Origin of the sequence: Polaribacter atrinae, from assembly GCF_038023995.1 — a bacterium.
Lineage (GTDB): Bacteria > Bacteroidota > Bacteroidia > Flavobacteriales > Flavobacteriaceae > Polaribacter > Polaribacter atrinae.
Genome location: NZ_CP150660.1, coordinates 2,198,678 through 2,314,020 on the forward strand (window position 1 = coordinate 2,198,678; position 115,343 = coordinate 2,314,020).

Below are 115,343 nucleotides of genomic sequence, written 5' to 3' on the forward strand. Positions count from 1 at the left end.
AGCAGATTATGCATACACCGCAGATTTCGATTGGCAAGCAGCTCCACAAAATACAATAAACGTTAATGGTGTTGATGTACCTTCTGTAGAACTGATAGGAAACGTTATTCAGAATGCAAATACACACAATTTAAATACTACTATTAATTTTGATAGCTTTTATAAAGGGCTAGGTTTCGAAAAGTTATTATTAACTAAAAATCAACGTAAAAGTACAAAAGGAGAAAAAGGTGATAATTTACCAAGAACTCCAGGAAGAGTTAAACAAAATAAAAAATTATCGATTGGTAAAAAGATTTTAAAAGGCACTTATGATATTGTAACTTCTGTAAAACAAGGAAAAATAAGTTACTCAGAAAACAATGGTCAATTATTACCTGGTTATACGGAAGATGTTGGCTTTTTAGGCGGTGCTCCTACTTCTTTTGCTTTTGGTAGTCAAGTAGATATTAGAAATAAAGCTTTAGAACAAGGTTGGTTTGTAAGCAGAAATAATGGTGATGAGTATTACAGTAAAACCTACAGTAAAACTCATTACAATAAATTAGATTATACTTTTACTTTAAAACCTATAAAGGATTTAAACATAGATGTTAGAGGTAATAAAATACAAACAAGAGATATCTCTCAACAATTAGATTTAGTATCTGGTAGCAATCAATTTGAAAATACACCTTTCTTTGAAACAGGAAACTTTAGTACTAGTTACTCTATGGTTTCTACAGCATTTACAGATGGTGATGTTTTGTTTCAGAACTTAAGAGATTATAGAAGTATTATTTCTAACAGATTAGCTACAGAAAACGAAGTGCCAGCAAGTGGTTTTGGTACCAATAGTCAGCAAGTTTTATTACCTGCCTTTGTAGCTGCTTATTCTGGTAAGAGTCCAGATAAAGTAAATACAGGTTTGTTTAGAGATGTTCCTATTCCTAACTGGACTTTGCGTTATAATGGTTTAATGAAGTTTAACTTCTTTAAGAAAAACTTTAGCAACTTTGTAGTTTCACATGGTTATAGATCTTCTTATACAGTATCTAGTTTTACCAACAATTTACAGTATGATTCAAACAACCCGTATGCTAACTTAAATGTTGCTAACAATTACGAATCTGAATTGTTAGTATCTGCAGTTACTTTAGTCGATGAATTTTCTCCACTAATTAAATTAGACATGAAAATGAGAAACTCTTTCTCTTTAAGAGGAGAAATAAAAAGCGACAGAACACTTACTATGAATTTTAACAATAGTACTTTAACAGATATTTCTGGGACAGAATATATATTTGGAATGGGCTATGTTTTTGAAGACGTAAAGTTTAGCACTCGTTTTACAGGTAAAAAACAAACACTAAAAGGAGACATTAATTTAAGAGCAGATGTATCATTAAGAGATAATATTACACAAATTAGGTCTGTAGATGAAGATAATGATCAAATTAGTGGTGGACAAAAACTTTTTTCTATTAAATTTACCGCAGATTATAGATTAAGTAATAGTTTAACAGCATCATTCTATTACAACCATCAAACATCTAGATATGCAATCTCTACCACTTTTCCTAGACAAGCGATTAATGGAGGATTTAATATTATTTATAACTTAGGAGGAAACTAAAAATAACAACAAAAATTATTAAAAGAATGAATTTACCATCAGAATTAAAGTACACCAAAGACCACGAGTGGATTAAAATTGAAGGAGAAGTAGCAACTGTAGGTATTACAGAATTTGCACAAGGAGAGTTAGGAGACATCGTTTATGTAGATGTAGACACTTTAGATGATACTGTAGAAGAAGGAGAGGTTTTTGGATCTGTAGAAGCTGTTAAAACCGTTTCTGATTTATTTATGCCTTTAACAGGTGAAGTAATAGAATTTAATGAAGATTTAGAAGACGAACCAGAGCTTGTTAATGCAGATCCTTACGGTAAAGGTTGGATGATTAAAATTAAAATATCAGATAGTTCACAAATAAATGACTTATTAGATGCAGCAGCGTATAAAGAGCTTATTGAAGGATAATCTTTATATCATTGCAATACTAATAACAATTTCGATTGCATATTTGAGTTTAAGGAGAATGCCTAAGATAGAAACAGGAATCAATAACGTTGATAAAATATATCATTTTATTGCTTACTTTACACTTTCTATAACGTGGTTATTCTCTTTTTATAGAAAACCATCTCTAAAATATGTTATTATTATTTGTTGTATTCTTTTTGGCATAATTATTGAAGTTTCACAACAAACATTAACTACATATAGAACAGGAGATTACAAAGATGCATTAGCAAATACGGTAGGTATCATCTTAGGATTTATTGTTTTTAATCAAATTTTGAAAAAAATTACAGTTAATTCATACTAAGACTTGTATATAAACCAATAATTTAATTAAATTAGCGAACTATTAAAAACTCTTTACAATGGAAATTAAAAAAAACCCGAAGTCAAATTTAGAAAATTACAGTAAAATTTTTATGCAAATAGGTTTGGTTTTAGCACTATTTGTAACTTACGCAGCTATAGAAAACAAAACTTATGATAAAGTTATTGGTGATTTAGGTACAGTAAGTATGAATGCTGATATGGAAGAAGAAACAGTAATTACTGAGAAAATAGAACCTATTAAACCTAAAACTCCACCACCACCAGCTCCAGAAAAGATAGAAATTGTAGAAGATGAGAAGGAAGTTGAAGAAACTGTAATTGAATCTACTGAAACAGATGAAACAGAAGCTGTAGAAGTTGAAGAAATTGTAGAAATTCAAGAAGTTGAAGAAGTTGTAGAGGACGTAAGTTTTATGATTATTGAAGATGTACCTGTATTTCCTGGATGTAAAGGAAGTAAAAACGAGTTAAAAGCTTGTTTTAGTAAAATGGTACAAAAGCACTTCTCCAGAAAATTTGATGCAAACTTACCAAATGAATTAGGATTATCTTCTGGTAGAAAAAGAGTATTTATCGGTTTTAAAATTGATAAAAACGGTAACATTGTTGATGTTAATGCAAGAGCTCCACACCCAAAAATTAAAAGTGAAGTTATTAGCGTAATGAAACAATTACCTAAAATGAAACCAGGAAAACAAAGAGGTAAACCAGTAGGTGTAAAATATAGTATTCCTTTTACTTTAATTGTAGAGTAATTTAGAAATACACTATTAAAAAAAACGTTTAAAGAAGATCTTTAAACGTTTTTTTTATGCCCTAAAGTTTTATATTACTTATCAAGATAAAGTAATACTATCAGTAAAAAAATAATCAAAGCAGCTACTTCTATTAATCTAGCTTTACAAGCAGATCTTCTTCTTACATTATTTGTTAAGCAAATACTATTACTAACAAAGTGAATTAATATAATAAGGAATAATAACTCTTTTATCTAATCACTTCCATACAACTGTTAAGTAAATTATTACATAGTATTTAACCGCTTAAAACAATAGAGATACATTATTTATACATCAGAGTATTTTTATTAGAAATGAACCTTAAATAAACCAAGAATATATTTTAGAACTAATATTGATTAAACTCAAAATGTATCATATCAAGATCAGAAAAATAAAATTGTACATAAAAAGACCTCCAAAAAAACAATTTTTCTGGAGGTCTTTTTAGCTAATTAACTAGCTTAAAAAATAGGTTTCTTATTTATTAGAAGCTAATCTAGATTCATGCTTCCATAAGTTTACGCTAACTATTGCATTGTTATCATAACTGATTTCTTTTAAAACCTCTTGATTCCAAACAAACCACTTACCTACTTTTTTGCCATCTTTATACTTAGCAATTTGAGTTTTATTTCCTTCTTTATCAAAACGCGTCCATTGACCAGTTAATTTTTTATCCTTAAAGTAACCTTCTGTACTTATAGACCCATCTTCATAATAGTAAGTAGCCTTCACTAAATCTCCTTCTATGGTATATGTTGTTTCTTTATCTTGAGAATATCCTATTGTTGCTATGCAAAGAGCAATAAGTGTTAGTATTTTTTTCATCAGTATATATTTAATTGTTAACATTAGATACACAAATATAGTAAATAAGTTACAATTAAGCAACACTTTAGTAACATTAAATTAACATTGGGATTTTGTAATAAATTTGATCTCATTATTTTAACTCTATGAAAAACAAAACTATGGCAATCATAAAGATGATTTAAGTACTTACAAACTCTCAAAAGAGTTGCGAAGAAGTGACTAGAAAAGCAATAAACACCCCCTAAATCAGTAAAAACATAAAACCTGTTTTTTACAATCATAAAATGTTATGGTTAATGATAATGTAATTAGTGAGTTTAGAGAAAATCTAAAAATTACGAAGCTACTAAGTTAAAATCAACCTCTTTTAAAGGTAATTTAATGTATCATTAAGAAGCTTTTTTATAGATAAAATACAAATCATAAAAAATAATATCCTTTTAATATAACAGTTAAACTTTTCGTTCTTCAATAAGAAACCTTTATTTTTGCATTTAATTTATAAAAAAACAAAAAAAATGGATAAATATCTTGAATATTTAAAAGGGTTAATAATTGAGTATACTCCAAAAGTTTTAGTAGCGTTAGCAATTCTAATTATTGGTTTATTTGTTATAAAACTGTTGGTTAAAGGCGCTAAAAAAGCAATGAATAAAGGTGGTTTAGACGCTACGCTTCAAACTTTTTTAAGTAACTTAATTGGTTGGGCACTAAAAATATTATTAATTATAATGGTTATTTCTAAACTAGGAGTAGAAACAACCTCTTTTGCAGCAATTATAGCAGCTGCTGGTTTAGCTGTAGGTTTAGCACTACAAGGATCTCTTGCTAATTTTGCAGGTGGTGTTTTAATTATGATTTTTAAACCTTTTAAACTAGGTGATTTTATAGAAGCACAAGGTGAAAGCGGAACTGTAAAACAAATTGAAATTTTTACAACTAAATTAAATACAACAGACAATAAAGAAATTATAATTCCTAATGGAACTTTATCTAATGGTAATATTGTTAACTATAGCACAGAAGATACTCGTCGTGTAGATTTTACTTTTGGAGTTGGTTATGATTCTGATATTAAGAAAACAAAAGATCTTCTTTATGGCATTCTAAACAACCATCCATTAATTTTAAAAACTCCTGCTGCTGCAGTTAATTTATCTGAATTAGGGGACAGTTCTATCAATTTCTTTACCAGAGGTTGGGTTAAAAAAGAAGACTATTGGACAGTTAAGTTTGAAGTTATGGAACAAGTAAAAGAGGCACTAGATGAAGCAGGAATTGATATTCCTTATCCACACAGAGTAAACATCAATAAAAACGAATAATAGTTTAAAAAGTAGGTTTCTTTTTCTTTTCTGGAATTACAACAAAGTCCTTTAAATAAAAAGGTTCAAAATAAGCGACATCTTCGATGTCGTTTTTTTTGTACTTATCAAAAGATAATTGTGCCATTTCTTTGGCAGAAGGAAACTTATTATCGACAAAAACAGCATTTTTATGCGTAATTACCTCTTTACATTTATGAGCTCCATCACCTAAAAAATAAACGGTATTTGTTTCTAAGTATTCAGAAAAAGAGTTTTCGTCTATAATTTCTGCCTTTATATCTCTAATCTGTTTATAATTCTCATCATAAACAGCTGCATAGACTTCCATTCTTCTAGCATCTAGCATAGGTATAATAACACCTTTATCTACAGAAACAGCATGTGCTAAAGATTCTAATGTTTTAATTGAGATTAATGGCTTATCAAAAGCAAAACAAAGCCCTTTTGCGGCAGAAACGCCTATTCTTAAACCCGTATAAGAACCAGGACCTTTACTAACAGCTACAGCGTCTATTTCTTCTGTAGTTACTTTTGCTTCTTGTAAAACATCTAAAATAAAAGGATGCAATACTTCTGCGTGCGAATAATTGCCGTTATTTAATTCTTTAATAACTAAAACGACTCCGTCTTTTGCAATACTTACAGAGCAGTTCTTGGTTGCGGTTTCTATGTTAAGGATAATTGTCAATTGTTCTATTTTTATGCAAATATAAGTTATAGAAAAAAGAAAACCTCGCAAATCTGCGAGGCTTCATAAGTAATCTTTATTTTATTTATTCTAGAATTAATTCTCCAGAATAAAATTGCAATACTTTTGTTTTAAAAACATAATCGTATTTAGAACGAATCATGGTTGCTTCTGCATTTACCAAACGTGTTCTCACTTGATCAAAATCAAACAAAGTAATGGTTCCGTAATTGTAACGTTCTTGTGCATTTTTAAAAGCTTCTTTTTGTGCATCTAAAGAAATATTAGAAGCTTCAAAGGTTTTTAAAGCAGACTTAACATCTAAAAAGGATTGTTCTATGGTTTGCTTTAAATTTAATTTCTCACTCTCTAACTGAGTTTCAGAAATTTCTTTATTAATGATAGACTTAGCCACACTATTTTTAGTTTGGAATCTATTAAAAATAGGAATACTAAGAGAAATACCCAATCCGTGTTGTAATCTGTCTTCAAACTGAGCGAAAAAAGAAGAGTTGGTTTGGTTTGGTAATAGGTTGTTAAATTGATGGTAATAAGAATTACCAGAACTTAAAGAATATGATAAAGTAGGTAAAAATGCCCCTTTAGAAATATCAATATTTAAATCTGCATTTTCAATAGCCAATTTAGCTCTTTCTATTTCTGGCATTTCTTCTAATGATTTTTGATATACATCATCAGAGTTTTTAAACAATAAAGTTGATGTTGGTGTACCTACATCTATAGAAGCAATATCAAAATTTTGAACAGGAACTTGTAATAGCTGTGCTAAGTTTAACAACGCCAAGTCTAAAGCATTTTCTTGTGCAATAACATTTTGTAAATCTGTAGCAGCTGTAGACTGTGTGTTTAAAAGTTCTCCTTTAGCAATTACACCAGAATTAAATCTACTTTCTGCAGCTTCAATTTGTTTTTTACTAATTTCATATTGAACTTTAACAGCATTTAAATTTTCTTTAGCAAATAATATATTTAAATATCCATTTACTACAAATAAAGAAATATCATTTTCAATTTTCTTTAAATCTAATAAACTAGATGCAACACCTAACTGAGCTTGTTTGTAAGTATTAGTATTTCTAAAACCATTAAAAATAATTCCGCCACCAGATAAACTTAAACTAGACGAGAAATTGTTTGTGTTTTTTAATACTCCATTTTCATCTGAAGATAAACCAGCATTAAATCTTCCACCAGTAGAAAGGTTTAAGTTTGGTAAAAAATTTCCCTTAGCAATAGCAACATCTTTTTTTGCTAACTCTAAGCTTAATTTATTTTGTTGAATAGAAATATTTTTTTCTAAAGCTTGATCTACACATTCTTTAAGTGTCCATTGTTTCTGAGAAAAAGTAGCAATAGTAGTTAAAAAAGCTACAAAAAGGATAAGTTTAGTTTTCAAAACGTATTATTTTTTAGTTGATATAATATAAATTGTAATCACAAAAGAAGAACTTTTCTTTTGAAGTCAAAAATAAGACGACTAAAAGTAAAATTTGTTACAAAATAAAACACTTATGTGCTGCTATTTTTCATTTATCTTTTTATATCTGTAAATTACAAATAATAAAAGCCCCACTAAAAGGTAAGGAAATACCATTAAATAGGTTATTCCATTATTAATACCTTCTGCCATAGAACTATCTCCATTTTCTACTACAGCCTTACACATTGCACATTGAGAAAATGAAAATTTTGATGTAAAAAACATCAACAAAAACAATACTAAAACTCTTTTTTTATACATAATAAGGAGATATCATTAAATATACAATTACACCAGTAACAGCAACATACAACCATAAAGGAAAAGTAAATTTGGCTATTTTTTTATGTTGTGGAAAATTACCCAATTTTGCTCTCATATAGGTTGTGAGTACAAATGGAATTACAATTATTGATAAAACAATATGCGTGAATAGAATAAAATAATAAACGTATTTTATAACTCCTTCTCCACCAAAAGATGTAGAATTTGAGCTCATGTGATATCCTATATACAACAATAGAAAAATAAGAGAACATGCTATTGCTACCGTATTGAGTTGCTCATGTAATTTTACATTTCCTTTTTTAATTGCAATTACTGCAGCAATTAGAATAACAGCTGTTAAACCATTAATAGAAGCATAAATTGGAGGTAAAAATGTTAAAGGTTCTACATTAAAGCCTAAATCTTTTAGATTAACACCAAACAAAGCTGCAACAGCTAACGGAATTACAATTGATAAACCAGTTATAATTTTCTTGTACTTTTTTTCTTGTGCTAAATTACTCATTCAACAAAATTTTAATATCTTCTATTAATTCTACTACTTGATCAGAGAAACCTTGTTCTGTTAAAGCCCTATAATACATAATTGGGTTACCGTATTCATCTTTTCTAGATCTAATGTTACCTTCTTTATCTACCAATGCAAATAAGCCAGAATGCTCAAAACCACCATGATCTTCATCTCCTTTACCTGCGTATAATTTAAATCCTTTATTAGCTAAATCATACACTACATCTTGACTCTTACCTGTTAATAGGTGCCAGTTTTTATGAGTAATTTGGTTAGCTTTTGCATATTCTTTTAAAACCTCTTGTGTGTCGATATCTGGCGTAATGGAAAAAGAAGCTATTCCAAAATCAGTATTTGAAGAAAACTTATTTTGAATTGTTACCATTTTTTTATTCATTAAAGGGCAAATGGTTGGACAAGTAGAAAAGAAAAATTCAACCACATGCACTTTTCCTTTATAATCTTTATTACTGATAGTAATACCGTTTTGATCTATAAACTCAAAATCTGGAACTTTATTAAATGTGTACAAGTCATTTGTACTTGTTGTTTTTTTATCTACTTTATTCAATCTATCATCTTGAACAAGATCATTGTCATTTATTCTACTGTCTATATTTCTAACAACATAAATTCCGAATAAAAGAATAATAAATGAAACACCTATATAAGAATACTTTTTGTTCATAACCCTACTTCTTTTCTATCTGCTTTGTTCTTATTTTTATCTTTAAAAGCTGCATAATACTCGTAATAAAGTACCAATACATCATCTTTTAATTTTGCATTTAACACTGATACAGAATTCATATTATAACCAAATAATTTTCCGTCTACGCTATCTTGATCGCTCACTCTCCCTCTTAAATCTCCATTTTTATCAATCAAAAACACATTAGAGGTATACAGGCTAGACAATGCATCATCTGAATTAAACCCAGCGTGTAATGCTGTAATTTGCTCTTCAGAGCCTGCTATAAACTTCCATTTTACCATATCGGTAAAAGCACCGATCTCTTTTTTAAGGATCTCTACTTCACTTTCTTTTCCTTTAGGATAAACAGCAATTATTTGAAATTGATTGTACTCTATAAACTTCTTGTAAATTTTCTCATTCAAATTAAAGAAACCTCCTTTATTTGAATTCATATCGTTTCCTAAAAAGCAAACAACAGAAATATTACCGTTAAATGTTTTTGATGAATCTAAAGTAGAAACATCTAACACATTGCTAGTAACAACAGGTAGTTTTGTAAAATTATTTGTTCCGGTAGATAAAATTAAAAAACAAATTAACGGAAAAATAAAAAGTAAAAATAAAACGACTCTTTTTTTAGTAAGTTTCATCATTGTTAAAAATTATAAATTAACCGCAAAGAGCGTAAAGTATTTTTTTATGATTCCCTATACATTCAGTTTATGAATTTTAGGATAATTAAAAATATTTAAAGGTTTTTAGACTTTAAAAAAACAACAATATTTTATATAAAAAAAGGTGGTTAAAACCACCTTTTTAATTTTTAAATTACCATTTTACAAGTGGTGCTAAAACGCTATGTAAATAACTACCTTCTATTAAGAGGAGTGTTAATAAATAACAGATTAAGAAAACAGAGGTCCAAACTACAGAACGTCTTAACCATTTATGTTCTGCTTCCATATGCATAAATGCCCAAGTAATGTAATAAGCCTTAACTAATGTTAAAATGATAAATATCCAGTTTAAAGGGCTTGTACCTAAAATACTGGTAAGGTGTAAAGATGCTGGTTTTATAATACCAAGTACAACCTCAACAGTAGTTATAACTGTTAAAAGTACTAAAACTACCCAGATTCTTTTTGTGTTTGATTCGTGTGCGTGTGCCATTTTGATATTTTTTTAGATTCCCGCTTTCGCTGGAATGACAATTTTAACCGAAACCTCAAGGTTGCACCTAGAGGTACTCTTTTTAATTAAACTAAGTAGAAGAATGTGAATACAAATACCCAAACTAAATCTACAAAGTGCCAATATAATCCTACTTTCTCTACCATTTCATAATGTCCTCTACGTTCATAAGTACCTAGTACTACGTTAAAGAAGATAATGATATTAATGATAATTCCAGAAAGTACGTGAAATCCGTGAAAACCGGTGATAAAGAAAAAGAAATCTGCAAAAATGGTATTTCCATATTCATTAACTTCTAGGTTAGCCCCTTCAACAACCATTTTTGTTTTGGCTAATTGCGCCATTCCTTCTTCTCTAGAAAGAATAATCTTTTGTTTTGTTGCTGGGTCAATCAATTCAGAACGAATTAAAACATCTGAATTAGATTTGTATGCTTCTTGTATTTGAGCAATAGAATATGAAGCAATCGCCTCTTCTTTCTCAAACCACAATCCATTTTCTCTTTCGTGTTGAATTCTTCCGTCTGTTCTTTCACCTACAACAATATCAGATAAAGCTATTTGATGTCCATCTTTTACAAATTGTAAAAGTCTACCATCTGTAGTTTTTACAGCACCATAAGTACCATTGATAAAGTTTTTCCACTCCCAAGCCTGAGAACCGATAAAAATAATTCCAAAAATAATAGTAGCAAACATATACCAAGCTACTCTTTTTTGTTTCATTTGATGACCTGCATCAACGGCTAAAACCATTGTTACAGAAGAAATAATAAGAATAAATGTCATTAACGCCACATAATACATTGGCGCATGTACACCATGTAAACCAGGAAAGTGAGTAAAGACTTCATCGGCAATTGGCCAAGAATCTATAAATTTAAATCGTGTTAAACCGTAAGCGGCTAAAAACCCTGAAAAGGTTAAAGCATCAGAAACGATAAAAAACCACATCATCATTTTACCATAACTTGCTCCTAGTGGTTTTTGTCCACCACCACTCCAAGTATCTTTACCATCTGTAGGTATAGCAATATTTGCTTCCATATAATAATCTCTGTTAATTAATTCTTAGTTAGTTTGCCAAAAATAACTATTTTTCATCACCTAATAAAATAGAAAAAGAAAAATAGATAAATCCATAGTATATCTACAAAATGCCAAAAGATTGCACCTAGTTCAAACCCAAGCATATTGTCTGATTTGTATTTGTATTTAAAATGATTATAAATAACAACCAAAAGCACTAGAAGACCTGCTAACAGGTGTAAAACGTGCATAAATGTAATACCTATTATAAATGATGTTGATACAGTACTCTCTGGTCCTGTAAAAAACAACCCTACACTTTTTAACTGATTAAAGCCTACATATTGTTGCCAAACAAACCCTACTCCTAACAATAAAGTAATCACAACAAACACTAAAGAGAGTTGTCTTTTATCATTTTTTAAGAATTTTTGCGAGAAAAAAAGCGTAATACTACTTGTTACAATTAATATTGTACTTATATAAAATGATTGCGGCAAATTAAAAGTAACCCAATCATCTCTTTCCATACTTATTACATAAGCACTTGTTAATCCTGCAAAAAACATAACCATACTAATCATGGAAATCCACAACATAGGTTTTGCAGATTTTTTCTTAGCAATCGCTAATTCTTGTTCTAATGTTTGTTCTCTAATCATTCTTAATGTAAAAATTTATCAACTACGTATACAATTTGCACTACTGTAATATATAAAACACTAGACAACATAAGTTTTCTTGCATCAATGTTATCTTCGCTTTTATGTAACTTAACACCAAAATACAACATATATATTCCTAACAAAGCAACAATTACAGCTGTTATTGGGTGAATATAAAATGCTCCAGATAATTTTAATACAGGAGAAATTGATACTAGTATCATTATTACTGTGTAAAAGATAATCTGTTTAACGGCTCCTTTATTTTTTTGCCCCATTGGCAGCATATTAAAACCTGCTTTTTGATACTCTTCATGTTGTAACCAACCAATAGCCCAAAAATGTGGAAATTGCCAGAAAAACTGAATCATAAATAAAAAACCTGCTTCCATACCAAATTGATTGGTAGCTGCTACCCAACCTAACATAAAAGGGATTGCTCCTGGAATGGCACCTACAAAAACAGACAACGGTGTTACTGATTTTAAAGGTGTGTAAACACTTGTATATAAAAATATTGAAATAGCGCCAAACAACGCTGTTTTAGCATTTATACTATATAAGATTGATAACCCAAAAATGGTAAATAAAATTGCAATTGTAAGCGCAACATTAACAGACATTCTACCAGTTGGTAAAGGTCTATTTTGCGTACGTTTCATTATAAGATCTGTGTCTTTTTCTATTATTTGATTAAATGCATTTGATGCACCAACCATAAAAAAACCTCCAATAGCTAATAAAAGAAGTGTAAAATAATTTACAACATCTATGGCTAATAAATAACCGGCAACGGAAGAAAAGACAACACTTAATGACAAACCAACTTTTGTAAGTTGTTTAAAGTCTGAAATTATAGCTTGCATAGATATTTTATTGTCTGTAATTACTGTTGATTCCATTTTTTAAAATAGTTTGCAAAGATATTTGATAATTATGACTTTACCACCCTTTTAGTTAGGTTTTAACTATAAATAAAAAACCCACTCAATAAATTGAGTGGGAAAATTGCTATGAAAAAGAAAAAGTGTGACTTAATTAAAAATCACACGATAAATATATGTATAAATTATTATGTTTTTCTTAAAAAAATATTAAATTTTAAAAATCGAAATACCAATTAAACAAATCTGCTCTTACACCTACTGAAAACCAAATATTTGAACCAGAAGGATAACTTGTTAAAACTGAATCTGAAGAGAAATCTCTGTATGATAAACCCGCAAATAGACTTGTATTTGTAGAAGGGTTTATTAAATAATTGGCTTGTACGTCTGCAATAAAAACATTTGCAGTATTACCCTGCGCAACTTCTATCCCCGTATCTGACAATCTATCTTCGTAAGATTGATAAATATCGCCACCATAACTTATTGCCTGGTCTTCTAAATCGAATCCTTTTTTACCTAAGATGATTTTTGCACTACCGCTCCATCTATCTTTTTTATATCTAGCAATAGCAATTGCTTCCCAAAAGTTAGCGCCCCACAAATGCCCAAGAGGCTGACTGTAATTACCGTAATTTAATATTGGTGATTTATGTGCAAACGTATAAGGACGTGCACGATTGTACTCTAACTGTAAAAATAAATTTTCTACTTTAAAAGCATCAAAATATTTTACACCTAATTGATATGCAAATTTATGTTTCCAATCGCTCATATCACTAAAGTTCCCTACAGAAAACTCATCAATTACTAATTGAGAATATAAAGAAACATTATCATTAAGCTTATACTTACCCGTTAAGCCAATAAGTGCATTCCCAGAATCTTCTCCTCTATTAAATTCTAAAGACCTATAAAATATAAGTGGATTTAAGAAACCAGCATCCATTCCGTTCTCTCCGGCAGAAATTGCCGATTCAAAAAAGCCTAAGTTTAATTTATCTGTAATGTTAACACTCAAATAATGAGCCGCTACATATTTTCTTGCATGTTCATTAGGGTCAGAAATTGAACTTAAAGATGGCTCTGTGTTCCACATCCAAATATTGGTATATTGTATTTTCCAAATATCTAATTTCATTTTTAAATAGGTAGTTGGTGAAGAAACGTCAGACAAAATAAAAGACCTGTATCCGTCTCCTATAAAGTTTTTACCATTTCCAAACTGAAACTGCATGTATTTATTTGGTGTATATGCCAAATAACCTTCTGCAACTGGGTAATCGTGTGAATCCTCTTTAAATCCTTTTGTTTTACCTCTTCCAGGAACCAAACCTTCAGAGTTTTTAGGTCTTACATTCGCTGCATTATTTGTTACAAAACTATTTACATATTCTGCAAACCTACCTTGACTTTCTGCATAAGTAGTCGAAAATGAAAAGTTGTTTCCAATTTCTCCATTTACATTTACAATTCTAGAGTTGTTAAATGTATAGTCTACATCAGAATTGTCTTTTCCCATTTGAACATCAAACAAAACATCTACGGTAAGCCAATAATCATCTTTTTTTACTTGTATTAAATGCTCATTCCATACCTTTTTACCTAGCCAAGTTTCTTTTTCTGGTTTTAAAAACTTCTTTTTCTCCTTCGTTAAGTCATAATACGTGCTTATGTCATTATACGTATAAGGTTTAGATGCAGTATGCGTTCCTTTTGCTTTATGCAACGCAAATTCATAATCTACATAACTTCTATGCGTAAAAGGTATGTTTAATTTACTACTATGCTCTAAAAAAGTAGAATCTGCAATTCTCTTTTTCGCTACAACCTCTATTAAACTTTCTTTTTTAATTTCTAACGTAGTATTGTCTACAACAACATCACTATCATTCGTTAAAGGAAATTTAATTGGAAGCTCGAATTTCATTTCTATGGCATGATCATTATACCAAGCAGGCGTGATTTTAGTAAATGCTTTAAAAGCTCTTTTTACTTCATCTCTAATTTCATCAAAAGGCGTGTTTACATATATTAATTTAAACTCACCTTCTGCAGTAACTGCAAAAATAGTATTAGCAGTACCTGTAAAACCTTCTTGTTTTGCAATTGCCGGTGTTTTAAATTCGGCAAAAAACACCTCTCTTGTTTGAGCATAGAAACAATCTTTTAAAGATTGAATTTCGGCATCTTTACAAGCATCAAAAACAGGATACTTTTCTTCTTGTGCAAAATATATTGAGGGAAATAATAAAACTAGAAATATGTATTTTTTTATCATCCTATAACTTTATAATGGTATTATTTTTTAATTGATATTGTTCTTTACTTTCTTTACAGACTGCTATTCCGTTTTTATTAAACTCTAATCGATGTCCGTATTCACTTACCCAACCAATTTGTTTAGATGGATTACCAACTACAAGCGCAAAAGGTAAAACTTCTTTTGTTACTACTGTTCCTGCCCCAATAAGGGCATATTCACCAATAGTATTACCACAAATAATGGTTGCATTTGCACCAATACTTGCCCCTTTTTTTACTAAAGTTTGTTGGTATTCGTTTTTTCTTTTGATGGCACTTCGTGGATTAATTACATTTGTAAAAACCATAGAAGGACCTAAAAAGACATCGTCTTCGCAAATTACGCCTGTATAAATAGAAACGTTATTTTGCACTTTTACGTTTTTACCCAAAACTACTTCTGGAGAAACCACTACATTCTGCCCAATATTACATTGCTCACCAATAACACAATGAGACATAATATGACTAAAATGCCAAACCTTGGTATCTTTCCCTATGCTGCAATCGCTATCTATTACAGCCGTTTCATGTGCAAAATATTCTATCAAAATTAGTATCCTGAATTACTGTTTTGTTCTTTATTAACGATTTCTTTAGAAGAGGATGTACCTATTCTATCTACTCCTAAATGAACCATTTTTACAGCAGTTTCATAATCTCTTACACCACCTGCCGCTTTTATTTTTAATGGTTTTGCATTTTCTGCAATTAATTTCATCGTTTCAAAGGTTGCCCCATTAGGCAAATTATTTTCTGTTTTAAAAAAACCTGTTGATGATTTTACAAAAACCTTATCTGCCTTTTCTTCTCCAAAAACAGTAAAAACAATTTCTTTAATTAAGCGCGAAATTACAATTATTTCTTTGCTTGATAAGGCAGCAACTTCAATTATCCATTTTACAACTTTATTGTTATCTAAAGCAAGGGCTATTCCCTTTGTAATTTCATTGGTAACTAAATCTATTTCGCCTCTTTTAAAAGCTTGATAATTTACAACAAAGTCTAACTCATCTGCCCCTAAATTAATAGCTTCTTGTGCTTCTTCTAATTTTTCTTGAGTAGTATAAGTTCCTTCATGAAAACCAATTACAGTTCCAATAAGAATACTTTTATTTGCCTCTTGAAGCATTTCCTTAGCTAAAGGAATGTATTTAGCACGAATCATAATTAACTTATAATCATACAAAATAGCTTCCTCTATTAAATCAATAACGTTTTGTTTATTTTCTTCTTCCGTAAGATTGGCTTGACTTGCTGTTTTTAAGTAAGTAGCATCTAAATATTGATTGATTTTCATCTTGCTAAAATAATAAATAATAAAATGTTTTCAACATAAAACCCAACCTTTTGGTTGGGTTTTATTTTACTGTAAACTAAAAGCAATGGGTAAGTTATATCTTACTTTAACTGTTCTGCTATTTTGTATCCCAGGTTTAAATTTTGGCAATTTCTCAATAACTCTTAACGCTTCTTTCTCTAAAGTTTTATAAGCAGTTCTTATTTTAACATCAACAATCTCTCCTTTATCATCTATAACAAACTGCGTATGTATTTTATGCACACCTGCACGTAAACCTATTTCATTTGCCAATTCCACATCAAAATTACGCTGTACAAACTGTTTCATTTTTTTCTCAAAACAAACTTTATTTTCTTCTTTAGATAAATTTTCACATCCTTTAAAAACGGGTGCATTCTGTATGTTGACAAAATCTACATCTTCTACAAAAGGCTCATTAACTTTAACCTCTACAACACTCTCTAAATCAATTAAAACAGGATTTTCTATTTTAACATCTTCAAAAACAGTTTCTATAATATTGTTTTTTCCTTTTACTACTTCATCAACAATAAAAGGTGATGCTTTTATCATTGTTACTTTAGGAACAACTTTAGGTTCTTTTGTAAATAAGACCTCTGTATCTGGCGCTACATATACTACTTTACTGTTATCAGATTCAAAAACAGCTACTGTTTTCTCTTCAGTTTGGTGCTCTAGTGTTATAAAAACAATAAAGAGTACTAATACCAACCCTAACTGAGTAAAAATGTTAGAGAATTTTTCTAATTGTTTTGTTGGTGATTTTTTGGCGTTTTTCATAATTCTAAAGTTTTTAAATGTTAAAACTCTGTTAAAACAATTAGCATGCCATAAAAAAAGCATCAAATTTCTTTGATGCTTTAGTGTCTATTTATTTTTAATGAAATATTTTACTTACTTTTCTAAATGTTTTGCGGCAATTATTTCTAATTCATCATACCATTCTTGTCCAAACTTTCTAACCAAAGCTTGCTTTACAAACTTGTAAACTGGCACTTGCAATTCTTTTCCTAAAGAACAAGCATCGTCACAAATTTCCCATTTATCATAATTTACAGCAGAAAACTCACTGTAATCTTTTATTCTAATAGGATATAAATGACAAGAAACTGGTTTTTTCCAATCTATTTCTCCTTGGTTATACGCTTCTTCTATCGCACAAAGTGCTGTCTTTTTCTCATCAAAAATAACATAAGCACAGTCTGCACCATTAATTAAAGGAGTTTCTAATTCTCCCCATTCACTGGTAACCCAAGTACCTTGTTCTTCAATAACAGCTATTCCCTCTTTTCTTAAAAAAGGTTTTACTTTAGGATATATTTTTTCTAAAATCTTTGTTTCTTCTTTTTCTAACGGAGCACCGGCATCACCATCTACACAGCAGGCACCTTTACAAGCAGATAAATTGCAAACAAAATCTTTTTCGATAATATCTTCTGAAACTATAGTTTTTCCAAGTTGAAACATATCGCAAAAATAGTGTTATTTTTTTCTATAACTTTGCGTTTTCTTAAACTAAGTTATCTAATTTTACAAAATTATATAAAAATTATGAATTTTATTTTCAAAGAGGCTTTTACTGCATTTATGGTTTTGTTTGCAGTTATTGATGTTATTGGTAACATCCCTATTATTATAGACCTAAGAAAAAAAGCAGGCCATATTCAGTCTGAAAAAGCCGCTATTATTGCAGGTGTTATTATGATTGTATTTTTGTTTTTAGGACAAAGTTTATTAAAACTAATTGGTATAGACGTACATTCATTTGCTGTTGCAGGTGCTTTTATACTTTTTTTTATTGCCTTAGAAATGATTTTAGGAATTACTCTTTATAAAGACGGTGATGAAGATGCAAGCGGAATTACAGCTTCTGTATTTCCATTGGCTTTCCCTTTAATTGCTGGTCCAGGAAGTTTAACAACCTTACTTTCTTTAAGATCTGAGTTTCATTTAGAAAATATTATAGTTGCGGTTTTAGCAAATATTATTTTAATTTATATTGTACTAAAGACCTCTTCTAGAATAGAGCGAATGATTGGCCCTATTGGAATTCAAATAATTAGAAAGATATTTGGTGTAATTTTATTAGCTATTTCTGTAAAATTATTTGCAGCAAATATTAAAGTCCTATTTATTTAAATGATTTTTGATGTTCTAATTATTGGTGGTGGTGCTTCTGGGTTGCAATGTGCATTAGTTTTAGGTTCTGCAAAGAATAAAGCTTTTGCAACTGGTAAAACTATTGGAATTATCACCCACCAAAGGACATCTCACTTACAAAATGCATTATTTAATAATGTATTAGGCATACCTGCCAACACCTTAGGTAATGACATTTTAATTAAAGGAAGAAAACAACTCTCTACCTTATACCCACATGTACAACAAATAGAAAATGAAAAGGTTCTATCTATTTTAAGTACAGAAAATGGGTATGAGATAACAACCAACCAAACTACTTATTTTACTAAAATTGCAATTCTTGCTTTAAATTACTCCAAACCTTTTACAATAGAAGGTTTAGAATCTTTTATAGAACCTCATCAAAGAGCTAATGTTGCAAAAGATAGAATTCAACTTAAAAATAACAACCATTTAATAAAAGATGGTTTATATTGTTGTGGTACCATATCTGGTTGCAGAAGTCAATTTGCAATTGCTGCAGGTAGTGGAGCCAGTGTTGCTACCGATATTCTTTCGTTTTGGAACAATAATACCCCTACAAAAGTACATGATAAAGTATGATGAAAATCATATTTTAAAGCCCTTTATATTATTAATTTTACAATAGAAAATCGAATTTATAAGAATTTGATAATCTAGAAAGCTATTTTTAAATAACGAAGTTAAAATTATACATTTTTAAAGGATTTCAAAATGGACATTAAAAAAAACCCAAAACAACAGTTAGAAAACTACAGTAAAATTTTCTTACAAATAGGGTTAGTATTAGCCTTATTTATTACTTATACTTTAATAGAGCATAAAACATACGAAAGGAATGATTTAAAAAGCTTAGGACAAGCAAACATGGTAGACGATATGAAGGAAGACATTCCCATTATTGAGATGCAGGAAGTAAAACCACCACCAAAAAATACGCCTCCACCAATTGTTGAGCAAATTACGGTTGTAGAAGATGAAAAAGAAATTGAAGAAACCGTAATAGAATCTACAGAAACCGATGAAACAGTAGGTATAGTTGTAAACACCGATGATATTGTTGAGATTGAAGAAGTAGAAGAAGTGGTAGAAGATATTCCTTTTATATTAATTGAAAACGTACCTGTTTACCCAGGTTGTAAAGGAAACAATAAAGCTTTAAAAGACTGCTTTACAAAAAAAGTAACAGAGTTTTTTGGTAGAAGATTTGATGTTAATTTAGCAACAGAATTAGGCTTAGAGCCAGGTAAGAAAAAGTTATTTGTAATTTTTACCATTAACAAACAAGGTAAAATAGCAAATGTAAAAGCAAGAGGTCCACACCCTAGATTAGAAAAAGAGGTTGTAGAAATTATTAATGCTTTACCTACAATGACTCCAGGGAAACAAAGAGGTACCCCTGTAGGTGTTAGCTACAGCATACCTATTACATTTGAAGTTAGAACATAAAAAAAAGAAACCCCAACTTAAAGTTGGGGTTTCTTTTTTTACTTAAAGTCTACTTAGTATCTATAAACATTAGAACTTAAAATCATTTCTTATACCCTATATTCATTAAAAATTAACTTTTCTGGTCTAATTTTAAAAATTAAGAAAATTACCTATTGAATGACCTTACAATGTTATCTATATTTGTAGTATAAAAACAACTATACAACTGATAATCAATAAACTCATAGTATAACATAAAATTATCTTACTGATACATTAGTATATATATTCCCCAATTATATTAATAAAAAAGCTAAACACCCCCCTTAATGTTTAGCTTTTTGTTTGCATAAAAACTACCTAAAAATCAATAAAAATTTTAGAATTGGATATTTTTAGAAAAGTAAACGGAATGTTTAAGCGTTCTTAATTGCTTCAATTAATTCATCAAAATCTTTTGCTTTATCAAAAAAAGCAAACGCTCCGTATTTAAAACATGTTTTTCTTAGCTCTGTACTTATAGAAAAAACAAAAACTTTAGTTTCCTTTTTATTTTCTTGTAGTATTCTTAATAGCTCTATTCCATTTCCATCAGGTAATTTTAAATCGAGTACTATTAAATCAAAATTAGTTTTGTTAAAAATAGAAATTGCCTCTTGTAAAGATTTTGTTATGTAGATATCCTTTAAACGGTCAATCTCTTTAGCAGCATCCAATATATTCTTCCCTATAAAAGGGTTATCTTCTACTATTAATAAATTAAGGAATGTTTCTTTCAAGATAGGGCTAAATGTCTTAATTAAAAGGCAATATAGTCTGTTTTTGTATATATTTATATAAGCAAAATGCTTATCATCTTATTTATTACAACTAATATAAAGAAGTTATATATTTATTAAATATCTAATGAAGTTAACCCTTCTTTAATAGCATATTTTGTCAATTCAGGAATCGTATATAAATCTAATTTTTTCATAATATTATTTCGGTGTACATCTACCGTTTTAGGACTTAAAAACAAAATCTCTCCTGTTTCTTTAGAAGAGCGCCCTTCTGCAATTAACTGCAATACTTCTTTCTCTCTAGAGCTTAACTGTGTTTTCTCTATAGATTTTATTTCTTTTAGTACCGACAGAAACTCTTGATTAATATCTTTTGAAAGATATTTTTTATTCTGCATTACCGTACAAATTGCCGTAATCAACTCATCTGAATCACCATCTTTTAACAAATAAGCAAAAGCACCTGCTTTAAACATACTCTGTATAAATTGCTTACCAGAATGCATAGAAAGACCAATTACCTTTATTTCTGGATTGTTTTTATGAATTTGTCTTGTTGCTTCTACCCCATTTAAACCAGGCATTGCTACATCCATAACAACAACGTTTGGCAAAAGTTTTGGACATATCTTTATAGCTTCCCTACCATCAGAAGCTTCACCAATTATATGCATATTAGACCTTTGCTCTATAATATTTCTTAGACCATCTCTTAACAGCTTGTGATCATCAACTAATACGATTTTAATTTCTTTTAAATAAGTCATTAAGATAAAGGTATAAAAATTTTAACAGTTGTACCTGTATTTATTTTTGATTGTATTGTAAATTTCCCTTGAATATTTCTAATACGTTCTTGAACTGTAAACAAACCAAAACCAGATCCAGAGTGGTTATGTAGGTTATTTAAAATATCGGTATTGAAACCAATACCATTATCTGTAATAAAAATATCTAACCCATGTTTATTTTTATCAAGGTCTAAAGTTATTAAAGAAGCATTTGCATATTTTATTGCATTGGTTAATACTTCTTGAATACTTCTATACAACAAAATAGATGTTGCTTCATCAAGCTTAACACTATCTACCTCACTATTAACTACACAAGCAACCTTGTGCGTTGTTTCTACATTATCAAACAACCAATTTAGTGCCTCAATAATACCTAATTGATATAATACAGGTGGTGAAAGTTCATACATAATCTTACGGCTATTTTCTAAAGCTTCAGAAATATGAGTTTCTATAAAGATTAAATCTTCATCAATCATTTTTAATTGTGGTCTTTTTTTCAATTCATTAATTTTCATTTTTGAAATAACTAAAGACTGACTTAAATGATCATGTATATTTGTAGCAATTTCTTTTTTCTGTTTTTCTTCTATCAAAGTCATTTCTGTAGTCAATTTCTGAAGTGATGTTTGATATTCTTCTATTTTTTGCTTTGCTAACACCCATTGAGTAATATCTCTAGCGGATGTAACATAATAGCTAATTTCGTTATTTTTATAGATAGGAGATGATAAAAACTCTAACCAAACAAAATGACCATCTTTATGGAGAACTCTAAAAGAAAAAGCTTCTACATTAAAATCATTAAACAACTTTTCTTTCATGGCTAACTTTAATTCTTGAATATCATCTTCATGAACGATACTAAAAACTTGTTTCCCTAAAAAATCTAATTGATCATAACCTAATAAATTTTTTATAGAAGGACTAATATATCTAAAAGTACTATCTGGTTCTTGCAAGCAAATTAAATCATTGGAGTTATCCGTTAATATACGGTACATCTCTTCTGCTTTTTCAATTTCCTTCCTTATTCTTTTTTGCTCTGTAATATCTTGACTCGTTCCTTTTAAACCAATCAACTCTCCATTTTTACTATATACAGGTCTACAAATAGACCTGGTAGTTTTTTCTACATTATTAGGCAAACTAATTCTAAATTCAACATCATAAGGGATTCCTTTATCATAAGCCAACGATAGAACATTCTTAAAAAACTCTTGATCCTCTTTATGAACTCTACCTAGAATAGTAGACTCTTCTGGTGCCGTTTTACTGATATTAAAACCCCAGATACGAAACATTTCATCTGACCATTCTGATTCTTTTGTTAAAAACTTAAACGACCAACTACCTACTTGAGCTAACTCTTGCGCTTCTTTTAAACGATTTAAAGATTCCCTTTTTTCTAATTCAGCATCTTTTATACTTTGAACGCTTTGTATACTAACAGGAACTGTTTTTTGCTCTATTAAATTTTGAGGAATGGGGATTGAAAGTAAGGCAGCAAACTCATCACCTTTTAAGGTTTTATAATTTACTTCTGATGTAAATGTTTTTTCCTTATTCCAAACTGATACGATAAAGTCTACAAATACATTATGCACTCCACTACCAAATGTATTTTGGATTTTTCCGTCTAAAAAGTCTTTTTCACTTTTTGCTTTAAACAGTTTTACTGTGGCTTTATTCACTTTGTTAATAACCACCTTGTCTAGTATAGAAAACAATACCTCAGGTTGCTCCTCTAAATAAATTTTTAAATTAGGTATTTTAAGCTTTCTAAGCTGATCTAATTGTTCTATAACCGCAGTTAAATCACCATTCCAAACAGAAACCGCTGCATTATCAAAGAGGTTTCTATACCGCTCTGTTATTACTAAATGTTGTTTCTCTATTTGTTTTCTTTCAGTAATATCTTGAAAAACACCTCTTCTTCCTATAATTTCATTTTGCTTATTATAAACTGGCTGAACCACATTTCTAACCCAAACTTCTTCTTTATTATGAGTGATAAACTTTAACTCATGATCAAAAGGAGTACCATTTAGTATTAATTCTTGAATAGCTTTTTCATACTTTTCTAGAGAGGCGTCGTCAAAAATACCTCTAATATCCTCACGTGATGGAACCCCTTTATCTCTATCGAACCTTAAAATATCATAAACATGATCAGACCATATAAAAGTGTCTGTTAGACTATCATATTCTTGATAGCCTATTTTAGCTATTTCACTTGCCTTTCTTAAGGAATACTCCTTTTTTTCTAAAAGTTTTAAAGTATTTTCAATTTTTTGTTTAGACTGTTCTAATTCTTGCTGTACTTTTTTAGAATCTGTAATATTTTGTAAAACACCTCTTTTACCAACAATTTCATTTTGTTTATTATAAATAGGTTGAGCTACATTTCTTACCCAAATAATTTGATCCTTTAAGTTCGTAAATTTCAATTCTAAATCGTAAGAAACACCATTAGCAGTAAGTTTTCTAGTTGCTTCTACAAATTTTTCTTGAGACTTTTTATTCATCCTCTTAAAAAGTGCTACTTCTGGTAAAACTCCATCTTTAGGATTTGTTCCAAAAATATGATGAACATAATCTGACCAAACAGCAGTACCTTTTAACATATCGTGCTCCCAATACCCTATTTTAGCTACTTTACTAGCCTCATTCATAGAGTGCTTCCTTTTTCTTGACAATTTTAAAGAAGTCTGAATCTTTTCTTTAGAAATCTCTAATTCTATTTGAGCATTCTTAGCCGCTGTAATATTATTGACCAACCCTCGTCTACCAATAATTTCATTTTGTTCGTTATAGATAAGCTGAACCACTTGCCTTACCCATACTTCCTTATTCTTGTTATTGATTAATTTTAATTCAATATCATAAGGTGTTCTATTTAAAGTAAGATCTGTTGTAGCTTGCTCTAATTTTGCCTGAGAATCTTTACCATAAAAAGCCACCATACTTTTGCGAGAAGGAATACTATCTTGTGGAGAAAAGCCATAAATTTCATACACATAATCAGACCATGTAAAACTATCGGTTGCAATGTCATACTCCCAATATCCTATTTTAGCCACTCTACTTGACTCAGTTAAAGAATAATCTTTTTTCTCTAAAAGGTCTAATGAAGATTGAATCTTTTGCTTGGACAACTCTAACTCTAATTGCGCCTTTTTCCACTCTGTAATATTTTGCAAAACACCTCGTCTGCCAATAATTTCATTTTGTTTATTATATATAGGCTTAGCTACATTTCTTACCCAGACTTCTTCTTTTTTTCTATTAATTAACTTTAAAACAACATTATAAGGAGTCCCTTTTGTATTAAGCTCTAGAGTAGCTTGTAATAATCTATCTAGCGATTCTTTATCACAGACTTTAATTGCTTCTTTATGTGGCGGAACTCCATCATTCGGGGTTAATCCATACATCTGATACACATAATCAGACCAAGTATAAGTATCTGTAGCAATCACATATTCCCAATACCCTATTTTGGCCATTTTACTAGATTCATGTAAAGAATAATCCTTTTTTTCTAACATTTCTAAAGAGATTTGAATATTTTCTTTAGAAAGTTTTAAGGCTAATTCTGCTTTTTTAGAAGCTGTAATATTCTGTAGAAGACCTCTTCTTCCAATAATTTTATTTTGATTATTATATACAGGTTGTACTATATTTCTAACCCAAATTTCTTCTTTATTTTTATTAATTAATTTTAATTCAATATCATAAGAATTTCCTTTTAAACCTAAATCCGTATTGGCCGATAAGATTTTTTCTTGAGATTCCTTATCAAAGAATTCTACAATTTCTTCTCTTGGAGGAATTCCTTTTTTAGGATCTAATCCAAAAATCTCATAATGATAATCAGACCATATAAAATTAACATGCTCATTGCTATACTCCCAATACCCAATTTTAGCCATTTTACTTACCTCATCTAAAGCGTAGCTCTTTTTCTCTAACAACTCTAAAGATGTTTGCATCTTTTTTCTAGAAAGCTCTAACTCTAACTGTGCCTTTTTAGATGCTGTAATATTCTGCATAACACCTACTCTTCCTATAACTTCATTTTGTTCGTTATAAATAGATTTTGCTACAGTACGCTCCCAAACCACTTCATTTTGCAGGTTAATGAATTTTAATTCAACATCACAAGAAACCCCTTTTACAGCAATTTCTTTAATAACTTGTTCTATTTTTTCTTGAGATTCTTTATCGTAAAATGAAATCAATTCTTTTTGTGTTGGAATTCCATCTTTAGGGTCTATTCCGTAAATAGTATACATATAATCAGACCACGTAAAAGTATCTGTTACAATATCATATTCCCAATACCCTATTTTAGCCACTTTACTTGCTTCACTTAAAGAATGTTCTTTTTTTTCTAACTCTTTTAAAGCATCTTCAATTTTATTCTTTGCTAAAACTCTTTGTGTAATATCTCTAGCAGAAGTAACAAAATAACTAATTTTATCTGCCTTATAAACGCGAGAAGATGAAAATTCTAACCAAATAAAATGACCTTGTTTATGACGAATTCGCAGCGGAATAGCATCAGAAACAATACCTTTACTAAACATTTTTTTTGTTAGCACTTCTTTTAGAAACTTAAGGTCTTCTTTATGAACAACACTAAAAACTTGTTTACCTATAAATTCTGATTGCTCATAACCTAACAACTTTTTTATAGAGGGACTAACATACCTAAAAGTACTGTTTGGTTCATGTAAAAAAACCATATCATTAGAATGTTCCGTAAGTATACGATACATCTCTGTAGTTTCTTGAATTACCTTTTCTGCAGATTCAAATTTTTGTTTATACGTTAGTGGCTGAAAGACATCTTTTATCTTAAAAACCCTTGTTAATGGTTTACTTAAATCAAAAAACTTTAAATATATATAGAAAATAAGACTGTAAAAACCAGTAAAAACACCTTTAGAAATTAATCCCGCCTGTATAATACTACCTAGATTATCGGAATGCCAAAATGCAATAATTGAAAAAAATACAGTATCAAAACTTACCACTAGTAGCATTGTTACAAAAATTTGCAAGAATAGGAATCTTATTTGTCTAGCTATAAATTCGAAAATTACTATTATTAACAAGGTATCTATAAGCAGCGCTACTATACCAGTAAGTAAAACCCAAACACGACTATCAAAAAGATTAGTTAATACACTAAATGGCTTGTTAGCTGATATTTCATCTAAATTCCAACCAAACAATTTCAAAAGTACTATGACTAGTATGTTTACGATAAGTAAAGTATAGATAACTTTTTTTGTTTCGCCTGCATCCTCTTTTATATATATAATTAATAAAGCAAAAACAGTTACCGTAAATAAAATAGAAGAGCCTGGTGATACAAAAAAATTATTAGTAATTGAGACATAGACTGAGCTCGAAATAAACACCTGCAAAAATTGCAATAACCCCAAACAAGCTAACAGTAGACCAATTCCTAACTTTTTTCGAAATCGAAATAACAATAATACTATAAAAGCAATTAAAGCACCCTGTAAAAACAAGATAGCTACCTGAGTATAATTCATAGCTTAAGATTGACTAAATATATATGTTAAAATTAATATTTCTAATAACCTATAAACTTCATTTAATATTTTTAAACACTAAGGTAAGTATATTTTATTTTTATGAACGAAATACACAACCCTCATATTTAACTGATAACAAACACCTAAGCCCGATACTTATTTTTTTTTAATAAAAAAACCCAGCTAAAAGCTGGGTCTAGTTTTATAAAGTATAAAAAATTACTCCACCGTAACCGATTTCGCTAAATTTCTTGGTTGATCAACATTCTTACCTAACATTACAGCAACATGGTAGGATAATAATTGAAAAGGAATTGTAGTTAATAGCGGTGTTAATGCTTCTTCCGTCTCAGGAATTTCTATAACATGATCTGCTATTTCTCTAACCTGAACATCTCCTTCTGTAACAATTGCTATAATTTTACCAGATCTCGATTTAATTTCTTGAATATTACTAACTACTTTTTCGTAATGACCTTTATTGGTTGCAATTACAAAAATTGGCATGTTCTCATCAATTAAAGCAATAGGACCATGTTTCATTTCTGCTGCAGGATATCCCTCTGCATGTATATATGAAATTTCTTTTAACTTTAAAGCACCTTCTAATGCTACCGGAAAGTTAAAACCTCTTCCTAAATACAAACAGTTTTTTGCATCTTTATATACAGCTGCTATTTCTTTTACTTTTTCATCAATCTTTAAAAGCCCCTCTATTTTTGCCGGAATTAATTGCATTTTTTGCAAATACATTCTAAAAGCAGAGTCTGACATGGTTCCTTTAGCCTTAGCTAACTTTAAAGAAATTAATGTAAGAACTGTAATTTGGGTTGTAAATGCTTTTGTAGAAGCTACTCCAATTTCTGGCCCTGCATGTGTATAAGCACCTGCATGTGTTTCTCTAGCAATAGATGAACCTACAACGTTACAAATACCAAATACAAATGCTCCTTTAGATTTTGCTAATTTAATAGCCGCCAAAGTATCTGCAGTTTCCCCAGATTGAGATATTGCAATAACAACATCATTTGGTGTAATTATAGGGTTTCTGTATCTAAATTCAGATGCATATTCTACCTCTACAGGTATACGTGCCATATCTTCTAATAAATACTCTCCAACTAAACCTGCATGCCAAGAAGTACCACAAGCAATAATGATAATTCTATTAGCATTCAAAAATTTATTTAAATTGTCATCTATTCCAGACATTTTAATAAGTCCTTCATTCGGTAACATTCTACCTCTATAAGTATCAATTATAGCTTTAGGTTGTTCATGAATTTCTTTCAACATAAAATGGTCATAACCACCTTTTTCAATTTGATCTAAACTCAGTTTTAATTTCTGAATATTAGTATCAACCATTGAGTCGTCTTTAATCTTACGGACTTTTATTTCTTTACCAATTTTAACAACTGCTAATTCTTCATCCTCTAAATAAATAGCATCCTTAGTATACTCTATAAAAGGAGATGCATCAGAAGCAACAAAAAATTCACTATTATCTTTTCCTACTCCAATTGCAATAGGACTTCCTAAACGAGCAATAACTAATTCATTTGGTTTTGTTTTATCAAAAACAGCAATTGCATAAGCTCCTACAACACTTGTTAGTGCTAATTGAACTGCTTTCCCTAATTTACAACCTTCGTTCTTTTTTACTTCTTCTATAAGGTTTACTAAAACCTCTGTATCTGTATCACTCTTAAAAACATAACCTCTAGATATTAGTTCTTTTTTTAAAGTGTCGTAATTTTCAATAATACCGTTATGTACAATAACTAATTCACCAGACTGAGAAATATGTGGGTGAGAATTTACATCATTAGGCACACCGTGAGTAGCCCAACGTGTATGACCAATTCCTATATTCCCTTTTTTTCTTTTTTCGTCATTATCTGTTATAGCTTCTAGATCAGAAACTTTTCCTTTGGTTTTAGAAAGATGTATTTCTTTTCCATCATACATCATTATCCCAGAACTATCATACCCTCTATACTCTAATCTTTTAAGTCCATTTACAACTATTGGGTAAGCATCTCTAAAGCCAATATATCCAGTAATTCCACACATAAAAATTTTTCTTTTAGTTAGTTTTTTTTTAATCCTTTTTCTCTGAATATGAAATCTTTAACTCTACCTTTTTACTATCATCTATAGCTTGATGATTAAAAAGAGTTACTGCCTTCGGATTCCAATTATAATTTTTAAATACAGTATCTGTAACTGTTAGTAAATCTGTTGAGTTAATTACTTTAAGCCTCAATGCTGGAGAATAATCTGTTTCTCCACTTAATATGTCTGAAATATAATCTGTAATTCTAAAAGTATACTTCTCTTTTTCTCCATTGCTATTTCTTTCTAACAAACCTCCAAAAAGAGTTGCTCCTTCTGAGTACATATCTTTTACTTGACTATAAACAGGGTTTTCACCTTCATCGCTTTTGTACAAAAACAATTGATAAGGAACAGCGGTTGTATCTACAGATTGATTGATATAAAAAGTTAAAGAAGCATCATTTATCAAAAGATTTCTCGCTCTTAATTCTTCTATCTCACCTGCTCCAAAAAGATTTATTTTAGCTTCGCTTCCTGCCGCACCTTGTAATGTAATTTTATCCGAAGGGTAAACTTTATCTACCATTTTATAAGTACTCGCTCTTACTCCTGATAATAAAAAACTATCATTTTTATAAATCGTATCTATAATTGCTCCTCCAGCAACAACTGTATTGGTATAATAAATTTCCAGTGATGGCTTAACTATACCATTAAAATTAAAAGAAATTAAAGACCCTTGATCTCCTGTAGCTTCTAAAATAAGTCCTTTAAAATAATCATTAAATGCAACCTGAGAATCAAAATATGTCGATTCATATTGGTCTAAAAATAACTCTTTAATTTTATCTTCTTTTAAAGGAATCACTGCAAACGGCACAGGTATTGTAGACGAACTTGAAGTATTGAAATAAGTTACTGTATCTTGAGTAGCCAATGTAGCATCACTTAACCATCTATTAACTACAATTGAATCTGTTAAGCTTGGTAAAAATTGAAAATTTGGAGTAACATTTAGCTCAGTTCCTTCTTTTTCAAACACATCATTAGACTGATAACTATTTAATTTTGAAGGTTCTGCAGGATCTAATATACTTAAATAAGTACTACTTCTATAAACATTTAAATTAAATGCTTTAGACTGATCTCCTATTATTGAATCTAAAGTATAAGCTGTAGCATCATCATTTAAAGTTGTTTGATAAGGTAATTTTACAAATACAGTATCTATTGTGGTAACCACAATAGTATCAGAACCGTAAATATTTGCATCATCTATTACTTGCAAACCTGTACTTAGCGCTAATTGTGAAACGATAGAAGCTTCTATTTTTTCGTAAGCATCACTTGCATGTACTCCTAATAAATATTGCCCAGGCTCTGCAGAAATATTATCTGAAGTAACACTTGTAATAGGGCTATTCTCTATAGTAATTCCTTTAACTGTTAAAGTATCTGTACCAAACCTTGTATTGTTAACAATACTCGATCCGATATCTGTAAAATCTTTTTCACAAGAAATAACAGCTGTAAATACTAATACTAAAGCTACAAAAAATGTGCTTTTCTCAAAAATTCTCCTCACTTTATAAAATAATTAATTAGCTGAAATTAAATCAGCATAAAAATTTAAATAACTTTCCTTTAAGTCTTCAGTTTGATATTCTAAAACCGGAATATCTTTCCCTTCTATAAAAGAAGTTAATTCTTCTGAAATCTCTTCACTACCATGAATAATTGCGTCAGAATTTTCTATGGCACTTTTTAATATGTTTGTAAAGCTTGGTGTTTTAATAGTCGCAATTTTCTCATCACATATATTATCAAATTTCACTTTATCTGCTAAAGATTCATCTAATGTTCCCTCAAAAGGGTTATTGTATAAAGATGTTATAATCTTGCTTTCTGTAAACAAAGGTTCTTCTTTATAAAACTCTTTTAAATAAAGAGGTAAAAGAGAAGCCATCCATCCGTGAACGTGGATAATATCTGGTGCCCAATTTAATTTTTTTACAGTTTCTATAACTCCTTTTGCAAAGAAAATAGCGCGCTCATCATTATCTTCAAACAAATCATCATCTTCATCTGTAAAAACGGCTTTTCGTTTAAAATATTCTTCATTATCTATAAAATATACTTGCATTCTTTCTTTAGGAATAGAAGCAACTTTTATAATTAATGGCATATCCATATCATTAACTACTAGATTCATCCCAGATAAACGAATTACTTCGTGTAGCTGATGTCTTCGCTCGTTAATTACGCCATATCTTGGCATGAAAATTCTTGTTTGTACTCCTTTAGAATGTGCGTTTTTTGCAACATTAAAGGCTGTAGATGATAACTCTGTTTCGGGTAAGTATGGAACTACTTCAGATGAAACAAATAATATTCTCTTGTCCTTCATTAAATCAAACTCTTTTATAAGAAGCGCAAAAATACAAATTTTTATGCTAATATCGTGTTAAATTGGTAAGTTTGCAGACTCTACTTAATTTTTGAAGATGAAAATTTTTAACACTAAACAAGAAACAAATGCATATTTAGCCTCTAAAAAAGAGGATAATAAAACCATTGGTTTTGTGCCAACAATGGGCGCATTACACGAAGGTCATTTATCTTTAATTAAAAAAGCAATCCAAAAAAACGATCTAGTTGTAGTCAGTATTTTTGTAAATCCAACCCAGTTTGACAACCAAGAGGACTTAATTAAATATCCAAAAACGATAGAAAACGACACTAAATTGTTAGAAAGCGTTTCTTGTGATGTATTATTTCTACCTTCTGTAGCAGAAATATATGCAGAAAACATATCATCTGAAAAATTTGATTTTGACGGACTAGAACACCAAATGGAAGGCAAATTTAGAAAAGGGCATTTTGATGGTGTTGGTACCATCGTAAAAACCCTTTTCGAAATTGTAACACCTAATAGAGCTTATTTTGGTCAAAAGGATTTTCAGCAGTTACAGATTATCAAAAAAATGGTTAGAAAAAACAGACTGCCTGTAAAAATAAAAGGATGCCCCATTTTTAGAGAAGCAGATGGTTTGGCAATGAGTTCTAGAAATGCTAGATTATCTAAAGAACATAGAGAGGCAGCTCCTTTTATTTACAAAACTCTTAAAAAAGTTAAAAATAAATTTGGCATAGAAAATGATGTAACCGTAACTGAGTGGGTAGAAAACCAGTTTAAAGAACACCCTTTATTAGAATTAGAGTATTTTACAATTGCTGATGAAAAATCATTAGAAACCATAAAAAACAAAGAATCTAACAATAAAAACCGTGCTTTTATTGCAGTTTATGCAGGAGAAATACGATTGATAGACAACATTCGATTAAAATAGTAGTAATCAAAAAAAATAGTATTTTTGCCCCATGTTAGTACAAGTTGTAAAATCAAAAATCCACCGTGTAAAAGTTACAGGTGCAGATTTAAATTATATAGGAAGCATTACCATTGATGAAGATTTAATGGATGCGGCCAACATTATTGAAGGTGAACGTGTTCAAATTGTAAACAATAATAATGGCGAGCGTTTAGAAACATACGCTATTCCTGGACCTCGTGGAAGTGGAGAAATCACATTAAACGGAGCAGCAGCAAGAAAAGTTGCTGTTAATGACGTTTTAATTCTAATCGTTTACGGATTCATGGATATTGAAGAAGCAAAAAACTTTAAACCATCTTTAGTTTTCCCTAACGAAAAAGACAATACACTTACATAGATTTGAATATCAAAAAAATATTAAAAACGATACTACCTCTTGTTTTAGGAGGTTTTTTAGTATGGTACTCTCTCTCAAAAATTTCTTTAGAAGTCTTAATAGGTTATTTTAAAGACGCAAAATATGGTTGGATTGTCCTTGGTCTATTTTTCGGAATTTTAAGTCACCTTTCTAGAGCTTATAGATGGAAATTCATGTTAGAACCTTTGGGTTTTAAACCCAAATACACAAATAGTGTTTTAGCTGTTTTAGTAGGTTATTTAGTAAACTTAGCCATACCAAGAGCTGGAGAAATTTCTAGAGCAACTGTAATGGCAAACTACGAGAAAATTCCTTTCGAAAAAGGATTTGGAACTATTGTAGCCGAACGTATTGCAGATTTAATTATGATGCTTTCTATCGTTGCAATAACACTTTTTGTTCAATTCGATTTTATCTACGACCTCTTAACTAAAAACTTTAATCCAACAAAAATCATTATTGGTTTAACGGTTCTTATTCTTGGTTTTTACATTTTAACATCATTTATAAAGAAAGCTAAATCTGGGTTTTTACTAAAAATTAAAACCTTTATTGCTGGCTTGTTAGAAGGTGTTACTAGTATTTTTAAAATGAAAAATAAATGGGCATTTATCTTTCATACCGTATTTATTTGGGTAATGTACGTTGCCATGTTTTGGGCAACAATTCCTGCAATTGAAGGTTTACACGTTCCGTTTGGCGGAATATTAATCGGGTTTATTGCGGGTGGCTTCTCCATTGCGGCAACAAATGGAGGAATTGGATTATACCCAATTGCTGTAGCCGGTGCCTTGGCGTTGTTTGATGTACCTACAGAACCTGCAACCGCTTTTGGTTGGATTATGTGGACCGCACAAACTGCCATGATTATTGTTTTTGGAGGTTTGGCATTTTTTGCATTACCAATCTACAACAAGAATAAATAGTTTTTGGGCGTTACCTAAAGGTCGCGCTTTCACTACTCGCTTTTTTCTTTTGCTAAAAAACTAGCAAAAGAAAAAGAGCTCAAACATGTCGTTCAATCGCTAACGCAAACATTTGCTAACTTTTAAGAGAACTCCGTCTTGAGAATGGCTACTTATAAGACCTAGTTTTCATTTAACTATTCAATAACTTTTTATAATTGCCTTAACTTTAAAAAAGCAATATGTTTGCCGTTATGAAAAAAAAAAAAAACATTAGCAATTGTAGGTTGCGGCGGACTTGCAAGCATCGTTGTACAAGCTTTAGATAAAGGCTTGTTGCCAGATTTTCAAATTATCGGCACATACTCTAGGACTTTCAATAAAGCCTTGATTTTTTCGAACCATATTAACAATGCCGATAGAAGTTACACCTGTACTCCATGTCATTCACTTGAAGAATTATTAAAGCTTAAACCAGATTATCTTGTAGAAGCATCTTCTCCAGATTCTTTAAAAGAAATAGCATTGCCAACGCTAAAAAACGGAACATCAATAGTAACAATTTCTATTGGAGGTCTTGCAGATGCCAATTTTTACGAAGAGGTTAAAAAAACAGCTTTAGAATATGGTACACGAGTTCATATTGCATCAGGAGCCGTTGGAGGATTCGACGTATTAAGAACCGTGTCTTTAATGGAAGAAAGCGAAGTGACTTTCGAATCTACAAAATCGCCAAGAGCCATGAGAAATAGCCCAGTTTATAATCCTGTTATAGAAACGCAAGAACACACATCCTTTAAAGGTACTGCTGTAGAAGCCATCGCACTTTTTCCAAGACAAGTAAACGTTTCTGTAGCAGCTGCATTGGCTTCAACAGGACCAGAAAACGTAAAGGTCTCCATTAAAACTGCCCCAGAATTTGTTGGCGATAACCATCGTATAGAAATAAAAAGCCAGGAAATTCATGCCGTTTTAAACATTTATAGTCAAACGGCAAAAATTGCTGGCTGGAGTATTGTTAATACATTGCGAAATATTACTTCGCCTATTGCTTTTTAAAGTAAGTAGTTAAATTAGCTAACACCTTTTCACTTAACCTAACAAACGCTTGCTGTGTTCTACCTGTAGAAACTTCTAAGCAATTAACTTTAGGATTATTTAAAAGCTCTTTATCACCTAAAGCGCCAAGAGTATCACAATATACGGCATTGTCACCTGCTGCTAGCCACTTATTAAAAGGCTCAGCATCCCAAGCAGGTGATGATCCTGTATTGAATAATATTTTATGATTACCAAATTTAATAAACTCGTTTTCATGCAATAAAACAGTGTTTTTATTTAAACAAGCAATCACTACTTCATTTTCTTTCATTAGTTCTTCTAGTGGTAAAAACTCATAGCCTTTGGCTTTAGCATCTTGTTTTTCGCTTCTAGCAAAATAAGTGATTTCTGCACCTAAAAAGTGAAGTGCATCCGCAACCATACCTCCAGATTTACCCAAACCTACAATCCCTACTTTTAGTCCTGTAATCTCTCTTGGAATTCCGCCCCAAGCATTTCTTGGTTTACCATCAGAAGTAGTTCCAAAACCATGTAAACATCTTACCAACTCACTAATTACATATTCCACAACTCCCTTATCTCCATAATCACGCACACCAGTAACGGTAATACCACGAGAATTTGCATAGTTAATATCTACATTAGCACTTTCTGACGCATACAACGAACAGCACATACCTATATATCTTATGTTCGGACAACGCTCTAAAATTTCTTTTGTTAATGTAGTAGTATAACTTAACAAAACACCATCTGCATCACCAATACGCGCTACAATCTCATCGTCAGTTGTTGGTCTGTCTGTGTATAATAGTAGGTTTTCTGTTAAAGATTCTAATTTTATATTAACCGACTCAATTAACTCTAAAGGCTCTATTCCTATAAGTTTTTTAAACATAATTCACTATTTTATTTGTTGTAAATGAAAGGAAGCAACATAAGAAATATACCCTATAAGAACTAATTTTTAACGGAACTTTATACTCTTATTAATACCAGATATTTTTGGGCGTTCCCTAAAAAGGTCGCGCTTTCACTACTCGCTTTTTTCTTTTGCAAAAAAACAGCAAAATAAAAAGAGCTTAAACATACCGTTCAATCGCTAACGCAACTATTTGCTACGAATAAGAAAACTTCTTTTATTAAAAATTTAAAATTATCTGCCTATAAACTTTGTAACTTTGTTGCTTTTCAAACTTTGAAACTCTTTTAAAATGGCTAAAACCAAAACAACTTTTTTCTGTCAGAACTGTGGAACTCAACATGCTAAATGGGTAGGACAATGTGGTGCCTGTAAAGAATGGAATACCATTGTAGAAGAAGTAGTTCAAAAAGAAGAAAAACGCGTTTGGAAACAATCTACTACAGCAAAACAAACCGTAAATAAACCTTTAAAAGTTGCGGACATTCAATTAAACCCAGAAGAAAGAATTGTTACCAACAATAATGAATTAGATACCGTTTTAGGTGGCGGATTGGTAAAAGGTTCTGTTACTCTTTTAGGTGGTGAACCCGGAATTGGAAAATCGACTTTATTATTGCAAGTTGCCTTAAATATTAGCCAAAAAGTTCTATATGTTTCTGGTGAAGAAAGTCAATCTCAAATAAAAATGAGAGCAGAAAGGCTAGAAGCAAACAACTCAAATTGTTTAATCTTAACAGAAACGAACACGCAAAATATCTTCAAAAATATTGAAGAAACAATGCCAGATGTTTTGGTAATAGATTCCATACAAACTTTACATACAAGTTCTATAGAAGCTTCTCCTGGAAGTATTTCTCAAATTAGAGAAACTGCTGCAGAATTGATTAAATATGCCAAAGAAACTGCGACTCCGGTTTTATTAATTGGACACATCAATAAAGACGGAAACATTGCTGGCCCCAAAATTTTAGAACACATGGTAGATGTTGTTTTACAGTTTGAAGGAGACAGAAACCATACTTACAGAATATTACGAAGCCAGAAAAACAGATTCGGATCTACATCAGAATTAGGAATTTATGAAATGCTTTCTAACGGATTACGAGAAATTTCTAATCCATCAGAAATACTAATTTCTAAGAAAGATGCAGATTTAAGCGGAACCGCAATTGCAAGTACTTTAGAAGGTATTAGACCTTTAATGATAGAAATACAAGCTTTGGTTTCTACAGCGGTTTACGGAACACCTCAACGTTCTACAACGGGTTACAATTTAAAAAGATTAAACATGATTTTAGCGGTTCTAGAAAAAAGAGCTGGCTTTAAATTAGGTGCAAAAGATGTCTTTTTAAATATCACTGGAGGAATAAATGTAGACGACCCAGCAATAGATTTAGCAGTTGTAGCTGCAATTTTATCCTCTAACCAAGACGTGGCAATTAATCCAAATGTATGTTTTGCTGCAGAAGTTGGTTTGGCAGGAGAAATAAGACCTGTTTCTAAAATTGATCAAAGAATTACAGAAGCAGAAAAATTAGGTTACAAAACCTTAGTTGCATCTAAATACAATAAGATTTCTTCTAAAAACCACGGAATAAGATTGGTTCTAGTTGGTAAAATTGAAGAGGCTTTTGCTACTTTGTTTGCTTAGGATTCACTAATCAAAATTTATAATATCAAATATTTCATAAAGGACTTTATATCCTCAATGAGTAAACTCCAAATTTCAAATTAAAAAATCATTTGTTTTTCGGATTGAGTTCATATCTAATGCTATTGTTATACAATTAATCTTAAAAAGGTTTCATATTTGAACATTATAACTAAATATTATTAACTTAAATCAATAAATATGAAATTAAGAATATTAAGTATTATCTGTTTAACCTTAATAACACTTGTAGGCTGTAAAGAGACTAAAAAGGATAAAGCGAACGATACTCCTGAAAAAAGTACAAATATTACCTTAGAAAAATTAGAAAACTCACCAGAATACGCTGCAGCTTCACTTAAAATGATAACACCAAGTGAAACAGAAATAAAAACTGTTGGCGAAACTGCTTTTAATTTTGAAGTAAATAATTACGAATTAGGAGTATTAACACAAAGTAAAAATGCAGAGCTTTTAGCAAATTCAGAAAAAGGACAACATATTCATTTTATTTTAAACAATGAACCATATTCTGCGCATTATGAGTCAACATTTAAAAAAGATATGCCTAATGGAGTACATCATTTGGTTGCATTTTTAAGCAGGTCTTATCATGAGTCTGTTAAAAACGAAAATTCTGTAGTGGTTAAAAAATTAATCGTTGGAGAAGATACTAAAGATGATAAAAATTTAGATATAAGCGCACCAACACTTATTTATAGTCGCCCAAAAGGAGAATATACCAGAAAAGATACAGAGAATCTATTACTAGATTTTTTCGTATTAAATACACAACTTTCAAAAAATGGCACTAAAGTTCGTGCAACGATTAACGAGAAAGAATTTATAATAACAGAATGGGCACCACAGGTAATTAAAGGTTTACCAAAAGGAAAAGTTTCTATAAAATTAGAGTTAATAGATGCAGAAGGAAATTTAATTCCTGGGCCTTTTAATAGTGTTGATAGAACAGTTACTTTAAAAGAGTAATTAAATTTATAACTAAAAAAAATCATAAAAAAAACCAAGCAAAAATGCTTGGTTTTTTTTATGATTTTTAAGAAATATTACTTCTTATTTACCAATTTAATATACTTATCTAAAGCCATTGTCATAGAAGGTGTTTCTGGTGACGGCGCTGTAATATCACATTTAAAACCTGCATCTGTAACTGCTTTAACAGTAGAGTTACCAAAAGCTGCTATTCTAGTTTTATTCTGCTGAAAGTTTGGAAAGTTCTTTAATAGTGACTCTATTCCTGATGGACTAAAAAACACCAAAACATCATAAAATACATCTTCTAAATCAGACAAATCGCTCACTACAGTACGGTATAAATCTAATCGCTTCCAGTTGATTCCTAAACTATCTAATTCCTCAGGAATTAATGGTTTTAATTTATCTGAACTTGGTAATAAAAATTTTTCTGATTTATGTTTCTTAATTAACTTTGTTAAATCTGGAAATGTTCTTGTACCTACATAAATTTTTCGCTTTCTGTACACAACATATTTTTGTAAGTAATAAGCAACAGCTTCAGACTGACAAAAATATTTCATAGCATCTGGCACTTTAAATCGCATTTCTTCTGCAATTCTAAAAAAGTGATCAACAGCATTTCTACTTGTTAAAATAATAGCGGTAAAGTTATGTAAATCAACTTTTTCTCCTCTTACTTCTTTGACAGAGATACCTTCTACATGAATAAAAGGTCTAAAGTCTATCTTGACTTTTTGCTTATCAGACAGATCAAAATAAGGGGAAGTTTCTGTCTTTGGTTCTGGTTGCGATACTAAGATCGTTTTCACTTTCATATGCTTCTTTTTTCTAGTTAAAATAGCAATCTAAACAGTATAAATAGCGGCGCTATTTCGAAGGCGCAAAGGTACAAAATAAAATAAAACAACTCGCTAAAAATCAGCTTTTTATTAATGACCGCATGAAATATAAAACGAACGGAAAATAATAGGGCCGAAAAATAGACTAAAAAAAGTGTATTTAATTGAGAATATTCTACTAAAACAATAGCTATAAGTAGAAAAAAGGATACCGAATACAAATAAATAGATTTAGAAACTAAAAAGAAATCTAGCTTTTTATCGATCTTAAAAATCACAGAAAGCAAGAATTCTAACAACCTTTTTATTGTCAAATAAGAAAAAACAACTCCCAAAATTTTTAAAAAAGTGTAAAATCCTTGTTCGGAAGAAGAATTATAATGCAAATAAATTTTATACGATAATAAAGAAAGAATTGTTATAGAAAAAACAAAAACTACGTTTTTAAAAGGATTAAAAAAAGAGCTATTCTCCTCAATTTCAGACTCAACAAAACTTTTATTTAATAAAGAAGACACACTACCTTTTAACCTTACAGTACTTAACCCTCTTAATAGAAAAATACAGGCAAGAAGGCACACCAATAATATGGTAATCCAACTGTTATCAACTATTACTCTTTCTACTGCTTGCACCTATTTTTGTTTTGGTAAGATTAACACAAAATTAGTAATTAAAAAATGTATATTTGTCTACTTACTACATGAAATTTTATTTATGTCAGACGCGTTAGTCATAATACCTACTTATAACGAAAAAGAAAACATAGAAGTTATTATTAGAGCCACCTTTAACCAAAAAAAAGAGTTTCATATTTTGGTTGTAGATGATAATTCTCCTGATGGAACCTCAAAAATAGTAGAAAACTTAATTTTAGAATTTCCAAATCAACTTTTTTTAGAAAAAAGGATTGGTAAAAGTGGTTTAGGCACCGCTTACATACATGGTTTTAAGTGGGCTATTGCTAAAAAATATGACTATATTATAGAAATGGATGCCGACTTTTCTCACAACCCAAAAGATTTAATTCGCTTATATAAAGCTTGTAAAAAAAAGGGGGCAGATGTATCTGTAGGCTCTAGGTACTCACAAGGAGTGAATGTTGTAAACTGGCCAATGAAAAGAATTCTACTATCTTATTTTGCGTCTAAATACGTGCGTTTTATTACTAGAATCCCGGTTTTTGATACTACTGCAGGTTTTGTCTGCTGGAAAAGAAACGTACTAGAAACCATACAATTAGACAAAATAAAATTTATAGGATATGCTTTTCAAATAGAAATGAAATTTAAAGCATGGAAACATGGTTTTAACATAAAAGAAGTCTCTGTAATTTTTACAGATAGAACCTTAGGAACCTCTAAAATGAATGGAAATATTATTTCTGAGGCTTTGTTTGGCGTGATAAAAATGAAATTAAAAGGGTTACCAAAATAAGTCTATGCATAAAACTTCTATTAGAACCGCTAATTTAAAAGATTTAGAAACACTATTAGAGTTTGAACAAGGGGTTGTAGCTGCTGAAAAACCTTTAGATCCTTTTTTAGGTGATGGTAAATTGTCTTATTACAATATACCTGAATTAATTTCTAATAAAGACATTTATTTTATTGTAGCTGTTTCTAACAATCAATTAATTGCTTCTGGCTACCTAAGAATAGAAAATTCTAAACAATATCATAAAAACCCAAAACATGGTTATATTGGTTTTATATTTGTAAAACCAGCTTTTAGAGGAAATAAAATTAGCAATTTAATTTTAGAAGCTTTAAAAGATTGGGCGGTAAAAAAAGACTTGAAAGAATTAAGATTAGATGTGTATAACACTAATTCTGCAGCAATAAAATCTTATGAACGCTTTGGTTTTACAAAAATCTTAGTGAACATGAAAATGAGTATTTAATAGATAGAAATAGTAAAAAAACAATTAAAAACTTTACTAACTTTGCCAAAATCAGCAAAGTATTTTCAGTAAAAATAATTATATAAAATGGCGAAATCGACTTTAATAAAAAACGCAAGAATCGTAAATGAAAACAACACTTTTTTAGGTGATGTTTTTATAGAAAACGGAATTATAAAAGAAATTTCATCAGACATAACAACAACAGAAAATGTTGAAATTATTGATGCTGAAGGTAAATTTTTAATCCCTGGTTTTATTGATGATCAAGTGCATTTTAGAGAACCTGGCTTAACACATAAAGCTAATATTGCTACAGAAAGTAGAGCTGCGGTTGCTGGCGGAATTACTACTTTTATAGAAATGCCAAACACGGTACCACAAGCTACAACACAAGATTTATTGGAAGATAAATTTACAATAGCAGCAAACGATTCTTACGCTAATTATTCTTTTATGTTTGGTGGTACAAACGATAACTTAGAAGAATTATTAAAAACAGATCCTAAAAGAGTAGCCGGAATTAAATTATTCTTAGGCTCTTCTACAGGAAACATGTTGGTTGATAATGAAGAAATTCTAGAGAAAATTTTCTCATCAACAAAAATGATTATTTCTGTACATTGTGAAGATGAAGCAACCATCAGAAAAAATACACAAGAGTTTGTTGATAAATACGGAGAAGATATTCCAGTAAAATATCACCCTATTATTAGAAGTGAAGAAGCGTGTTATTTATCATCTTCTAAAGCAATTGAACTAGCGAAAAAAACAGGTGCACGTTTGCATATTTTCCATGTATCAACAGCAAAAGAAACCGAGCTTTTTAGAAACGATATTCCTTTAGAAGAAAAGCAAATTACTGCAGAAGTTTGTGTGCACCACTTATGGTTTTCTGATAAAGATTATGAAGAAAAAGGAACCCATATTAAATGGAATCCGGCGGTAAAAACAGAAAAAGACAGACTTGGCTTATGGGAAGCACTGTTAGATGATAGAATTGATGTTTTAGCAACAGACCACGCACCTCATACTTTAGAAGAAAAAACAAATGTATATACAAAAGCACCAAGTGGCGGACCTTTAGTACAACATGCAGTTATTGCTCTTTTAGAAAAAGTAAAAGAAGGTGTTATTTCTATTGAAAAATTGGTTGAAAAAATGAGCCATAATCCTGCAAAATTATTTCAAATTGAAAAACGTGGCTTTATTAAAGAAGGCTATTTTGCAGATATCGTTTTAATTGATAACAACAAGCCACAAACCGTTTCTAAAGACAATATTTTATACAAATGTGGTTGGTCTCCTTTTGAAGGCACTACTTTTTCATCAACCATAACGCATACTTTTGTAAATGGAAATTTAATTTATAATAATGGTGTCTTTAATGATAATATTAAAGGAAAACGCCTGACCTTTAATCGTTAATATGAAAAAATTCAGTTATTTTTTTGTTTTTCTTTTCTTGGCTTCTTGTACAAGTAACACCATTTTTAAAGAACCAGAAGACCTCATCCCGAGAGATACAATGACCTTATTACTTGGGGACATGATGATTGCTTCTTCTGCAAAATTTGTACAAAACAAAAACGAGCAAAAGAAAGTTAATTACATGGCTTTTATATATGATAAATATAAAATTGATAGCCTACGTTTTCAAAGTAGCAACTTATACTATACCTCTAAAATAGATTTATACGAGGAAATGATTACAGATGTTAAAAAAAACTTAGAAGAAAAAAAAGATTTTTATAATAAAGTAAGCTCACGAAAAGATTCTATTAGAAAAGACTCTATTAAAAAAATTGGAAAAAAGTTAAAAAAATTAGATTCTATAAAAAAGGCAGAAAAGATTTTAAATCCTAATTTAGAGGAATTTCAGATAAAGATTTAACGTATTTCTGAGACACCTCTTTAATAACAGTATCAATTTTCTCAAATTGAAAAGGGATCGTTTTTTTAATTTTTTCTGAGGAGTATTTAGACACCGAATGTGCACTCCTTGCTGAATATTTACTCAATAACGGTTCTTTTCTTGAAACTAGAGATAATACCCAAGAAACCTTCCAAAAAATTGCGGTTTGCCAAGGCTTAATATTATTTGTTGGTCTTTTTTTACCAAAAGCATCTGCAATAGAAAAGAAAATTTCTTTAAAAGATTTATTCTCCGAAACTAAAATAAAATGCTCATTTTTAACGCTAGAATTCATCAGTTTAATCATAGCATCAACAACATCTTTTACACCTACAAAACCAGTAACTCCCTCTGTATAGTACTTTAAACCATTATACACTTGAGAGAATATTTTACCAGAACCAGCTGCAAAAAAACCACTTCCTAAAATAACTCCTGGGTTTACAATAACTACATCTACTCCTTCTTGGCTTGCTCTCCAAATTTCCATTTCTGCGCCAAATTTCGTTATAGAATATCCACTATTATCTGATTCGGGGTTCCATTCATTCTCTTCGGTAATAAGCTCACCTTTTAGAGAATCTCCAACAGAAGCAATAGAACCTACAAAACAAATTTTATTCACTTTTGCATCAATAGCAAGGTTTACAATAATTGCGGTTCCGTGAATATTTACTTTACGCATTTCTCTATAATCTTTCGGATTAAAAGAAATAAATGCTGCACAGTGATATACTTTTTCAACGCCAATAAAAGCAGGAATCATAGATGGAACATCTGTTATGTCTGCTTTAAACCATTCTATTTTAGAAATTAAAGCAGCAGCATCATCCGTATAATAAGAAAAGACTTGTTGTACTTTTTTAATTCTTTCTTCAGAACGGTAAATAGCACGTATTTTTTCATCATTTTTAAGTAAATGATATAACAAATGTGCACCAACTAAACCTGTTCCTCCAGTAACTAAAATCATACCGCGAATTTATGATATTTTCATTGATAAGTTTATCTTTGCATAATGAAAAATAGCAAATAAATAATTGCTATAAGATGTCAAATTAAGCTTGTCTAGGCTGATAATTTAAATTATCGAGACACAAAACTTAGACAAGCTTAGTTTGACATTCGTATTTTGAATTGAATTAATTTAGACTTATAATGACAAATTTTGTTGAAGAATTACGCTGGCGTGGGTTATTGCATGATATTATGCCAGATACAGAAGAATATTTATTAAAAAATAAAACTGCCGGTTATATTGGTTTCGATCCAACTGCAGACTCTCTACATATTGGTAGTTTGGTACAAATTTTCATTTTGAAACACTTTCAAAATGCAGGTCATAACCCAATTGCATTAATTGGTGGCGCAACAGGTATGGTAGGAGACCCTTCTGGAAAATCTGCAGAACGTAATTTGTTAGACGAAGCTACTTTAGCAAAAAATGTTGCGGGTGTTAAAGAAAATTTAGAACGTTTTTTAAATTTTGATGCTACCGCAGAAAACAAAGCAGAATTGGTAAATAACTACGATTGGATGAAAGATATTTCATTAATCGATTTTGTAAGAGATACAGGAAAACACATTACTGTAAACTACATGATGGCTAAAGATTCTGTAAAGAAACGTTTGAGTTCTGAATCTTCTGTTGGTATGAGTTTTACAGAATTTACGTACCAATTATTTCAAGGATACGATTTTTATCATTTATACCAAGAGAAAAATTGTAGACTACAAATGGGTGGTTCAGACCAGTGGGGAAACATTACTACAGGTACAGAATTAATCCGTAGAAAAGCACAAGGAAAAGCGTATGCAATTACAGTGCCTTTAGTTACAAAAGCAGACGGAACAAAATTTGGTAAAACAGAAGGCGGAAATGTTTGGTTAAACACAGACAGAACTTCTCCTTATAAATACTACCAATATTGGTTAAATTCTTCTGATGAAGATGCAGAAAACTTTATTAAAAAGTTTACATTTTTAGATAAAGAAACTATAGAAAACTTAATTGCAGAGCATAAAGAAAATCCGCATTTACGTTTATTACAAAAAACACTTGGTGAAGAAGTTACTACTTTAACACACGGAAAAGAAGCGTTTGAGAATGCTTTAAAAGCTTCTAATATTTTATTTGGTAAATCTACTGCTTCTGACTTAAAGTCTTTAGATGAACAAACATTTTTAGATGTTTTTGATGGCGTACCACAAGCTACCGTATCTGCTACCGATATTGAAGAAGGTTTAGATATGATTGGTGCTTTGGCTGCCAAAACAAACTTTTTAGGATCTAACGGAGACGCTAGAAGAGCATTAAAAGAAAATGCAATTTCTGTAAACAAAGAAAAAATAAAAGAAGATTATTCTATTACTAAAGAAGATTTAATCGCAAATAAATATGTGTTATTACAACGTGGTAAAAAAACATATTATTTATTAGTAGTTGAGTAAAGAATAGATCTATTTTAAGTTGTTATTTAGAAATAACACTAGAGTATATAAAAAAAAGAGCTGATTTAATCAGCTCTTTTTTGTTTCCACATTCACAAAATCCCCCGACATTGCTTTCAATCTTCATTATTTATTATTTTTTTCCAGTTTTTATCTGCCTTATCTCTAAGCAACTCTGCTCCTTCTTTCTCCCATAACTCTAACGTATTTGTTCCCCAAGAATTGTAGAATAAATATAATTTTCCGTCTCTAATCTCAAAAGTCTCCGGATCTATAGAAACTTTTTCTCCTTTTGCACCAATTGCATACGCACAATATCCTCCATAAGCAGGAACGTATTTTTTAGGTGATTTATTAAAAATTGCTAAATTTTCTTTTGATGAAAACTTAAATTGTACGTCGTCGTATGTTGTTGTAAAATTCTTTTCTCCTTTTTCTGCTTTATTATTAAAATAAGAAACTACATCGTACCCTTCTGCTACAAAACCTTTTTTTGTATTGTAATCTATATCTTGAGCGGATATAATTGTAGAAGTTACTAAAAAAAATAGTAATATAAACTGTTTCATCGATTTCGGTTTTACGCTTGGTCGAAGAGAATTTAAACAAATTACAGTAAATAATAAGATTAACAGTTCTTTAGGAAATCTTTTAAAACAAAAATTAATTCTTGTGTGTTTTCAATATGACTCATATGTCCGTCAGGAAAAATAACCAACTCAGAATTGGTTTTTTCAGCTTCCTCTTTAGAAGTTTCTAAATCTAAAACAAGATCCTTTTCACCAACAATAATCATTTTTTTAAAATGATTATCTGTTAAAACAGCATTAGTGTTTAGGCGCAATTTCATACCTTCATTTGCTGCAACATACCCTTGTAAAGAAGTTTGTAAAGCTGCTGTTTTTATGGCTTCTATTTCTTCTTTAAATTGCAATAAATTTTCTTGATTAAATAAATTTGAAATGGACATTTTAACCATACTTTCAAAATTATTTTGAACCATTTTATTTGCTCTAATTCTTATTTTTTTTCGTTCTTCAGAATCTTCATTAGAAGTTGAATTTAATAAGCATAATCCCTTTATTTTAGAGGGATTCATTTTGGAAATAATTAAAGAAACATAGCCTCCTAAAGAATGGCCAACCAAAATAAATTTTCTAATTTTTAAGTGCTTCAAAACTGCTTCCACAGTTTTAGCAAATAACTCCATAGAATGTACATAACCCAAACAGTCAGATTTTCCGTGACCTAGTAAATCAATCGTAATTACTCTGTTTCTTTTGGTTAATTCTGGAGTAATTTTATCCCACATCGTGGAATTCTCTAAAAAACCATGAATCAAAACTACAGCAGTTCCTTTTCCTTGATCGGTATAAAAAACATTGGCGTTTTTATAATCTAAAATCATCGTCAATAAATTCGAAGTTATTCAACCCTAACAGGGTTTAAAACCCTGTTAGGACTACTTAGTAAAACTATACTACACTAAATGTTTAACCATTTTTCTATAGCAATACTATCAATTTTTTGTTGGTGCGAATCTATAAAATTTTCTTTTGTATCAAATTGATAAATTACTTTATCTTTTTCAATCGCAGATTTTTTGTCTAAAATTATAGAAGAGTATGAACTCCAAGGATAATCTTTCAATTTTTTAACAAAATCATGCTGAATAGGATTATTATGAATATATAAAATCAAATTTTTTAGATAGGTTTCATCTTTTCACTCTATTCTTCGAAATGGTTTTTCTAACAAAGAGCCATGTCGCTTATTTTGTTTATTAATAGCTTGTACATAAGCATTAAAAAAATGAGAAAATTGTTGAGACGGTTTTTTAGTTGCTTTTTCTTTATCAATAGAAAAGTAAGCACAAATTTCTGATTCAGTTCTAATTTTCACTAATAAATGAAAATGATTTCTTAACAAGCACCAAGCAAAAGTTTCCGCAACAGGAAAGATATATTTTTTATATAATTTTAAAAAATAGCGATAGTTTTCATCAGAATAAAACAAATCTTCACCATTAATTCCTCTATTATAAATATGATAGAAGTGATCTAACCTAATGGTTTCTATTTCTCGCATTTTTAATTTTTACTGACACAAGCCCTAAAAGGAGTTCAAACCCTTTTAGAACTCCTATAATATTTATAAAATATCATCTTTAAAGATATGAAAAATATGTATATTTCAAGGATAAAAATTACCTCAATAATGTACAGCTTTAAACATGCAACTATTTCCATTTTAGTACTATTAATCACCTCTTTTTTAACCATTAATAGTAACGCACAAATAGCAGAAAAAAAACTCGATAATTTAGTAGAAGAAACTTTAAAAACCTTTGATGTACCTGGTATTTCTGTCGGAATTTTAAAAGATGGAAAAATAGTGTACGCAAAAGGTCACGGAGTTCGTTCTTTAACCAACAAAAAAGACATGAACGAAAATACCTTAGTTGGTATTGCTTCTAACAGTAAAGGGTTTACTTGTTTTGCTTTGGCGATGATGGTAGATGCAGGAAAATTAAATTGGGACGATAAGGTAAGAAAACACATTCCGGAATTTCAATTATACGACGCTTGGGTAACGGAACAATTTACCGTGAGAGATTTGGTAACACACAGAAGCGGAATGGGTTTAGGCGCTGGAGATTTAATGTTTTTTCCGGAAGGAAATGATTTTCATGTTGCCGATGTAATTAACAATGTAAAATATTTAAAACCAGAAACCTCTTTTAGAAGCAAATTTGCATACAACAACAATATGTTTATTATTGCGGGAGAAGTTTTAAAACGTGTAAGTGGTCTTTCTTGGGAAGAATTTATTGAAACTAAAATTATGAAGCCTGTTGGCATGAGCAACAGTAAAGCGTCTTATAATAGAGTTACAAACAGTACTAATATTATTGATGCACATACAAGAGCAGAAGGAAAAGTGATTCAGATTCCGCATGATTGGAGCGAAACTGCAAATCCTGCAGGCGGAATTATGAGTAACGTAAACGACATGCTTACGTGGGCAAATTTTTTAATGAATGACGCAGTTACAAAAAACGGAACACGTTTATTAAGCGAAACACAATTTCATGAGCTTTGGCAATTACAAACTCCTTTACCTGTTAGAAAAGGCGATGCTTACAACTCTAATTTTAAAGGTTATGGTTTAGGTTGGTTTTTAACGGATGTAAAAGGCGGTTACAAACAAGTATACCACACAGGTGGTTTATTAGGTACCGTAACTCAGTTTACAATGATTCCAGATTTAGACTTGGCAATTATTGTATTAACCAATCAAATGAATGGAAGCGCTTTTAATACCGTTACAAATACAATTAAAGATGCTTATTTAGGGTATGAAGATAGAAATTGGATTGGAAAATTAGGAACAAACAACACCAAGTTTTTAAAATATAATGATAGTTTAAAAACTGTTATTTATAATAAAGTAGAAGTTGCTAAAAAAGACATGAGTTTACCTAAACCAGGTCAGATTGTAGGGACCTATAAAGACAATTGGTTTGGAAACATTATTATTACGAATGACGGAACTTCTTACCGTATAAAATGTGAACGTTCTTCTAAATTAGTTGGACAATTATTTCCATACAACCAAACAACTTACGTTGCAAAGTGGGATAACAGAAGTTTTGATGCAGATGTTTTTGTACAGTTTTCTTTTAATGAAGAAGGAAATGCAACTGGTGCAACTATGAAGTATATTGCACCAATAACAGATTTCAGTTTCGATTTTGGCGACTTAAATCTTAAAAAAGTAAACTAAATTGAATAAGACAAAAGAAATTTGGATTGCAGGTTTTGCATTATTTTCACTCTTTTTTGGAGCAGGAAATTTAATTTTACCTCCTACTTTAGGTGTTAAATCGGGTACAGATTGGTGGATTGTAGTTTTAGGATTTATCTTAACAGCCATCATTATTCCTATTTTTGCAATTTTTGCACACGCTCGGTTACAAGGAACTTTGTACGATTTTGGTAAAAAAGTTTCTCCGGTATTTAGCACGGTCTTTTGTTTTCTTATTTACATAATTGCCGTTGCAATTCCATCGCCAAGAACTGCAGCAGTAACACATGAAATGGCAATTCAACCTTTTTTTAACTCGCCTCCTATTTTAACAAGTATTGTTTACTTTGTTTTGGTATTTATTTTTGCGGTAAACCGTTCTAGAATCATCAGTTTAATCGGTAAATTTTTAACACCTATTATTGTTGTTATTTTATTGGTAATTATTTCGATTGCTATTTTTACAGCAAACGGAACCGTAAATACATCAAACTTTAAAAATCCTTTTGTAGATGGTATTTTAGAAGGTTACCAAACCTTTGACGCTATTGCAGGCGTTGTTGTTGGTGCCGTAATTATTATCTCATTAGATTATAGCAACCACACTACTTTTAACGAAAAAAGAGCGTTGATAAGAAAAGCGGGTTATATATCTGGATTTGGTTTATTACTCATTTACGGAGGCTTAATTTTAAGCGGCTCTTTATTCAGTGCTACCTTTGCAGAAAATGCTACAAGAATTGAAATTTTATCTGGTTTAAGCACACAAACCTTAGGTAATTTAGGAACCACTTTTTTAAGTGTCTTAGTTGCTTTAGCATGTTTTACAACTGCGGTTGGTATTGTAACCGGAACCGCAGATTATATAAAAGGTATTTGTAACAATTCTAAAACGGCATACATAAGTACTGCGGCTGTTTGTAGTGTAATAGGTATTATTGTTGGGAGTTATAATGTTGGTTTTATTATTGATGTTGCTGTACCTGCTTTAATGTTTGTATACCCAATAACAATCGTCTTGATACTACTGAATGTTGTACCAGAAAAGTATACTTCTAAATTGGTTTTTAGAGGTGTTGTTATGGTAACTTTTATCTTTAGTATTACAGACTTTTTAGGGTTTATTATTCCTAGAGAAAACTTAACGGGTATTAAAAATTTTATTCCACTTGCAGAACACAGTTTGGGTTGGGTATTGCCTGCTTTGTTGTTTTTTGTTGGGTTGAATTTGAAGCCAAATAAAGCTCATGAATAAACTTATACTTGTTGGAAACGGCTTTGATTTATTAGAAAACTAACTAGATTCTTTAGTTTTAGGAGACTATGACTTATTGTAACCTTATTTTAAAAAAATGAATTTTAAATGATTTCTGTTTTTACCATCAAAAATTATAAACCCTAAATTGGTAATAAAATGGCTAAAAAGCATAGAAATTGCGGCTCCCATTATTTTGTAAGTAGGAATTAAAAGAAGGCCTAAAATTAAATTCATAAAACAACCTACAATAAATCGATATACATTTTTTTTAAGTTGATTACTATTAATGAGGTGTTTTTCAAAAACCATTCCCAAGAAAATGAATATTGGAGACCAACTAAATATTTTTAGCGGCGTAGCGATAGAAACATAACTTTCATTAAAAAAAGTACTTAAAATAGAGGTTCCAAAAAATGTGTAAAATAATCCTATTAGAACTCCTAATAATAACATGTACTTATACAAAGCGCTTATTTTTTTCTGATATATATTGATATCCGTTTTATAAGATTCTGCCAAAGAAGGATATAATGCGTTAATTATTGAAAAACCAATACTCCAAGTAAGAGCTATAACTAAAAAATCAATGGTAGCAAAAAGACCTATTGCAGCATCTCCAAAATAGTATTTTAAAATAAAATCATCAATAGAAATGTAAAGAGATACTAATAAGTTTGAAAGTATTAAAGGATAAGAGTTTTTTAATAAATATTTTACCATCGATATAGAAAAATATTTATTTTTAAGTTTAATAGCCGTTTTAGTAATAAAAATAAAGCCGTAAATAATTCCTTGCAATAAGAAATCAACAATTAAAAGTGATGCAAAGTATAGAATTCCAAGTTGATGTTCAACCCCATAATATTGCAATAAAACAATACAAAATAAGCTTGAAATTTTACTTATAAAAATATAATTCGTTTTTTTAATAGCATAAAAATAATATTCGAAAACGTCTGTAATCCTTATAAAATAACTAAAACCAATTAAAAAGTAGAGCCAAAATAGTTTGTTACTATTATAAAAGTAATTGTAAATTAAAAGTCCTAGAAAAAACAAAATCCAGCTAAAAAGGCGCAAGTAGAACGCAGTTACTAAAATTTCTTTTGTTTTTTTCGGATTAAAAATAATCTCTCGAATACAAATTGCAGATAAGCCTAAAAATAATACAGGAGCAAAAAAGGCAATAAATGTTTCAGCAAACTTAAGTTTTCCAATATTTAAAACACCAAGTGAATTAAATATTTTAGGAATAATAAAGATACCAACAAGTAACTGAATCAATTTTTCGGCAATAAACCACTTGGTATTAAGAAAATCTTGTTTACTAAAAAGCACAGGTATCAAATATAGAATTGAAGGTATAAAGATTAAACTTTTTTTGTAACCTTGTAACTTAAATTGTTAAAATGTCTCCAGAATTTCTAAGGCGCTACTATATCCTAAAAATTATTACAAATCCAAAAGCTTTTGGTGTGGATAATGATTTATATGTAACGCATAAAGAACTTCAACAAAAACTACAGGATAAACAATCAGAATTTATTGAAAATGAATTTTTAAGTAAATTAAATTCTAATAGTCCAAAAACGGTTCATAGAGATTTCCAATTTATTAAAAATGAGTTTGGTGTTCATATTTCATTAAAAAGAGGCTATGGATATTTTGTTAAAAGCGGTAATGTATCCGAAGAAATTACAGATATTTTTAATAGATGCGAGCACTTATTAATAAGTAAAAAAGCATCAGAAAATCATTCTTGTGTAGCTACAGAAAAATCTTCATTAAATAGTAAGTTAGATTTGTTAGGGCTAATTAATGCCATAGAAAACAAGTATGTAATTCATATAAGTTACAAAGGTTGGTATGATGATAATTGTTTTGAAGAAATTAATAAAAAAGCCTTCCAACCTTTACATTTAAAAGAAAAAGATAAAGCTTGGTATTTGCTTGCGTATTGCCCTATAGATGCTAAAATTACGTCATTTTGTTTAGATGAACGTTTACAGGAAATTAGAATCTTTAAAAGAAAAATGTTAGAAGCAATTCCTTTTGATCATAATGCTTATTTTAAGGATGCAATTGGTATTTTAAATGATCAAACAAAAGCGGAGAAAATTATACTACAAGTTGCCAATCACCATTTAAAATATCTGATAAGTAAACCAATACATGCTAGTCAACGTCTAATTGTTGAGCCTGTAAAATGGAATTCAGAGGTATTAGATTACGCTGATCCTGATATTTGGGGAACGATTGAAGTTGAACTCAAACCAAATTACGAGTTTATAATGGAGATGCTAAAGTTTAACCAATGGGTTAAAATTATTTCACCAAAATCTGTGGTAGATAATTTTAAAGAACACCTTCAATATATTGTAAATTATTATAGGTAATTTTTCGTAAACTCTTTTCGTTTTTTCTTCAAATAGACTTTGTTTGTCTTTTTGACAATTCTATTTTTGAAAATTGATATCTACATATGCCAGTCTTATAAATTAAAACATCCTATGAACGTGAAAGACGAATATATTGCTGATTTTACGAGAGTTCATGGTGTAAATCTAAAAACCGAAAGGTATTTAAATGAGTGGTTTTTGGAATGTAGAATTGTTTAAAAAAATATTATTGGTAATATGGTTCGAAGAACTTTTATTTAAATAAAAATAATTATGAATTTATATTGGGGGATATAAATTTTATTAGAATAAAGAATACGCAAAAGTATCGCGTATTCTTTATTTAAAATTAAAATTTTTACATAGTATTTATTATTACTATTATAGTTAGGTCTTTTGAAAAAGGAAATTAAAAATTGCTATGAATTGTAAAAGGGTTAAATGATGAATTCATTTAACCCTTTTTATTTAAGAAATTTTTTATATCAAGTTGCTGACATTAATTGCTGCCCACTTTTTAATTTTATCTAAAGTTCCCACTACTTTTTACAGTCAACTAATCAAAAAATATGGCAGTGCAAGACATTGTGAATTCATGTTTTGATCGTGTTTTATTTTCAAATTTTAGATTTTATCCTACTCAACGTTTCTTGTGAAATATTAATATAAGAAGCTACAATTTTGTTTGGCAAGCGTTTAACTATATTCGGATTTATTTTAAATAATTGTCTATATCGTTCTGTAGCATCTAGCGTTGTAAATGATATTAATCTTTTAGAATTATTTACATATGCCTTTTCTAAATAAATGTTATAAAAATCTTTCCATTTAGGAACAATGGTCATAAGATGTCTAAAATCATCGTGCGTGATGTATAAAAGTTCACTATTTTCAACAACTTGAATGCTTTCTTGCGCAGGATCCTTGGTTATAAAACTAACCAGTTCTGTCGCAAACTGATTTTCAAATGCAATATAACGCGTTACGTCTTTCCCCTCTTCATTGATGTAAAATAATCTTAAACACCCTTTTTTTACAAAATAACTAGCCTGACTATTTTTACCATTTGAAAGTAAAATGTCATTTTTCCTTTTTTTAATTGTTTTAAAATAAGACAATACTATTTTTAAATCCTCATCATCAATAGTAATATTCTTGTTTATGAAATTAGTGAGTTCTATATTATTTATCATCTAGTTGTAGTCTCTTACAAATTTACGATAATGAATAATATCTTGTATTGTTAACACCATCAAATTGTGTTCTATTACAAATTCTGAAATTGTGTCAATTTTTGCCATGGTTCCGTCATCGTTCATTAATTCGCACAATACGGCTTCTGGTTTTAAACCTGCTAATTTCATTAAATCTACGCTTCCTTCTGTATGACCTTTTCTTTCCAAAACCCCATTATCTTTCGCTCTTAAAGGAAAGATATGGCCCGGTTTTGCTAAATCATTACTATTCGCTTTTTCGTTACTCGCAACTTGTATTGTTGTCAATCTATCTTTAGCAGAAACCCCTGTAGTAACGCCTTCTTTTGCTTCTATAGAAATTGTAAAAGGTGTTTGATAGCTACTCGTGTTTTCTTTTACCATATAAGGTAATTTAAGCGCGTCTGCTTTTTCATTAGGCAAACAAAGACAAACAATACCACTACATTTCCGAATCATCAATGCCATATCATTAATGCTCATATGGTGTGCAGAGAATACTAAATCACCTTCATTCTCTCTATCTTCATCATCCATTAAGATAATTCCATTTCCATTTTTAAGGTGTAATAATGCTTTTTCTAACCGTTCTTCACTGTCTTTACCAAACCTTTGTAATGTATCTAATTCTGTAAGTACCATCTTAAAATCTATTTATTTTTTCGACTGTAAAACTAAGGTTGTCTCAAGTAAAACTATTTGATGTAAGTCAATAAATATATTTATTTTTAAATTGAATAAATTTTACATTTAGAAATAAAACATAAAGTTTCTAACTATTTTTACGACCAACAAACCAAACGAATCTATATATGGCAGTTCAAGACATTGTAAAATATTCCTTTAAAGAAACCTTCTCTGTAAGTACCGTTCAATTCGAAAAAGCTTGTACCATAGATCATTCTGTGCAACAAAACGCCTATTCTATTTATTGGATTCAAGAAGGAAGCGGCACCTACAATATCGATTTTGAAAGCTATACGTTTAATGATAATGTGTTGTTCTTTTTATCACCCGGACAAGTATTTACAGTAGATTCCGAACAAATAAAAACAGCCTACAAACTTACTTTTGTAAGAGACTTTTATTGCGTACAAACCCACGATACAGAAGTAGCTTGCAACGGAATTCTATTCAACAATATATATGAAACGCCGTTTGTACAACCTTGCGAAAAAGACACCAAAAAACTCAACGTTATTTTAGAGAGTCTTATAGAAGAGTTTCAACAAAACGAAACCGCACAGTACGATATGTTGCAATCTTATTTAAAGCAATTTATCATTTCTTCGGTTCGTGTAAAAAAGGAAAACCACCTAATTAAAGAAGACACCGAAACCCGTCTTTTTAAAGATTTTAGTTTGTTAGTAGAGCAGAATTTTAAAACCATGCACTCGGTAACAGACTACGCAAACAGATTAGGACTTTCGCCAAAATCTATTAGTAAACATTTTCAGAAATTGGGTGCAAAAACGCCGTCAGACTTTATTAAAAACCGCATTTTGTTAGAAGCAAAACGTCAGTTAATTTACACCGACAAAACGGTAAAAGAAATTGCCTTTGAGCTTGGTTTTAACGATCCCGCTTATTTTACACGCTTTTTTACCAAAACCATTTTAAAATCTCCTTTGCAATTTAAAAAAGAATATTAACTGTTTATATGTTACCTCAGCTTCATTATAAGATTTCTTTTAAAGACTAATTAACAGTGTTCATTTCGTTTTTTTTATCCAGCTTAGTCATTTCGATCCTTTTGAGAGAAACCTCATAAAGTTTGACTGGTGTTGTGTTATCACCGCTATGAGATTTCTCCTATTGTCGAAATGACAAGTTTGTGGTTTATGTTCTAACTTCACTCAACATTTTTTAATTTTCTTGGGCGTGCCCTTATCAGGTCAGGCTTTCGCAACTCGCTTTTTAAAGTTTTATCAAACTTTAAAAGAGCTTAAACAACTTGCTCTATCCTTCACGCGTGCATTTTTGTCAACTTTTTTTGCCTTGTCCAAACAGTAGGAACTTTTGTCCATTTTTAAACCTCTATCTCGGTTGCATCTTTGCAGTGTGTAACAATAACAACACAACAACAAGATATTTATCCTGCGTTAGCAGCAATAAAAAATAAGAAAAAATGGAAATTCAATTAGAACAAACAGACTTTAATAAGGTTATAGAAAACAACAGTAATGTATTATTAGATTTTTACGCAGAGTGGTGTGGACCTTGTCAAACATTATTGCCAACCATCAACAAATTAGCAGACGAGTTACAGGACAACATTACTATTAAAAAAGTAAATGTTGATGAATACCCAGAAGTAGCAGCAAAGTTTAATATTAGAAATATACCAACATTAATTTTCTTTAAAAACGGAGTACCTGCAGACAGACATACAGGTTTAATTACAGAAAGTAGTTTAAGAAGTAAAATAGACAACTTAAAATAAGCCTTGCAATCATCAAAAAAAAGACAACTTTTTAACGAGTCCAAATCAAAGGAACTTTTGTCCAATTTTAGAGGACGTTATCGGTTGCATCTTTGCAGAGTCAATTAATAACAACAAGAAAACAACAATTATGAAAACAATAGAAAACGCACAATGTCCTAACTGTTGTGGATACCAAACCTACGACGATCAAAACCCAGAACAACAACTTTGCAAATGCGAAGGTTAATATAAAAGCAACACAAAACAGTAATAATAAAACATTTTAAAAATAAAATTATGAGCACATTTAACGTACCAACAAAAAACGAAGTATCAGCAAATAACCAAGCAATCTTTACTCAATTAGAAAAAGGATTAGGTTTTGTACCAAATTTATACGCAGCATTTGCACACAGTGAAACTGCATTAGGTAACTTTTTAGCAATAGGAAACGGAAAAACTAGTTTTTCTGCAAAAGAAAAAGAAGTAATAAACTTAGCCGTAAGTCAAGTAAACGAATGTGTTTATTGTTTATCTGCACACACAGCAATTGGTAAAATGAATGGTTTTACAGAGCCTCAAATTTTAGAATTAAGAGCTGGTGAAGCTTCTTTTGACGCAAAATTAGATGCTTTAGCAAAATTTTCTAGAAGTGTATCTCTAAACAGAGGAGCTGCAACAACAGAAGCAGTAGAAAACTTATACGCAGCAGGATATACAAAAGGAAACTTGGCAGATGCAATTATCTTAATAGGAGAAATTACCATTACCAACTACTTTCACAAAACAACAGATGTTGCCGTAGATTTCCCAGTAGCACAAACATTAGAAGTAGCAACAGTTTAATAAATAATCAATTTTTAATCATTAATAATACACAACAATCATGAAAAAAGTAATCGCAATTTTAGTAGTAGTTTTAGGTTTCGCATTTAGTACAAATGCACAAGATAAAATGGATAAAGCAGCTGTAAAAACAGTTTCTTTAGAACAAACAAAAGGTGAGTTTACTCAGAAACAACTTACATTATCTGAAGGAACTTATATTTTTGAAGTAGCAAACAACAATGTTGGTCATAATGTAGGTTTTGTTTTAGCTCCTAAAGCAGATGCAAAAGCGCACATTAAAAACGCATATGTTACTGCACAAGTAAAAAACAATACTAAAGAAACTTCTAAAGAAGTAACGCTTACAAAAGGAGAATATGTTTATTTCTGTCCTTTAAACCCAACACCACAATATACGTTAATCGTAGAATAGTTTTCTTAATTCAAATAGTGATTGGCGAGCAGAAATGCTCGCCTTTTTTGTGTTTATAAATTAAAATTTTTCTGGCACAAAAGTTTGATAATCCATAGGTGGTCTTACATAAGATTTACCATCTGGTAATGAAGGAAGTTCAATTGGTTGAATATCCATATGTTCATACGGAATCTTACTTAACACATGGCTGATACAGTTTAATCTGGCTTTCTTTTTATTTTCTGAATCTACTACAAACCAAGGCACTTGCTTGGTATCTGTATGTGCAAACATTTGATCTTTTGCCTTCGAATATTCTAACCAACGAGAACGAGATTGTAAATCCATAGGACTAAATTTCCATCGTTTTAAAGGGTTCGAAATACGATTTTTAAAACGTCTTTCTTGTTCCTCGTCACTTACTGAGAACCAGTATTTTAAAACAATAATTCCAGATCTTACCAACATGCGTTCAAACTCTGGACAAGAACGTAAAAACTCATCATATTCATCATCGGTACAAAAGCCCATTACTTTTTCTACGCCTGCCCTATTGTACCAACTTCTATCAAACAACACAATTTCTCCTGCTGCAGGTAAATATTGCACGTAACGCTGAAAATACCATTGCGATTTTTCTTTTTCTGTAGGTACGCCCAATGCAACCACTTTACAAATTCTAGGATTTAAAGGCTCTGTAAATCGTTTAATGGTTCCTCCTTTTCCAGAAGCGTCTCTTCCTTCAAAAAGAATGACCACTTTTAATCCTTGGTTTTTAACCCATTCTTGCATATGCACCAACTCTGTGTGCAATATTTTTAATTCTTGATCGTAATTAAATTTCTTTTTCTTACTATTTGAAGTCGTTTCTTTATCCATCTATGCAATCTACGAAAAATCAAAAAAACATGAAATAGAATTGTTTTAGAGCTGCTATTTTAAATTAATTATAAATAATAAAAGTTCAGAAAAACAATTAAAAACCACATCAAAATTAAAAGTCTTATTTTTGCATTTCCATTTTAATAGATATCAAAAATAAATATTTGCTAAACTACTATTCATATCCACATACAACCTCTAAAGAATGGGTAACCTTTGTTCATGGAGCAGGAGGCAGCAGCTCTATCTGGTTTAAACAAGTAAGAGATTTTAGAAGACATTTTAATGTTTTAATTTTAGATTTACGTGGGCATGGAGATAGCAAACCAACATTAAAAGATACTTTTAAAGCTAAATATACTTTCGACTCTATTACGGCAGATATTGTTGAAGTGATTGATCATTTAAAAATTGAAAAATCTCATTTTATTGGTATTTCTTTAGGTACTATTCTTATTAGAAATCTTGCAGAAAAAAGACCAGAAATGGTAAAAAGCATGATTATGGGTGGTGCTATTATAAAAATGAATTTCCGCTCTCAAGTTTTAATGAAAGTTGGTAATATTTTTAAATCTGTAGTACCTTATATGTTACTTTACAAACTTTTTGCATTTATTATAATGCCAAAGAAAAATCATAAAAACTCTAGATTGTTATTTGTTAATGAAGCCAAGAAATTATATCAAAGAGAATTTTTACGCTGGTTTAAATTAACCTCAGAAATTAACCCACTTTTACGTTTTTTTAGAACAAAAGATATTAAAATACCTACGCTATATGTTATGGGTGCAGAAGATCATTTGTTTTTACCTTCTATAAAAAACATTGTTGCCAAACATGTAACTTCATCACTTTTTGTTATAGAAAATTGTGGTCATGTTGTAAATGTAGAGCAACCAGAAATGTTTAACAACCAAACAATTCGTTTTATTACATCTTTATAGTTCTAGAAGCTTAATTCAATATAAAACACTTCTTTAATAGATTTTTATACGGTATATTTACCTTTTAAATACATCTATTATGAATCAGATAATTACATTTTGAGAAGTTTTAATGCGAATTTCGCCGTCAGGAAACAAAAAATTTATTCAATCTAACCAAGTAGAATTTTACTTTGGTGGTACAGAATTAAATGTAGGTATTTCTGTAGCAAATTTTGGAGCAGACGTAAAACATATTTCATGTGTTTCTGATGATTTTATAGGAGATACAGCAATTTCTTTTCTAAGAAAATTTGACGTTAGTACTTCTGCAATTGTTCGTTCTAGCAGACCTTTAGGGGTTTATTTTTTAGAAGTTGGTGCAGTTATGAGACCAAGTTCTATTTCTTACAATAGGTCTCATTCTTCTTTTTCTGAAATTCAACCAGAAATGGTAAACTGGGAAAAATCTTTAAAAAAAGGAAAATGGTTTCATTGGACAGGGATTACGCCTGCACTTTGTAAAGGTGGTTATGAAACTTTAAAAGAGGGATTAATTCTTGCCCAAAAAAAAGGTATGGGAATTTCTGCAGATCCAACGTATAGAAGTGGTTTATGGAAATGGGGAGGAATTCCGAAAGAAGTTTTATCAGAATTAGTGAACTATTCTACCGTTTTTATTGGAGGTGTAAATGAGATAAATGAACTTTTAGAGACCAATTATTCTTATTCGAATGAAGATTTTATTGAAGCCAGTAATCAATTAATGGAGAAATATCCTACCATAGAAAAAGTGTTCGATAAAATAAGAACTTCTATCAATTCTTCTTGGCATAAAATTAGAGCAAGAATGTGGAATGGTAAAGAATTTAAAGAAACCCAAGATCTAGACATCACACATATTGTAGACAGAATTGGTACTGGTGATGCTTTTGCTGCTGGAATAATTCATGGTTTACAAAAATTTGATGACTTTAAAACGATGCAATTTGGTAGTGCAGCTTGTGCTATTAAACACACCTATTTAGGCGATATTAATTACGCAAACGAAAAAGAAGTAATGAGTATTCTAGAAGGTAATACCACAGGTAGATTGCAGTGATAAGAATCTAAAAAATACAATACATTTTTTATAAGATTACTATTCTTAGGAAGTTTTATAAAAAAACAAGATATTTGTATCGTGAAAATAGCAGCCATATTTTTATCGTTATTCTTGCTTTCTAAGCCCTTGCTTCCGTTATTGGAATATGCTGCTTTTTACGATTATATTAAAAATGAACTTTGTGAAAACAAAGATGCTCCAGAATTACAGTGTAACGGAAAATGTCATTTAGCAAAACAAATTGTTAAAGCGGGAGACACTGAAAATGGTTCAGAAAAAAACCAATCTTTTTCAATAGAAATGTCTATTGTTTATTTTCAAGATACAAATCTTAATTATTCGTTCTTTTCACTAAAAGAACAACGTTTAAAAGTAACATCTCTTTATAGTAATATTTATAAATACAATTATATAGATACTATTTTTCACCCACCACTTGTTTAATTTCTACATAAAACAAGGAATCCTTATACCACATTTTACAATGTTTGGCTAAATAATATATTTAGCTAAGTAGTACAATCTGTATACTTTTAATTAGCAATAATTAAACAGTAGATAGCAACACTATTTTATACTTGTATTTGTACAAAAAAACATCTTTGTACAACTGGTGTAAGTGCCTCCTTCCTATTTCTTTTAGTGGTAATAAAGCAATTTTAACTATTGTGCTCACCTAATAATACACGGTACTTTTATTTTAAAAAGGTACTCGAGTATTTATTTAGATCCACTATTTTTTAAACAGTTTTTAATAAAACAGTCTATAAATAATGAAACATTTACATTTTATTGTAATTGCAATTCTTGTTGTGATTACTTCTTGTACGCTAGATAAAACAGATTACGAAGCAGAATTAAACGTTGAAACTACCGAGTATATAGAATTCGAAGAAGTTACATCAATAATTAGCGGAGATTATACCATTAGTATAGAAGCCTTAAATGGTACTTTATACAAAGGCTACAATGAAGTGCATCTAAAAATCAGCAATACACTAACTGATGAATTTTTAGACAGTTCTAAAGTTACTTTTCTACCAATAATGACGGATGCCAACGGTAATAAAGTTTCTTGTCCGCATGAGTATAATTTATCTTACGATTCAAGTGAAGCATATTATTTAGGATACGTTGTATTTACTAGCGAAAGTAGTTCTACTGTAGATTGGCAGTTATATATCGATTTTACAGATAGTGATGAAACTCATGCTCAAAATCAAATTATTACTGTGGAAGAACAAGTAAATAAAAACCTCAACATGACTGCTTTTACAGGAAATGACGATGAACAATATTTTATTGCGCTCGTTGCTCCTCAAAGTCCAAGTGTTGCACAAAACGATTTGCTTGCGGGTATTTACAAATACAACAAACCGACAACTATAGCAGGTGTTTTTCCAGATCCTTCTCAATTTTCGTATTCAATTGTAGATGCACATACGTTACTTATAGATCCTAGAATGCCAGAGCCTTCTATGGGAAATCATTCATCATCAAACAACCAAGATTTAGAACAACAAACCGATGGTTTATATCATGGTATTGTAAATTATACAATGACAGGAAATTGGACGCTGAATTTCATCCTAAAAAATGAAAATAATGTCACCATAAAAGGGACTGAGGTTTCTACAGAGTTTACTCCAGGAGTTGAAGGTGAAAAAGGCGAGCTTTTTATTGACATTTTATTTTAAATCGATGAAAAAAATAACCATAGTATTGCTCTTATTAACAACATTTGTAAACGCGCAAACGGTACCAAAAAAAAGAGATAGTTTAGGAGGAGTTTTGGACGAAGTTGTAATTATTGCTGCCAAAAAGAAGAAAATAGAAACAGATATGAAAATGGCTGTTTCTGTTGATGAATTTCTGGCATCTTCAGACAACATCAGTTTTATTAAACGTGGTGCGTATGCTTGGGAACCTCTGCTAAATAACATGAGCACAGAGCGTTCTTTAGTTACCATAGATGGTATGCACGTTTTTGGAGCTTGTACCGATAAAATGGATCCGGTAACTTCTTATGTAGAAAGTAATAACTTATCTGATATTGATATAAAATCCGGACAATCAGGAAGCTTACATGGCGCCACTGTAGCGGGTAGTATCGATCTAAAAAGAAAAAGTACCGCATTCGGATTTTCAAAAAAATGGAGCGGAGCCTATCAAACTGGTTTTGAGTTTAACAATAGTCAGTTTTTTAACCTTGCTAATGCTTCTTATTCCGATGATAAATTGGTGGTTGATGGAAGTATTTCTAACAGAAAAGCAGAAAACTATAGCGATGGTAATAACGATGAAGTAAACCATTCTCAATTCGAAAAATTGAATGCCTCTTTAGGAGTTGCCTACAAAACGAGTGATTTATCCTCTGTAAGAGTGGATGCAATTTTTGATAGAGCTAAAAACGTTGGTTTCCCTGCATTACCTATGGATTTATCATTGTCTAGAGCTTTAATTACGTCTGTTGCCTACAAACAATTTTTCGAAAAAGGAATTGTAAAAGTTTGGGATACCAAAGTTTATTTTAATGCTGTAGAGCATTATATGGATGATACTACGCGTCCGGAAAACTTGGTGCATATGGACATGCCAGGTTGGAGCACCACCTATGGTTTGATTTCTAAAGTGAATCTTCAAAAAGACAATTTATCGTCAGAAGTGCAATTGAATGCTTACACTAATTTATCTATTGCAGAAATGCGAATGTATCCGCAAGACAGAAGCGAACGAACCATGTTTGCCTATAGTTGGCCTTGGGTTACTACTACCTATGCAGGACTTTCAATGAATAATTTATGGGATATTTCTGATACAAGTCAGTTAAGTTTTGGAGGATCTTTAGGGTTTAATTACAATTATTCTAAATATGTAGAATTCAATTGGATTTTTCATCCTGGAACACCACAAGAAAAAACAAGATTTTTACCAAGTTTAAATGCAAGTTATCATTTAAATGTAGGTGATTTCGATTTTTCTGTTGGTGGTGGTTACGGGCATAGAGCGCCTTCTGTTTCCGAAGGATATGGATATTATATTTATAACAGTTTCGATAGATATGATTACATCGGAAATCCGGATTTAAAAAATGAAATTTCTTATGAAACCAATGCAAGTGCTGGGTTTAAAAATGAAAAACTGAGTGTACAAGCCAAAGTGAATTACTTCTATATTAAAAATTACATTATAGGAAGAATTTTAAGTTTAGGAAGCCCAATGAACTATCAATCTGTTGGTGTAAAGGGATATACCTCTTTAGATTATGCCACATTGTTCAATTTCTCATTAAATACCAAGTATAATATATTACAAAATTTGCACTGGAAAGGAACCTTAACTTACGCGAGAGGTTTAAATGATAGTAAAAATAACTTACCATTTATCCGTCCGTTGAGCTACCAAAGTTCTTTACATTTTTCTCATAAAAAATTCAGCTTTTTAACATCACTAAATGGCGACTTTACGCAGCGTAATTATAGTCCAGAATTTGGAGAGGACGAAACACCATCATATAAAAATTGGAATGTTTCTGCAGATTATACTTTTTACATTAATAATTACAAAACGGTTTTTCAAGTAGGTGCAGAAAACCTGTTTAATGAATATTACAGCACCTACGCAGATTGGGGAAATATCCCAAGAATGGGACGTAATGTCTTTACGTCTTTAAAAATAAATTTTTAAACAATAATTAAAATCAATAAATAACCAGAAAATTTAAACGAATGAAAAATTTAAACAAGTATCTTTTATTATCAATCATATCATTATCAATTATTTCTTGTAGTGAAGATAGTATCCCTGTTGCTAACGATGTAACATTAGCATTTAACAATACCTTTGGAGAAACAACAATTGTTTTAGGAGCATCAACATCTGCAGACGCAACCGTAAACACTTCTACAGAAGGACAAGTACATCATTTTGAAGAATTAAAATATGTAATTAGTAACATTCGTCTTATAAACTCAGAAGGAATAGAATTTCCTTACAATACACAAAACTTAGATGAAGGAGCAACAGTTGTAAATCAAGCAAAAACAGCAACATTACAATATGTTTTAAACGATATTCCTACAGCAGATTACACACAAATAAAATTCGGATTAGGAGTAAAAACAGATTTAAACACTTTAAACGAAGAAAGTTTCCCTAATTTTTATGCAGAAGCAGGTGCCAATGACACACAAATGCACTGGGAATGGGGAACCGGATACCGTTTTACAAAAGTAGAAGGTTTTTACGGAGCTGATAATGCAGAATTGTCTATCCACACAGGTAGTACGCTAGATGAAGATCCTAATGGAGGTGAAGAATATGTACAAGGTGTTAATGCCTATAGAGATATTACATTAGACTTAACTACAAACGCAAAGGTTGGTTCTAGCTCTCCTAAAATTACTATTAAGGCAGACTTTAATGCTTTATTAAGTGGCGCTACAAATACAATTGTATTAAGCTCTAGCAATGCAATACCAAGCACACATCATGCTGGTAACATGGTATTAATAGTTGACAATATTGGAGGTAATGGAGACACAGATATTAAAGGAATGTTTTCTATTGAAAGTGTAGAAAATTAAATCTAAAATTTAGAGTCAGCTTCAATTAAACATTGCAAGCTGGCTCTTTTTCTAAAATAATTAAAATGAAAAAGTTAATACTGAGTTTTTTAATCATACAGCTAATTTCATCTTGTACTAAAGAAGATGTTTATGAGCCTTTTATTTTTTACAACCCAGAAATAGAAGTAGCTATCCCTGTAAATTTCCCAGAATTAAACAATTCGTTTTACACCAATAAACCTACAAAATACGGCGTTAAATTAGGCGAAAAGCTGTTTTTTGATAAAAAACTAAGTGCAAACAATACCATTTCTTGTTCTAGTTGCCACATTCAAGCAAATGCTTTTTCAGATGGCATATCAGAAGCCATCGGTATTTACGGAAGAGTTGGTTTTAGAAATACGCCACCAGTGCAAAACATGGCATTTATGCAATTTTATAATTGGGACGGAAATAAACAAGCTTTAGAAAGTCAGCCTTTAGTTCCTATTATTACACACGAAGAAATGGATTCTTCTATTTTAGAAGTCATTAGCAAACTTGAAACCGAAGAAGAATACCTTCATCTTTTTTACAATGCTTTTGGTGATTCTAAAATAACTGGAGATCGAATTTACAATAGCATTGCGCAATATGAATACACATTAATTTCTGCGAATAGCAAGTACGATAAAGTAAAAAGAAATGAAGGAGAAACCTTTACAGAAAACGAAATTTTAGGATATAAAACCTTTCAAGATAAATGTGCTACTTGCCATAGTACAGAGTTGTTTACAGACCAAAGTTTTAGAAATATAGGCTTCCCTAAAAACCCTAATACAGATGAAGCTGGACGAGCTAGAGTTACAGGGAAAACAGAAGACATTTCTCGTTTTAGAGTGCCTTCTTTAAGAAATATAGAGTACACTGCTCCTTACGGAAGTTTTGGGCAATTTGCTACCTTAAAAGAAGTCTTAGATTATTTAGACAACGGAGTTTTAGAAGCAGATAATTTAGACTCTGTTTTAAAAGAGAATAACAATCAAATTCCTATTACCGAAGAAGAGAAAGACAACCTTATTTTATTTCTAAAAACATTAAGTGACACTGATTTTATTGGGCAATAGTTATTTTTTTCCAAAATTTGTCGACTATCTAAAAATCATATTGTTAGCAACAAATTGCGTTATTTAATTAAACAGATGCCGGATTTATTTGAATTTGTCCTCCGATTGCTTTTAATACTTTCATAATTGTTGCAAACTGAGGCTTTGCTCCATCTGATAATGCTTTGTATAAACTTGGTCTACTTAAACCTGTTTCTTCCGCAATTTTTGTCATACCAATAGCTTTAGCAATATGTCCGATGGCATTAATTATATCAGCATTATTACCTTCTTCTAAAACTGTGTTTAGATATTCAGCAATCATTTCTTTACTATCCAAATAATCCGCTATTTCAAACTTTGAAACTCCCATTTTCTATTTATTTAATTTTCCCCAAATCTCTTTGGCTTTCGCAATATCTGCTTGTTGAGTAGATTTATCTCCTCCAATAAGAAGAACAATTATTTTTTCGTCCTTTTCTTTAAAATAAACACGATAACCTTTAGCAAAGTTTATACGCATTTCCCGAATCCCATCTCCAACAGTTTTACAGTCACCAAAATGTTCGTCAGTTTCTAATTTTTGAATTCTAAACAAGATTTTAGACTTAGCCTTAAAATCTTTTAATTTTCTAAGCCATTTGTCAAATTCTATTGTTTTCTGAATAAAGAACATAAATAATGTATCTAACTGGATACAAATTTACATTTATTTTTTGAAATATTCTAATTGATATTTAATAACAGGAGTTTAATACACTATAAGCCTAATAACTAAAAATTTAGCACAAAAAAAAGCGAGTTATAAAACTCGCTTTTTTTATTTAGTAAAGGCTTAACTTTGCATTATATCCTCAATTTCATCTGCTTCAATAGGTATATTCGCCATTAAATTAAAAGGTTCTCCTTTTTCTTGAACAACTACATCATCTTCTAAACGAATTCCAAAACCTTCTTTCGGAATGTAAATTCCTGGCTCTACAGTAAACACCATATTTGCCGCCATCGGTTTGTGTAACAAACCATAATCATGCGTATCTAAACCAATATGATGGCTTGTTCCGTGCATAAAGTACTTTTTATACGCTGGCCAATCTTTATCCTCATTTTGTACATCTGCCTTGTCTAGTAAACCTAACTTAAGCAATTCAGAAGTCATAATATCTCCAACTTCTACGTGGTATTCTTTCCACATAGTACCAGGAACTAATAATTTTGTAGCTTCTTTTTTAACGTGATTTACAGCATTATAAACCGCTTTTTGTCGATCTGTAAACTTACCAGAAACAGGTACGGTTCTAGACAAATCACTTTTATAATTTGCATATTCAGCAGCAATATCAAACAAAATTAAATCCCCAGCTTTACACTCTTTATTATTTTCTATATAATGTAAAACATTGGCATTATTACCGCTAGCAATAATTGGTGTGTATGCAAACCCTTTAGATCTGTTTCGTACAAACTCATGCAACAATTCTGCTTCAATTTCATACTCCCAAACGCCAGGTTTTATAAAAGATAAAATTCTACGAAAACCTTTTTCTGTAATATTACAAGCATGTTGCATTAAATCTAACTCAATTTGATCTTTTACAGAACGTAATCTTTGTAAAATAGGATTACTTTTTGCTACAGCATGTGCTGGGTATTTTGCCAACAACCATTTTGTAAAACGATCTTCACGCGTTTCCGTTTCTACATTTGCTCTATAATGTTCATTGGTGTTAATGTAAAAAGTATCTGCATAGGTAGACATTTCAAACAAAACCTTTTCTAAATCTTGCAACCACAAAACTGTTTTAATTCCGCTCGTTTCAAAAGCAGCAGCTTTGGTTAGTTTTTCTCCTTCCCAAACAGCTATATGATCGTTGGTTTCTCTTACAAATAAAACCTCTTTATAATTTTCATTTGGACAATCTGGAAACAATAACAACACACTTTCCTCCTGATCTACACCACTTAAAAAGAAAATATCTCTATGCTGCTCAAAAGGCATTGTGCTATCTGCACTAATCGGATAAATATCGTTAGAATTAAAAACCGCGATACTATTTGACTTCATTGCTGAAGCAAAATTTTTACGATTTTTTATAAATAATTTTGAGTCTATTTTATCGTATTTCATTCTGATGAATTTATGTTTAATAACAAAGGTAGCAATATTTAAGCGGCTACAAATTCACGATCAATAAAATATAAAAATCTCTTTCTACAAATTGTTTTTTGGGCGTTTTAACAGGCTTTCCATTATATCTTTTTGCTAAAAAAACAAAAAGGATGTCATTGCAATCCTTAACGCAAATTAGTTACACGTAAAATAGAAGCAATACCACCAAAACTTGTCACTTCGAAGCATTGAGAAGCCACATAACAGTGATAACACAACAACAAACAAAATATATGTGATTTCTCCCTACACTCGAAATGACAAACTACGAGAAAAAAAACCACCAAAAACAAAAGCGTACAAGGTTTCTAAAACCTTGTACGCTTAATAAAATTCGAAAACCTATAAAATTAGTTCCTAAAAACGCTTCTTTTTCGGCGCTCCAGTTCTACCTCTTCCAGAAGTACTTTCTGGTTTATTTCCTTTAAAATGAGGCTTCTTTTTTGGTCTATCTCCTTGAGAAGAACCTCCATTTGTAGGTCTTTTTTTCTTTCCAAAAGATCCTTTACTTTGTGTTGCCGCTCTTTTAGGTGCTGCAGTATCTGTAGGCTCAAAACCTTCTACTACTGTAGAGTTTAACTTCTCTTTTAGTAATTTTTCAATTTCACTTTGGTATTCTGTTTCTTCGCTACAAACTAAAGAAATTGCTTCTCCAGCTGCTCCTGCTCTACCCGTTCTACCAATTCTATGTACGTAATCTTCTGGTACATTTGGTAACTCAAAGTTAATAACATGTGGTAATAATGGAATGTCTAAACCACGAGCTGCAATATCTGTAGCAACTAATGCCTTAATCGTATTGTCTTTAAAGTTTCTTAATGCTTTTGTTCTTGCACCTTGACTTTTATTTCCGTGAATTGCAGCAGCAGAAATACCTGCTTTTATCAATTTCTCGGTTAATTTATTAGCACCATGTTTTGTTCTTGTAAAGATTAAAACCTGATTCCAGTTTCCATCTTTTATCAACTTAATAGTAAACTCTGTTTTTTTGTTTTTATCAACTTTATAAACATTATGAGTTACTTTTTTAGCTGTAGAATTCTGCGGTTCTGCTTCTACAGAGACAGGATTATTTAAAATACCCGAAGCTAATTTTTTAATATCAGTAGAAAAAGTAGCCGAAAACATCAAATTCTGACGTTTTGCTGGCATAAAACTAATCAGTTTATTTAAGTCTCTTGCAAAACCCATATCTAACATTCTATCTGCTTCATCTAAAATTAAAACATCTATTCTGTTAAAAGAAACTGCTTTCTGACTGTGTAAATCTAACAATCTACCTGGTGTTGCTACCAAGATATCTACACCACTTCTTAGTGTTGCTATTTGTGGTTTTGCGTTTACACCTCCAAAAATTACGGCAGATTTAATGTTAACATACTTACTGTATTCTCTAACATTGTCATGCACTTGTGCAGCCAATTCTCTTGTTGGTGTTAGCACCAACGCTCTTAAAGGTCTGTATTTAGGATGCTTTGTCTCTGCTAAATGTTGTAATACTGGTAATGTAAAACCAGCTGTTTTTCCTGTTCCTGTTTGTGCAGAAGCTAAAATGTCTTTACCTTCTAAAATATGTGGAATTGCTTTTTCTTGTATTGGTGATGGTTTGGTATATCCTTTTTCTTCAACTGCTTTTACTAACGCAGCAGATAAACCTAAATCTTTAAATGTCATAAAAATACTTTTTTGAAAGCAACCTTATGTAGTTGTTTCAGCCTGCAAAGATACGTTGTTTAAAATTGAGGATGAATTTTTCTTAAAATTCCTTTTTATGTTAATTTTTTTGATATTGATTTTACAAGTAGTAATTTCATCGTTTTAAACCAAACCTTACTTTTTATGAAGTCTATTTTTACCTCTTTAGCACTCTGTTTTTCACTTATTTCAACTGCTCAGACCACAACAGATTCAAATACCATTCAACAATCTTTAGAAAAGAAGTCTCAAATGATGAATTCTTCTTTGGTTAAAAACATTGAATTCACCAATATTGGTCCTACAGTAATGAGTGGACGTGTGGTAGATATGGATGTAAACCCAAACAATACAACCGAGTTTTATGTTGGGTATGCTTCTGGCGGACTTTGGTATACAAATAATAACGGAACAACGCTTACACCTGTTTTAGACAGTGCTCTAACTCAAAATATTGGAGACATTGCTGTAGATTGGAAAACCGGAACTATTTGGGTAGGTACAGGAGAAAACAACTCTTCGCGCTCTAGTTATGCCGGAATAGGTATTTTAAAATCTACGGATAAAGGAAAAACTTGGACAAATGTTGGTTTAACAGATACGCATCATATTGGTAGAATCCTCATCAACCCTAATAATTCTGATGAAGTGATTGTAGGTGCCATTGGGCATTTATATTCTTCGAATGAAGAAAGAGGGGTTTTTAAAACTACAGACGGAGGAAAAACTTGGACAAAGAGCTTATTTATCAATGAAAACACAGGTATTATAGATCTTGATTTTGCACCTGAAAATTTTAACGTAATGTATGCTGCTTCTTGGGAAAGAGAACGTAAAGCATGGAATTTTGATGGAGATGGAAAAAATTCTGCTATTTACAAAAGTACAGATGCAGGTACTTCTTGGACAAAAATTTCTGATAAAAGCGGTTTCCCTATTGGAGATGGTGTTGGTAGAATTGGATTGGCAGTTTTTAATGAGAACACAGTGTACGCTTTACACGATAGTCAATATAGAAGAGAAACAAAAAAAGAAACAACAGCCTACAATTTAACAAAAGAACAATTCGAAAATTTATCTTCTGCAGATGTTTTAGCACTTAGAAATAAAACTTTAGATAATTATTTAAAAGAATATGGTTTTAGAGAAAAATTTAGAGCAGAAAATGCAAAACAACTTTTAAGACCAGGAGGTTTAAAACCAAAAGAGTTAATGGCTTTTTTAGAGGACGAAATGGCAATTGCTTTTGAAGAACCTGTAATTGGTGCCGAAGTTTTTAAAACAACCAATGGTGGTACTTCTTGGAAAAAAACACATACCGAATATTTAGACGGAGTTAATAGTTCTTACGGATATTATTTTGGTGAAATTAGAGTAAATCTACAAGATGAAAATAGCATTTATATTTTAGGTATTGGTATTATAAAATCTAAAGACGGCGGAAAAACATTTTCTTCTATTAGCAGAGAAAATGTACATGCAGATCATCAAGCTTTGTGGGTAAACTCTAAAAAACCTGGTCATTTAATTGATGGAAATGATGGTGGTTTAAATATTTCTTATGATGATGGAGAAAGCTGGGTAAAATTAAACAATGCTCCACTTGGTCAATTTTATTCTGTAAACGTAGACAATCAAAAAAACTACAATGTTTATGGTGGCCTACAAGATAATGGTGTTTGGTTTGGACCACATAATGCAAAAATTGATAAAGCATGGCATCAAACCGGACAAAACCCTTATAAATCAATTATGGGTGGAGACGGAATGCATGTTCAGGTAGATAATAGAAATCATAATATTGTATATACAGGATATCAATTCGGAAATTATTATCGTCTAAATTTAGAAACTGAAGAAAATAAATACATTCAACCAAAACCAGCTAAAAAAGCAAAACCATACCGTTTTAATTGGCAAACTCCTATTCAGTTATCTAAACACAACCAAGATATTTTATATTTAGGAAGTAATAAATTACATCGATCTTTAAATAACGGTGATGATTGGGAAGAAATTTCTGATGATTTAACTAACGGAGGAAAAAAAGGAAATGTTGCATACGGAACCTTAACCTCTATTTCTGAAAGTCCGTTTCAATTTGGGTTAATTTACACAGGGTCTGATGATGGTGTTATTAGCTTAACAACTAACGGAGGTGGAAGCTGGACCAAAATTTCTAACAATCTTCCACAAGATTTATGGGTTTCTAGAGTCATTGCATCAAAATTTAAAAAAGAGCGTGTATATGCAACTTTAAACGGCTACCGTTTTGATGATTTTACACCTTATGTGTACATGTCTGATGATTACGGACAAACTTGGACAAACATTGGAAACACAATTCCGACCTCTTCTGTAAACGTTATTAAAGAAGATACAGAGAACGAAAACATATTGTATTTAGGTACAGATAACGGACTCTATGTTTCTTTTAACTACGGAACTTCTTGGAATGCTTTTAGTAAAGAATTACCCAATGTTGCTGTACATGATTTAGTGATTCAGCCAACAGCAAAAGATTTAATTGTTGCTACACACGGACGTAGTTTATACAAAACCAACATTGCTTCTTTACAAAAAATGAACGATAGCATTTTAGCAAAATCTATTGCTATTTTTGACATACATAATATTAAAAAGAGTAAAAGATGGGGAAGTTCTAGAAGTCAATGGAGAAAACCAATTACACCAGCAATTACAATTCCTTTTTATGTAAATGCTGATAAAAAAATAACGTTAGATATTTATGCTGAAAAAATAAAAATAAATTCAATTTCTATTGATGCAGATAAAGGTTTTAACAAGGCTATTTATGATGTTTCTTTTTCTGAAAAAGGATTAAAATACTACAAAAAATCGAATAAAAGCACAGAAATTGAAAAAGGAAATAATGATGTGTATTATTTACCAAAAGGAAAATATACTGTTAAAATTGGTAATGAAAAAGCAGGTTTTAAGGTAGAGTAATTTACTTACGTTTTTAAACAATAAAAAAATTATAACGTGTACTCGTTACAAACGAGCACCAGCTTGTGAGAGCACATCATTTTAGACTACTTAATCGCTAGCGCTCGTTTTTAACGAGTGCCGGCAACAATGAGAACATTCAAAATTATTTTTTTGTATTTTTGAAAAGCTATGAGTCGAAAATATAAGTTTCACAACAAATCTGCTTTATATTTTGTAAGTTTTGCTACTGTATACTGGATAGAAATCTTTACAAGACAAGTATATTTTGATGTATTAGCAAAAAGCATCGATTTTTGTAGGGCGAAAAAAGGTATGGAACTGTATGCTTATTGTTTTATGCCAAGTCATGTACACCTATTATTTAGATCCTCTAATGAGCAACCTATGGAGCTGCTACGAGACTTTAAAAAACATACCGCAAAAAAAATAATTGAAGCTATAAAGAACAATCCACAGGAAAGTAGAAAAGAGTTGTTACTTTGGTTATTTGAAAAAGCAGGGAAAGAGAAAGCGAATGTAACTAAATATCAATTTTGGCAACATCATAATAAACCAATAGAATTGTGGAGCGAAAAAGTAATCAAGCAAAAAATAGATTATATTCACAACAATCCTATTGAGCTTGGTTTTGTAACAAAATCAATCGATTGGAAATATTCTAGTGCAAGAAATTTTCAAGATGACCATACCGTTTTAGAAATAGATGAAACTGGTTTTTTAGGTTAAAAACTAAAGATAATAGTGTGAACGAAGATAGAAAAGCCTTGTGGGTACTCGTTACAAACGAGCACTAGCCTGTACGAGCATATCTTTTAGATTTACTAACCGCTAGCGCTCATTTTTAACGAGTGCCGGCAACAATAAAAAAACAAATTTGATACTCACTTCAAACGAGTTATAGCTTGATATTTTTAGAATTATAAAAATGGAAACTCTACAAGAAATCTAGGTTAATTTCTACCCCTCTATCCAAAATAGAAACATGATTAAAAAATACATTTTGACCATTAAAATCAGCTTCAATTAACCAATAAGAACCTTTAAAATAAGAATTTAAAACGGTTGCTTTTAATGCTGAATTTTCAACAATTTTTATTTGGTGCGGATATATTAACCTTGTCTTATTGTTGATGGTTATTTCGTTAACATCATCAAACAAAGCAGCAACGTATTTCTCTTTTGGGTTGTCATAAATCTCTTTCGGAGAATTGTCTTCTATAATTTTATTGTCTTTGATGATAATGAGTTTATCAGCAAAAGAAAGCGCATCATTTTTATCATGTGTTGCAATTATGCACGCAATCTTTTTTTCTTTTAAATAACTAAATAGATTTCTACGTAAAGAGTTCTTTTTAAAATTATCTATTTGCCCAAAAGGTTCATCTAACAATAATAACTGAGGTTCTTTTGCCAAGGCTCTAGCAATAGCAACACGTTGCTTTTGTCCGCCACTTAGGTTTTTAACCATTGTATTGGCAAAAGCCTTCATTTGAATGACTTCTAATAATTCTTGTGTTCTTAGCTCGCTCTCTTCTGGATAAAACCTCGACAAGAATTTTTTTATATTTTCTGATACAGAAATGTAAGGCATTAAATCGAAATCTTGTGCTACGTATTTAAAGTTCTCGAAACCAGGCACAAGGTGTTTTTGAGGACCAAAGATTTGTTCTTCTTTCCAAAGTATTTTTCCTTTATTTAAATCTACTAAACCGTAAATAGCTTTTAAAAGTGTAGATTTTCCGCAACCACTTTCTCCCATAACACAAAGATGTTCTCCTTGTTGTAATGTAAAATTAAAATCGTTTAATATTGTTTTTTTTTTGTGGTAAGAAAATGAAACGTTATCTACTTTTAGCATTTTACAAAAATAAGAAAACTTAATAAATACCTACAAGGTTTGTGAGATTTTGGCTCTATCTCTAAAAATATTTTAATAACCAACTTTTGCGTTAGCGATTGAAACGGCATCCTTTTTGCCTTTTCGGTAAAAAGATATAGTGTAAAGCGCGCCCCTTGTGGTAACGCCCAAATTATTGATACAATTCTTAAAAAAACTTTGAATAAAGCATAAAAAAACCGACACTTTCGCATCGGTTTTAATTCTTATTTTTAATATATAATTTTCATAAGGAGAATCATACAAAAAAGGTCTGCGACCTTACCAGATTCTTACTCTATCTGCTGGTTTTAAATACATTTTATCTCCTTCTTTAACATCAAATGCTTTGTAGAAAGCATCTACGTTTTTAAGAGGCATATATGCCCTGTACATTCCAGGAGAATGTGTGTTTGTCATAATTAAATTTTTAAGCGCTTCGTCTCTCATTTTTGTTCTCCAGATGGTTCCCCAAGAAAGGAAAAAACGTTGCTCTGGCGTGTAACCATCTATATCTGCTGGTCTTCCGTTCTTTTGTAAGAAGATTTGTAAACCTTCGTAAGCTGCTTGTACACCACCTAAATCTCCAATATTTTCTCCTAAAGTATACTCACCATTTAAGTGCATGCTGTCTATTGCAATAATATCGCTGTATTGCTTAATTAATCTTCCACCAATTTCTTTAAACTTTACAGAATCATCTTCTGTCCACCAGTTATTTAGGTTTCCATCACCATCAAAACGAGCACCAGAATCATCGAAACTATGAGAAATTTCATGTCCAATAACAGCTCCAATTCCACCATAATTTACAGCTTCATCTGCTTTATAATCATAAAAAGGAGGTTGTAAAATTGCTGCTGGAAAAACGATTTCATTATTTACAGGATAAAGTACGCGTTTACTGTTTGAGGAGACATTCCCCATTCTGTTCTGTCTACTTCACTTCCTAATTTTGCCATTTCTTTGTTGTAGTTCCATTTGGTAACATTAATAGCATTTTCGAAGTAAGAACCACCTTCTTTTAATCCTTTAACTTGTAGTTCAGAATAATCTTTCCAAACATCTGGATAGGCAATCTTAACGGTTAATTTGTGTAATTTTTCTAAGGCTTTTTCTTTAGTAACTTCACTCATCCAAGGTAATTGTGCAATTCTAGCTTCGAAACCTAACATTACATTGTCAATCATTTCCTTTGCTTTTTCCTTAGCTTCTGGTGGAAACATTTTTTCTACATATAGTTTTCCTAAAGCTTCACCAACAGCACCATTTAAGCTACCTAAAGCACGCTCATCTCTTGCACGTTGTTTTTTAGCACCACGCATTTCTTTAGAATAGAATTCCCAATTTGCAGTTTCTAAATCTGTAGAAAGAGAACCTAAAGAACTATTTATAGTGTTCCAACGTAATAATAACTTAATATCTGCAACAGACGTTTTTGCAAAAATTTCACTCAACGCTTTAAAATAACCTAGATCTGTTACAATAACTTTTTCTAAATCTTTTACGCCAACACCCTCTAAATGTGCTTGCCAATCTATTGCAGGAGATAATTCTTGTAATTCTGCTATTGTCATAGGATTGTAAAGCTTACGAATATCTCTACTCTCTTCTTTAGACATAATTGGTGTTGCTAAACTAGTTTCTAAAGCAACAATTGTAGCTGCATTTTTTGTAGCTGTAGTTGCATCATCTCCAAACTCTTGTAACATTTTTGCTACAAATTCTTGGTATTTTTCTAGCTTGTCTTTTACTTTAGCATCTACATAATAATCTCTAGATAAGCCTAAGCTTCCTCCGCCCATATAACCTGCATATTGGCTGCTGTTTTTTAAATCGTTATAAACACCAAAACCATAAAAACCTCCACCACCATAAGGTGCCATGTTTGTTAAATATGTTTCTATATCTTTCTTGGTTTTAATTTCATCTACTTTTGCTAAATATGGCATTACAGGTGCTTTACCTTGTGCATTTCTGGCAACAGTATCCATTATTGTTTGGTAATAATTTACCGCTTTTTCTTGATCTGAATCGATCTCATTTCCTTGAGCATCTTTTACTTTTGGAAAATCTCTTTCTTTTATTGCTTGATTTAAAATGGTTAAAACGTCTGCATCTGTCTTTTTACGAAGTTGATTAAAACCACCCCAAGATGTTTGATCGTCTGGAATTTCTGTTTCATCTAACCAAGTTCCGTTTACATGTCAAAAAAATCATCTGTAGGTTTTACAGTTGTATCCATATTCTCTAATGCAATACCTGGGGCTTTCTCCTCCTTTGGTTTCTCTTGCTGACAAGCTACTAATCCTAAAGAGGCAATAGCTGACACAAAAAACACTTTTTTAATTGTCTTCATGGTTATTTGATTTTTAAGTTGATTGAGTTTAATTGATACAATTAGTAACAATAATTACACATTGTTACAAATTTTAACTTTTTATTCTATTTTTTTTCTTGATATGGTAATGCTTTTAATTCCTTATCAAATATAAAGATTTAAAAGAGGATAACTCTATTACCCAAGTTTATCCCTAAAAAATGAACCTAATACTTTTTAAAAACAGTAGTTTTGTATCAATAATTACAATACATGAAGGATTATATTATTATTGGAGCCGGTCAATCTGGACTTGCTATTGCCTACCATTTGAGTAAACAAAATGCAGATTTTTTAATTGTTGATGCAAATTCTGAAACCGGTGAACCTTGGTTAAAAAGATGGGATTCTCTAAAATTATTTACTCCTTCTGAATTTAACAGTCTACCAGGAATGGAATTCCCTTATAAAAAAGGACATTATGCTAACAAATACGAAGTTGCCGATTATTTAAAAGCCTATGTTTTTAAATTCAATATTCCCATTGAATTTAACCATAAAATAACTTCGTTAAAAAAAGAGGATGGTGTTTTTACTTTAAAAAGTGATACACAAACGTTTAAAGCTAAAAATGTAATTATAGCAACAGGTCCTTTTCATAAACCATTCACACCGAGTTGTCATAAAAAAATATCGAAAGACATTCTTCAAATTCATAGTGAACATTATAAAAGTCCAGATCAGTTAAAAGAAGGTGCAACTTTAGTCGTTGGCGCTGGAGATTCTGGCGTACAAATTTTAAATGAAATTTCTAAAGTAAAGAAAAAGGTTTACTTTTCTGGAAACACAGATATTGTTTCGCTACCGCAAGAAATTTTAGGTAAAACCTTATGGTGGTGGTTTAGCAAAGTTGGTTTTTTAACCGCAAACAAATATTCTTGGATTGGTAAAAAACTTAGCAACAGCGGTCAGCCAGTTATTGGAACCGATGTAAAAACATTGTTTAAGAAAAAGAATATTACCTGTGTTGGTAGAACCTTAGATGCGCATGAAAAAACCATATCTTTTGAAAAACAAAAAGTTACCGATATTAAAAACATCGTTTGGGCAACCGGTTTTAAACCCAACTTTAATTGGATAGAAAACATCGAATTAGACGAAAACGAGTATCCTAAAAACTACAGAGGAGTTAGCGACATGGAAGGTTTGTATTTTATTGGTTTACCATGGCTGTACACAAGAGGTTCTGCAACTTTGGGTGGTGTAAAAAAAGATGCAAAATACTTATGTAACTATCTTGCTAAAAAAGAAAAAGATAGCCATAAATAACAGCTATCTTTTTTATCTATCTAGTTCTTTTATAAACTACAATTTAAGTGTCGCCTTTGGCGGATTTGGTAATTGTTGAAAGCCCATATTAAATAAAGTAAAACCAAAAATGTCTGCATACTGCTCGATGGTTTTTGCTACAGGCGTTCCTGCTCCATGCCCTGCATTGGTTTCTATTCTAATTAAAACCGGATTTTCTCCTTCATGCTTTTCTTGTAATTCTGCAGCAAATTTAAAACTATGTGCTGGCACAACTCTATCATCATGATCTCCGGTAGTTACCAATGTTGCTGGGTATTGCACTCCCTTTTTTACATTATGTACTGGCGAATACCCTTTTAAATACTCAAACATTTCTTTACTATCATCTGCAGTACCATAATCATACGCCCATCCTGCGCCAGCAGTAAACGTATGGTAACGCAACATATCTAAAACACCAACACCAGGTAAAGCAACTGCCATTAAATCTGGTCTTTGCGTCATGGTTGCTCCTACTAAAAGCCCACCATTTGAACGTCCGGAAATTGCTAAAAATTCTGAAGAAGTATATTTTTCTGAAATTAAGTATTCTGCTGCTGCTATAAAATCGTCAAATACATTTTGTTTTTTTAATTGAGTACCCGCATCGTGCCATTTCTTTCCATACTCTCCTCCACCTCTTAAGTTTGGTACGGCATAAATTCCTCCTTGTTCCATCCAAACTGCGTTTGCAATACTAAAAGAAGGGGTTAAGCTAATATTGAAACCGCCATAACCGTATAAAATAGTTGGGTTTTTTCCGTTTAATTCAACACCTTTTTTATGTGTAATAATCATCGGAACTTTTGTTCCGTCTTTTGATGTAAAAAACACTTGATTACTTGTATAATCATCAGCATTAAAAGCAATAGAAGGTTTCCAATAAGATGCATACGTTCCGTCTTCTGGATTGAACTTGTAAGATGAACCTGGTGTGCTATAATTGGTAAAAGAGAAATACAATTCTTTAGCTGTCTTTTTTCCTCCAAAACCACCAACGGTTCCAACTCCTGGTAATTTTACCTCCCTAATTAATTTTCCATCAAAATTGTACTGTAATACTTTAGAAACGGCATCTACCATATACGTTGCAAAGAAATAACCTGCACCAGAATTTAAACTCAGTACATTTTCTGTTTCAGGAATAAAATCTGCCCAGTTTTCTGGAGTTGGGTTTGCAACATCAACCGTTACTACCTTTTTATTTGGAGCATTTAAGTTTGTTACTAAATATACTTTACTACCAATATTTTCTATCGGATACGTATCACTATCAGTGTGTTCTAACATAGTTACCAATGGACTATTTGGTTTTGTTAGATCTTTAAGGAACAACTTGTTTCCAGATGTTGATACACTGGCAGAGATAAAAAGATACGCATCATCTTCAGACACATTACCACCTACATAACGGTGTTTTTCTGATGCCTTAGCTCCAAAAACAACAGCATCTTCTTTTTGTGAAGTTCCTAATTTATGGTAATATAACTTGTGTTGATCTGTTTTTGCAGACAACTCACTTCCGGTTGGCTTATCGTAACTAGAATAGTAAAAACCTTCGTTTTTATACCAAGAAATTCCAGAGAATTTTACATCTACTAAGGTGTCTTCTTTAATCGTTTTAGACTCGGCATCCATTATAATAATTTTTCGCCAATCAGAACCTCCTTCAGAAATTGCATAAGCGGCGATTGAACCATCTTTAGAAAAACTTAGAGAACCTAAAGAAGTAGTACCATCATCAGAAAAATTATTTGGATCTAAAAAAACTTCTGGTTCAGAATTTCCTTTCGTTCTATATATAACACTCTGGTTTTGTAATCCATTATTTTTAGAAAAATACGTGTAATTTCCTTCTATAAAAGGTGTCCCTACTTTTTCATAATTCCATAATTCAGACAAACGTTCTTTTAATTGTTCTCTGTAAGGAATCTTATTTAAGTAATCGAACGTTACTTCGTTTTCTGCTTTTACCCAAGCTTCCGTTTCTGTACTTCTGTCATCTTCTAACCATCTATAGTTATCTACAACGGCGGTTCCAAAAAGTGAATCTATTACTGGTTTTTTAGTTGTTTCTGGGTATTTCAAATTGATGTTTTTTTGTTTGATTTCTTCGTTACAAGAAACAAAAATTGCACTTGCAAATAAAATAGGGATGATTAATTTATTTTTCATGAGTTCAAAGAATTTGTTTAGTATCAAAATTAAGAATATTTAACACATTTATAGTTATTTAGGCATTTTTAACTTTTGAGATTTCACATTACCATCATTTTGTAATTTATGATATATTAAAACGACTACTTTTGCGTAAATAGATTACGAATTTCTGACATTGTCGGAAGCAAATTAAAATATTATGACAGAAAACTTAACAAAAGAAACTTTCTTAGAAAAGGTTTTTAATTTTGAAGAAAACAAAGAATGGAAATTTAAAGGAGATAAACCTGCATTGATAGATTTTTATGCAGATTGGTGTGGACCTTGTAAAGCAATAGCTCCTGTTTTAGAACTTTTATCTCAAGAATACGAAGGTAAAATTGACATTTACAAAATAGATACTGAAGCAGAACAAGAATTATCGGCAGCATTCGGTATTAGAAGTATTCCGTCTATGTTATTTTGCCCTGCAGAAGGACAGCCACAAATGGCAAATGGTGCTTTACCAAAAGCAGAATTAGAACGTATAATTGCAGAGGTGTTAAAAGTAGAAAAATAAAATACCTTATAGAAAATAATTATAAAATCCTGAGAATTAATTTTTTCAGGATTTTTTTTGCTTAAAAAACTATACATAAGAATTCTATGTATAAGAAAATTATGTATACATTTGTATTTAAGAAATTGTTAATACAAAGAACAAAGCAATCTGTTTTTAATGATAAGATTGCTTCGTAAACTCGCAATGACAATAAAAAATAAACAATTACACGATTACACATTTTTTAACATGGGAAATCAGAAATTATATAAAGGCTCTTTACAAACCATTATTTTAAAGTTATTAGAAACCAATGATAAAATGTATGGTTATGAAATTACCCAACACGTAAAAGAATTGACCAAAGGTGAATTAAAAATTACCGAAGGTGCTTTGTATCCTGCATTGCACAAACTAGAAGCCGATGGTTTATTAGACGTTGAAGTTGCAAAAGTTGGTAACCGACTTAGAAAATATTATAAGCTTACCGAAAGTGGCACCAAAGAAACCGCCAACAAGTTAGAAGAAATGCAAGAGTTTTTAAAAACGATGCAACAATTGGTGAATCCTAAATTTAGTTTGGAGTAAAATAATTTAGCTATGGAATTGAACAAAGAACAACTACAAAGAGTAGAACATTATTTAGATGTAAAAGACATTACTTATATTGATGTTCGTTTTGAAGTTTTAGATCATATTGTTTCTGACATAGAAACGAAAATGATAAAGGAAAACCTCGATTTTGAAACCGTCTTTTATGACGTTACGGATAAATGGAATACACAATTAAAAGAAACTTCTAGTTGGCTTTTTGGATTAGGCTTTTCTGCTCCAAAAATTGTATTAGAAAAGGCCAAAAAGAATTTTAAAAAGTGGTTTTTCTTAATACCAACATTTTATATTATTCCGTATATTTTAATAGGTAAAATAAATTTTATTTATTCTGAAAACATAGAAAGTGGACTCAATATACTTTTTCAAATTGTAACTATTTTAAGTATTGTGTTATTTCTTTTTCTTATGATTTTTAAAAATAAAAAAAGAACAACCTATAGTTTTATTCTAAAAACACAAAGTTTAAATCTTTTATTAGGAGCCATTCTTTTAATAGATTTCGATTTTTTAAATAGAGAAGAACATCTTAATCCCTTTCAAGTTGGATTTTTATTCTCATTTGTTTTTGGTACATATATTTATTACCATTTTTATAAAAAACACCAAGAAGCAATTAAAAAATATAAAATTTCATAAATTATGGAATTAACAAACGAACAACTACAACAAGTAGAAGCATATCTAGATAAAAAGAATTTTAACTATATAGATTTAAGAATAGAAATTTTAGATCATATGATTTCTGATATCGAAAGCTTTGTAAATAAAGACTATTCTTTTGAAGAGGGTTTAAAAATTACTATTTTAAAATGGGATAAGCATTTTGAAAACACCGCTAGTTTTTATTTTGGTTTAATGTATCACGAGCCTAGTATTTTAATAAAAAATGCTTCAAAAATATTTAAACCTTTTTACTTTTTATATTTAACTGCGTATTTTTTGCCAATTGTTATTTTCACCAATTTTAATATAATATTTTCTAAAAGTAATACTGTTTTTTTAAACCAACTTTTCTTTGTTTCTTCAATTATTTGCCTAATTTATTTAGTTTTTATTTTTGTCAATAACCTAAAAACTAAAGTAAAAACCACTTATAGTTATATTTTAAAAACTCAATATTTAAGTATTGTTTTTTTAATTATTCCTTTATTTATGGGAAACCTTATTAATAGTGACGGAAGTTTTATTCCTTTCTTAATTGGTTTTCAAAGTGCTGGTTTTTCAGTGACTTTAATCTGTCATTATTTCTACAAAAAACACCAAGAAGCAATTAAAAAATATAAAATTTCATAAACTATGGAATTAACTAAGGAACAAATACAGTACATAGATCATCGTTTAGAAAACGAAGGTGTAAAATATTGGGACATTAGAATAGAAATGTTAGATCATGTAATTTCTAATGTTGAGGAAAATTTGATTCCAGAAAATTCTGAATACGAGTTTAAAGAAAAAGTACAGACTGCATTTGTTACTTTAGGCTGGAAAGAGAATTTTAATGGTGGGGGTTTAGATGGTTCAGATAAAGACGCTTTAAAAAATGTGAATAAAGAGTATAGAAAATTGTTTTTTCAAGGATTTGTTAACTTTTTTAAATCTTTCAAAAATCTTGGCTTTCTTTTATGTTTTGTTATGATATATTATATTGTTTCTAACAATATAAACTACACTATTTTTAAAAGGATAAGTTTAGTTTTATTTCTTTTGCCAATGCTTTTTTTTCTTTTTTATTCTATAAAAATTTGGTCTAAAAAATATGGGAAATCAATTCATCTGAATTATGGTATTTTCTATTTTTCATTTGCTTTTATGATGTTGAATTTACCAATACAGCTTCTAAAATATACTACACAAAATAATCAAAAATTATTTACCATCCTTTTAATACCAATTTATTTTATTGCTACCTATATTGGATTCAAAGTTTACCAAAAAGCAATTGCTAAAGTAGAAAAAATGCGTAAAGAACTATTGTCATGAAACTAACCCAAACTCACATAGAAGAACTCTACAAATTCACCAAAAAACATTACGTAGAATATTATGATGTGCAAACAGAATTGGTAGATCATTTAGCAAATGATATTGAAACTATTTGTTTAGCAAACCCAAAACTATCTTTTGACGATGCACGAGACACTTCTTTCAAGAAATTTGGAATTTTTGGTTTTATGGATGTTGTAGAGCAAAAGCAATCTCAAATGACTAAAAAATACTTTAAAATCATTTTAAATTTTGCAAAAGAATGGTTTAAACTTCCTAAAATTATACTTACTGCATTACTTTTTATAGGCTTTTATCAACTACAAAATACTCCGAATGCCTATACAATATACAGTACTGTTTTTGGATTTATTTTTTTAGCACAAGTAATTCTAACAATCATTAATGCAAGAAAATTAAAAAAGGAGTTCAAAATAACAAAGAGAAAATGGTTGTTCAAAAACATCATTAATGTTCAAGGATTAATATACGCTGCTTTTATATCTATTTATTCTTTCCAATATTTATTCCCTAATAATACTAAGGACTTTTTATTAATGGGAGATTTTAGAAAAGCTTTTTCAGCTTTTTTTATCACATTTTTAGTAATTTTTGGTTACATTACTTTAGTTGTTATTCCTAAAAAAGCAGAAGAATTATTAGAAGAAACCTATCCAGAATATAAATTGATTTAAATTTTAGGTTGATGAAATTATCAGAAAATCAAATAGACGAACTCTACAAATTCACCAGAAAACATTATGTTTATTATTATGATGTACAAACAGAATTGGTAGATCATTTGGCTAACGACATTGAAAGTATATGGCACGCCCAACCTGATTTATCTTTTGAACAAGCAAGAGAAATCTCTTTTAAGAAGTTTGGCATTTTTGGTTTTATGGATGTTGTAGAAAGCAGACAAAAAGCAATGAACAAACGGTATTGGAAAATAATTTTACGTTTTGCAAAAGAGTGGTTTACAATTCCTAAAATTGTAATTACATTTTCTGTTTTTTTACTGTTCTTTAGTCTTTTACAAATAAAACATTCAGAATATATTTTCTTAGCAACACTTCTCGTTTTACTTACATTAGAAGGCATAACTTCTTACAAAGTAAGAAAAGAACACAAGCAAAAAGAATTCAAAAAAGAAAAGATATTTCTGTTAGAAGAAATGCTAGGCACTACAAAAAACACCTATACAGGTTTTACTTTTGTCAACTTATTCAACATTACCAATTTAACAAGATTCGATTTTAGTCACTTAAATATCTATTGGATTTTTGCCATTTCTATTGTGTTGACTTTATTATGCATTTTGTTTTACGTTTCTAATTATATCCTTCCAGCAAAAGCAGAAGAATTATTAGAAGAAACGTATCCAGAATATAAACTTTCTAAAAGTTTGTAACAAAATACAATTCTAAACTACTTATTATCAATCAACCTAATTTACCAAACTTATGATTTCACATTTTTTAAAGTTAGAATGGAAACAATATTTCCGTTCTGCTCATTGGCAAAAAGGAATTGCATTAAAAATAATAATGGGCTTTTTGGTCTTGTATTTTTTAATCGCTTTTTTAACAATAGGAATTGGAGGCTATTATCTTTTAAAGAAAGCATACCCAACATCTGATCCTTTACAATTGGTAAATTCTTATTTACTTTTTGCAGTTCTTACAGATTTAATAGTTCGGTATTTAATGCAGACACTACCTATCATGAATATTAAACCGCTGCTTATTTTACCTATTCCAAAAAACAAGTTGGTTCATTATGTTTTAGGTAAATCTGCCTTTTCCGTTTTTAATATTTTAAGCTTGTTCTTTTACATTCCGTTTTCGATTGTTTTAATAAAAGAAGGTTACAACATAGCAGGAGTTTTAGGTTGGCTAGCCACCATGATTTTAATTATTCAATCCTCTAATTTCTTAAATTTTTTAATCAACAAAAACAACAAAGCATTGCTAATTATTGGAGCAATTTTAGCGAGTTTAATAGGTTTACAGAAGTTCGGTATTTTTAATGTAGTTAGTTACGGAGGTGCTATTTTCGACTTTATATACCAAAACCCAATCTTCGCATTCGTTGGTGTGATCGTTTTAGCATTTTTATATCAATTAAATTACAAACATTTACGCCACCAAGTTTATTTAGATGAAGCTGTTGCCTCTAAAGTAGAAGAAGCAACATCTGCAGATTTATCTTTTACTGATAGACTAGGTGATGTTGCCCCATTTATAAAAAATGATATTCGTTTAATTTGGAGAAATAAAAGAACCAAAACAGTATTTTTAATGTCATTTTTATTCCTTTTTTATGGTTTAATTTTCTTTACAAATAAAACGTATGCAGAAATGCCCGCAATGTTAATTTTTGCATCATTATTTATTACAGGAGGCTTTACTTTAAATTACGGTCAATTTATACCTGCTTGGGACAGCGCACATTATAAAATGTTAATGAGCCAAAGTTTTAAATATCGAAAATTCTTAGAATCTAAATGGGTTTTAATGGTTACTATGACTACCGTTTTATATGTTTTAAGCTTACCGTATTTATATTTCGGAGTAGATATTTTTTTAATGATTACGGCAGGTGCCATTTTTAATATTGGCTTTAATTCGTTGTTTTTATTATATGCAGGTTCTTTTAATAGAAAAAGAATCAATTTAACAAAAGGAGGTTTCGGAAACACACAAGGAACAAGTGCTACTCAATTTTTAGTTGTTTTACCGATAATGGGCATACCATTGTTATTGTTCTGGGGTTTTAGCACACTTATCAACTTTAATGCAGGCATTATTGCCATAGCATTAGTAGGTATTTTAGGATTGACATTAAAAAATTATGCCATGAATTTTATCGAAAAAAAATATATAAAAGACAAATATGTTATGATTAACGCCTTTGGTAAAGAAGCATAATTTAACCTTAAAAAAAACATCATGATTACAATAAATAAAATTACTAAAAAATACGGAAAAGCAGAAGTTTTAAATGTAGCTTCCATAGAGATTCCTACCGGACAAAGTTTTGGATTGGTAGGTAATAACGGTGCAGGAAAAACCACTTTATTTAATATTTTATTAGATTTAATTCGTCCTACAACCGGTAAAATTAAAAACCATAGAATTATTGTAAACGAAAGTGAAGAATGGAAAAACTTTACGGGTTCTTTTATAGACGAATCTTTTTTAATTGGATATTTAACTCCGGAAGAATACTTTGACTTTATTGGAGATTTACGCGGCATGAACAAAGCAGATGTAAAATCTTTTTTAACTCAGTTTGATGAATTTTTTAACGGAGAAATTACAGGAAAGAAAAAATACTTAAGAGATTTAAGTAAAGGAAATCAGAAAAAAGCAGGTATTGTTGCTGCATTAATGGGAAATCCGAAAGTTGTAATTTTAGACGAACCTTTTGCTAATTTAGATCCAACAACACAAATAAGATTAAAAGCCATCATTAAAAAATTAACCGAAAATAGAGATATTACCGTTTTAATTTCTAGTCATGATTTAACCCACGTAACCGAAGTCTGCGAACGAATTGTAGTTTTAGATAAAGGAAATATGGTAAAAGATATAGAAACATCTACAGAAACTTTACAAGAATTAGAAAGCTATTTTTCTGTATAAGCTAAGTATTCTTAATTTATTACTATTTTTACGCATCAATTTATACTATTTTCTATAGATTTTAGTTTAAATAAGAGTTTCTTAGTTTTAAAAATAGTTGTTTAATCAAGATATATCTGAGTGAATTACACCAAAAAAATAGTTTTAGTAATTGCCGTATTTTCAGTTCTAAACTCTTGTAGTACAAGAAAAGACACTGTAATAAGTAGAAACTGGCATGCCTTAAACACAAAGTACAACGTACTGTTTAATGGTAAAGAAGCTTTTAATAAAGGAGTTGAACAGATTAATGAAGGTTATAAAGATGATTGGTTTACACAACTACCAATAGAACCTATTCAGTTTGAAGAAGACAAAATAAACATACCCAATCTAAACACGGGCATGGGCGCTGGCTTTAATGACGATAACAACGAAGCAGAAAAAGCGACTACTCCATTTGGAATTGCAGAAGAAAAAGCTGTAAAAGCAATCCAAAAGCATGGAATGAATATAAAGGATGTAGAACGCAACAGACAAATTGATGATGCTTATCTTTTATTAGGAAAAGCGCGTTATTATGAACAACGTTTCATTCCTGCGATAGAAGCATTTAACTATGTTATTGCAACGTATCCGGATGCAAATCTAATTGCTGAAACCAAAATTTGGAGAGCCAAAGCAAATATTAGAAATGATAATGAAGAGTTTGCTATAGAATCTATGAAATTACTACTTCAAGTAAAAGACACCTTAGAAGTAGATTTACCAGAAATAACCAGAGAACAAGGTTATACTGCTTTGGCTATGGCTTATATAAAATCTGACAGCATAGAGCATGCAAAAAAATACCTAATAAAATCTACAGAAACATTAAATAACAGAAACCAAGGCACTAGAAATCTATTTGTTTTGGGGCAAATTTATAGTTCACAGCATAAAAAAGACTCGGCATCATTAGCGTTTAATAAAATTATCAATTTTAGAAAAGCACCGTACAAATACAAAATGCACGCGCATATAGAACTGGCTAAAAATTCTACAAACGATTCTACTTCAGCTACCATTTTAGACAAAATACAAGACTTAATTAAAGAAAGAGAAAACAGACCGTATTTAGATGAATTGTATTATCAAGTTGGTTATTTACACGAGCAGAACGATAGTATAAATTTAGCTGTAGATAATTATAATAAATCGCTTAGAGCAAGATCTGACAATGTAAAACAGAAAACCTTTACCTATGAAAAACTAGGAAACATCAACTATAAAAACTCAGAATACGTACTTGCAAGTTCGTATTATGACAGTATTATAAACATTGCTGCAGATACTTTAAACCTAAGATTTAGACGTATTAAAAGAAAGCATAAAAACTTAGCTTCGTTAATTAATTTTGAAAAAACAGTTTCTGAAAATGATAGTATTTTAAAAATAGTAGCACTCTCGAAGCCAGAACAAGAAGCCTTTTTTCAAAAATATATAGACGATTTAAAACAGAAAGATGAAGAAGCTGCTCAATTAAAGTTAAATCAGCAAGCTTTTGGCGATACGTTTGGCGGAAATCAATTAAAATCACTTAACAAAGGAAAGTGGTATTTCTACAATTCTCAATCTTTAAGTTTTGGTAAATCAGAATTTGCAAAAATCTGGGGAAACAGAGCTTTAGAAGATAACTGGAGATGGTCTGGAAAAAGAGCTACAAACAGAACAGCAGAAGACTCTGTAGCTATAGACACAAAAAACGTACGTTATGACTTGGCAAGTTACTTAGAAACGATTCCTACAGAAAAAGAAAAAATAGACACCTTAAGTATCAACAGAAATCAAGCTTTGTACGAATTAGGCATTATTTATAAAGAACAATTTAAAGATACAAAGTTAGCAATTGCACGCCTAGAAAGGGTAAATAGCTTAAACCCAAGTAAAGAGTTGATTTTACCAATTAACTGGCATTTATATCAAATTTATAATGAGTTAGGCAATGCTATAAAAACAAACCTACACAAAAACATAATTCTTACAGACTACCCTACAACTAAGTTTGCACAAGTAATTAAAAACCCAAACAAACCTATTGAAGAAGCCGTTTCTGTAAATGAAATTGAAGAGTCTTATAAAGAAACCTACTATCTCTATAAAGAGGCTAAGTTTGAAGAAACAGTTGCAAAAATAAATGACATACTACCAACGCTGCAAGATTCGAAATTACTACCTAAATTCGAGTTATTAAAAGCTTATGCTATAGGTAAATATCAAGACATTGAAACTTATAAAATTGCCATGGAATTTGTAGCTGTTAGCTACGGAAACACAGAAGAAGGAAGAAAAGCAAAAGAAATAGTGAAACAATTAAGTAAGTAATATGTTTAATAATAAAAGTAAAAAACCTCAAAATAAAAAAGTTATGGAAAGAAATGTTCTTGCTAAAAACACAAAAATTGTTGGCGACATTAAATCTGATGGCGATTTTAGAATTGATGGTACATTAGAAGGAACCTTAGTAACAAAAGGCCGCGTTATTATTGGTACAGAAGGGTTTGTTAAAGGTAAAGTAGAATGTACCAATGCAGATATAGAAGGTAAATTTTCTGGAAACCTTTTGGTATTAAACACACTAACCATAAAAACGAACGCAAACATATCTGGAGAAGTAATAATTGGTAAACTTTCTGTAGAACCAGGAGCTACTTTTAACGCAACCTGTACTATGAAAGGAGCTGTAAAAGAATTAAATTATAGTAATGACAAAAAAAACCGATCAGAAAAAACCGCTTAATAAAGCAATAAGACTCTCTGGTGCAGGTTTGCAAATGGGATTAATAATTTATTTAGGTTCCTTATTAGGAAAATGGTTAGATCTAAAATTTAAAACTTCGTTCTTAACAGAAGCTATTACTTTATTTGCCATCTTTGCAGCAACCTATTCTTTGATAAAACAAGCCAATAAAATTAATGACTAAAATTGTTATTACCTATTGTATAACCGTAATATTACTCTTTGTATTATGTTACCCTATTCACAGGTATTTAATAGAAAAGCAAGAAATAATATTGCACTTCCCACTAAACAAAATATACCAATTTAACATTGGATTTTCTGTATTGGTTTGCACTAATTTTGTAGCATTTTCATTTGTTGATAAATTCAAAAAAAAATTAAGTTATATATATTTAGGGGCTATTTTTATTAAACTGATCTTATTTAAACTAGCGTTCTATGACACCTTATTTCTAAAAGAATTGCTTACTGTTTCAGAAAAATTATCGATGTTAATTCCAACAATAATTTTTTTATCAACAGATGCATTTTTTGTAGCTAAATTACTGATCAAAAAACAATAAAATAAAATAGCCAAAAAAAAGGGTGTAAGTATTTGAATAATTACATACCTTTGCGGCAAAATTAGAAAGCGTATTTTAAAAATGGGTATTGCACAAAAAACAATCAGATTTCTTACAATAGCTGTAATAGCACTTATTACAACTACCAGTTTCGCATTTCAATCAGGTGAAGACACACACACTCAACAAGATGGAGGGCAAGTAAATACCCAAGAAGAGGTACGCGCTTACATAGAGCATCACCTTAAAGATTCTCATGATTTCGCATTTTTCTCTTATACAAATGACGCTAATGAAAGAAAACACTTTGGTTTTCCTCTTCCAGTAATCATCTGGACAACAGAAGGGTTGGTTACTTTTATGTCATCAGAATTTCATCATAATGACGACGGACATGTTATTGTTGAAAAAAACGGATTAAAATTCGCAAAAATACACAGTAAAATTTATGAGTTAGAAAACGGAGCGGCAACAGTTGCATTCGATGACGCTCATCACGCTACAAACGCAAGTAGAGTTTTAGATTTTTCTATTACAAAATCTGTAGTAGGTATTTTATTTGCAGGTTTCTTAATGTTCTTAGGATTCTCTAGACTAGCAAAACAATATAAATTTAGACAAATACCAATAGGATTTAGTCGTGTTTTAGAACCATTGGTTTTATACGTTAGAGACGAAATTGCAAGACCAAATATTGGTGAGAAAAAATATAAAAAATTCACAGGATTTTTATTAACAGTATTTTTCTTTATTTGGATATTAAACTTATTAGGTTTAACTCCTTTTGGATTTAACGTTACTGGTCAAATTGCTGTTACATTAGCATTGGCATTGTTTACAATGGTAATCTATTTAGTAAATGGTACCAAAGATTTCTGGATGCATACATTATGGATGCCAGGTGTACCTTACATATTAAGACCTATCTTAGCGGTAATAGAATTAGCTGGTTTTATTTTAATTAAACCATTTTCATTACTTGTACGTTTATTCGCAAACATTACTGCGGGTCACTTTATTGTAATGAGTTTAATTGCTTTAATGGTAACAATGAAAGAAGCATTCGGTCCTGTAGCATCTACAGGAATGTCTTTAGCATTGGCTTTATTTATAATGGTTATTGAATTATTAGTAGCCTTTTTACAAGCATACATTTTTACAATGTTATCATCATTATTTATTGGAATGGCTGTTGAAGAGCATGACCATCACTAAAAACCTTGATGTAAATCAAGTACAAAAGAGAGTATTAGAATTTGTTTAATTAATATATTTAAAAATCAATTAGTATGTACAATTTAATTGGAGCAGGATTAATCGTAATCGGAGGAGGACTTGGATTAGGTCAAATCGGTGGAAAAGCAATGGAAAGTATTGCACGTCAACCTGAAGCAGCTGGTAAAATTCAAACCGCAATGATCATCATTGGTGCCTTATTAGAAGGATTAGCATTTGGTGCATTAATCTTAGGGAAATAATTTTCTCAAAAAAAAACGAAAACACATTTCTGTAACGGTTGGTTACAGAAAGTGTTTTTAAATTAAACAAAGAACAATATAATTAGTAAATAGAATGGAAACTTTATTAAACGACTTTTCACCAGGCTTATTTGCAATGCAAGTAGTAATCTTAATTATCTTATTAATTTTGATGAAAAAATTTGCTTGGAAGCCAATTCTAAACTCTTTAGAAGAAAGAGAAACTGGTATAGAAAACGCATTAGAAGCTGCAGAAAATGCACGTAAAGAAATGCAAAATCTACAAGCAGATAATGAGAAATTATTAAAAGAAGCTAGAGCAGAAAGAGAAGCAATGATGAAAGAAGCTAGAGATATTAGAGATAATATGATAGCAGAAGCTAAAGAAGATGCTAAAGAAGTTACTTCTAACTTAATAGAAAAAGCACAAGCATCTATTCAGCAAGAAAAGCAAGCAGCTTTAGCAGAAATAAAGAAAAATGTTGCCGAATTATCTATTGGTATCGCAGAATCAGTAATTAAAAAAGAATTATCTAATAAAAAAGATCAACTAGAATTAGTTGAAGGACTTTTAAAAGATGTTACTTTAAACTAATTTAAGCATGAAAAACGCAAGAGCAGCAATACGTTATGCAAAAGCAATTTTAAATCTTGCTAAAGATTCAAAAGAAGAAACTGCCGTAAATGACGATATGTTATTTATAGTTAGTACGATTTCTGAAAATGAAACTTTTGAAGTAATGCTAAAAAGCCCTGTTGTTAAACCATCAGAAAAAACAAAAGTTTTAAAAGCTTTGTTTGAAGGTAAGGTTAACAATATTACGCTTGGCTTATTTCATTTATTAGAAGATAATAAAAGAATTTCAATGCTTCTTAGTATTGCAAAGCAATATGCTATCATTTATGATTTTGATAAAAATATAAAAATAGCAAAAGTAACAACAGCAGTTCCTTTAACTGAAGAAATAGAAAAGAAGGTTTTAGCTAAAATCGAATCATTAACAGGAGATAAAGCTAATATAGAGAACGTAATTAATCCAGCTATTTTAGGAGGATTTATTTTACGCATAGGAGATGTGCAATATGATGCAAGTATCTCTAATTATTTATACGAATTGAAAAAGGAATTTGACAACAGTCATTTTATTCCAAAAATTTAATTATACATCAAATTATAAAAGATGGCAAGTATCAAACCAGCTGAAGTATCAGCAATTTTAAAGCAACAGTTAACAAATTTTGAAGCAAAAGCTACTTTAAACGAAGTAGGTACTGTTTTACAAGTAGGAGATGGAATTGCTCGTGTTTACGGTCTTTCTAATGTTCAATATGGTGAATTAGTAGAATTCGATAATGGATTAGAAGGTATTGTATTAAACTTAGAAGAAGACAATGTAGGTGTTGTTTTATTAGGAGCATCTACTTCTATTAGAGAAGGTTCTAATGTAAAACGTACAGAACGTATTGCCTCTTTACAAGCAGGTGAAGGCGTTGTTGGACGTGTGGTAGATACTTTAGGAAACCCTATAGATGGTAAAGGACCAATTACTGGAAAAACGTATCAAATGCCTTTAGAGCGTAGAGCTCCTGGGGTTATTTATAGAGAACCTGTAACAGAGCCATTACAAACTGGTATTAAATCTATTGATGCAATGATTCCTGTTGGACGTGGACAACGTGAGTTAATCATTGGAGATAGACAAACTGGTAAATCTACAGTTGCTATTGATACTATTTTAAATCAAAAAGAATTTTTTGATGCTGGTGAACCAGTATATTGTATATATGTAGCTATTGGTCAAAAAGCTTCTACAGTTGCAGCAATTGCAAACATGTTAGAAGAAAAAGGCGCAATGTCTTATACTACAATCGTAGCAGCAAATGCATCAGATCCTGCAGCAATGCAAGTATATGCACCATTTGCTGGAGCTGCAATTGGAGAATTTTTTAGAGATACTGGTAGACCAGCTTTAATTGTTTTTGATGATTTATCTAAACAAGCAGTTGCATACCGTGAGATTTCTTTATTATTAAGAAGACCTCCAGGACGTGAGGCTTATCCTGGTGATGTATTTTACTTACACTCAAGATTATTAGAACGTGCTGCAAAATTAATCAATGATGATAAAATTGCAAGTGAAATGAACGACTTACCAGATTCTATAAAAGGAATTGTAAAAGGTGGAGGTTCTTTAACTGCATTGCCAATTATTGAAACACAAGCAGGAGACGTTTCAGCATATATTCCAACAAACGTAATTTCGATTACAGATGGACAAATTTTCTTAGATGGAGATTTATTTAACTCTGGTGTTCGTCCAGCAATTAACGTAGGTATTTCTGTATCTCGTGTTGGTGGTAATGCACAGATTAAATCTATGAAAAAAGTATCTGGTACTTTAAAACTAGATCAAGCTCAATACCGTGAATTAGAAGCGTTTGCAAAGTTTGGTTCTGATTTAGATGCAGCTACAATGAGTGTAATTTCTAAAGGACAACGTAACGTTGAAATTTTAAAACAAGCTCAAAATGATCCTTACTCTGTAGAAGATCAAGTTGCAATTATTTATGCTGGTTCTAAGAACTTATTAAAAGATGTACCTGTAAATCAAGTTAAAAAGTTTGAGAAGGATTATATCGATTATTTAAATGCAAAACATAGAGATACTTTAGATACATTAAAATCTGGTAAATTAACACCAGAAACAATTGCAGTTTTAGAAGCAGCAGCTAAAGAAATTTCTAATCATTTTAATTAGTAGATAGTTTAAGTAGTTAGCATATAGCCTAACTTACGCATAACTAAAAACTAATAACTAGTGACTATAATATGGCAAACTTAAAAGAAATACGTAATAGAATTACCTCTATTAAATCTACAATGCAGATTACATCTGCCATGAAAATGGTATCTGCTGCAAAGTTGAAAAAAGCACAAGATGCAATTACGGCAATGAGACCGTATTCATCTAAACTAACTGAATTGTTGCAAAATTTAAGTGCAAGTTTAGATAGTAGTGTTGGTGGGGTATATTCAAATCAAAGAGAAGTTTCTAAAGTTTTATTAGTTGTAGTAACTTCTAACAGAGGTTTGTGTGGTGGTTTTAATTCATCAATAACCAAAGAAGTTATTAAAACGGTAAAAGAAAAATATAATAACGTTGAAGTAGATTTATTTGCTATCGGTAAAAAAGGTAGCGATGTTTTATCTAAACAATTTAATATTGTAGCAACTAGAAACGATATTTTTGATGATTTAACTTTTGATAACGTAGCTGCTATTGCAGAAAAGTTAATGGGGCTATATGCAGATGGTACATACGATAAAATTGAAGTTCTTTATAATCAATTTAAAAATGCAGCAACTCAAATTCCTCAAGTAGAGCAATTTTTACCAATTAAACCTATTGAAGGTGGAGATGCAGATGCTTTAAGTTCTGATTATATTTACGAACCTTCTAAAAAAGAAATTGTTGAAGCTTTAATACCTAAGTCTTTAAAAACTCAGTTATACAAAGCTCTTAGAGATAGTTTTGCATCAGAACACGGTGCACGTATGACTGCAATGCACAAAGCAACAGACAACGCAACAGATTTAAGAGACGATTTATTGTTAACTTATAACAAAGCACGTCAAGCAGCAATTACTAATGAAATTTTAGAAATTGTTGGTGGTGCAGAAGCTCTTAATAATTAAGCAACTTCTTATTATAATAAAATGAAAGCGAACCAATTTGGTTCGCTTTTTTTATATCTTGGCATATAGTTTGAATTATAATATGCAAAATAAGAACAATGAAAACTTTAACCCTATTAGTAGTACTGTTTAGTTTTTCACAATGTGGAAGTACAAAATTTGAAAACAAAATTCCTTTTACAATCCATTCTGCACACTATAAAAACTGGACCGGTGGACAACCAGGAGTTCACGGCTTCAATGTACAAATTCAATTAAAAGAGAAATCTAATATCAATTTCGATTCTTTATACTTTAGAAATAAAGTAGCTAAAGTAGAATTTAAAAATGCTACTCTTATCATAGCAAATTATAATACTTCAAATAAAAAGCCTTCAGATGTTATCCTGCATTTAGATCCTAAAAAAGAAGTACAAAATAAACTTCCAACACAAGAAACATTTCCTTTTGAATTATCAGAAAATGAAGCTGTTCTTACTTATCAGGCAAATGGAAAAACAAACTATTATAAAATAAAAGAGATTAAAAAAAGGGAATCAAAACCTTATATTCAAATGCAATAAGCAATAAAAAAAATCAATAAAAACCACTCAATTATGAGTGGTTTTTATTTTTGGCACGTATTTTGAAATTACATAAGCATAACAATAAAATTAAAGCTTATGAAATCAATAAAACTACTTATAACAGTAATCCTTACTGCAACACTGCTTAGCGCTTGCTCTACAGTTTATCACGATTCATTTGACGATAATTATGAGATTTCATTAGAAGAAGTTGTCACAGATTATGATTTGTGGTATGTAGATTACCATAGAACAACAGGAACTGGAGACATCCCTTATGTATCTAGAGCATTTACCTTATCTTTTGTAAACGGAATATTATACGCAAACAACAATATTGTAGATATTGGAAGAACCGGAAATGGTTTTGGAATTGATGTTGGAACTTACAACACCTACAATGGTTTGCTAGAAACAGATCATGATTTAGACGGTGCCAATGATTTTGAAGTGACCATACTTTCTAATAATGAAATAAAATTATATAACTACAGACAAAATGTAAGCTACTATTTAATTGGGTATCAAATAAACCAATTTGACTATGATAAATTATTCTACGAAAACATAGAATACTTTTTACAAGAATATGTTGGTTGGGCAAAAGTAAATACAACAGGTGGATACGAAAATGCTTTTGATGCTGAAAATTATTTAGAATTTACACCAGATAATATTACAACATTTAGAAGTTCGCAAGATCCTTTTGGCATGCAAATTGCAGATGTAAGTTGGAATTACATTGGTGGCTATAAAGTGTATGATGTGGCAGGATATGAAGACTTAAAAATTTTAACATTGAATTATGATGGTGGAGATATTGAAAAGTTTGAATTGAGCGTTATTAATGATGGAAGGATATCACTTTACAACTTAAATTCTGAAACTACCTATGAATTTTCTGGTAGAGGTTTCATCCAATTTAAGAAAAGTGAAGAAACGAAAACAGAAGCAAAAGATATTGTAAGGAATGATGGAAGAAAACGTACTAAGATAATAAGAGAAACAATAGAAAGAAGAAATTTAAAATAAAGTTTGGTTAGTTGATTTTTGATTGGGGTAGTTACCAATTGAAAGATAAACCGTCCTGTGGAGGACGGTTTTTTCTTTGTTTATAATTTAATAAAAATTAAACCCTGAAATTCTGACTATCAAAATATGTTTTCTTAATTTTATAGAACAATTTCACGGATTAAATTAGATTACTGCTATCGCAGGAATAAAAGAAATAAAGCAAATGAAACAGACAGCATTTATAACCGGAGCTACTTCTGGAATTGGAAAAGCAACCGCAGAAATTTTTGCAAAAAACAACATTCGTTTAATTCTTTGCGGAAGAAGAACTGAACGATTATTAGAGCTTAAAAAAGCATTAAGCAAACTTACAGAAGTAACCACTTTAACGTTTGATGTTTCCAAAAAAGAAGAAGTTGCAGCAGCAATCAATTCATTACCAGAAAACTTTAAACAAGTAGATATTTTAATCAACAATGCAGGGAATGCTCATGGTTTATCTAGCATACAAGATGGAGCTATTGATGATTGGGATGCTATGATTGATATTAACGTAAAAGGGTTGTTATATGTTTCTAAAGCAATCATTCCGCAGATGACAGAAAGAAACAATGGTTTTATTGTAAATATTGGCTCTATAGCTGCAAAAGATGTATATCCTAATGGAAATGTATATTGTGCTTCTAAACACGCTGTAGATGCTTTAAATAAGGCTATGAGAATCGATTTAAACAAACATAACATTCGTGTGTCTGCAATTCACCCAGGAGCCGTAGAAACAGAGTTTTCTGATGTTCGTTTTAAAGGAGACACCGAAAAGGCAAAAGCTGTTTATGCAGGTTATAAAGCGTTACAAGCAGAAGATATTGCAGATATCATTTACTTTGTTATATCTAGACCATATCATGTTAATATAGAAGATTTAGTAGTATACCCTACAGCACAAGCAACACCAACAATTTTAAATAGAGCATAAAATGCCAACATCAAAAATAATAATTGGTTGTATGTCTTGGGGTAAATGGGGGAAACAGTTTTCTACCAAACAGCAAGTTGATATGATTCAATTTTGCATAGAAAATGGAAACTCAACATTTGATCATGCAGATATTTATGGAGACTATTCTACAGAAACTGAGTTTGGAAAAGCTTTTTTACAAAGTGGCATCAAACGTACAGAAATTCAATTGATTTCTAAATGTGGTATCCAACTTATTGGTGAAGCTAGAGCAAACAAAGTAAAACATTATAATTATTCGAAAGAATATATAATTGGTAGTGTAGAACAATCTCTGATAAACCTAAAAACAGATTATCTTGATACTTTTTTACTGCACAGGCCAAGTCCGTTAATGCAACCCAATGAAATTGCTGAGGCTATTTCTGAATTACAAAAAAGTGGAAAAATAATCAATTTTGGAGTGTCGAACTTTACGACTTCTCAAGTTAATTTAATTGCTGATAAAATTCCAGTTTCTGTAAATCAAATAGAATTTTCTTTAACACAACATAATGCAATGCAAAATGGCAGTTTAGATCAAATACTACAAAAAAGTATGCAACCAATGTGTTGGAGTCCGTTAGGAACTATTTTTAAAGAAGAAACACCTCAATCTATAAGAATAAAAGAAGTTTTAGACGTATTATCTAAAAAATATGCGGTTTCTAATGATGTTCTTTTATTAGCTTGGATTTTAAAACATCCTGCAAAAATATCGCCAGTTATTGGTACAACAAATAAAGAACGAATTTTAAATGCAAATAAAGCTTTAGAAATTAATTTAGACTTAGAAGATTGGTTTTTACTTTTAGAAGCTAGTCAAGGAGAAGAAATGCCATAAAAATGATAAACAAACGCTTACTTATCAAAAACCTACTTTCTCACAATGATGAGAATAGTTTTTATGATAAAAAGCAAAAATTATCATTAGATGCCAAAGACGGAAAAGCGAAGTTTCTAAAACATATTTGTGCACTTTCTAATTCGAATCCAGAAAACAACTCTTACATTGTTATTGGTATAGAAGATGAAGAAAACAAAATTATGGGTGTCGATTTTTATGATGATAGCAAGATTCAGAATTTGGTGAATGCATATTTAAAAAATCCACCTAAAATTGAATACGAAAATGTTCCTTTTCCTAGCTTACAAAGACATAAAGTTATTGGTTTGGTTACTATACATCCAAATAACAAAATAACATCACTTTTAAAAAATACTTGGAAATATAGAAAAGGAACTACTTTTTATAGACGAGGAAGTAACTCCATACCATCACAAGGAAATTTTGAATTGCGAAACACCAATAAAGATATTGTTGAAGCTATCGAAAAAAATGCACGCAATAATATAGAATTAACCTTAGATGGTGTTTTCGATTTTATCAACAATCATAAACCAGCATACAAACCACAATATAAAGTTTTTAATGAGCAATTTGTGTTGTGTTGGGCAGGAGAAAAAAAAGTTATAAATGGTGAAGAATTCTTTTCTAGAGTAGATATCGAATTAATTAATGAACAAGTAAAGTTATTTTTCTCTGCTTTAGATGATGTACAGATTAGTTATAACAATCAATCATTTATTATCACAGAATACATCTATTTAGGCTTAGAAAAGCAAGAAGAATTATATCCTTTAGAGAAAACAATTATCAATTTTAAGGAGAATGGAAAACATGATATTGTAAAAGAATTTTTGTTTACTCCACCAAAATTTGATATTCATATTATTCAGCAACTCTACAATAACTGCAATTCTATAGTACATAAAACTGAAAACAACATTCCTCTTTCTATAATAGAACAAGCAAATGTATTACGCTTACCTACCAATTACCTCATCTGTTATTTACATGGATATATAGACGTTTCTAAGCAATTAAGAAAAGTAAAGAACTACATAAGAGCTTTAGATAATAAAACTACGTATATCAAATATAAAGAAGCCATGCGAGTTATTAGAAAAGTACAGTATCATTAAATAATAAGGCTGTAAACCTAAATTTACAGCCTTGTTAAAAAGGAATATTAAAATTTATATGTTACTTTCTGGACTTGCGTTTCTTCATTTTTTTATCTTCTAATTTCTTTAAAATTTTTTCTTGTTTTTTATCGTTTAACTCAGCTTTTGTTAGTTTTTTTCTTAAAACAGCCATAATATTATTATTTTAAATTTATATATAAAAAAGAACATTACCGGACACTCTAGATTGAAACATTATTATATATGCGAGTACAGCTATTCAATATGTTTTTTTGAATATCTTCTATAAGAAATAATGTAACAGAGTTGTTATAGGCACACTCGAGATGCCTAATTAATACACAAAGATAATTTTACGTTTTCTATACATTGCAAAATAAAAAGAAGCACAAACAAAACTATGGACTAGCGTCTCATAAAAACCTTGCAGATATGTTCTTTTTATTGATTTCATTGCCGTATTTAAATAAAATAAGAATTAATTATCAAAGATATCTTTAAGATATCAACTTTCCAAATTTAGTTGTAGAGTTTAATTTTTATCTGAGAATCTTGAGAAGAAATCAAAATTATTTAGCAATAACTTACTTCTTAAATAGTCTTCCAAAAAATGATTTTACCCCTTTAGGTTCATCCGAAGATTCTTTTTTTAATTTAAAGATAAAATTAGATTTCCAACTCACCTTATAAACACCAGATCCATCATCAATATCTGTTGCAATACAACCAAAAGCTCTTAAAAAAGTAATTAATGAAGAAGGTCCTCCATATGGATAATCATTTGCTTCAAAATCAAGTCTTCCAATTCCGTTTTCATCCAATTCTAAACCAGTAAAAGTAACATCTAAATCTTCAATTAAAAATTGAAAGAGGCTTATTAAACTCCAACTTTTATTTTTCTCAGATTGATTAAAATAATCAACCACACAATCTGGAGTTCTTTTTAACCAAAACTGCGCTGTTTTTTTCGTTCCATTTTTCTTACAATCTTTAATAATATTGAAAATGGTATTACATTCTTTAAATTTGGAAGTCTCACTAAGCGTAAACGAAATATATTCTTGGTTATTCATATAATAGCACACCTTTAATGGATGTAGAACGAAATTAATTATTTTTCAATAAAACCAACTACTAAACAAAATCTAATTTAGAAAATGATTTATTCAAAATAGCTACATCATCTACTGCCAACCATTTGTCTAAAATAGTTGCGTAAATTTCTCTAAAATCTATCTCATATTTAAGATTTCCATTTCTATCTAAGTTTCCTAAATTTGGTAAATTATTATACAAACCTTGCTTCTTTAAGTTTTTCCCCATCACAAAAACATTGTTTGCAGTACCATGATCGGTTCCTTTAGATTCATTTTGTTTTACGCGTCTTCCAAATTCAGAAAAAGTTAGAATTAAAACATCCTCAAAAGCATTATTTTTTTGCAAATCATTAATAAACACTTCCATACTTTCTGCATAGACTTTTAATAATCTCTCTTGTGTACCAGGTTGGTTTGCATGTGTATCAAAACCACTTAAACCAGCATAATAAACCTGCGTTTCTAATCCAGAATTTATAAACTGAGAAATGGTTTTTAGTTGTTTACCAAAGATATTTTTAGGATATTCTGCAAACGTACTTTTGGTATTACTTTGCTCATAAATATGTTTTGCAGATGATTTTGCATCAATCATGGTATTGTACAAATACCCTAAGTTATGTTCGCTTAAATGTGCATCATTATAATTAGTAACTACATTGTTAAAAAATGGCGCACTCATAGAATCATAAAACATTTTTGGATCTGTAATTGCCAATCCATTTTGCGATTTTCCTTTTAACATTAAAGACAAACTTTGATCAACTTCAATAGCACTATAAGGATTTCCTTTGGTGTAATCTAAATAACGGCCCACCCAACCATTTTGCAAATATTCATTACTATCACTTGCCGTTTGCCAAATGTCTGTAGCTCTAAAATGTGATAAGTTAGGGTTCGGATACCCAACATTATTAATGATACTTACAAAGCCTTTATTGTATAAATCTTGTAAAGGTTGTAGACTTTTATGCAACCCAACTTCATCAGAAATTTTAAATAAATCGTTTTGTTTTATGGCGATGTTGCTTCTTTGTTGATAATAAATATCGTTGTTAAAAGGCACCACCGTATTTAAACCATCATTCCCTCCTTTTAACTGAATAATGACTACTTTCTTATTGCTAAAAGGTTTCATCGAACTGTTTTCGAAAGCCTTTAAAAACTGAGGCACAAAAAACATCCCTGAAGCAAAAGTTGACTGTTTTAAAAAACCTCTACGTTTCATGTGGTCGTTTTTATTTTTTTTTGATAGTCACATGTTGCTTTCCAAAATTAAATAGAAAAATCATCATGTATTTGTTAGTAGAAAGGTTCATGTGTTTTGATTTAGCAAAGTTGATATTCTGGCAAACTCATTAATTGTACAACAAAATCGTGTTTAGAAAGTTGCTGATTTCTTTCTAACATTTCTTTGGTACCCGTATTTATTTTTGAAGTAATTATTTGATGTACCAACTCTTTGTTAGAATTTTTTTTATAGTTTTCTTCAAAAGAATTCCAATCTGTACTCACTTTTACAAATGCATTTTTACGCAGTTTTCTTTTATCAAAATCAGTAATCATGGTTTCTTCATCTCCAATTTCTGAATACGCAATTTCAGCATTATTGAGCAGTACAGAAGGCAATCGTAAGCGTGTAACAATGGTATTGCTATCAATCCAATTTCTTCCTGTTTTCCATCCGACAACATTTGGCGGATTCATTAATATTTGACCTAATAATCTTTGAACCAGAATAATTTGTCTCGTTTTCTCTATTTTATAAGGCACAACGGTATTGATGCCTACCAAAAATTCTATGGGTGATTTTATTTTTGTTCCAATGTTTTCATCCTCATAAAACCACTTAGAAAGCAACACAAAACGCATTAATTTTTCGATGTTGTAATCTTTATAAAAAACAGCAACCATTTCATCAATATGCTTTTTATTGATATTTTCATTTACAAAATAAGTATAAATTTTTTCTGAAATAAACCTTGCACATTGTTCCTTTTGTAGGATAATATCTATAATATCATCACCATTAAAATTACCAGACTTTCCAAAAAAAGTTTTTTCGTTGTGATCGTGCTGTTTTTCTTTAAAGATAAATTCTCCTTTATAAGTATGATTATATCCCGTAAAAGACCTTGCAGATTCTTTTATATCGTGTTCTGTATATTGATCTTGCCCCAACGTAAAAAGCTCCATTAATTCGCGAGCAAAATTCTCATTCGGACTCTTTTTCTTATTTTGTTTGTTGTTTAAATATGCCAACATTGCGGGTTCTTTAGAAACTATTTTTGTAAAGTCTCTAAAATTACCCAAAGCATTTTTACGCAACATATTATGATAACTTTGTACGTACAAGATGTTCTTGTTTTCGCACACAAAATGATTTGCCCAAAACAAGGTCATTTTTTCACGTAAAATTTCAGAAGGATTATTTAATCTTTGAAACCAAGCTGCAGACAATTCTATAACTTTTTTTCTACTAATTTTTTGAAGCTCTTTCTTCTGCTCTTTATCTTTAAAATCTTTATACGTTTTACCTTTTAGAAAAGAAGTATCAACCTTAAATCCGTTACTTTATCAGAAGCAGTAAACAACTCGTTTACCACATTTTTCTTGCTTTTTTTTGATAAACGAACAAGTTCTTTTGGTGTTATACCAAAACCAACTCTGTTATATAAATGTTGTATATGTGTTGATTTCATATTATTTAGACTGTAGAGCTTAAAGATAGTTTAAATTTATAAAATTATAGAAATCTGAAACTTATGCATTTCTTTATCGTTTTTAATAATAGAACTAATCAAATTAATGTCTAAAGAACTTAATCTTTTAATTTTAAAAAGCAAAAAAGGGAATCAAAGAGCTCAAATAAAGCTTTATGACCAGTTTTGTGAAGCGATGTTTTTTATTTCTTGTAGGTACCTTAAAAACGAAGAAGAAGCAAAAGACGCTATGCAAGATGCTTTTTTAAAAGCCTTTTTAAATTTAGAATCTTATACAATAGAAAGAAGTTTTGGTTCTTGGTTAAAGAAAATAGTTATTAATACTTGTATAGATATATTAAAAAAGAAAAAGATAGAAACCGTTTCTTTAGATCATTATCCTTTAGAGGTTTTAGACGATAATGATTGGAATTTTTATGTGAAAATTGATGAAAAAGAAATTGTTGATGCCATTGATCGTCTAAAAATTAAATATCAATTGGTTGTTAAATTATATTTATTGGAAGGTTATGATCATTCAGAAATATCAGATATTTTAAAAATTCCGATTAAAACATCAAGAACACAATTAAGAAGAGGAAAATTAGAACTTAGAAATCTTCTAAAAATTTAAAATTATGGAACATGATATTAGAGGTTTGTTTAAAAATAAAGAATACCCAATAAAAAAATTACCAAAAGAACATCGTAAAGATTTTATTACAAAATTAGACGGAGTAAAAAATAGTAAGAATAAAAAGAGGTTTTATTATTTCTTAAAAATTACAGCATCAATTTTAGTCCTCCTTTTCTGTGGGTACTTTTACCAGAGTACGAATTCTAAACCAGAAAAAACTGCGTTAGAAATTCAATTTGAAGGCATAGAAAATGAATATTTAGTTAATATAAATAAAGAATGGAGTGCTTTTGTTGAAGTAACAAATGATACCCTTTTAATTAGAAAATATAAAGAGAAACTAAAAGAATCTGATACTGATTATAAAAAAATAACAACCCAATTAAAAGAACTTCCAAACAACATAAATGTTTTAGAGTCTTTAATAGATAATTTGCAAAGACGTTTGCAGTTAATCAAAGATATTAAAGAACATATTAATGAGTTAAACCAAAAAAAGACAAGTAATGAAACCATATATATATAGTATTTTATTTCTACTAAGCATCCCTTTTTCTTTTTCACAAACAAAGGAATTGGTCTTAAAAGAAAGTTACGAAATTGACAAAAACACCCTTTTAGAGATTGATATTGACAACGCATCAATTGTATTTGAAGAATCTAATGACCATAAAGTTCATCTTGATTATTCAATTATTTTTGATAAAGGTTCAGAAGAAATTCAATATAAAGTTTTTAAGGGGCTCAAAGCCCAATCTTCAAAAACTGATAACAAAATAAAATTAGAGGTAAAAAACTCAATGTACCTTGGGGAATTACATTCTTTAGATGTTGATATAGAAACTTACAAAGAACATATTAGAAGTTTTTTTAAAAAGAGGAAAGAAAATGAATTTTACTATAAATCTAAAGATTCAATAGTAGAGGAAATCGACTTTAGTTTGGGTACAGATTCTAATGACTATTTTAAGAAACTTAAGTTAGAAAACCCACATAAAGACTACGGAAAATCAGTGCGAAAATTTAAACAAGACTTTATAATTAAGGTACCAAAAAATGTAACAATTAAAATTAAAGCACTTCATTCTAGAATAGATTTCACGTATGATGTTAATACGCATCTAGATGTAAATTCTTTCAAAACGTATTATAAATTTAAAGGCATCAACAATGAGAATAATACATTTAAATTGATGAGTGGAATTTTTCAAGCAGAGGCAATATCAGGAGGGAATTATGATTTAAAAGACATTTACAAAGTAAAAATTGGGTCATTTTCTAATGCAATATTAATAACGGAAACTTCAAAAATTCAGATTGGTGAAATAGGAAAAAAAGTTTCATTTAAAGATTTTACAAGTAAAGTACATTTATATAATTTTAATAAAAGTTTTGCTGATTTTAATTTTAAAGGAAAATATTCTGAATTAAATGTTTACAAAGTAAAAGAAAGTAATTATGCGATGAGAGTTTTGGGTTTCAATACCGTTTTAAGTATGGATGGTACTAAAACTACTTTTGGCGATTCTAAAGAAGAGAAACTCACCAAAATCCTTGAAAAGAAACCAAAAGAAAATATTATTTCAAACGGAAACATTGCAATTGAGTTAGAAAATGGAATTCTAAATATTAAATAAAAAAAACCAATTCTCATCAATTGATGAGAATTGGTTTTTCTATAAATGTGAATCTATTTTTTATAAATCGAATTTAATTCCTTGTGCCAAAGGCAATTCATCAGAATAATTTATGGTATTTGTTTGTCTACGCATATACACTTTCCAAGCATCAGAACCAGACTCTCTACCTCCACCAGTTTCTTTTTCACCACCAAAAGCTCCACCAATTTCTGCACCAGAAGTACCAATATTTACGTTTGCAATTCCACAATCTGAACCAGCATAAGATAAAAACTTCTCTGCTTCTTTCATTTCATTGGTCATAATTGCAGAAGATAAACCTTGTGCAACCCCGTTTTGTTGATCGATTGCATTTTCTACTTCTCCACTATATTTCATTAGATATAAAATAGGCGCAAAAGTTTCATGTTGTACAATTTCAAAATGATTTTCGGCTTCTATAATTGCTGGTTTAACGTAGCAACCGCTTTCGTATCCTTTACCTTCTAAAACACCACCTTCAACTAAAATAGTACCACCTTCTGCTTTTGCTTTTTCTATAGCAGCTAAATACGTATTTACAGCATCTTTGTCTATTAACGGACCAACATGATTGTTTTCATCTAAAGGATTCCCTATTTTAATTTGTTTATAAGCGCCAACAATTGCATCTCTTACTTTATCATACACAGATTCGTGAATAATTAATCTTCTGGTTGATGTGCAACGTTGTCCGCAAGTACCTACAGCACCAAAAACAGCACCAGGAACCACTACTTTTAAATCCGCCGTAGGCGTAATAATAATGGCATTGTTTCCACCTAATTCTAATAATGATTTTCCAAAACGTTGCGCAACTGTTGCACCAACAATTCTTCCCATTTTGGTAGAGCCTGTAGCAGAAATTAATGGAATTCTTGTGTCGGTAGTCATCATTTCACCAACTTTATAATCTCCATTAATAATACAAGAAATTCCTTCTGGTAAGTTATTTTCTTTTAAAATTTCAGTAATTATATTCTGACAAGCCACTGAACATAAAGGTGCTTTTTCAGAACCTTTCCAAACACAAACGTCACCACAGATCCACGCTAAAGCGGTGTTCCAAGCCCAAACAGCCACAGGGAAATTAAATGCAGAGATGATACCAACAACGCCTATTGGGTGCCATTGCTCTCTCATTACATGTCCTGGTCTTTCAGACGGAATTGTTTGTCCGTTTAATTGACGAGACAAACCAACAGCAAAATCGCAGATATCAATCATTTCTTGTACTTCGCCTAAACCTTCTTGGTAACTTTTTCCCATTTCATAAGAAACTAATTTACCAAGTGCAGCCTTTTTTTCTCTTAATTTATTACCAAACTGACGAACAATTTCTCCTCTTTGTGGAGCAGGCATATTTCTAAATGATAAAAATGCTTTTGTAGCAGCTTCCATCACTTTTTCGTAATCTTCTTTTGTAGTCGTTTTTACTTTTCCTATCAATTTTCCATCAACAGGAGAATAACTTTCTATAATTTCTCCATTAGAAAAATTAGTAGATCCTGTAGAAGTTCCATTATTTATAGCTTTTAAACCTAATTCTTGTAAAGCTTCTTTAATTCCAAAGTCTGTCATTTTGCTGTTCCGTTTTAGATGTTTAACTTAGATGTTCGAATTTACGAATTATTTCAGACATAATTAAATTAAACAAAAAATACAATTATTGTTTAATTTTAAACAAGATAATCATGAAAAAAAATTTATTTATTGTATCGGCTTTATTGCTTTTAATTGGTTGTAAAAATGAATCTAAACCTTTATCAACAGCACAAAAGACAATTGAAGTACAAAATGAATTTGCAATTATTATACATGGTGGCGCAGGAACAATTTTAAAGAAAAACTTATCTGATGAAAAAGAAGCTGCCTACAAAGCAAAATTAGCCGAAGCTATTAAAGTAGGACATACAATTCTTAAAAACGGAGGAACAAGCCAAGAAGCAGTTATTAAAACCATACAAGTTATGGAAGAATCTCCATTATTTAATGCAGGTAAAGGAGCTGTTTTTACACATGAAGAAACCAATGAATTGGATGCTTCTTTTATGGACGGAAAAACATTAAATGCTGGCGCAGTTGCTGGTGTAACTAATGTAAAAAGCCCTATTGAATTGGCTGTAAAAATTATGACAGATTCTGATCATGTAATGCTTTCTGGTAAGGGAGCTTCTATATTTGCTAAAGAAAAAGGATTAGAAATTGTAGACCCAAGCTATTTTTATACAGAAAGACGCTTTAAATCATTACAAAGAATTAAAGACAGAGCAAAAACGGAATTAGATCATGATGATAAAAAAGCTGCTTTTTACGATGCAGATATTAAAAATGCTAAATTTGGAACTGTTGGTTGTGTTGCGCTAGATAAAAATGGAAACATTGCCGCAGGAACTTCTACTGGAGGAATGACAAATAAACGTTGGGGAAGAATTGGCGATGCACCAATTATTGGTTCTGGTACGTATGCAAATAATGCAACTTGTGGTGTTTCTTCTACCGGTTGGGGAGAATATTTTATTAGAAGTCAGGTTGCATATGATATTTCTGCTCAGATGGAATATCAAAATAAATCTTTAAAAGAAGCCACTAAAGACGTTATTCAAAATAAACTAACAAAACTTGGTGGAACAGGTGGCGTTATAGCTTTAGATAAAAACGGAAATATGTCTTTTGAATTTAATACTGCAGGAATGTACAGAGCTTCTATGAATGATAAAGACGAATTAATTGTAAAAATTTACAAAGAATAAGCCAACCACTCTTCTGGAATTGGACCTAAATCTAGTTCAATCTTTTTAGATTTTATAATCTTTTTATACCCTAATCTAGAAATTACAGGTACAGACAAATTAACATTATTCTTTATATTAATAATACCTAAAACTTCTTGTATAGATCTTTTGGTACATAAAACTAAACTATTCATCATAGCATTAGATTCTTTTTCTAAATCGTAAAAATCTACAAAAAAAGCAGGTTTATCATCTTTATAAACAACCCATTGTGTTGCCTTTTTTTCTAAAGACTCTATAATTTCTTTTGTACCACTTAAAGTTCTATATGTATTTGCTAATAATGTCATCTTCGTTAATTTAATTCAAATATAGGATCATCGATTACTAATTCTTTTTACATTTCGATGGAACGACAAGAACCTTCGTTAAAATGTATATTTAATACCTGAATATATACCGAAATTGAAGGGAGAAAACCCATTGGAATTCTCACTAAAAGTATCTAATTGAGCTTTAAACATCGGATTTAAATTTAAAGACCACCTATTATTTAGAAAATAATTAAAATCGAAACCTAAATTACCACTAAAGTTAATATTATTTAGATTGCTCGCAGTACCCGAATTAGAAACAAATTGTGAACTAAAATTAACTTCATTTTTATTTAAAAACAAAGAACTAAACCCTGCAACCACCTGTGTATTAAAGTTTTTAACACTTAAAAAATTATATTTCACTTCTATTGGGATTTCTATATAACCGTAAATTTGATTCAAATCTCCATTTAAACTATTTCTACTTAACATAGTACCGCTATCAAAATCAGCACTTTGAACAGGAGCACTATTAAAAGAAAATGAAACACCACTATTAAAAGAAAGTGGTGATGAACTTTCTGAAATTGAAGAAACAGCTGATACCTGATGATTAACAAAACTCATTTCTTGCAAATGCACACCAGATTGAATGCTCCATTTTTTGTTAATTTGGTATCCTATTTGAAAACCATAAGAAAAAGAGCTTTTTCCTTTTGTTGAATTTGATAAGCTTTTATTTACAGGAGATGAATTGGAAAATGAATTTGAATTTAAAACCGCAAAAACAGGGGCAATAAACCATTTATTTTTTAAGCTTTTAATAGAAAAAATACTGTCCTTTTCTTTTATAAATTTATTTAAATCTACTTTGGTATTCGGTACTGTTTCTATCGATTCATCCTCTACTATTTGATTTTTTTCTTCAGAAAAAACTTGCTCTTTTTTTGTATCAGTATTCTTTTTAGAATTTGATAATTCTAATGTATCTTTCATAAAGTTATCAGCTAATAAAATCTTTTTCATAGCTTTTTTTTCACTAACTAACTTCTTTTTAAAACCAAATTTTTCTAACTTATTTTCTTTAGTTTCAATTGGTTTTTTATCTGCAACCAATATCTTTTCTTCAATTTTTATATTTTGAATAAGTGAATCTGTTTTAGGTTGATAATTTTTTTCTGGTTCGTTTTCTTTACGCTCTGTAACTATAGTTTTAGAATCTATATTAATAAAATCTGTATTGTCTGTAGAAGTAGGATATAGTAACATTCCTAAAAGTAACATTGCAGCTGCTGCACCTGCAAACCACCAAAAAGGCACTACTCTCCTCTTCTTCTTTTTAAGTTTAGATTCTATATTGCCCCATACTTTTTTATCTGGAGTTACCTCCAAATTTTTAAGCTGATCTTGAAACAATTTATCTAAATTCTTATTTTTCATTAATTAATCGTTTTCTATTTTTTTTTGATGCATTTCTACTTGATCTTTCAATATTTTTCTTGCTCTAGACAGGTTCGATTTTGATGTACCGACTGAAATCCCAAGTATTTCTGAAATTTCTTTATGAGAATAATTATCTAAAACATATAAATTAAAAACCAATCTATACTTATCTGGTAATTGTTGAATAAAACCCAACAAAACATCCACATTAAAAACAGTGTCTTCTATATTAAATTCTTCTTCTATTTCTACTTCATCAGAAAAATCATTTACATTTTGCAAGGGAGACTTTACTCTGTATTTTTGCAAAACGGTATTAATCGTTACACGTTTTAACCATCCTTCAAAAGAACCTTTATGGTTATATTTTTTTATTTTTTCAAAAATAGTCATAAAACTATCTTGTAAATTATCTTCTGCGTCTTGATAATTGCTCGAATATTTTAAACAAACTGCAAACAGCTTATCTGCATAAAGCTGATAAACTGTTGCTTGCGCTGTCATTTTCTGCTGACAGCATTCTTGTATGAGCTTTTCTAGTTTGATGGTTCTAATTTACAGGAACTATGACTTCCTCAAAAATATTTTCATCATTACTGTCTTTTCCTTTAAAAAACTTAAAGATGTAATCTTCTCTTTGAGATGCCGTAACTACAAACTTCTTTTCTTCTTGCACAATTTCTTCTGTACAATCTGCGTCTAATAAAACCATTGCAGTTACTGCAACAATTCTTGTAGTATCTTGTGTTTCATAATAAATCTGATCAAAAGTATAACAATCATTTGGTAAAGAATACTTTACAGTAATGGTGTCTGATTCTCCAAATGTAAAACTTTCTGGAGTGATCGCTTCGTCTATTGACATGTACTCAAATTTATAATTTGGAGAATCATCATGGTTTAAACAAGAAGTAAAGACAAGTAATCCTAATAAAAATAAGCTAATTTTTTTCATTTTTTAATCTAATTAAGTTGATATTTAAGTGTTGGTAATCCATTTATACATGCAACAGAAACTGGAACATTTGTAAATGAGCAGTCAGAAATTATACCCCATTTAATATTAAATGCTTTTTCTGCTTCTGTGTATGCTTCTATTTTATTTAAAAAATTATTTGTGTCTATTGTAGATGCGTAAGCAATATCCCCTTGCGGACCACCACAAGCTTTTGATCCATAAGCAGTAAATAACCAATTGTTAGCATCTGAGCAAGGAACACTGTAAGACAACTCTTGAATTTCATTAAACAAATCCATTAAGTTTCTGTGCTCTATTTCTTGTGCTGTAAGTTCTCTTTTAACCACCAATTCTTCTGCTGTAAGCGATACAATTCGCCATGCATAATTAGCTGGGTAGCTTTCTGTAGAAATACGAACAAGTGTATTCTCTAACTCAAAGGTTCCGTTAATATTAAAGAAAGATAAAGGCGGTGTACCACACCAACCAGAAGTACGTTCTATAAAATTGCCACTTTTATTAAATGAAATTCCGTACGCTTCATTTGGTAAAGAGTTTCCTCTTTTAAATGTGGTAATTTCTCCGTCGTAAACCGGATCTACCCAATTTCCTATTAATAAATTATTAGAATCTATTATTACCTCATTGTCTTCACAAGAAAATAATGAAACTAGAAAAAGTAAAACAATTATTTTTTTCATAATTTTTAGTATTGTATTTGAGAATCCCACCCATATAAATTTAAAAGAATTGTTGTGTTACTTTCTTTTAAATGACTGATATTAAACGTAAAATCTTTCGACCAAACAGCTAAACAAGCTTCTTTGTTTACAAAATTTATTTTAATATTTCTTTGAGTCGGATTCGATTCTAAGATTAAATTAGCATCCACAAGCGTTGCACTCCAACTATTACCATCACAACCACTAGCAGCAATGTTCACAGTTAATAAATCTCCATTTAAGACTGCATTACTTATATTGTAACCAGTGGTTGCAGTTTTGTTATATAAATTATTATCTATAATCACACATTCATTACAGAGTTCTAAAGTAGTTTCTGTTGTTTCTGAGCATCCTAAAAAAGCTAAAAGGCTAACTAGAAAAATTATTTTTAGTTTCATTCTGGTAGATTTTCTGATGTTTTTTCAACTTTAGATATTACTTTTATCAACGTGTATTCTTTAGAAGATGCATCTTGTGGCAGATTTTCTATATCTTTTTCAGAAATTAAAATCTCATATTCAAAACCTTCTTCATAATTAAAACCAGCAATAGAAGAATAAAAGTATCCCCAATTTTCTGCTCCTACTTCTTTGGTTAACAAACATTTTTGAGGAGCCACACCAACACAATCTACTTTTGTAGAAGCAATCATTAATGTTTTTTCATTTACATCAAGGTTATTTTTTTCACAAGAAATAATCAACATAAAAACGACTAAAATGATACTTTTTAACTTCATTATTTGGCTCTTTTATTATAAGATGCAAAAACTTATAAAAGGTTGCGTTAAATAATTCTATTTTTGCAGCATAAAGTTTTTTAAGCAAAGATTCTTTATGTAAATCCCTTTTTTAGTGAATCTATTTTACTACAAACAAGGGAATAATAATTATAAAAACTACAACAAAAGTGTTGTGGGCATTTTTTTTGAATTTATGCAAAACAATATTTTTAACATCCAAAACCAAGAAGATTTTAAGCAAGTTGCTTTAGCTGTTTTTAAACACCAGTTTAAGAACAATAAAGTATACCGCTCTTTTTGCGATTTATTATACATTCATCCTTCAGATGTTACTAAGGTTGAAGAAATTCCGTTTTTACCTATTCAGTTCTTTAAAAGTAGAGAAGTACTTTCTTCTACAGAAGAGATTCAAGAAACTTTTACTAGCTCTGGCACAACTGGTAGCGTTACAAGCAAACATTTTGTTACAGATATTAACCTCTACAAAGAAAGTTACTTAAAAGGATTCGCTCATTTTTATGGCAACATAGAAGACTATGTAGTTTTGGCTTTATTGCCAAATTATTTAGAAAGAAATGGCTCTTCTTTGGTTTTTATGGTAGATGATTTAATTCAGAAATCAAACAATTCAGAAAGTGGTTTTTATTTAGATAATATTCAAGAATTAGCAAAAAAACTAGTAGAATTAGACAAAAGAGGTCAAAAAACACTCTTAATTGGCGTTTCTTTTGCTTTGTTAGATTTAATAGAAATGCAACAATTCAACCTTAAAAACACCATTATTATGGAAACTGGTGGAATGAAAGGACGAAGAAAAGAGTTAATTAGAGATGAATTGCATCAGCTTTTACAAAGCGGATTTGGAGTTACTGAAATTCACTCAGAATACGGAATGACAGAATTATTAAGTCAAGGATATTCTAACGGGAATGGTGTTTTTGACATGCCTCCTTGGATGAAAATTCTAACAAGAGATACAGAAGATGCACTAACCATTCAACAAGTTGAAAAAACAGGCGGAATTAATGTAATTGATTTGGCGAACTATAATTCTTGTGCTTTTATTGCTACGCAAGATTTAGGCAAAGTACATAAAAACGGTACTTTCGAAATTATTGGTCGTTTTGATAATTCAGACATTAGAGGCTGTAATTTAATGGTATTGTAAAAAAATAATTTATGAAATTTAAACTAATTGAAGATTTTAAAGAGTTTGCTGTAAAAGGTAACATGATAGATATTGCTATTGGGGTTATTATTGGAGCTGCTTTTAATAAAGTAATTAGCGTATTGGTAAAAGAGGTTTTAATGCCACCATTATCTTTTATGACCCAAGGTGCAAAATGGGAAAACAAGAAAATTATTCTAAGAGAAGCTGTACTTGTTAAAGAAAAAATTACCATTGATGAAA

118 protein-coding genes and 1 pseudogene (2 of these 119 running past the window's edge) are annotated in these 115,343 nt (G+C 30.3%); 66 read left to right on the forward strand and 53 right to left on the reverse strand.

What is annotated here, in order from left to right:
* The 4 genes in view from sprA to WG945_RS09590 are tightly spaced (at most 58 nt apart) and all read left to right on the forward strand, a layout consistent with a single transcriptional unit that may run on beyond the window.
* On the forward strand, positions 1-1,615 hold the 3' portion of the coding sequence (gene sprA, locus WG945_RS09575; RefSeq protein WP_231874466.1) for a cell surface protein SprA. It extends 5,498 nt beyond the left edge of the window; only the last 1,615 of its 7,113 coding nucleotides appear in the window; its start codon lies off the left edge, out of view; the stop codon is at positions 1,613-1,615.
* 26 nt (positions 1,616-1,641) lie between these two features.
* Entirely contained in the window at positions 1,642-2,022 is a 381-nt protein-coding gene (gene gcvH / locus WG945_RS09580) for a glycine cleavage system protein GcvH (protein WP_068447391.1), read from the forward strand.
* Between the two features lie 58 nt (positions 2,023-2,080).
* Positions 2,081-2,371: a VanZ family protein gene (locus WG945_RS09585; protein ID WP_231874467.1), complete on the forward strand. Its 291-nt coding sequence runs from the start codon at positions 2,081-2,083 to the stop codon at positions 2,369-2,371.
* Between the two features lie 58 nt (positions 2,372-2,429).
* On the forward strand, positions 2,430-3,149 hold the full coding sequence (locus WG945_RS09590) for an energy transducer TonB (RefSeq protein ID WP_068447394.1): 720 nt from the start codon (positions 2,430-2,432) through the stop codon (positions 3,147-3,149).
* A gap of 504 nt (positions 3,150-3,653) precedes the next feature.
* On the opposite strand, the gene WG945_RS09595 is transcribed toward WG945_RS09590, so the two are convergent.
* Entirely contained in the window at positions 3,654-4,004 is a 351-nt protein-coding gene (locus WG945_RS09595) for a toxin-antitoxin system YwqK family antitoxin (RefSeq protein WP_068447395.1), read from the reverse strand.
* 503 nt (positions 4,005-4,507) lie between these two features.
* On the opposite strand from WG945_RS09595, the gene WG945_RS09600 reads away from it, so the two are divergent.
* A complete protein-coding gene (locus tag WG945_RS09600; RefSeq protein ID WP_068447397.1) occupies positions 4,508-5,314 on the forward strand; it encodes a mechanosensitive ion channel family protein in 807 nt (268 codons plus the stop codon).
* A 4-nt stretch (positions 5,315-5,318) separates the two neighbouring features.
* Here the strand turns inward: WG945_RS09600 and tsaB are convergent, their stop codons facing one another.
* The 15 genes from tsaB to WG945_RS09675 form a co-directional block, all read right to left on the reverse strand.
* Entirely contained in the window at positions 5,319-6,005 is a 687-nt protein-coding gene (gene tsaB, locus WG945_RS09605; protein ID WP_068447400.1) for a tRNA (adenosine(37)-N6)-threonylcarbamoyltransferase complex dimerization subunit type 1 TsaB, read from the reverse strand.
* Between the two features lie 85 nt (positions 6,006-6,090).
* The gene (locus WG945_RS09610) at positions 6,091-7,422 is read right to left on the reverse strand and encodes a TolC family protein (protein ID WP_068447402.1); all 1,332 of its coding nucleotides are present in this window, start codon (positions 7,420-7,422) and stop codon (positions 6,091-6,093) included.
* 123 nt (positions 7,423-7,545) lie between these two features.
* Positions 7,546-7,767, reverse strand: a complete 222-nt coding sequence (locus WG945_RS09615) for a hypothetical protein (protein WP_068447404.1) — start codon at positions 7,765-7,767, stop codon at positions 7,546-7,548.
* On the reverse strand, positions 7,760-8,299 hold the full coding sequence (locus WG945_RS09620; protein WP_068447406.1) for a DUF420 domain-containing protein: 540 nt from the start codon (positions 8,297-8,299) through the stop codon (positions 7,760-7,762). The genes WG945_RS09615 and WG945_RS09620 overlap by 8 nt, the downstream gene beginning before the upstream one ends.
* Positions 8,292-8,993: an SCO family protein gene (locus WG945_RS09625; RefSeq protein ID WP_068447409.1), complete on the reverse strand. Its 702-nt coding sequence runs from the start codon at positions 8,991-8,993 to the stop codon at positions 8,292-8,294. The genes WG945_RS09620 and WG945_RS09625 overlap by 8 nt, the downstream gene beginning before the upstream one ends.
* Positions 8,990-9,655 carry a hypothetical protein gene (locus WG945_RS09630; protein ID WP_068447411.1) on the reverse strand — a complete coding sequence of 222 codons (666 nt, stop codon included), beginning with the start codon at positions 9,653-9,655 and terminating at the stop codon, positions 8,990-8,992. Before WG945_RS09630 ends, WG945_RS09625 begins: the two co-directional genes overlap by 4 nt.
* Before the next feature lie 175 nt (positions 9,656-9,830).
* Positions 9,831-10,172, reverse strand: a complete 342-nt coding sequence (locus WG945_RS09635) for a cytochrome C oxidase subunit IV family protein (RefSeq protein WP_068447413.1) — start codon at positions 10,170-10,172, stop codon at positions 9,831-9,833.
* 86 nt (positions 10,173-10,258) lie between these two features.
* Positions 10,259-11,242: a cytochrome c oxidase subunit 3 gene (locus WG945_RS09640; protein ID WP_068447415.1), complete on the reverse strand. Its 984-nt coding sequence runs from the start codon at positions 11,240-11,242 to the stop codon at positions 10,259-10,261.
* 56 nt (positions 11,243-11,298) lie between these two features.
* Positions 11,299-11,886, reverse strand: a complete 588-nt coding sequence (locus WG945_RS09645; protein ID WP_197482026.1) for a cytochrome c oxidase subunit 3 — start codon at positions 11,884-11,886, stop codon at positions 11,299-11,301.
* 2 nt (positions 11,887-11,888) lie between these two features.
* A complete protein-coding gene (gene cyoE, locus WG945_RS09650) occupies positions 11,889-12,791 on the reverse strand; it encodes a heme o synthase (RefSeq protein ID WP_068447417.1) in 903 nt (300 codons plus the stop codon).
* 199 nt (positions 12,792-12,990) lie between these two features.
* Positions 12,991-15,057, reverse strand: a complete 2,067-nt coding sequence (locus WG945_RS09655; RefSeq protein WP_068447419.1) for a hypothetical protein — start codon at positions 15,055-15,057, stop codon at positions 12,991-12,993.
* Between the two features lies 1 nt (position 15,058).
* Entirely contained in the window at positions 15,059-15,631 is a 573-nt protein-coding gene (locus WG945_RS09660) for an acyltransferase (RefSeq protein WP_282071030.1), read from the reverse strand.
* A gap of 2 nt (positions 15,632-15,633) precedes the next feature.
* Positions 15,634-16,380, reverse strand: coding sequence for a deoxyribose-phosphate aldolase (gene deoC, locus WG945_RS09665; protein WP_068447421.1), 747 nt, complete (start codon positions 16,378-16,380; stop codon positions 15,634-15,636).
* Positions 16,381-16,446: 66 nt separating this feature from the next.
* Positions 16,447-17,184, reverse strand: coding sequence for an energy transducer TonB (locus tag WG945_RS09670; protein WP_068447423.1), 738 nt, complete (start codon positions 17,182-17,184; stop codon positions 16,447-16,449).
* A 114-nt stretch (positions 17,185-17,298) separates the two neighbouring features.
* The gene (locus WG945_RS09675; protein WP_068447425.1) at positions 17,299-17,871 is read right to left on the reverse strand and encodes a DUF3109 family protein; all 573 of its coding nucleotides are present in this window, start codon (positions 17,869-17,871) and stop codon (positions 17,299-17,301) included.
* Between the two features lie 84 nt (positions 17,872-17,955).
* On the opposite strand from WG945_RS09675, the gene WG945_RS09680 reads away from it, so the two are divergent.
* From WG945_RS09680 to WG945_RS09690, 3 genes are all read left to right on the forward strand, one after another.
* Positions 17,956-18,543 carry a MarC family protein gene (locus WG945_RS09680; protein WP_068447481.1) on the forward strand — a complete coding sequence of 196 codons (588 nt, stop codon included), beginning with the start codon at positions 17,956-17,958 and terminating at the stop codon, positions 18,541-18,543.
* Positions 18,544-19,149: an NAD(P)/FAD-dependent oxidoreductase gene (locus WG945_RS09685; RefSeq protein ID WP_068447427.1), complete on the forward strand. Its 606-nt coding sequence runs from the start codon at positions 18,544-18,546 to the stop codon at positions 19,147-19,149.
* A 132-nt stretch (positions 19,150-19,281) separates the two neighbouring features.
* Complete coding sequence (locus WG945_RS09690) at positions 19,282-20,016, forward strand: energy transducer TonB (protein WP_068447429.1); 735 nt, start codon at positions 19,282-19,284, stop codon at positions 20,014-20,016.
* A 398-nt stretch (positions 20,017-20,414) separates the two neighbouring features.
* On the opposite strand, the gene WG945_RS09695 is transcribed toward WG945_RS09690, so the two are convergent.
* From WG945_RS09695 to WG945_RS09720, 6 genes are all read right to left on the reverse strand, one after another.
* Complete coding sequence (locus WG945_RS09695; protein WP_068447431.1) at positions 20,415-20,777, reverse strand: response regulator; 363 nt, start codon at positions 20,775-20,777, stop codon at positions 20,415-20,417.
* 116 nt (positions 20,778-20,893) lie between these two features.
* Positions 20,894-21,547, reverse strand: a complete 654-nt coding sequence (locus tag WG945_RS09700) for a response regulator (protein ID WP_068447433.1) — start codon at positions 21,545-21,547, stop codon at positions 20,894-20,896.
* The gene (locus WG945_RS09705; protein WP_068447435.1) at positions 21,547-27,144 is read right to left on the reverse strand and encodes a PAS domain-containing protein; all 5,598 of its coding nucleotides are present in this window, start codon (positions 27,142-27,144) and stop codon (positions 21,547-21,549) included. Before WG945_RS09705 ends, WG945_RS09700 begins: the two co-directional genes overlap by 1 nt.
* Before the next feature lie 222 nt (positions 27,145-27,366).
* The gene (glmS, locus tag WG945_RS09710; RefSeq protein ID WP_068447437.1) at positions 27,367-29,223 is read right to left on the reverse strand and encodes a glutamine--fructose-6-phosphate transaminase (isomerizing); all 1,857 of its coding nucleotides are present in this window, start codon (positions 29,221-29,223) and stop codon (positions 27,367-27,369) included.
* Between the two features lie 28 nt (positions 29,224-29,251).
* Positions 29,252-30,793: a DUF4270 domain-containing protein gene (locus tag WG945_RS09715; protein ID WP_068447439.1), complete on the reverse strand. Its 1,542-nt coding sequence runs from the start codon at positions 30,791-30,793 to the stop codon at positions 29,252-29,254.
* 12 nt (positions 30,794-30,805) lie between these two features.
* Entirely contained in the window at positions 30,806-31,615 is an 810-nt protein-coding gene (locus WG945_RS09720) for a glycogen/starch synthase (RefSeq protein ID WP_068447440.1), read from the reverse strand.
* 97 nt (positions 31,616-31,712) lie between these two features.
* Here WG945_RS09720 and panC point away from each other — a divergent pair, with 97 nt between their 5' ends.
* The 4 genes from panC to WG945_RS09740 all read left to right on the forward strand — a co-directional run bounded on the left by panC (position 31,713) and on the right by WG945_RS09740 (position 34,925).
* Entirely contained in the window at positions 31,713-32,558 is an 846-nt protein-coding gene (panC, locus tag WG945_RS09725) for a pantoate--beta-alanine ligase (RefSeq protein ID WP_068447441.1), read from the forward strand.
* Positions 32,559-32,589: 31 nt separating this feature from the next.
* Positions 32,590-32,940, forward strand: a complete 351-nt coding sequence (gene panD, locus WG945_RS09730; protein ID WP_068447443.1) for an aspartate 1-decarboxylase — start codon at positions 32,590-32,592, stop codon at positions 32,938-32,940.
* Positions 32,941-32,942: 2 nt separating this feature from the next.
* Entirely contained in the window at positions 32,943-33,887 is a 945-nt protein-coding gene (locus tag WG945_RS09735) for a lysylphosphatidylglycerol synthase transmembrane domain-containing protein (protein WP_082864139.1), read from the forward strand.
* 258 nt (positions 33,888-34,145) lie between these two features.
* Positions 34,146-34,925, forward strand: coding sequence for an aspartate dehydrogenase domain-containing protein (locus WG945_RS09740; protein ID WP_068447447.1), 780 nt, complete (start codon positions 34,146-34,148; stop codon positions 34,923-34,925).
* Here the strand turns inward: WG945_RS09740 and WG945_RS09745 are convergent.
* Positions 34,912-35,826: an NAD(P)-dependent oxidoreductase gene (locus WG945_RS09745; RefSeq protein ID WP_068447449.1), complete on the reverse strand. Its 915-nt coding sequence runs from the start codon at positions 35,824-35,826 to the stop codon at positions 34,912-34,914. The genes WG945_RS09740 and WG945_RS09745 overlap by 14 nt on opposite strands.
* A gap of 316 nt (positions 35,827-36,142) precedes the next feature.
* Between WG945_RS09745 and radA the strand changes: the two genes are divergently transcribed.
* Positions 36,143-37,504, forward strand: a complete 1,362-nt coding sequence (gene radA, locus WG945_RS09750) for a DNA repair protein RadA (RefSeq protein ID WP_068447451.1) — start codon at positions 36,143-36,145, stop codon at positions 37,502-37,504.
* A gap of 201 nt (positions 37,505-37,705) precedes the next feature.
* Positions 37,706-38,494, forward strand: a complete 789-nt coding sequence (locus WG945_RS09755) for a hypothetical protein (RefSeq protein ID WP_068447452.1) — start codon at positions 37,706-37,708, stop codon at positions 38,492-38,494.
* Positions 38,495-38,571: 77 nt separating this feature from the next.
* On the opposite strand, the gene WG945_RS09760 is transcribed toward WG945_RS09755, so the two are convergent.
* Complete coding sequence (locus tag WG945_RS09760) at positions 38,572-39,318, reverse strand: uroporphyrinogen-III synthase (RefSeq protein WP_068447483.1); 747 nt, start codon at positions 39,316-39,318, stop codon at positions 38,572-38,574.
* Between the two features lie 17 nt (positions 39,319-39,335).
* Positions 39,336-39,977, reverse strand: a complete 642-nt coding sequence (locus WG945_RS17760; RefSeq protein WP_068447485.1) for a DUF4271 domain-containing protein — start codon at positions 39,975-39,977, stop codon at positions 39,336-39,338.
* Positions 39,978-40,059: 82 nt separating this feature from the next.
* On the opposite strand from WG945_RS17760, the gene WG945_RS09765 reads away from it, so the two are divergent.
* From WG945_RS09765 to WG945_RS09780, 4 genes are all read left to right on the forward strand, one after another.
* Positions 40,060-40,779 (forward strand): polyprenol monophosphomannose synthase, encoded by a 720-nt coding sequence (locus WG945_RS09765; RefSeq protein WP_068447487.1) that lies wholly within the window; start codon positions 40,060-40,062, stop codon positions 40,777-40,779.
* A gap of 4 nt (positions 40,780-40,783) precedes the next feature.
* On the forward strand, positions 40,784-41,245 hold the full coding sequence (locus WG945_RS09770; RefSeq protein ID WP_068447490.1) for a GNAT family N-acetyltransferase: 462 nt from the start codon (positions 40,784-40,786) through the stop codon (positions 41,243-41,245).
* An 87-nt stretch (positions 41,246-41,332) separates the two neighbouring features.
* Complete coding sequence (locus WG945_RS09775) at positions 41,333-42,673, forward strand: dihydroorotase (protein ID WP_068447491.1); 1,341 nt, start codon at positions 41,333-41,335, stop codon at positions 42,671-42,673.
* 1 nt (position 42,674) lies between these two features.
* Positions 42,675-43,139 (forward strand): DUF4296 domain-containing protein, encoded by a 465-nt coding sequence (locus tag WG945_RS09780; RefSeq protein ID WP_068447493.1) that lies wholly within the window; start codon positions 42,675-42,677, stop codon positions 43,137-43,139.
* Here the strand turns inward: WG945_RS09780 and WG945_RS09785 are convergent.
* Entirely contained in the window at positions 43,108-44,133 is a 1,026-nt protein-coding gene (locus tag WG945_RS09785; RefSeq protein WP_068447496.1) for an NAD-dependent epimerase/dehydratase family protein, read from the reverse strand. The genes WG945_RS09780 and WG945_RS09785 overlap by 32 nt on opposite strands.
* A 185-nt stretch (positions 44,134-44,318) precedes the next feature.
* On the opposite strand from WG945_RS09785, the gene tyrS reads away from it, so the two are divergent.
* Positions 44,319-45,611, forward strand: a complete 1,293-nt coding sequence (gene tyrS / locus WG945_RS09790; RefSeq protein ID WP_068447498.1) for a tyrosine--tRNA ligase — start codon at positions 44,319-44,321, stop codon at positions 45,609-45,611.
* 116 nt (positions 45,612-45,727) lie between these two features.
* On the opposite strand, the gene WG945_RS09795 is transcribed toward tyrS, so the two are convergent.
* From WG945_RS09795 to WG945_RS09810, 4 genes are all read right to left on the reverse strand, one after another.
* Positions 45,728-46,180, reverse strand: a complete 453-nt coding sequence (locus WG945_RS09795) for a YHS domain-containing (seleno)protein (RefSeq protein ID WP_068447500.1) — start codon at positions 46,178-46,180, stop codon at positions 45,728-45,730.
* A gap of 59 nt (positions 46,181-46,239) precedes the next feature.
* On the reverse strand, positions 46,240-47,019 hold the full coding sequence (locus WG945_RS09800) for an alpha/beta fold hydrolase (protein ID WP_068447502.1): 780 nt from the start codon (positions 47,017-47,019) through the stop codon (positions 46,240-46,242).
* Positions 47,020-47,096: 77 nt separating this feature from the next.
* Positions 47,097-47,312 (reverse strand): hypothetical protein, encoded by a 216-nt coding sequence (locus WG945_RS09805; RefSeq protein WP_231874476.1) that lies wholly within the window; start codon positions 47,310-47,312, stop codon positions 47,097-47,099.
* Between the two features lie 24 nt (positions 47,313-47,336).
* Positions 47,337-47,699, reverse strand: a complete 363-nt coding sequence (locus WG945_RS09810; protein ID WP_231874478.1) for a hypothetical protein — start codon at positions 47,697-47,699, stop codon at positions 47,337-47,339.
* A 129-nt stretch (positions 47,700-47,828) separates the two neighbouring features.
* Here WG945_RS09810 and WG945_RS09815 point away from each other — a divergent pair, with 129 nt between their 5' ends.
* On the forward strand, positions 47,829-49,397 hold the full coding sequence (locus WG945_RS09815) for a serine hydrolase (protein ID WP_068447504.1): 1,569 nt from the start codon (positions 47,829-47,831) through the stop codon (positions 49,395-49,397).
* Position 49,398: 1 nt separating this feature from the next.
* A complete protein-coding gene (brnQ, locus tag WG945_RS09820; protein ID WP_068447506.1) occupies positions 49,399-50,673 on the forward strand; it encodes a branched-chain amino acid transport system II carrier protein in 1,275 nt (424 codons plus the stop codon).
* Positions 50,674-50,757: 84 nt separating this feature from the next.
* On the opposite strand, the gene WG945_RS09825 is transcribed toward brnQ, so the two are convergent.
* Positions 50,758-52,014, reverse strand: a complete 1,257-nt coding sequence (locus WG945_RS09825; protein ID WP_068447508.1) for a flippase — start codon at positions 52,012-52,014, stop codon at positions 50,758-50,760.
* Between the two features lie 71 nt (positions 52,015-52,085).
* Here WG945_RS09825 and WG945_RS09830 point away from each other — a divergent pair, with 71 nt between their 5' ends.
* Positions 52,086-53,072 carry a helix-turn-helix transcriptional regulator gene (locus WG945_RS09830; RefSeq protein ID WP_068447511.1) on the forward strand — a complete coding sequence of 329 codons (987 nt, stop codon included), beginning with the start codon at positions 52,086-52,088 and terminating at the stop codon, positions 53,070-53,072.
* Positions 53,073-53,692: 620 nt separating this feature from the next.
* Here WG945_RS09830 and WG945_RS09835 read toward each other — a convergent pair.
* Both WG945_RS09835 and ribB read right to left on the reverse strand, forming a co-directional pair.
* Positions 53,693-54,268, reverse strand: a complete 576-nt coding sequence (locus WG945_RS09835) for a Crp/Fnr family transcriptional regulator (protein WP_068447513.1) — start codon at positions 54,266-54,268, stop codon at positions 53,693-53,695.
* Complete coding sequence (gene ribB / locus WG945_RS09840; RefSeq protein ID WP_068447515.1) at positions 54,269-54,931, reverse strand: 3,4-dihydroxy-2-butanone-4-phosphate synthase; 663 nt, start codon at positions 54,929-54,931, stop codon at positions 54,269-54,271.
* Between the two features lie 170 nt (positions 54,932-55,101).
* Between ribB and WG945_RS09845 the strand changes: the two genes are divergently transcribed.
* The 4 genes from WG945_RS09845 (at position 55,102) to WG945_RS09860 (ending at position 57,975) form a co-directional block, all read left to right on the forward strand.
* Complete coding sequence (locus tag WG945_RS09845) at positions 55,102-55,941, forward strand: helix-turn-helix domain-containing protein (protein WP_068447516.1); 840 nt, start codon at positions 55,102-55,104, stop codon at positions 55,939-55,941.
* A gap of 476 nt (positions 55,942-56,417) precedes the next feature.
* A complete protein-coding gene (gene trxA, locus WG945_RS09850; protein ID WP_068447518.1) occupies positions 56,418-56,732 on the forward strand; it encodes a thioredoxin in 315 nt (104 codons plus the stop codon).
* Positions 56,733-57,011: 279 nt separating this feature from the next.
* Entirely contained in the window at positions 57,012-57,560 is a 549-nt protein-coding gene (locus WG945_RS09855) for a carboxymuconolactone decarboxylase family protein (RefSeq protein ID WP_068447520.1), read from the forward strand.
* Positions 57,561-57,600: 40 nt separating this feature from the next.
* Positions 57,601-57,975, forward strand: coding sequence for a plastocyanin/azurin family copper-binding protein (locus WG945_RS09860; protein ID WP_068447522.1), 375 nt, complete (start codon positions 57,601-57,603; stop codon positions 57,973-57,975).
* A 60-nt stretch (positions 57,976-58,035) separates the two neighbouring features.
* Here the strand turns inward: WG945_RS09860 and ppk2 are convergent, their stop codons facing one another.
* Entirely contained in the window at positions 58,036-58,836 is an 801-nt protein-coding gene (ppk2, locus tag WG945_RS09865) for a polyphosphate kinase 2 (RefSeq protein WP_068447524.1), read from the reverse strand.
* Between the two features lie 167 nt (positions 58,837-59,003).
* Here ppk2 and WG945_RS09870 point away from each other — a divergent pair, with 167 nt between their 5' ends.
* The 7 genes from WG945_RS09870 to WG945_RS09900 all read left to right on the forward strand — a co-directional run bounded on the left by WG945_RS09870 (position 59,004) and on the right by WG945_RS09900 (position 66,541).
* Positions 59,004-59,783 (forward strand): alpha/beta fold hydrolase, encoded by a 780-nt coding sequence (locus WG945_RS09870; protein WP_068447526.1) that lies wholly within the window; start codon positions 59,004-59,006, stop codon positions 59,781-59,783.
* Between the two features lie 112 nt (positions 59,784-59,895).
* Positions 59,896-60,864, forward strand: a complete 969-nt coding sequence (locus WG945_RS09875; protein ID WP_231874480.1) for a sugar kinase — start codon at positions 59,896-59,898, stop codon at positions 60,862-60,864.
* 81 nt (positions 60,865-60,945) lie between these two features.
* Positions 60,946-61,311, forward strand: a complete 366-nt coding sequence (locus tag WG945_RS09880) for a hypothetical protein (RefSeq protein WP_157603514.1) — start codon at positions 60,946-60,948, stop codon at positions 61,309-61,311.
* 329 nt (positions 61,312-61,640) lie between these two features.
* Positions 61,641-62,564, forward strand: a complete 924-nt coding sequence (locus tag WG945_RS09885; protein ID WP_068447528.1) for a hypothetical protein — start codon at positions 61,641-61,643, stop codon at positions 62,562-62,564.
* A gap of 4 nt (positions 62,565-62,568) precedes the next feature.
* Entirely contained in the window at positions 62,569-64,554 is a 1,986-nt protein-coding gene (locus WG945_RS09890; protein ID WP_068447530.1) for a TonB-dependent receptor plug domain-containing protein, read from the forward strand.
* A gap of 41 nt (positions 64,555-64,595) precedes the next feature.
* Positions 64,596-65,453 (forward strand): MbnP family protein, encoded by an 858-nt coding sequence (locus tag WG945_RS09895; protein ID WP_068447532.1) that lies wholly within the window; start codon positions 64,596-64,598, stop codon positions 65,451-65,453.
* Positions 65,454-65,518: 65 nt separating this feature from the next.
* Positions 65,519-66,541 (forward strand): cytochrome-c peroxidase, encoded by a 1,023-nt coding sequence (locus WG945_RS09900; RefSeq protein ID WP_068447533.1) that lies wholly within the window; start codon positions 65,519-65,521, stop codon positions 66,539-66,541.
* Positions 66,542-66,608: 67 nt separating this feature from the next.
* Here WG945_RS09900 and WG945_RS09905 read toward each other — a convergent pair whose 3' ends face one another.
* The 4 genes from WG945_RS09905 to WG945_RS09920 form a co-directional block, all read right to left on the reverse strand.
* Entirely contained in the window at positions 66,609-66,893 is a 285-nt protein-coding gene (locus WG945_RS09905; protein WP_068447535.1) for an addiction module antidote protein, read from the reverse strand.
* Positions 66,894-66,896: 3 nt separating this feature from the next.
* Positions 66,897-67,196: a type II toxin-antitoxin system RelE/ParE family toxin gene (locus tag WG945_RS09910; RefSeq protein ID WP_068447537.1), complete on the reverse strand. Its 300-nt coding sequence runs from the start codon at positions 67,194-67,196 to the stop codon at positions 66,897-66,899.
* 159 nt (positions 67,197-67,355) lie between these two features.
* Positions 67,356-68,648, reverse strand: coding sequence for an aminopeptidase P family protein (locus tag WG945_RS09915; RefSeq protein WP_068447539.1), 1,293 nt, complete (start codon positions 68,646-68,648; stop codon positions 67,356-67,358).
* A 399-nt stretch (positions 68,649-69,047) separates the two neighbouring features.
* Entirely contained in the window at positions 69,048-70,364 is a 1,317-nt protein-coding gene (locus WG945_RS09920) for a DEAD/DEAH box helicase (protein ID WP_068447540.1), read from the reverse strand.
* 165 nt (positions 70,365-70,529) lie between these two features.
* Between WG945_RS09920 and WG945_RS09925 the strand changes: the two genes are divergently transcribed.
* Complete coding sequence (locus WG945_RS09925) at positions 70,530-73,355, forward strand: WD40/YVTN/BNR-like repeat-containing protein (protein ID WP_068447542.1); 2,826 nt, start codon at positions 70,530-70,532, stop codon at positions 73,353-73,355.
* Positions 73,356-73,526: 171 nt separating this feature from the next.
* A complete protein-coding gene (locus WG945_RS09930) occupies positions 73,527-74,084 on the forward strand; it encodes an REP-associated tyrosine transposase (protein ID WP_068447544.1) in 558 nt (185 codons plus the stop codon).
* Between the two features lie 208 nt (positions 74,085-74,292).
* Here WG945_RS09930 and WG945_RS09935 read toward each other — a convergent pair whose 3' ends face one another.
* Positions 74,293-75,216, reverse strand: a complete 924-nt coding sequence (locus tag WG945_RS09935; protein ID WP_068447546.1) for an ABC transporter ATP-binding protein — start codon at positions 75,214-75,216, stop codon at positions 74,293-74,295.
* A 300-nt stretch (positions 75,217-75,516) separates the two neighbouring features.
* A pseudogene (locus WG945_RS09940) lies at positions 75,517-77,593 on the reverse strand (M13 family metallopeptidase).
* Positions 77,594-77,827: 234 nt separating this feature from the next.
* Between WG945_RS09940 and WG945_RS09945 the strand changes: the two are divergent.
* On the forward strand, positions 77,828-78,883 hold the full coding sequence (locus WG945_RS09945; RefSeq protein WP_068447547.1) for a flavin-containing monooxygenase: 1,056 nt from the start codon (positions 77,828-77,830) through the stop codon (positions 78,881-78,883).
* Between the two features lie 36 nt (positions 78,884-78,919).
* On the opposite strand, the gene WG945_RS09950 is transcribed toward WG945_RS09945, so the two are convergent.
* Positions 78,920-81,079, reverse strand: a complete 2,160-nt coding sequence (locus WG945_RS09950) for a prolyl oligopeptidase family serine peptidase (RefSeq protein ID WP_068447549.1) — start codon at positions 81,077-81,079, stop codon at positions 78,920-78,922.
* A 184-nt stretch (positions 81,080-81,263) separates the two neighbouring features.
* Here WG945_RS09950 and trxA (WG945_RS09955) point away from each other — a divergent pair, with 184 nt between their 5' ends.
* The 24 genes from trxA (WG945_RS09955) (at position 81,264) to WG945_RS10065 (ending at position 100,915) form a co-directional block, all read left to right on the forward strand.
* Positions 81,264-81,623 carry a thioredoxin gene (gene trxA, locus WG945_RS09955; protein WP_068447551.1) on the forward strand — a complete coding sequence of 120 codons (360 nt, stop codon included), beginning with the start codon at positions 81,264-81,266 and terminating at the stop codon, positions 81,621-81,623.
* A 231-nt stretch (positions 81,624-81,854) separates the two neighbouring features.
* Positions 81,855-82,193, forward strand: a complete 339-nt coding sequence (locus tag WG945_RS09960; RefSeq protein ID WP_068447976.1) for a PadR family transcriptional regulator — start codon at positions 81,855-81,857, stop codon at positions 82,191-82,193.
* 12 nt (positions 82,194-82,205) lie between these two features.
* Entirely contained in the window at positions 82,206-82,856 is a 651-nt protein-coding gene (locus WG945_RS09965) for a hypothetical protein (protein ID WP_068447553.1), read from the forward strand.
* A gap of 3 nt (positions 82,857-82,859) precedes the next feature.
* Complete coding sequence (locus WG945_RS09970; RefSeq protein ID WP_068447555.1) at positions 82,860-83,513, forward strand: hypothetical protein; 654 nt, start codon at positions 82,860-82,862, stop codon at positions 83,511-83,513.
* Positions 83,514-83,516: 3 nt separating this feature from the next.
* Positions 83,517-84,200 carry a hypothetical protein gene (locus tag WG945_RS09975; protein WP_068447557.1) on the forward strand — a complete coding sequence of 228 codons (684 nt, stop codon included), beginning with the start codon at positions 83,517-83,519 and terminating at the stop codon, positions 84,198-84,200.
* Positions 84,197-84,898: a hypothetical protein gene (locus tag WG945_RS09980; RefSeq protein WP_068447559.1), complete on the forward strand. Its 702-nt coding sequence runs from the start codon at positions 84,197-84,199 to the stop codon at positions 84,896-84,898. Before WG945_RS09975 ends, WG945_RS09980 begins: the two co-directional genes overlap by 4 nt.
* 11 nt (positions 84,899-84,909) lie before the next feature.
* The gene (locus WG945_RS09985) at positions 84,910-85,617 is read left to right on the forward strand and encodes a hypothetical protein (RefSeq protein WP_068447561.1); all 708 of its coding nucleotides are present in this window, start codon (positions 84,910-84,912) and stop codon (positions 85,615-85,617) included.
* Between the two features lie 52 nt (positions 85,618-85,669).
* Complete coding sequence (locus WG945_RS09990; RefSeq protein ID WP_068447563.1) at positions 85,670-87,136, forward strand: DUF5687 family protein; 1,467 nt, start codon at positions 85,670-85,672, stop codon at positions 87,134-87,136.
* Between the two features lie 21 nt (positions 87,137-87,157).
* The gene (locus WG945_RS09995) at positions 87,158-87,853 is read left to right on the forward strand and encodes an ABC transporter ATP-binding protein (protein ID WP_068447565.1); all 696 of its coding nucleotides are present in this window, start codon (positions 87,158-87,160) and stop codon (positions 87,851-87,853) included.
* Positions 87,854-87,973: 120 nt separating this feature from the next.
* The gene (locus tag WG945_RS10000; protein ID WP_068447567.1) at positions 87,974-90,196 is read left to right on the forward strand and encodes a tetratricopeptide repeat protein; all 2,223 of its coding nucleotides are present in this window, start codon (positions 87,974-87,976) and stop codon (positions 90,194-90,196) included.
* A gap of 43 nt (positions 90,197-90,239) precedes the next feature.
* Entirely contained in the window at positions 90,240-90,611 is a 372-nt protein-coding gene (locus tag WG945_RS10005) for a bactofilin family protein (RefSeq protein ID WP_231874482.1), read from the forward strand.
* Positions 90,577-90,795 carry an AtpZ/AtpI family protein gene (locus WG945_RS10010; protein WP_068447571.1) on the forward strand — a complete coding sequence of 73 codons (219 nt, stop codon included), beginning with the start codon at positions 90,577-90,579 and terminating at the stop codon, positions 90,793-90,795. Before WG945_RS10005 ends, WG945_RS10010 begins: the two co-directional genes overlap by 35 nt.
* Complete coding sequence (locus WG945_RS17765) at positions 90,788-91,177, forward strand: DUF6168 family protein (protein ID WP_068447574.1); 390 nt, start codon at positions 90,788-90,790, stop codon at positions 91,175-91,177. Before WG945_RS10010 ends, WG945_RS17765 begins: the two co-directional genes overlap by 8 nt.
* Positions 91,178-91,258: 81 nt before the next feature.
* Positions 91,259-92,392: a F0F1 ATP synthase subunit A gene (gene atpB / locus WG945_RS10015; protein ID WP_068447576.1), complete on the forward strand. Its 1,134-nt coding sequence runs from the start codon at positions 91,259-91,261 to the stop codon at positions 92,390-92,392.
* Positions 92,393-92,466: 74 nt separating this feature from the next.
* A complete protein-coding gene (atpE, locus tag WG945_RS10020) occupies positions 92,467-92,655 on the forward strand; it encodes an ATP synthase F0 subunit C (RefSeq protein WP_068447578.1) in 189 nt (62 codons plus the stop codon).
* A gap of 94 nt (positions 92,656-92,749) precedes the next feature.
* Positions 92,750-93,250, forward strand: a complete 501-nt coding sequence (locus tag WG945_RS10025; protein ID WP_068447580.1) for a F0F1 ATP synthase subunit B — start codon at positions 92,750-92,752, stop codon at positions 93,248-93,250.
* A 7-nt stretch (positions 93,251-93,257) separates the two neighbouring features.
* Positions 93,258-93,815 (forward strand): ATP synthase F1 subunit delta, encoded by a 558-nt coding sequence (gene atpH, locus WG945_RS10030; RefSeq protein WP_068447582.1) that lies wholly within the window; start codon positions 93,258-93,260, stop codon positions 93,813-93,815.
* Between the two features lie 21 nt (positions 93,816-93,836).
* Entirely contained in the window at positions 93,837-95,414 is a 1,578-nt protein-coding gene (gene atpA / locus WG945_RS10035) for a F0F1 ATP synthase subunit alpha (protein WP_068447584.1), read from the forward strand.
* A 71-nt stretch (positions 95,415-95,485) separates the two neighbouring features.
* On the forward strand, positions 95,486-96,352 hold the full coding sequence (gene atpG / locus WG945_RS10040; protein ID WP_068447586.1) for an ATP synthase F1 subunit gamma: 867 nt from the start codon (positions 95,486-95,488) through the stop codon (positions 96,350-96,352).
* A gap of 98 nt (positions 96,353-96,450) precedes the next feature.
* Complete coding sequence (locus WG945_RS10045; RefSeq protein WP_082864143.1) at positions 96,451-96,915, forward strand: hypothetical protein; 465 nt, start codon at positions 96,451-96,453, stop codon at positions 96,913-96,915.
* A 99-nt stretch (positions 96,916-97,014) separates the two neighbouring features.
* On the forward strand, positions 97,015-97,950 hold the full coding sequence (locus WG945_RS10050; protein WP_068447590.1) for a hypothetical protein: 936 nt from the start codon (positions 97,015-97,017) through the stop codon (positions 97,948-97,950).
* Between the two features lie 205 nt (positions 97,951-98,155).
* Positions 98,156-98,908 (forward strand): SDR family NAD(P)-dependent oxidoreductase, encoded by a 753-nt coding sequence (locus WG945_RS10055; protein WP_068447592.1) that lies wholly within the window; start codon positions 98,156-98,158, stop codon positions 98,906-98,908.
* 1 nt (position 98,909) lies between these two features.
* The gene (locus WG945_RS10060) at positions 98,910-99,773 is read left to right on the forward strand and encodes an aldo/keto reductase (RefSeq protein WP_068447593.1); all 864 of its coding nucleotides are present in this window, start codon (positions 98,910-98,912) and stop codon (positions 99,771-99,773) included.
* Between the two features lie 2 nt (positions 99,774-99,775).
* On the forward strand, positions 99,776-100,915 hold the full coding sequence (locus tag WG945_RS10065; RefSeq protein WP_068447595.1) for an ATP-binding protein: 1,140 nt from the start codon (positions 99,776-99,778) through the stop codon (positions 100,913-100,915).
* Positions 100,916-101,502: 587 nt separating this feature from the next.
* Here the strand turns inward: WG945_RS10065 and WG945_RS10070 are convergent.
* The 4 genes from WG945_RS10070 to WG945_RS10085 form a co-directional block, all read right to left on the reverse strand.
* Positions 101,503-101,991 (reverse strand): hypothetical protein, encoded by a 489-nt coding sequence (locus tag WG945_RS10070; protein WP_068447597.1) that lies wholly within the window; start codon positions 101,989-101,991, stop codon positions 101,503-101,505.
* A 61-nt stretch (positions 101,992-102,052) separates the two neighbouring features.
* Positions 102,053-103,243, reverse strand: a complete 1,191-nt coding sequence (locus tag WG945_RS10075) for a DUF1501 domain-containing protein (protein WP_068447599.1) — start codon at positions 103,241-103,243, stop codon at positions 102,053-102,055.
* A gap of 101 nt (positions 103,244-103,344) precedes the next feature.
* Entirely contained in the window at positions 103,345-104,499 is a 1,155-nt protein-coding gene (locus tag WG945_RS10080) for a DUF1800 domain-containing protein (RefSeq protein ID WP_394364768.1), read from the reverse strand.
* 56 nt (positions 104,500-104,555) lie between these two features.
* Entirely contained in the window at positions 104,556-104,717 is a 162-nt protein-coding gene (locus WG945_RS10085; protein WP_231874491.1) for a hypothetical protein, read from the reverse strand.
* 106 nt (positions 104,718-104,823) lie between these two features.
* Between WG945_RS10085 and WG945_RS10090 the strand changes: the two genes are divergently transcribed.
* Genes WG945_RS10090 through WG945_RS10100 form a run of 3 tightly spaced genes read left to right on the forward strand, consistent with a single transcriptional unit; the run spans position 104,824 to position 106,991 of the window.
* Complete coding sequence (locus WG945_RS10090; protein WP_068447601.1) at positions 104,824-105,351, forward strand: RNA polymerase sigma factor; 528 nt, start codon at positions 104,824-104,826, stop codon at positions 105,349-105,351.
* A gap of 4 nt (positions 105,352-105,355) precedes the next feature.
* A complete protein-coding gene (locus tag WG945_RS10095; RefSeq protein WP_068447603.1) occupies positions 105,356-105,880 on the forward strand; it encodes a hypothetical protein in 525 nt (174 codons plus the stop codon).
* Positions 105,861-106,991 (forward strand): hypothetical protein, encoded by a 1,131-nt coding sequence (locus WG945_RS10100; RefSeq protein WP_068447605.1) that lies wholly within the window; start codon positions 105,861-105,863, stop codon positions 106,989-106,991. The genes WG945_RS10095 and WG945_RS10100 overlap by 20 nt, the downstream gene beginning before the upstream one ends.
* A gap of 60 nt (positions 106,992-107,051) precedes the next feature.
* On the opposite strand, the gene WG945_RS10105 is transcribed toward WG945_RS10100, so the two are convergent.
* Positions 107,052-108,593 (reverse strand): aldehyde dehydrogenase family protein, encoded by a 1,542-nt coding sequence (locus tag WG945_RS10105; RefSeq protein ID WP_068447606.1) that lies wholly within the window; start codon positions 108,591-108,593, stop codon positions 107,052-107,054.
* Positions 108,594-108,706: 113 nt separating this feature from the next.
* On the opposite strand from WG945_RS10105, the gene WG945_RS10110 reads away from it, so the two are divergent.
* The gene (locus WG945_RS10110) at positions 108,707-109,765 is read left to right on the forward strand and encodes an isoaspartyl peptidase/L-asparaginase family protein (protein WP_068447608.1); all 1,059 of its coding nucleotides are present in this window, start codon (positions 108,707-108,709) and stop codon (positions 109,763-109,765) included.
* Here the strand turns inward: WG945_RS10110 and WG945_RS10115 are convergent.
* From WG945_RS10115 to WG945_RS10145, 7 genes are all read right to left on the reverse strand, one after another.
* Positions 109,753-110,097, reverse strand: coding sequence for a hypothetical protein (locus WG945_RS10115; protein WP_068447610.1), 345 nt, complete (start codon positions 110,095-110,097; stop codon positions 109,753-109,755). The two genes, WG945_RS10110 and WG945_RS10115, sit on opposite strands and share 13 nt — an antisense overlap.
* A gap of 78 nt (positions 110,098-110,175) precedes the next feature.
* Positions 110,176-111,504, reverse strand: coding sequence for a hypothetical protein (locus tag WG945_RS10120; protein ID WP_068447612.1), 1,329 nt, complete (start codon positions 111,502-111,504; stop codon positions 110,176-110,178).
* Positions 111,505-111,507: 3 nt separating this feature from the next.
* A complete protein-coding gene (locus WG945_RS10125) occupies positions 111,508-112,011 on the reverse strand; it encodes a sigma-70 family RNA polymerase sigma factor (RefSeq protein ID WP_317039154.1) in 504 nt (167 codons plus the stop codon).
* Between the two features lie 46 nt (positions 112,012-112,057).
* On the reverse strand, positions 112,058-112,462 hold the full coding sequence (locus tag WG945_RS10130) for a hypothetical protein (protein ID WP_068447617.1): 405 nt from the start codon (positions 112,460-112,462) through the stop codon (positions 112,058-112,060).
* A gap of 8 nt (positions 112,463-112,470) precedes the next feature.
* Positions 112,471-113,166 (reverse strand): hypothetical protein, encoded by a 696-nt coding sequence (locus WG945_RS10135; RefSeq protein WP_068447619.1) that lies wholly within the window; start codon positions 113,164-113,166, stop codon positions 112,471-112,473.
* Positions 113,167-113,171: 5 nt separating this feature from the next.
* The gene (locus WG945_RS10140) at positions 113,172-113,588 is read right to left on the reverse strand and encodes a hypothetical protein (protein WP_068447621.1); all 417 of its coding nucleotides are present in this window, start codon (positions 113,586-113,588) and stop codon (positions 113,172-113,174) included.
* On the reverse strand, positions 113,585-113,929 hold the full coding sequence (locus tag WG945_RS10145) for a DUF4377 domain-containing protein (RefSeq protein ID WP_068447623.1): 345 nt from the start codon (positions 113,927-113,929) through the stop codon (positions 113,585-113,587). Before WG945_RS10145 ends, WG945_RS10140 begins: the two co-directional genes overlap by 4 nt.
* A gap of 196 nt (positions 113,930-114,125) precedes the next feature.
* On the opposite strand from WG945_RS10145, the gene WG945_RS10150 reads away from it, so the two are divergent.
* The gene (locus WG945_RS10150; protein ID WP_068447625.1) at positions 114,126-115,100 is read left to right on the forward strand and encodes an acyl transferase; all 975 of its coding nucleotides are present in this window, start codon (positions 114,126-114,128) and stop codon (positions 115,098-115,100) included.
* A gap of 11 nt (positions 115,101-115,111) precedes the next feature.
* Positions 115,112-115,343, forward strand: partial view of a large conductance mechanosensitive channel protein MscL gene (mscL, locus tag WG945_RS10155; RefSeq protein ID WP_068447627.1) — the 5' portion only. The gene runs 230 nt beyond the window's last position; the window shows 232 of its 462 coding nt (coding positions 1-232); its start codon is at positions 115,112-115,114; the stop codon falls past the right edge of the window.

Coding starts and splice junctions, on each gene's coding strand:
- WG945_RS09620 (WP_068447406.1), bottom strand. CDS start 8,299: ATGAGTAATTTAGCACAAGAAAAAAAGTACAAGAAAATTATAACTGGT.
- WG945_RS10115 (WP_068447610.1), bottom strand. CDS start 110,097: ATGACATTATTAGCAAATACATATAGAACTTTAAGTGGTACAAAAGAA.
- WG945_RS09885 (WP_068447528.1), top strand. CDS start 61,641: ATGAAACATTTACATTTTATTGTAATTGCAATTCTTGTTGTGATTACT.
- deoC (WP_068447421.1), bottom strand. CDS start 16,380: ATGAAAATCAATCAATATTTAGATGCTACTTACTTAAAAACAGCAAGT.
- WG945_RS09755 (WP_068447452.1), top strand. CDS start 37,706: ATGAAATTAAGAATATTAAGTATTATCTGTTTAACCTTAATAACACTT.
- WG945_RS10025 (WP_068447580.1), top strand. CDS start 92,750: ATGGAAACTTTATTAAACGACTTTTCACCAGGCTTATTTGCAATGCAA.
- WG945_RS09845 (WP_068447516.1), top strand. CDS start 55,102: ATGGCAGTTCAAGACATTGTAAAATATTCCTTTAAAGAAACCTTCTCT.
- WG945_RS09890 (WP_068447530.1), top strand. CDS start 62,569: ATGAAAAAAATAACCATAGTATTGCTCTTATTAACAACATTTGTAAAC.
- WG945_RS10125 (WP_317039154.1), bottom strand. CDS start 112,011: ATGACAGCGCAAGCAACAGTTTATCAGCTTTATGCAGATAAGCTGTTT.
- WG945_RS09925 (WP_068447542.1), top strand. CDS start 70,530: ATGAAGTCTATTTTTACCTCTTTAGCACTCTGTTTTTCACTTATTTCA.
- WG945_RS09975 (WP_068447557.1), top strand. CDS start 83,517: ATGGAATTAACTAAGGAACAAATACAGTACATAGATCATCGTTTAGAA.
- WG945_RS09980 (WP_068447559.1), top strand. CDS start 84,197: ATGAAACTAACCCAAACTCACATAGAAGAACTCTACAAATTCACCAAA.
- WG945_RS09720 (WP_068447440.1), bottom strand. CDS start 31,615: ATGAAGGACAAGAGAATATTATTTGTTTCATCTGAAGTAGTTCCATAC.
- WG945_RS09670 (WP_068447423.1), bottom strand. CDS start 17,184: ATGAAAAACGCCAAAAAATCACCAACAAAACAATTAGAAAAATTCTCT.
- WG945_RS10065 (WP_068447595.1), top strand. CDS start 99,776: ATGATAAACAAACGCTTACTTATCAAAAACCTACTTTCTCACAATGAT.
- atpB (WP_068447576.1), top strand. CDS start 91,259: ATGGGTATTGCACAAAAAACAATCAGATTTCTTACAATAGCTGTAATA.
- gcvH (WP_068447391.1), top strand. CDS start 1,642: ATGAATTTACCATCAGAATTAAAGTACACCAAAGACCACGAGTGGATT.
- panC (WP_068447441.1), top strand. CDS start 31,713: ATGAAAATTTTTAACACTAAACAAGAAACAAATGCATATTTAGCCTCT.
- WG945_RS09985 (WP_068447561.1), top strand. CDS start 84,910: ATGAAATTATCAGAAAATCAAATAGACGAACTCTACAAATTCACCAGA.
- WG945_RS10075 (WP_068447599.1), bottom strand. CDS start 103,243: ATGAAACGTAGAGGTTTTTTAAAACAGTCAACTTTTGCTTCAGGGATG.
- WG945_RS09705 (WP_068447435.1), bottom strand. CDS start 27,144: ATGAATTATACTCAGGTAGCTATCTTGTTTTTACAGGGTGCTTTAATT.
- WG945_RS09745 (WP_068447449.1), bottom strand. CDS start 35,826: ATGTTTAAAAAACTTATAGGAATAGAGCCTTTAGAGTTAATTGAGTCG.
- WG945_RS10060 (WP_068447593.1), top strand. CDS start 98,910: ATGCCAACATCAAAAATAATAATTGGTTGTATGTCTTGGGGTAAATGG.
- ppk2 (WP_068447524.1), bottom strand. CDS start 58,836: ATGGATAAAGAAACGACTTCAAATAGTAAGAAAAAGAAATTTAATTAC.
- WG945_RS09810 (WP_231874478.1), bottom strand. CDS start 47,699: ATGCGAGAAATAGAAACCATTAGGTTAGATCACTTCTATCATATTTAT.
- trxA (WP_068447518.1), top strand. CDS start 56,418: ATGGAAATTCAATTAGAACAAACAGACTTTAATAAGGTTATAGAAAAC.
- WG945_RS10085 (WP_231874491.1), bottom strand. CDS start 104,717: ATGAAATCAACACATATACAACATTTATATAACAGAGTTGGTTTTGGT.
- WG945_RS09830 (WP_068447511.1), top strand. CDS start 52,086: ATGTCTCCAGAATTTCTAAGGCGCTACTATATCCTAAAAATTATTACA.
- WG945_RS09910 (WP_068447537.1), bottom strand. CDS start 67,196: ATGTTCTTTATTCAGAAAACAATAGAATTTGACAAATGGCTTAGAAAA.
- WG945_RS10050 (WP_068447590.1), top strand. CDS start 97,015: ATGAAATCAATAAAACTACTTATAACAGTAATCCTTACTGCAACACTG.
- atpE (WP_068447578.1), top strand. CDS start 92,467: ATGTACAATTTAATTGGAGCAGGATTAATCGTAATCGGAGGAGGACTT.
- WG945_RS09965 (WP_068447553.1), top strand. CDS start 82,206: ATGGAATTGAACAAAGAACAACTACAAAGAGTAGAACATTATTTAGAT.
- WG945_RS09645 (WP_197482026.1), bottom strand. CDS start 11,886: ATGATTAGAGAACAAACATTAGAACAAGAATTAGCGATTGCTAAGAAA.
- WG945_RS10095 (WP_068447603.1), top strand. CDS start 105,356: ATGGAACATGATATTAGAGGTTTGTTTAAAAATAAAGAATACCCAATA.
- WG945_RS10140 (WP_068447621.1), bottom strand. CDS start 113,588: ATGAAACTAAAAATAATTTTTCTAGTTAGCCTTTTAGCTTTTTTAGGA.
- WG945_RS09765 (WP_068447487.1), top strand. CDS start 40,060: ATGTCAGACGCGTTAGTCATAATACCTACTTATAACGAAAAAGAAAAC.
- WG945_RS09655 (WP_068447419.1), bottom strand. CDS start 15,057: ATGATAAAAAAATACATATTTCTAGTTTTATTATTTCCCTCAATATAT.
- WG945_RS09785 (WP_068447496.1), bottom strand. CDS start 44,133: ATGATTTTAGTTACTGGAGGAACAGGTTTAGTTGGTGCACATTTGTTA.
- tyrS (WP_068447498.1), top strand. CDS start 44,319: ATGACAAATTTTGTTGAAGAATTACGCTGGCGTGGGTTATTGCATGAT.
- WG945_RS09775 (WP_068447491.1), top strand. CDS start 41,333: ATGGCGAAATCGACTTTAATAAAAAACGCAAGAATCGTAAATGAAAAC.
- WG945_RS09950 (WP_068447549.1), bottom strand. CDS start 81,079: ATGAAAAATAAATTAATCATCCCTATTTTATTTGCAAGTGCAATTTTT.
- WG945_RS10120 (WP_068447612.1), bottom strand. CDS start 111,504: ATGAAAAATAAGAATTTAGATAAATTGTTTCAAGATCAGCTTAAAAAT.
- WG945_RS17765 (WP_068447574.1), top strand. CDS start 90,788: ATGACTAAAATTGTTATTACCTATTGTATAACCGTAATATTACTCTTT.
- WG945_RS09960 (WP_068447976.1), top strand. CDS start 81,855: ATGGGAAATCAGAAATTATATAAAGGCTCTTTACAAACCATTATTTTA.
- WG945_RS09855 (WP_068447520.1), top strand. CDS start 57,012: ATGAGCACATTTAACGTACCAACAAAAAACGAAGTATCAGCAAATAAC.
- radA (WP_068447451.1), top strand. CDS start 36,143: ATGGCTAAAACCAAAACAACTTTTTTCTGTCAGAACTGTGGAACTCAA.
- WG945_RS09680 (WP_068447481.1), top strand. CDS start 17,956: ATGAATTTTATTTTCAAAGAGGCTTTTACTGCATTTATGGTTTTGTTT.
- WG945_RS10010 (WP_068447571.1), top strand. CDS start 90,577: ATGACAAAAAAAACCGATCAGAAAAAACCGCTTAATAAAGCAATAAGA.
- WG945_RS09760 (WP_068447483.1), bottom strand. CDS start 39,318: ATGAAAGTGAAAACGATCTTAGTATCGCAACCAGAACCAAAGACAGAA.
- WG945_RS09780 (WP_068447493.1), top strand. CDS start 42,675: ATGAAAAAATTCAGTTATTTTTTTGTTTTTCTTTTCTTGGCTTCTTGT.
- WG945_RS09920 (WP_068447540.1), bottom strand. CDS start 70,364: ATGACATTTAAAGATTTAGGTTTATCTGCTGCGTTAGTAAAAGCAGTT.
- WG945_RS09795 (WP_068447500.1), bottom strand. CDS start 46,180: ATGAAACAGTTTATATTACTATTTTTTTTAGTAACTTCTACAATTATA.
- WG945_RS09625 (WP_068447409.1), bottom strand. CDS start 8,993: ATGAACAAAAAGTATTCTTATATAGGTGTTTCATTTATTATTCTTTTA.
- WG945_RS09800 (WP_068447502.1), bottom strand. CDS start 47,019: ATGATTTTAGATTATAAAAACGCCAATGTTTTTTATACCGATCAAGGA.
- WG945_RS10130 (WP_068447617.1), bottom strand. CDS start 112,462: ATGAAAAAAATTAGCTTATTTTTATTAGGATTACTTGTCTTTACTTCT.
- WG945_RS09635 (WP_068447413.1), bottom strand. CDS start 10,172: ATGGCACACGCACACGAATCAAACACAAAAAGAATCTGGGTAGTTTTA.
- WG945_RS10105 (WP_068447606.1), bottom strand. CDS start 108,593: ATGACAGACTTTGGAATTAAAGAAGCTTTACAAGAATTAGGTTTAAAA.
- WG945_RS09815 (WP_068447504.1), top strand. CDS start 47,829: ATGTACAGCTTTAAACATGCAACTATTTCCATTTTAGTACTATTAATC.
- WG945_RS09770 (WP_068447490.1), top strand. CDS start 40,784: ATGCATAAAACTTCTATTAGAACCGCTAATTTAAAAGATTTAGAAACA.
- WG945_RS09935 (WP_068447546.1), bottom strand. CDS start 75,216: ATGCTAAAAGTAGATAACGTTTCATTTTCTTACCACAAAAAAAAAACA.
- WG945_RS09905 (WP_068447535.1), bottom strand. CDS start 66,893: ATGGGAGTTTCAAAGTTTGAAATAGCGGATTATTTGGATAGTAAAGAA.
- cyoE (WP_068447417.1), bottom strand. CDS start 12,791: ATGGAATCAACAGTAATTACAGACAATAAAATATCTATGCAAGCTATA.
- glmS (WP_068447437.1), bottom strand. CDS start 29,223: ATGTGTGGAATTACTGGATATATTGGCTTTAGAGATGCTTACCCAATA.
- WG945_RS09895 (WP_068447532.1), top strand. CDS start 64,596: ATGAAAAATTTAAACAAGTATCTTTTATTATCAATCATATCATTATCA.
- WG945_RS10090 (WP_068447601.1), top strand. CDS start 104,824: ATGTCTAAAGAACTTAATCTTTTAATTTTAAAAAGCAAAAAAGGGAAT.
- WG945_RS09900 (WP_068447533.1), top strand. CDS start 65,519: ATGAAAAAGTTAATACTGAGTTTTTTAATCATACAGCTAATTTCATCT.
- atpA (WP_068447584.1), top strand. CDS start 93,837: ATGGCAAGTATCAAACCAGCTGAAGTATCAGCAATTTTAAAGCAACAG.
- WG945_RS10055 (WP_068447592.1), top strand. CDS start 98,156: ATGAAACAGACAGCATTTATAACCGGAGCTACTTCTGGAATTGGAAAA.
- WG945_RS10150 (WP_068447625.1), top strand. CDS start 114,126: ATGCAAAACAATATTTTTAACATCCAAAACCAAGAAGATTTTAAGCAA.
- atpH (WP_068447582.1), top strand. CDS start 93,258: ATGAAAAACGCAAGAGCAGCAATACGTTATGCAAAAGCAATTTTAAAT.
- WG945_RS09700 (WP_068447433.1), bottom strand. CDS start 21,547: ATGACTTATTTAAAAGAAATTAAAATCGTATTAGTTGATGATCACAAG.
- panD (WP_068447443.1), top strand. CDS start 32,590: ATGTTAGTACAAGTTGTAAAATCAAAAATCCACCGTGTAAAAGTTACA.
- WG945_RS10005 (WP_231874482.1), top strand. CDS start 90,240: ATGGAAAGAAATGTTCTTGCTAAAAACACAAAAATTGTTGGCGACATT.
- WG945_RS10110 (WP_068447608.1), top strand. CDS start 108,707: ATGAAAAAAAATTTATTTATTGTATCGGCTTTATTGCTTTTAATTGGT.
- WG945_RS09990 (WP_068447563.1), top strand. CDS start 85,670: ATGATTTCACATTTTTTAAAGTTAGAATGGAAACAATATTTCCGTTCT.
- WG945_RS10145 (WP_068447623.1), bottom strand. CDS start 113,929: ATGAAGTTAAAAAGTATCATTTTAGTCGTTTTTATGTTGATTATTTCT.
- WG945_RS09630 (WP_068447411.1), bottom strand. CDS start 9,655: ATGATGAAACTTACTAAAAAAAGAGTCGTTTTATTTTTACTTTTTATT.
- WG945_RS09995 (WP_068447565.1), top strand. CDS start 87,158: ATGATTACAATAAATAAAATTACTAAAAAATACGGAAAAGCAGAAGTT.
- WG945_RS09595 (WP_068447395.1), bottom strand. CDS start 4,004: ATGAAAAAAATACTAACACTTATTGCTCTTTGCATAGCAACAATAGGA.
- trxA (WP_068447551.1), top strand. CDS start 81,264: ATGACAGAAAACTTAACAAAAGAAACTTTCTTAGAAAAGGTTTTTAAT.
- WG945_RS09835 (WP_068447513.1), bottom strand. CDS start 54,268: ATGATAAATAATATAGAACTCACTAATTTCATAAACAAGAATATTACT.
- WG945_RS09945 (WP_068447547.1), top strand. CDS start 77,828: ATGAAGGATTATATTATTATTGGAGCCGGTCAATCTGGACTTGCTATT.
- WG945_RS09600 (WP_068447397.1), top strand. CDS start 4,508: ATGGATAAATATCTTGAATATTTAAAAGGGTTAATAATTGAGTATACT.
- WG945_RS10045 (WP_082864143.1), top strand. CDS start 96,451: ATGAAAACTTTAACCCTATTAGTAGTACTGTTTAGTTTTTCACAATGT.
- WG945_RS09860 (WP_068447522.1), top strand. CDS start 57,601: ATGAAAAAAGTAATCGCAATTTTAGTAGTAGTTTTAGGTTTCGCATTT.
- WG945_RS09585 (WP_231874467.1), top strand. CDS start 2,081: ATGCCTAAGATAGAAACAGGAATCAATAACGTTGATAAAATATATCAT.
- ribB (WP_068447515.1), bottom strand. CDS start 54,931: ATGGTACTTACAGAATTAGATACATTACAAAGGTTTGGTAAAGACAGT.
- WG945_RS09690 (WP_068447429.1), top strand. CDS start 19,282: ATGGACATTAAAAAAAACCCAAAACAACAGTTAGAAAACTACAGTAAA.
- WG945_RS09675 (WP_068447425.1), bottom strand. CDS start 17,871: ATGTTTCAACTTGGAAAAACTATAGTTTCAGAAGATATTATCGAAAAA.
- WG945_RS09970 (WP_068447555.1), top strand. CDS start 82,860: ATGGAATTAACAAACGAACAACTACAACAAGTAGAAGCATATCTAGAT.
- WG945_RS09590 (WP_068447394.1), top strand. CDS start 2,430: ATGGAAATTAAAAAAAACCCGAAGTCAAATTTAGAAAATTACAGTAAA.
- WG945_RS10135 (WP_068447619.1), bottom strand. CDS start 113,166: ATGAAAAAAATAATTGTTTTACTTTTTCTAGTTTCATTATTTTCTTGT.
- WG945_RS09915 (WP_068447539.1), bottom strand. CDS start 68,648: ATGAAATACGATAAAATAGACTCAAAATTATTTATAAAAAATCGTAAA.
- WG945_RS09615 (WP_068447404.1), bottom strand. CDS start 7,767: ATGTATAAAAAAAGAGTTTTAGTATTGTTTTTGTTGATGTTTTTTACA.
- WG945_RS09875 (WP_231874480.1), top strand. CDS start 59,896: ATGCGAATTTCGCCGTCAGGAAACAAAAAATTTATTCAATCTAACCAA.
- atpG (WP_068447586.1), top strand. CDS start 95,486: ATGGCAAACTTAAAAGAAATACGTAATAGAATTACCTCTATTAAATCT.
- WG945_RS10100 (WP_068447605.1), top strand. CDS start 105,861: ATGAAACCATATATATATAGTATTTTATTTCTACTAAGCATCCCTTTT.
- WG945_RS09930 (WP_068447544.1), top strand. CDS start 73,527: ATGAGTCGAAAATATAAGTTTCACAACAAATCTGCTTTATATTTTGTA.
- WG945_RS09640 (WP_068447415.1), bottom strand. CDS start 11,242: ATGGAAGCAAATATTGCTATACCTACAGATGGTAAAGATACTTGGAGT.
- WG945_RS09685 (WP_068447427.1), top strand. CDS start 18,544: ATGATTTTTGATGTTCTAATTATTGGTGGTGGTGCTTCTGGGTTGCAA.
- WG945_RS10070 (WP_068447597.1), bottom strand. CDS start 101,991: ATGAATAACCAAGAATATATTTCGTTTACGCTTAGTGAGACTTCCAAA.